The sequence below is a fragment of the Saccharopolyspora antiqui genome, assembly GCF_052246905.1.
Taxonomy (GTDB): domain Bacteria; phylum Actinomycetota; class Actinomycetes; order Mycobacteriales; family Pseudonocardiaceae; genus Saccharopolyspora.
In genome coordinates this window covers 1-109,030 of sequence record NZ_JBQQBO010000021.1, presented here as the reverse complement: position 1 = coordinate 109,030, position 109,030 = coordinate 1, and the positions used below count along the sequence as shown (strand labels likewise).

Below are 109,030 nucleotides of genomic sequence, written 5' to 3'. Positions count from 1 at the left end.
CGCGGCATGTCCCGCAAGGACGCCACCGCCAAGGCCGTCGAGCTGCTGGACCAGGTGAAGATCCCGAACGCCAAGCAGCGCGTGAAGGAATTCCCACACCAGTTCTCCGGCGGCATGCGGCAGCGCGCGATGATCGCGATGTCGCTGGCGCTGGACCCGACGCTGCTCATCGCCGACGAGCCGACCACCGCGTTGGACGTCACGGTGCAGGCCCAGATCATGGACCTCCTCGACGAGCTGCGCCGGGAGCGCGGCATGGGGCTCATCCTGATCACCCACGACCTGGGCGTGGTCGCCGAGGTCGCGGACCGGATCGTGGTGATGTACGCCGGGCGGATCGTGGAGTCCGCGGACGCCTACTCGCTGTACCAGCAGCCCGGCCACCCCTACACCGAGGGACTGATGCGGTCGATCCCGCGGCTGGACCTCAAGGGGCACGAGCTGGAGACCATCAAGGGCCTGCCGCCGAGCCTGCTGGCGGTGCCGCCGGGCTGCCCGTTCCACCCGCGCTGCCCGCGCGCCGAGGAGCGCTGCCGCCAGGAGGTTCCGGCCTACCACCAGTTGGGCCTTGGGCGGGAGAGCGCCTGCCACTTCGCGGAGGAGTTGATGAGCCATGGCTGAACCGATCCTCCAGGTGCGGGACCTGGTCAAGTACTTCCCGGTCACCCAGGGCGTGGTGTTCAAGCGCACCATCGGGCACGTGCGGGCCGTGGACGGGGTGTCGTTCGACCTCAGCCGGGGCGAAACGCTCGGTGTGGTCGGCGAGTCCGGCTGCGGCAAGTCGACGCTGGCGCAGGTGCTGATGCGGCTGGAGAAGCCGACCAGCGGTTCGGCGCTGTTCGAAGGCCGCGACATGTTCAAGATGCGCGGCTCCGAACTGCGCAAGCTGCGCCGCGACATGCAGATCGTGTTGCAGGACCCGTACACCTCGCTGAACCCGCGGCGCACCGTCGGCGACATCGTCGGCGAGCCGTTCGAGATCCACCCGGAGGTGGCGCCGAAGGGCGAGCGGCGGCGCAAGGTGCAGGAGTTGCTGGAAGTGGTGGGGCTGAACCCCGAGCACATCCAGCGCTACCCGCACCAGTTCTCCGGCGGTCAGCGGCAGCGCATCGGCATCGCGCGGGCGCTGGCGCTGCGGCCGAAGGTGATCATCTGCGATGAGCCGGTGTCGGCGCTGGACGTCTCGATCCAGGCGCAGGTGATGAACCTGCTCGGCGAGTTGCAGCAGGAGTTCGGCCTGTCGTACGTGTTCATCGCGCACGACCTCGGTGTGGTGCGGCACCTGTCGGACCGGGTGGCGGTGATGTACCTGGGCAAGGTGGTGGAGATCGGCACGGACGAGCAGATCTACGAGCACCCGCAGCACCCGTACACCCAGGCGCTGCTGTCGTCGGTGCCGGTGCCGGACCCCACGCTGCGCGGTCGACGCGAGATCATCCGCCTCACCGGCGACGTCCCGAGCCCGGCGAACCCACCATCAGGCTGCCGCTTCCGAACCCGCTGCTGGAAGGCCCAGGACATCTGCGCCGAACAGGTCCCGGCCCTGGAAGTCCGCCTGGACTCCCACCCATCGGCCTGCCACTTCGCCGAAGAACGCCCCCACGTGGTCGCGTAACGGGTGATCTTTTCGAGGTGAGGGGCACCTGTGACCCAGTTACTTGGTCACAGGTGCCCCTCACCCATCACCCGATCCGGTTCTCCGCGAGGGCGAGCAGGAACGCCCGCCACTGCGCGGGCCCGACGGATAACTGCCCACCATCACGGTCCTTCGAATCCCGAACGCCAACCACATCGACACCGAGACCGACCTCGACGCAGTTACCGCCGCTGGTCGAGCGGGTGCTCTTGCGCCAACCAACCTCAACGCAATTGTTGTTGTGCGGGCTGTAGCTGGACTTCCGCCAGTGAATCGCTTCCTCGCGCTGCATTGGGTAATCTCCAAACGTCATCGCGCGAACTCGTCCGCGATGCGCAGGATGAACTTCTCCGACTCCACCGGATCCAGCGCAGCCGCCACGAGTTGTTGCCACAGCAGAGTGTAGGCGTGCACATCATCGTGTCGGTCCAGGTAGCGGCCGTCTGTGAAGTCTTCGACGTAGACGAACTCAAGCGGACCCGCGTTGCCAGGTGACGGCACGCGGAACAGGTTGAAGTCGTGTGTCGCACGCGGCGCTGTCGCTGCGTCGAAAGGCAGAACCTGGATCTGAACGTTGCGGTGTCGTGCGACCTCAGCCATGTGGCGGAGTTGATTCACCATCAGCTCCCGATCGCCAACGAGGCGGCGAAGTGACGACTCGGAGAGAACGAAGCTGACCTGTGGTGGGTTCGGCTTGGTCAGGACGGCTTGACGTTCCAAGCGAGCTTCCACCGCATCCTCAGTGGACTGATCGCTGAGCTGGAGCTGAGACGTCGTGAAAAGCGCATGGATGTACTGCTCGGTTTGGAGCAAGCCCGGCACGATCTCGTTCTGGTACTGGAAGATCGCAGAAGCATCTGCTTCCAGGTCCACTGCCATGCGGAAGTACTTGGAGTACACGGACCGATAGCCGGACCATCGACCACGGTCTTGGCTTCCCCGCGCCAGATCAAGAAGTTCGTCCACGTCGATTACGTTCGCTACGTGTTGTTCATAAGCGTTCGCGAGCTTCTTCAACACGTGCTGCGGCAGCGCGGTTTGGCCGCGCTCGACCCTGCTCATCGTGCTGTTGGTCTTCCCGATGAGCTTGCCCGCGACTTCGAGATCGAGACCGGTCTGCTCCCGAGCATGACGCAGGAGGTGGCCCACGAGCAGCCGTCGGACGGTCGGTGTTGGCATGCCGTAGAGCATCGCATTTGGTCTCAGACTGCAACGTAACCCTTTCGCGTGGCAGTTGATCGTGTCCCTTGCGGCTCATGAACACCTTCAATCACAGTAAAGTGGGATTGCAACAATATGGGAGACCGCAAGGCTCGGCTCATTCGAAGTGGACTGGTTCTGGCGACCCGTCGGTGTTGGGCGGCATGGGTTCGGGGTCGCTGCGAAGCGAGCTGATCCGCATGTGCGGGTGGAGTCGTTCTGCGGTGTCGAGGTCGAGGCGTGGCGGGTGCAGCGGCTGCCGGAGATCGAGTGGATCGACGAGGACACCTGCATGGCCTGCTGGCGCCGCATCGCCGACCGGTGGTCGTGAGTGCCAAAGCCGGTTGCAACCGGCTTTCGCACTCACGACCCCTGATCAGCAGAAACCCAACCCCCAGTGCAAAGGGGACACCATGTTCTGGCTCCAGGTGAGCATTCTCGTCCTGGTCAACGAGCTAATCGCGAGCATGCTGCTCGTTCGCGCGCCGCAAACTCAGCGCAGCGCCGCCGGGGAAGGCGCGCTAAACGTCTGGCAGCTGATCGACGAGATCGAAGCCGAGCGACAACGCGAAGCCACCTCCACCGGCCGCCACCGCCTCAGCCGCCACCGCCTCCGCCACCACCCCTGAACCAGGCCTGGCACCCGTCCCCGCCCCCACGGGCGCCAGGCCACCCAGGTGGGCCGGGCAGTCCCCTCCCCCTACCCGGCCCACCACCCAAAACGAGTGATCTTTTCCAGGTGAAGGGCACCTTTGACCAAGTAAGTCGGTAAAAGGTGCCCTTCACTCATCACCTGATCTGGTTGGGCGGAGGCCGTCGACGACGATGGTGAGTTCGTGGCTCAGCCCGCCGCAGATCGCCGCGGCGCTCTCCCGCACGACGCGAAATCGCCATCCGCTCCCCACCGGACGTGGCGATTTCGCGCGAAATCGCCACGTCCGCAGCACCCGTGGGTTCAGGCGGAGCGTTCTCCGGTGCCGAGGCGGGGGAACGGGTGGATCGAGAACACCACCTCCACCGGGACCTCGAAGTGCTCGGCGATGCGCAGCGCCAGGTACAGGCTCGGGCTGTACTCACCCCGTTCCAGGTAGCCGACGGTCTGGTAGTGCACGCCGAGCGCTTCGGAGAGCTCTCGGCGGGAGATCCCGCGTTCGGTCCGCAGCATCGCGATGCGGTTGTAGATCGTCTCGCTCATGTCTCCTCCGCAGCGTCAACGAACACGCTGCATGGCCTTCTCGCGCCGCGCGGCCACGCTCGATCCCGACTCGCGCCGCGCCATCCGGCGCAGCACCATCGGCGCCACCACCAGCCCGATCACGGCCCACACGCCGAGCACCCCGACGGTCTCCAGGTGCCGCCACGACCCGCCGATCTCGGCCGCTGCCAAGGCATCCGGCAGCAGCGCCGACCGCATGCCCAGCCCCAGCCAGTACATCGGGAACACCTGCGCGATCCACTGCAGCCACTGCGGGAAGCCGGTGATCGGGTAGAAGATCCCGGAGATGGAGATCAACCCCATCATCGGCAACATGATCAGGCCCATGCTCCGCGGGCTGGAGAACAGCGAGCCGATGATCGCCCCGAGCGGCATCGTCGCGACCAGCCCCAGCACCAACACCCACAACAGGGTCAGCCAGGTGCTGATACCGGTGGACAGGCCGTCGAACATCACCAGGCCGGGAACCAGCACGATCACCAGGCTGATCAACGACATGCCGCCGATCTGCGTGATCTTGCCGACCAGGTATCCGAGCATCCCGTTCGGGGTGGCCTTGGCGCGCAGCAGGGTGCCGTCCTCACGTTCGACGGTCAACTGCTGGGCGACCGTGAGCAATCCGGCGAACCCGATGCCCATGCCGAGCACGCCCGGCAGCGTCATCGCGCCCAGCGAGAAACCGGCCACGGTGGCGTCGCGCTGGAAGGACATCACCACCAGCAGGATGATCGAAGGGAACAGGTAGCTCCACAGGTCTTGCGCGGTGGTGAGGGTCTGGCGGAATTCGATCAGACCGCGCCGCAGTCCGACGCGCATGGCGTTGGCGTTCACCGGTTCCCCTCCTCCTCGGTGCCGAACGGCAGCGGTGCGTCCTCGCCGCGCCCGGATTCGTGGGCGAGCACCATCGCCATGTAGGTGTCCTCCAAGGTGGCTCGGCGCACCTCCAGATCGGTGATCCCGTCGCCGTGCTGCGCGAACAGTTCGCGGACGAACCCGGTGGCGTCGGCGGTCGCGTGCACGAACCGCTGGCCGTCGCGGGCCCACTTCACCTCGGACTCGGCGGCCACCTGCCGGGACAGCGCATCGGCCGAGCCGTCGGCGACGATCCGGCCGCCGGCCAGGATCAGGATGCGGTCGGCCAACTTCTCGGCCTCGTCCAGGTCGTGCGTGGTGAGCAGGATCGCGGTGTTGTCGTCGTCGGCGAGCCGGTGCACCAGGTCGTGGAACTCGCGGCGGGCCTGCGGGTCGAAGCCGACCGTGGGTTCGTCCAGGAACAGCAGTTCCGGGCGACCGACGATGCCGATCGCCACGTCCAGCCGTCGCCGCTGGCCGCCGGAGAGCTGCCCGACCCGCTTGTTCGCGTGCTCGGTCAGGCCCACCGTCGCGATGAGCTCGTCGACGTCCCGGGGGCGGGTGATCTCCTCCGTCGCGTACGGCGCGTAGTAGGCGCCCAGGTGCGCCAGCAGTTCCCGCACTCGCCATTTGCTGTGGTCGCGCCAGGACTGCAGCACGACACCGAGCCGGGCCCGCCAGTGCTCGTCGCCGTGCGCCGGGTCGGTGCCGAGGACCTCGACGTGGCCGCCGGAGCGCATCCGGAAGCCTTCCAAGATCTCGATCGTCGTGGTCTTGCCCGCCCCGTTCGGGCCGAGCAGCGCGACCACTTCGCCGCGTCGCGCGGTCAAGCCGACACCCTTGAGGACATCCGTGCTGCCGTACCGCATCCGCAGGTCGCGGACGTCCAGCACGGCGTCCTCGACCGGTAACGGCGCGGGCGACGGAGGTGCCTCCGATTCGTTCGCGATTGTCATCACCCAGTTGCCTTCCGTAGCAGAAGTCGTGAGGTATGTAGCATTTATACTACATATCGAGGCACAGCTGCATAGAAAGGTCTGGCCCCTGCGGCGATCGGGTCGATCGCCGCAGGGGCCGGGTCGGCAGGACAGCGCTGGTCAGGTCTGGGGTTTGAGCTCCGGGCCCAGCGAGGCGAACTTCTGCCGCGACACCACGCGCGGCGGCGGCCAGGTGATGTTGCGCGGTGGCCAGGACTGCCCGGTGCGCTTGAGGAACCAGTCCGGTGGTTCGTACATCGGCGGCTCGAAGTCCGCTGGCAGCATGGTGCGCCACTGCACGTCCTTGGTGCGCTCGGCGAACTCGTCCTTGAGCGCTTGCAGCCGCTCGGGCTGGGTGAGCAGGTCGATGGCCATCGCCGCGAGGTACTTCGACGCCGAAAGCAGCGCCACGTGGCCCATGTTGGCAGCGGTGGTCGCGGCGAACGCCCAGTTGTGCGTCTTGCAGCCCTGCGGTCCGACCGCGGTGCCCAAGCTGACCGTCGGAACCTGCCAGCTGATGTCCGCGACATCGGTGGAGCCGCCGCCGAGGAACGCCGGGTTCGGCGGTTCCAACGCGCCGATCCCGGTGGCCACGCCCGACTGCTCCAACCCGAGCGAGGCCTGGATCTGCCGCGCCAGCCGCTGGTCGTCCTCGGTGAACTTCGGCGGCCCGATCTGCACCATGTTCTCGTAGAGCAGCTCGGAGGCGGACTTCGACGGCAGCTTGTTCCAGCACGCCGCGGTGATCTTGTGCTGCACCTCGGTCTGGCTGGCCTGCGCGGCGGCCTGCGCGCAGGAAAGGACCTTGTCGAACAGCACCTTGACCCGTTCCGGACTGCCTTCCCGCACGTAGTACGAGATCTGCGCGATCTCCGGTGTCACGTTCGGCGCGTCGCCGCCCTGGTTGATGACGTAGTGCAGCCGCCCCGAGGGCGCCAAGTGCTCCTCGCGCAGGAACTCCGTCATGGTGGCGAGCATGATCGCGGCGTCCAGGGCGCTCCTGTTGCCCAGCGGGATGCCGCCGTGCCCGGAGACGCCGAGGAAGGTGAAGGTCACCGCGGTCAGCGCGGAACTGGTGCCCCAACCGGTGGAGTTGGTGGTACCTGGATGCCAGTCCAGGAACGCGTCCAAGCCCTGGTAGACGCCTTCGCGCACCGCGTAGGCCTTGCCGATCAGCTGCTCTTCCGCCGTGGAGCCGAAGAACTTGATGGTGCCGCCGACGCCGTTGCGGCGCATGCCTTCGGCGGTGGCGACCGCGGCTGCGGCGGCCGCCGAACCTAGCGCGGCGTGTCCGCAGCCGTGCCCGGGGCCGTAGGACGGGGCGAACGGGTCGTGGTTGTAGACCAGCGGGTCGTGCTGACCGACGCCCTTGCGCTGGGAGAGTCCGGGCAGCGCGTCGTACTCGCCGCTGAACCCGAGCGTCGGTCCGTTGCCGCTGCGGAACGTCGCGACGAACGCGGTGGGGAAACCCGCGGTGCCCCACTCGATCTGGAATCCGTTGCGGCGCAGGAACTCCGCTTCGGCGATCGAGGAGTTCCACTCCCGCAGGGAGAGTTCGGCGTGTTCCCAGATCTCGTCGTTGAGGGCGGTGACCTCGGAGCCGTGGGCGTCGACCCACGACAGCGCGGTCCGCTTCGCCGGGGTGTCCTTGGCCAGGCCTTTCGGTGCGGCGTAGCCGGTTTCGGCGGTCTCGTCGGCGGCGGCGGCCATCGCCGGATCGGCCATCGCGGTCAGTCCCGCCGAGGTGATCCCCGCGGCGCCGAGGAGTTGGAGGACCTGTCGGCGGTTCAGGTCGCTTTGCGGGGCGGCATGTTCATGGTCACTGTGGTGCAAGTCGCACACTGCGCGCCTCCCGGGAGGACGGTGAGAGCGTTGCCCGGAAAGCATTCGGTTGAACGTTAGCCAAGGTCAAGAAGTTCAACCCGATCGGACGCGCGCCGAATGCCGGACGCGGGCCGGTGTCAATTCCGCGAGAAATGCTCGGCTCGGCCAGGTAAACGCGCATTTCCCGAGATTGCGCGACCGGTCATTCGGCGTTCGACCACGAGCGGGTGGACAGCACGAGCCGATAGCCGTCGGGATCGGCCAGGGTCACGCCCCAGGTGTCCCAGTACTCGCCCTGCGACACCCGTCGGCCGCCCGCTTCCACCAGCCGGTCGACCAGGGCTTGGTCGACCGGACCGGCCAGGTAGATCACCAGCAGGTCTTCCGCGCTCGGCTGCGGCGGCACCACTTGGTCTCCGCCGACCAGTTCGAGGTGCCAGGAAGCATCCCGCCAGCCCAGCATGAGCAGGTCGTGCTTGCCGGGGTTCCCGCTGGCCCGGAAGAGCACGTCCAAACCGAGTCCTGTGACGTAGAACCGCTCTGCGGCGGCCAGGTCCTTCGACGGCCGTGCGATGCGGATGTGGGCGGTCGGGTCGATCATCGAAGTGGGCCCCTCTCGTTCGGCATCCCATCATGAAACCTCCAGCGCGGTGGAGGTCAAGACATCGGGTAAAACCCGTCCACTGCGTCGGTTTTGGAGACTTTCGCTCCTGGCGCCCCACGGGATGACCAGACGGACGAAGCCCCCGGGCTCCGATCGGAGCGTGGGCCGCAGTGTGTCCCGGGGCGATCCAGTGTCCACTATGGATGATTGTCTTTGACGAACTCCGTTGCCAGGTCGGCGAAACTGCTGCACCTTCCTGTGTGGCTGACCAGGGTCGTACTTGGATCCGCCGAACCGGCCGTTTGCTCGGTGAGCCTCGGGAAGTCAGCGGAGTAACGGACAGAGGGATAAATAGGATTAACTCGTTCGAGTGATCAAGACGCGCTGCGCTGTGTTGTGTTCCTTCGCGACGGTGTGCGATCGCTGGCTGGATTCTTCAACAACAGGAACGACAAGATTGCGCCACGCCGCCCCTCCCTCCAGCCGGACGGTGTGCGCCAGTCAGATCGGAGTGACGTGGGCTGTTCCCACACCGAAGATTGCCCCCTCTTCCCGTACCTCAAGGCGAGCTTGCGCGCTTGGCGGGACTACTACTGCGACAGCGAGGACCGTTGGCTCGACTGCGCTCGTTACAAGGTGGCCCGCACCGGTCGGCCGGTGCCGATCACGCTGCTCCCGAACGGGAACAACGCGGCTTACCTGGCGATGGCCGCCGAGCAGTCCGGTGCGACCACGGCCGATCCCAGGCGGGCGCCTGGTCGCGTCCACCGGCCACGGCCCGAATCCGAGTCGCCCAGGACCACGGATCAGTTCGCCCCGGTAACGGCAGGGGAGCCGAAACCGCCGCCGGACGAGCGCAAGTCACCATCCGCACAGCTCCCGCAACTCCCGACGAGCCCATCGACCGAAGAGCAGCGGCGTTGGTGGACCCGATTGGCCAATTGGATGAGAGGTCCCGCATGAGCAACTACTGGCCCTGGTGGGCAGGCGCCGTCGGACTCGCCCTGCTCACCATCAACTACACCCTGATCGCTGATCGGTCCTTCGGAGTGTCCTCGGCCTGGGACCGGGTCTTGCACTGGCGCGCTGAACGCCGCCTCGAACGGGAGGAGGCCCGGTTCGCCGACGAACACGTCCTCGCTGACGCGTTGGCCGCGGCGACCGCCGAGCAGTTCGGAACCCGTCCCGCAACGCCCCCTCCGCCAGCCGCCGCGCCGCCGCGCGCCCAGGCCACTGGATCGTCGGTAGCCGAGGAGACCACGAGCGCGAGTTTGCGCCCGGCTCCCGTGTTCACGCAGGCCGCCCTGCTCCTGTCGGTCCTCGTCGGTGGTTGGGTCGCGGCCGTCACCACCGGCCGGTTCGAGCTCCGCTTCGACATGGGCGATGGTTTCCGCCAACTCGTCACCGACAACCCGAACACCATGATCGGTGTGCTGTTCGTGGGAGGCGTGCTCGTCGGTTTCGGCACGCGCCTCGCCGGGGGCTGCACCTCCGGCCACGGGCTCAGCGGCTGCGGTCGGCTGCGTCCGGTCAGCATCGTGGCGACCGCGGTCTTCTTCGGCACCGCCGTCATCGTTTCGTTCCTGCTTTGGAAGGTGATCTGATGCGTACCAGGGGTGCGGTTCTCGTTGCCAACATCATTACCGGGCTGGCCCTCGGCTACACCGTCACCAACATCGGGTTCGGCGACTACGCCGAACTGAACCGCATGTTCACCTTCCAGGACCTGCGCATGCTGTTCGCCTTCGCCGGCGCCGTCGCGATCATCGTGGTGGTCTTCGCGCTGGTGGGCGTCCGCCGCACGCCAGGGCGCATCCACGGCGGCGTGATCCCCGGCGCGATGCTGTTCGGTACTGGCTGGGCGATCTCGGGTGGCTGCCCGGCGATTCCGATCATCCAGGTCGCCAGCGGATACCTGCCCGCGTTCGTCACGATCGCCGGTGTCATGGTCGGCATCTGGCTTTGCCGCTGGGCCAATGCCAGGTTCTTCCAGCTCGACCGCGGGTCCTGCGGGCTGTAGCGGTACCGCGGCATGAACCGGGGACCGGTTCAGAAGCCGAGGACAACTCCGGTCTGCTGAACGACGAAGGCCCCGCACTCCCGATGGTGTGCGGGGCCTTCGTCGTAGTGAGTAGTGATTCGTCCCGGCGCGCATGGCGCGCAGAATCCACTACGGACGACCGCCTGCCACGAACTCCGCGAGGTCGGCGGACTGCTGCAACCGCGAGGGCTCGTGGACGTACATCATGTGCCCTGCCGGGTAGTAGCGGACCTCGATGTTCTCCCGCAGCTGTTCGGGAATCGGCAGCGCGGCCAACACGTGCTCGGCCGCGAAGTACGGCGTCGCGCCGTCGGTGTAGCCGCAGGCGACGTGGATCCGCAGGTGCGGGTTGGCCTGGATCGCCGCGCCGAGCTTGCCCACGACCGACACGCTCGCGTTCTCGAATTCCTTGTACGACCAGGGGTGCACTCGGCTGGACAGCATCTCGTAGGGCAGATCGTTGGTGTAGTCGAGCTCCCCGCGCACGTAGTGGTTGATCGCCGCGGCGTAGGCGCCGAAGATGCCGGAGATGCTCGGGTCGTTGGTGAACCGCTCCCCGGCGGCGTCCGGCTCCCAGCCGGTGAACCGGCCGTCCATCCGGCCGACCGTCAACCGCTGGTCGCGCAGCAGCTCGGTGAAGAACCGGACGTGCTCGATGCGCAGGTTGACGCGGTCGACGTAGTCCTCGGACAGCCCGGACAGCTCGGCGATCCGCGCAACGACGTCCGCCCGCTCCGCCGGGCTCAACCGCGCGCCGCGCGCCAGCGCCCACGGGTAGTCTTCGGCGGCGAACTTCTCGGCCTCGTCGAGGACTTCGCGCAGCGGTCGGTCGCCGTGCTTGCCGTGGTGGTGCGCGATCGCCGCGTAGGTCGGCAGGTAGAGCGCGTAGGGCAGGTCGTTGCCCTCGCTGAAATGGATCGTCCCCATGTCCAGCACCGACGAGATCAGCAGCAGGCCGTTCGGGTAGAGCCCGTACCGCGACTGGAGGTGCTCGGCGAGCGCGGCGGCGCGCAGCGTGCCGTAGGACTCCCCGGCCAGGTACTTCGGCGACATCCACCGGCCGTTGCGGGTGGTCCACAAGCGGATCACTTCGCTGATCGACTCGATGTCGCCCTGGTAGCCGTGGAAATTGCCCGGCGTGCCGCCCTCGACGGCCCGCGAGTACCCGGTGGACACCGGGTCGATGAACACCAGATCGCTGTGCTTCAGCAGGGTTTCCGGGTTGTCGGCCAGCCCGTAGGGCGGCGGCGCGAGGTCACCGGCATCACCGGAGATCACCCGCCGGGGGCCCAGCAGTCCGATGTGCAGCCACACGCTGGAGGACCCCGGACCACCGTTGAACGCGAACGTCACCGGCCGGGTACCGGGCTCGGCATCGGCCACGTAGGAGGTCAGGAACACCTCGGCCTTGGGCTTGTAACCGTCGAACTTGCCGTCGGTGTGAACCTCTTCGCGGAGCACGATTCGACCGGTCGTGGCGGTGTAGGCCAGCTCCGCACCGTCCACGTTGATCGTGTGATGAGTGCTGACCAGATCGTCCACCGGCTCGGCCGGGGTGGTGGATTCCTGCTTGGCGTCGTTGTCCTCGCTGGCTGCCATGCCGCCAACATTACGTGCCGTCGAACGGGTTTTCTGCCACTTTTTAGAGGTGTCCGACATCACCTCCAGGCTGGTCGCCGACCCGGTCGGCGACCCCGCCACCGCAGCGCCGAACGCATCCCGGCTCACCGATCTCGACGAACTGATCACCCGCTGCACCGCCTGTCCTCGGCTGGTGGCTTGGCGGGAGGAGGTCGCGCGGGTCAAGCGCACGGCCTACCGCGACGAGGACTACTGGGGCCGTCCGGTGCCCGGCTTCGGCCCGGCCGACGCGGCGATCGGCATCGTCGGGCTGGCCCCGGCCGCGCACGGCGGGAACCGGACCGGCCGGATGTTCAACGGTGATCGCTCCGGCGACGTGCTGTACCAGGCGCTCTACGACGTCGGGCTGGCCTCGCAGCCCGAGGCCCGCCACATCGGTGACGGTCTGACGTTGCGCCACACCAGGATCACCGCACCCGTCCGGTGCGCCCCACCGGCGAACAAACCGACGCCGACCGAACGCGACACCTGTCGGCCCTGGCTCGCCCGCGAGCTAGGCCTGCTGCGACCGACCCTGCGGGTGGTCGTGGTGCTCGGCGCGTTCGGCTGGCAGGCCCTGCTGCCGGTCCTGGCGGACACCGCCTGGCAGGTGCCCAAACCCCGCCCGAAGTTCGGCCACGAGGCGCACGCGGAACTCCCCGCCACCGACGGCGGAAGCCCCCTCCACCTCCTCGGCTGCTACCACGTCAGCCAGCAGAACACCTTCACGGGCAAGCTGACCCCGCAGATGCTGCGGGCGGTGCTGGAGCGGGCCAAGGTGCTGGCTGGGCTCGGTTGATCACCTACATAACGCTTGCCGTTATTAACTTGCTATGTTGCAGGGCTTGCGTGTTCCTCCCGGCAACCGGTTGAAGAAGCTGAATGGAGATCGAGTCGGCCAGTTTTTTCGGTACGTCCGAGAGGTTTTGGCTCAACCTCCAGTCGCGTTACGACCTGGAGCGGGAGAAGGATGTGCTCGCCGACACGCTGGCTCGCATTCAGCCGCCGTCAGCCTGACATGGCGCCAAGCACCACGAGCCGTGACGCGTGATCACTGCCTCTGAGGTCCGCCCTGACGTCAGCCTGGCAGTGAAGACGCAACCAGGATGGCCAGGTTTCCGTAAATCCGTTCACGCCGGCCAACAGAACACCTTTACGGGCAAAGTCACCCCACGATGCTGCGGGGAGTGCGGGAAGCACGCCGAGGAGCTGGCGGAGGTGTGACTCCCGAGCACGTCTGTTGAGGTTTGGTGGGCTCTGCCGAGCGGGGTTCACCCGTCGTGGATCACGTGGATCTCGCAACGGACCCCGCGTGCACGTGCCAGTCTGCGGTCTCCGGTCAACAGCGGACAATTCAGCAGCTCCGCTGTTGCGACGTAGGCGTCGTCGTATGCCGTGATGTTGCCCCGCAACTCCCACATTCGACCAACGAGCTGGGCTGGGTCGATCTTGTCGAGGGCGATTTCTTCCAGGGCAGTTACCGCTTCGTTGGCCCGTTCCAACGTGATCTTCCTTCCGAGCAGCCTGCCTCGGACCACGGACATGATCTCCACGAAGATGTGGTTGGGCGCGGCCCACTGGTCGTCTGCGGCCAGACTCTGGCGAGCCCTGTCTCCCACGATGCCGTCGTCGAGTAGTGCGTCGGCCAGTACCGATGCATCAACCACCAGCATTCAGCAGTCGCCCAGAGCTTGATCGCGCTGTTCTCGCACGGTCTTCAGGTCCGCCGCGGTTTCGCCTTCCGAAACCCGGCTCCCGTCCGAGCGCCCGCCGAACCTCGCCAAGACGGCCCGATTCTGCGACCGCCGTGCCTCAGCTTCGACCAGGGAGAGCAGGAGCGCCTGCAACGACTTCCCCTGGGCGCGTGCTCTGTCAACCAGCGTGTCCCGCACGTCCTCAGGCACATCCCGAATCTGCAAAGCGACCATGCATGTATTTTGCATGCATTCACGTCAGCCAGCGGAACACCTTCACCGGCAAGCTCGCCCCGGCCATGCTGCGGGGTGTGCTGGAGCACGCCAAGGAGCTGGCGGATGTGGAGTGCGCGCTACCGCGCTCAGAACTGAGGTAAGGGGAGTTGTCAGGTCTGCCGTTCACTACGACAGCTACACCGACGCGCGCGCACATCTGAAGGACCTCCTGGATGCGGCGGAGCGGGGAGGCGTCGCCACCGTTCGTCGTGAGTCGGCCAGAACGGCCGTTGTTGATGTTGAGCGGCTGCGCCACTTCCTCGTCTCACTCGTGCCTTCGCGCGCGCAAGTGGTTCCCGAGGCTGAGGGCTGGTCGGTATTCATCCCAGGGCTCCCGGTGGCCGCGGACGGAGCGACTTTCGATGAAGCGATCACCGAGATGATCGACGCGCTGCGCGAGTACGCCGACGACTGGCAGGAGCGCCTGCTTGATACCCCGAATCACCGCGAGAACTGGGGTTTGGTCCAGCTGATCAGCCTCAGCGATGACGATCAGCTGGCGGACTGGCTCGTCGGGTCAGCGCGATGAACTGGCCGCAGCTGACGCGCAAGGACCACGACACCTTCTGGCGGGTCGAGGAGTGGCGTCCGGTCCGCGATGCGCGCGGGCGAACCGGCACGCACGACGTCAGCTACGAACTCGGTCTGCCTGATGGGCGGATCTTGCGAACCCGGATCTCGCACCTGGCCGACCAGAGCAACTACCGCAGAAGCATGTGGAGCCACATCCTGCGCGATCAGCTCCAGGTCGAGGAGAGCGTTTTCTGGGCCTGTGTCCAGGACGGAGTAAAGCCGGATCGCGGCGCGCCTTCGGCACCGGCAGAGGCGTTGCCCGCAGACCTGGTGCACTTGTTGATCTCGCGTGTCGGTATCGAAGAGGCTCAGGTAGCGGGAATGAGCAAGGACGAGGCGGTGGCCCGCGTGCAGCGGTACTGGACCGAAGGCAGCTGACCCAGTCGGCTTCGACGCAATTCACCAGGCCTCGGCTGCTACCACGTCAGCCAGCAGGACACTGGCGAACTCGCCCCCGCGATGCTGCGGGCGGTGCTGGAGCGGGCGAAGGACCTGGGCAGGACTTAACGCGCGTGCCAGGGATTCACGAGTTCGATGCCTGTTTCTTCGAAATCCTTGGTGTTGCGAGTGGCCAGTGTTGCTCGGCGTGCACGGCAGATCGCTGCGATTTGAGCATCAGCGGCGCTGATGGGGCGACCGAGCTTCTCGCGTTCGCTGACCACGACGGCGTACTGGTCAGCGGCAGGCGCATCGAACGGCTCGACCCGTCCGTGGAAATCGTCGTTGACCAGCGCGTGAACCGCTGCGCTCAGCGACGTTTTCCGAGTTCCGTCGGGCAGTCGTGTCGCCCCGTACAGCAGTTCGGCGGCCGTGATCGCTGTCGTTGCGACCTCTGCTGCGGGGAGCGAGTCAAGCCACGCCATTACGTCGGCGTCTGGCGCTTGGCGGGTGACTTCGGACAGGACGTTGGTGTCGAGAATGATCACGAGTCGAGATCCGCCGCACGAGGAGGTTCGCTACGGGTGGGGAGTTCGAGTTCGGGCTCGCCGAGGCCCGCGAACCGGGCGTGGATGCGGCTTCCCAGGCCACGGGCGGGCTGCGGCGGTGCCACGGCGGCTTGCAGGATCGCCCGGACCTCGGCTTCCATCGAGTGCCCGTGTTGCGCTGCCTGGACCCGGAGCCGTGCGTGTGTCTCGTCGTCCAGACCGCGGATCGTCAAGGTCGACATCATGGCCACCCCCTCCGAGTGCTGTCATTGACTGCAATGCTAGCACCGTGAGTGGCTCAACGCACTCGCGGCGACGCACCTCCGTAAGACCGTTCAGGTCAGCCAACGGAACACCTTCACTGGCAAGCTCACCCCGCCGATGCTGCGTGACGTGTTGGAGCGGGCTGGGCTCGGTTGATCACCTGCATAACGCTTGCCGTTATTAACGTGCTACGTTAAGCTCATGCTGCGATCTTTCGCCGACAAGGAGACCGAGCGTGTGTGGCAGCGGCGTCGTTCTCGGGTCCTCGATCCGAACGTCCAGCGGGCGGCTCTGCGCAAACTCGCCATTCTCGATGCGGCGGAGACCGTGGAGGACTTGCGGGTTCCTCCCGGCAACCGGCTGGAGAAGCTGAACGGAGATCGGGCCGGTCAGTACAGTATTCGGATCAATCAGCAGTGGCGCATCTGCTTCGAGTGGACGCCTGCCGGGCCGATCGACGTCGAGATCGTGGACTACCACTGAGAGGGGGCGAAGATGTCTGATGAGTCAGTTATGCCTCCGGTTCATCCGGGAGAGGTTCTGGCTGAGGAGTACCTGGAACCTCTTGGTGTGACCCAGCATCGACTGGCGGTTGCGATCGGGGTTCCGCCTCGCCGTATCAACGAGATCGTGCACGGCAAGCGTGGAATCTCGGCTGACACCGCACTGCGGCTGGCGCGCTTTTTCGGTACGTCCGAGCGGTTTTGGCTCAACCTCCAGTCGCGTTACGACCTGGAGCGGGAGAAGGATGTGCTCGCCGACACGCTGGCTCGCATTCAGCCGCTGTCAGCCTGACATGGCGCCAAGCACCACGAGCCGTGTCGGATGCATTTGTTCTCGTTGCGCCGTTCATCTCCCCGTTGGCCCGGGAGCCTCTTGCCGAGGCAGGGATTGGGTGGTTCGACCGGACTGGCAACATGAGGTTGGCCTTGGACTGGCCGAGCATGCTCATCCAACGTTACGTGGCTGATCGCAGCCCGTTCTCGAACCCGGCGGATCGTCGGCTGAAGTCGCTGCGTGGGCCTGGGCTGCTCGGGTTGTACGCAGCCTGCTGGAAATAAAGCTGCCCGTAGAAGTGCGGGACTTGGCGATGCGGGCCGAGGTTGGCGTGGCAACCAGTGCCCGAGTGGTGGATCTTCTCGACAGGGAAGGGCTGGTCGAACGCGGTGTCGGAAAGGTGATCTCCGAGGTGAGAAGACGGACCCTCGTGCACAGGTGGACAGACGATTACGGCCTCACCACCTCGAACGAGGTTGAACGAGCGGTGGATCCGCGGGTTTGGCTCATGCTCTTGACGGGCTGAGGTCCAGTGAAGACCAATACGTCGTCACCGGTTCCGCCGCCGCACGTGCGTACCTGCCGGCAGATGTTCTGTCGGTCGCTCCATTGACGACGCTGGTTATTTTCGCGGATCAGCCAAGGAAACTGGCGCGGAAAATCGGTCTGAGAACGACGGACCGCGGCGCGAATGTCTTGCTGTTGCGGCCGTTCGACGATGCGCTCACAAAGGGAAGCCGGGTGGTGGGCGACATCAGGTATGCGGCCGCGCCACAAGTGGTCGCAGATCTGTTGACCGGCCCGGGCCGGTCAACGGGTGAAGCCGAACGGTTGATGAATCTCATGGCGGAAAAGACCAAAGGCGGACTGCGTGACCGAGCGAACGACCCCGCACGAGTGCGTCGTTGCACGATCAGTGCTGCTCGACGCGTTGACTGCTCAGTCCAGTGCGTCGAGGGCGGCGAGGATTTCGGCCGGTTCGGCGCGCACGGTGTAGTCGGTGTCCACGAACGCCCAGCGGATGATGCCGGTGCGGTCGATGACGTAGGTGGCGGGCAGTGGCAGCGTGCGGGCATGGCCCGAGTTGACGCGCTGGAGGTCGAAACCCAGCCGGTCGTACAGGGCGCCCAGCTCGTCGGACAGATCGAACGCGATTCCGTACTGCTTGGCGACATCTGAGCCGATGTCGCTGAGGACGTCGAAGGCGAGCTGCTGCTTTTCGGCCAGCGACAGGGACTCGTCGGGAACTTGCGGTGAGATGGCCACCAGGCGCGCCCCGCGGGCGGCGATGCTTTCGTGGTGCTCTTGGAGAGCGCGAAGGGCCAGGTTGCAGAACGGGCACCACGCGCCCCGATAGAAGGCCAGGACCACCGGCCCGTTGGCAAGCAGTTCCTCCAGCGCGATCTCCTGCCCGGCAGTAGCGGGAAGGGTGAAGTCCGGAGCCCGTTCACCGACGTTCACAGCCCGGTCGGCCAAACCGGATTCGGCGAGTTCCCGTGCCCCTTTCCGCATCGTCTCCAGTGCCTCCGCGGGGAGCACTAGGGGCGCGTTCTCGTGCAAGGCTCGCAGCTCGTCGTGCAGGCTCATCGTCTGGCCATCCTTTCCGGCGAATCTTGAAATGATTGTTCCAGGATCGCGGTGCGACAGTGTGAAGTCAAGGACTATCTTGGGACGGCCATTCCAGGAAGGCGGGAGCAAGTCATGCCCGACATCAAGCACTTCGACCCGGATGTGGCGCTGGAGCGGGTGGAACGGCTGTTCTGGGAGCGCGGTATGGAAACGGCGTCGATCCAGGAGATCACCGCCGCGACCGGGCTCAACCGCTCCAGCCTGTACGCCACCTTCGGCGACAAGCGCGAGCTGTACCTCGCGGCACTGCGCCGCTACCTGAGCCACCACGCGCAGCCCGCGTTCCGCGAACTCGCGCGGGACGACCGGGGCATACCGGCTATCCAGGACTTCTTCGCGGGACTGATCGACGTGCGCTGTTCGGGCGAGTACGCGGGATGGGGCTGCATGGTCGTCAACGCTCAAGTCAGTGGCGAGCGCAACGACCCCGCCGTCCGCGCCAAACTCGATGAGCACGACCAGTGGCTCCACGAGGCGCTGCGGACCGCGCTCGAATCGGCCCGTCGTCGCGGGCAATTGCCGGCCGACACTTCGACGGACGCGGCGGCGGACGCGCTTGTGCTGTTGGCCTATGGCGTGAACCTGCGTTCTCGTGCTGGGGCCGGTCCCGGCACGCTCCACCGCGCCGTCGCTGAGGTCCTGGCCTCGTTCGCCGCGGAACGGGCGGCCCCCGAGTGAATGGGAAAGCGTCGATACGGACACAGCTCCCGTTCCTGGAGCTTCGCCGGACTAGCGGATTCTCAGGCCAAGACTCTTCTCAAGCGCCGCCGCCTGCTCGGACGTGGTGAGAACCATGATGCTGTCGTAGACACGGTACTTCTCGCGTTCGAAGTCAACTAGGAGGAATGAACGGGGATCGTTGTCCGGGGCGAGCTTCTCGATGGCCTCGCAGGCTGCCATCTGGTCGTAGTACTCATCCGAAAAGTGTTCGGCCGAGATGGATACGGGCTGGCCGTTTCGTTCGAACTCCAGGACGTCGTCGCGGGATTCGCCGATGAATTCGCCTTCGTGCAGCCGGACGTTGGTGACGGTGACTGCGCCGTCTGTAAGTGCGGCTGCCCTGTCCAGGAGGCCTCCGTATCCGTCTTCCAGGTAGTCGATGTCGTCGGCGTGCACCGAGACCGCCGTGCCGAACATTTCGAGGGCGCATGCGACGTCGTAGGGCTTCAGTTCGCTGTGCGCGACGTCGGCGTATTCCGCAAGGACGGTCTGTGCCTTCTCCTGCGACACCATGCCGATTTCCTGAAGGACCACTGCCACCCGGCCGTAGGTAATCGATGAAGTGTTCGACATGGTGTCATCTTGTCAGGAGGGGGACGGCCTCGTGGCCACATCCGAGCAATCACCTTGCCCGACAAGGGATACTCGGCCCGCAAAACCGTTCGCGTCAGCCACCAGACCACCTTCGCCGGCAAGTCGAATGTTGCTGACGCCCGAGTCGTCGGCGATGTTCGTGGGCCAACACCTGCCTCGGCGGAGGCTAGCTGGCTTCCGCGACACCAATCATGGTGGTGAGGATGGTCGCCACTTGCTTGGACTCGCCCCCGGAGACGGCATAGGCGTCGCCCCGGCAGACAGTGAGGTTTCGGCCAGGACGGACGACCTCGCCACGCGCCTGCAGGTAATCGCCGACCGCGGGGGCGAGCAGATTGACCTTGAGCTCCACGGTTAACACGCGCATCCCTGGCGCCATGAGCGTGAACGCCGAGTAGCCGCACGCGCTATCGAGGATGGCGATGCCAACCCCGGCGTGGAAGAACTCGTCCTGCTGGGTCAGGCCCGGCGAGAACGGCACTTCGATCTCGACCGCGCCCGGCTTGATGCTTCGAAGCTCAGCGGCAAACGTAGCCATCAGGCCCTGCCGAGCGAAGCTCTCCCGCACTCGCTGCTCGTAGTCGGGATCACGAGGTTCGAAAGCAGAACTCATCGCCGAAGAGTAGCTCCGAACATTGCAACTGGACCTTGCCGCCCCGAATCCTCGTCCTCGGCGTTCGAACGACCAAGACGGTAACGACTCGTGCGGCACGCAAGGTCGGATTTCGGCCCTTGCCGAGTTCACCGTGGTGGTCGTTGGGTGAGCTCGGCGAGTCTGGTGGCGTGTCCGGGTAGGTGTTGCGTGGCGCGCAGGCGAATCAGTTCGCTCCAGGGGAGTTCCTGGTCCGCGGCCGGTTGGCCGTCCCGGTCGACCAGGCGGACCCGTACCGGGTGGTGGGCGGCGTGTTCGGGAACGGCCTGGACCGCGGCGGTGAACTCGGCGGCGTTGTGGCGCACCAGGTCGATTCGTTCCTGGTGGGTGGTGGTGTTGATCAGCGCCTCGACGGTCGCGGAGTCCATGGCTTCGCGGTTGTCGACGACAGCGGGGATGCCGCTGAGCACATCGCGTGCTGTGGCGGCGAGGATGCGGTCGCTGAGCGCGAGGTGGGCCATCGTCCAGTCGATCAACGATCGAGCGTCTGCGGACAATCGAGTCGAGTCGGTCGCTTCGGCATTGCGGATCAGGTCGCGGTAGGCGGCGTCGAGGCCAGTGGTGTCCATGAGATCTCCACGTGCTGATCAGTTGGCGTTGGTGGTTCGGGGTTGGTCGCGGTGGCGTGCGAGGACGACCAGCACCACCAGGCACAGCAGGGCGACGAGGGCGGCGGAGTACTGCACGGCCGGAAGCAGGCCCAGCGAGGTGGCGAGGAAACCGACACCGATCACGGGCAGCCCGACGCCCAGGTAGATGGCGACGTAGAAGCTGGACACCACGTCGGCGTGGCGACCGGCCGGCGCGGCCTGGTTGACCGCGGTGAGTCCGCCGAGGAACGCCAGCCCCTGTCCGACCCCGGCGATGACGGTCGCGGCCAGCAGCAGCGTCAGCGAGCCCAGGCCGCCCGCTACCGCGAGCAGCACCAAACCCGCCGCCAGCAGCGGAAGTCCGATGACTTCGAGGTTTCGCGCGGGTTTGCCGTAGCCGACGAGCTGGGCCACCGCGGATCTGGCCAGCAGCAACGCCACCGCGGCGCCACCGAGCAGCAGGTTGTCGCTTCCGGACAGCGTGGCGACGTAGGTCGGGATGAGGGTGAGGAACAGTCCGATCACGGCGAAAGCGAGGAAACTGGCCGTCCCGCTGGTCGCGAAGACGCCCCGAACAGCGGGCGGTAGTTGGGGACGACGCGGCCTCCATCGAGTAGCCGGGCGTCCCGTCGGCAGGGTGGCGATCGCCGCCGCGCCTGGCACGAGCAACGCGATCTCCACGACGAACGGCAGAACGTGGGGGGCCGGCGCGTATTGGGCGAGCAGACCGGCCAGCACCGGGCCCAGTCCGAGCCCGCCCACGGAGGCCACTGTGGACACCAGTGCCGAGGTCGACGTGGGCGGTCTTGTCGCCCGCGACGCTGAGCGAAGCCACGTCTCTGGACCGGCCGGTTACCGGCGTCCGAGGAATAGCGGCAGGTGGGCTTGGTCACAGGCGGTGAATGCCATCGCACGTTCGTGGTTCAAGGTGCGGCGACCTGGGCTGATCGAAAGAAGACCCATGGATTCGGGCATTCGGGCGCAAGATTCGGTAGGCTGGCGAGAACCAGCCATCATGACACCTCGGTGACATCATTGTGATGTCACCGCTCGGCACCCCGAATGGGCGTGCACCAGACGCGTTCGACCGTGCACGGCGTGTTGATCGTGATCGATCCCACCAGCGACTGGCGTCACATTAGGGGGGGTCAGCGCAGCGCGAACACGGACCGTGATGCGACCATGAGCGCATGGCTGGTAAATCCGATCCCACGCGGATTCTCATCCTCGGCGGCGGTTACGTCGGCATGTACACGGCACTTCAGCTGCAGAAGAAGCTGGGGCGCCGGGAGGCCTCCGTGACGGTCGTCGATCCTCAGCCGCACATGACCTACCAACCCTTCCTACCGGAAGCGGCCGCGGGTTCGGTGGAACCCCGCCACGTGGTAGCGCCACTGCGACGAGTGTTGAAGCGGTGCCATGTGATCACCGCAGCTGTCACCGAGATCAAGCACGACGAGAAGCTCGTCACCGTCGAGAACCCGCAGTCCGGTCCCGAAACCCTCGCCTACGACGTGCTGGTCGTGGCGCTCGGCTCGGTTTCCCGACTGCTCCCGATCCCCGGCCTCGCCGAGAAGGGCATCGGGCTCAAGACCGTCGGCGAAGCGACCTACCTGCGCAACCACGTGCTGGCCAAGATGGACGCCGCGGCCAACACCGACGACGAGGCGCTGCGCAAGCGGCTGCTGACCTTCACCTTCGTCGGCGGCGGGTTCGCCGGTGTCGAGGCGCTCGCCGAGTTGGAGGACATGGCCCGCTACGCGAGCCGCGACTACCCGACCGTCGAGCCCGACGACATGTCCTGGGTGCTCGTCGAGGCCGCGGGCCGGGTGATGCCCGAGGTCAGCGAGAAGATGGGCGTCTACGTCGTCAAGGCGCTCGAAGAGCGCGGCATCAGGGTCTACCTGAACACCTTCCTGAAGTCCGTCGAGGACGGCCACGCCGTGCTCTCGGACGGCACCGAGTTCGACACCGACACCCTGGTGTGGAACGCGGGCGTCAAGGCCAACCCGGTGGTGAAGAACAGCGATCTGCCGCTGGACGAGCGCGGCCGGGTGAAGGCCACCGCGCACCTGCAGGTCGAGGGCCTGCCGGAGGTGTGGGCGGCCGGTGACTGCGCCGCGGTCCCGGACCTGTCCAAGACCGACGAGACCCCCGGCGCCACCTGCGCGCCCTCCGCGCAGCACGCGGTGCGGCAGGCCAACCAGCTGGCCAGGAACCTGCTGGCCGCACTGCGCGGCAGGCAGACCAAGGAGTACCGGCACGCCTACGCGGGTTCGGTCGCCGGCTTGGGGCTGTACAAGGGCGTCGCCGACGTCTACGGCTTCAAGGCCAAGGGCTTCATCGCCTGGTTCATGCACCGCACCTACCACGTGAGCCGGATGCCCACCTTCAACCGCAAGTTGCGCATCATCATCGACTGGACGCTGGCGTTCCTGTTCAAGCGCGAAGCGGTGTCGATGGGGCAGATCGAGAACCCGCGGGCCGCCTTCGAGCGGGCCGCCGCGAGCTGACCCGGCACTACACCGGGCAACACACCGGGGCAACTCGCAGCGACGAAGCCGCGTGCCAAACCCGGCACGCGGCTGGCCCATATCCGACGCCGTGCTCCGTGCGGGCTATGCGGAGGACGACTATCCTTGACAATCCGTAGCGGGAAATCGAAGACTGTGTCAGGGTCTTCACCTGAAAGGATGCGTCGTACGGGGGAAGGGGTGAATCCCTTGACGCTGAAGGAGCTCGCTGCGCTGCTGCGTAGCGGCGCAGTCGAGGAAGGTCCGCTCGCTGATTTCGCGGTGGACTACCAAGAGGCATCTCGGGTTTTCCGGAAGAAGGACGACTGACCATGGACTCGGCCGAGGGGCGGCCCGCTGACCTCGGGAAACCGTTCGGGCCGTCGCTCCGGCCCACGCCGATGCTGCTGCAGGGCCAGGACTACTTCTTCCGATCGCCGGACACCTCGCTGGACTTCCAGGAGCGGATGTTCCAGGCGAACCTGGTCGCCGATGAGCCGGGCGATCCCGTGCCGTGCGTGCTGGTGCTCGCCCGCGCCGCCGACATGGAGATGAACGAGCTCTCGCTGGCGCTGGCCGAGCACGACATCCGCATGGTGCGCATCGACGCCGACCGCTGCCAGGACCTCGCACTCACCATCTACACCGACACGCCGCTGATCGAGTTCCAGCACTGGCTGCTGCGGCCGTTGCTGGTGTGGCGGCGGCACTTCGACATCACCGCCCTACCGGTCGACCCGACAACGGTGCACGGCGCCTACGTTCGCGAGCAGTGGCACGCGGTGGCCAACTGGCTGGCCTGCCGCGATGACTGGGAGCAGGTCAACTCGGTGCGCATCAGCGAGCACCTCGATCGGCTGACGCAGCTGCAGGGCGCCGCATCCGTCGGCCTGCGCGTGCCGCGGACCGCGGTGACCACGATGCCCGGACGAAGCCGCCCAGGCGGCGGCCGGTGCATCGTCAAGACGGCCGGACACCACCTGCTCGAACCCGAACCCGGCGCGCTGCGCGGGCTGTTCCCGCAGCCGCTGGACATCCGGCGCACTGTCGAGGCGCGCGAACCGGCCCCGGTGCTCGTCCAGCAGTACCTCGACGCCGACCAGGAGTTGCGCGTGTTCGTGGTCGGCGACCGGGCGATCGGCTACCGGGTGCAGAAGCTGGACCCGGCGCAGCTGTGGGTCGACCCGGAATCCGTCGTCGTGGAGCCCGCCGAACTACCCGCGGACTTGGTCGAACAGCTGCTGGAGCTGTGCCGACAATGGCGGTTGGACGTCGCTGGCTTCGACTTATTGGGCGTCGGCGACGACTGGGTCTTCCTGGAAGTGAACGTCAACTGCGACTGGCGCTGGTTCGAACACCGCGCCAACTGCACGGAAGTGTCGACCGCGGTGCACGCCTGGGTGCGCAACCGCTTCGAGACGCTCTCCGCGTCAGCGCCAGGCGGGTGGGGCTGTTGGTGACCGCGCGATCAACACGGCGCTGCGGCACCGTATGGAGGACCTGCGGAACCGAGAGCAGCGCTGGTGCGTCATAAACAGTGCGGTCGGCGCCACGCCGAGGAGCGGACAGCTGACCAGCCCCCGTAGCCCAACTGGCAGAGGCAGACGACTTAAAATCGTCCAAGTGTCGGTTCGAACCCGACCGGGGGCACTCATCCTCCCAGGTCAGAGGCGTCTTTGATGGTGTCCTGGCGAGACGAGTTCCGGCTTGCCATGCTTTTCGGCGAGCGAGGAAGTCCGAACAATGCCTCGGCCACCTCTCCAGATCGGCTCACGGCTGCCGCAGTCACCGTGCCAATTCTGAAGGATCGCTTCCCCCAGTTCTCCTCGGTTCCGTGTTGCGCCTCGAAGCTGGCGAACGTCAACAGGGTGGACAGCGCGTCGGTGTGAGCACCATGGCGTTTCCGGATCAGGTGGTCTTGGGGGCGGCGCGCATGAAGACGTACACGCACGGAGTGCCGTTGGCCAGCGTGGCGAACACCACCGGGCTGTAGGCCTCGCCGCCAAGGTTGAAAGGTGCGGCGAAGACCGTCGGTGATATCGGCACCAGGCCCGTCTCCAGCGGCGGGTGCAGGTCTTTGAGGCCATCGACGAACTCGTAGCGGATCCGCGCGCTGCCGTCCTCCTGGCTGATGGTCGTGGTGACTCCGGCGCGCCGGTAGCTGCCCAGCAGCGGTGTCAGGTCCACCTCGGGCGGGTTCGTCGGCGGGGCGAACGGGGATGGCATGCGTGCCCCGGTCAGCTCGGCCAGCAGTTCCCGGAACAGGTCGGCGTTTGCATCACCAGGGTGGCGGTGTAGGGCTTGGCGAGTGACCCGGCCAGGAACACCGAGTCGGTGGTGGCGGGCACCCCGGTCCCCCGGTGCAGCACGCCGCTGGCCAGCTCGGCCTGTCACGAAGAGTCCTGCGCTCGCGGGGAACTTCTCGGGGATCAGGCGGCGTCGGGCTCGCGGTCGCTGCGACGTGGCGGGACGGCGAGCAGCCGACGGAAATGGTCTGGTGGGTGGGGTTCCCCGACCGGATGATCGTCGACCTCGATCCAGGCGTGCGCGGTGAAGGGGTGGGTGCGGACTCCCGTGCACCAGGTCGGCCACACGCCCCGAGCACGGCACAGCAGGGCGGCCGCGATGGAGCGTTGCAGGCAGCCCTGCCCGGCGCAGCGGAGACTGACCGACACCACGGCGTCGCGGGCGGCGAGAGCCTGCGCGGCGGTGGCGGGGTGGGCACCCCGGCGGGCGAATTCGAGCACGGCCCGAATGCGGATCGGGCGAGTTCCCGCCAGTACCCGTGCGATGGCGACCGCGACCAGTGGCAGGACGCGTCGGTGCGGGGGCAGGCGCTTCCGCTCGGGCAGGGCGACCGGCATGCTCATGGCGTCGCCACCAGGTGGGCGGCTCGCAGTTGTTGCACCACGGCGCGGACATCGCGGACGGCGCGGTCGGCGTCGAGGCGGTAGCGCTCGGCGAGGTCGGCGGCGATCTGGTCTGTCTCCTGGCCGTCGAGCAGGCGGCGGAGGATCGCGGCGCCGGTCGTGTTGAGCTGCCAATACCGGCCGGTGCGTTGGTGCAGCAGGACGATGCCGTCGTCGGTGTCGGTGGTGGCGACGTCAGGATGCAGACGCAGCATTCGTGCTCCTCGGAGGTGTCGGCCGGGTGGCCTCGCGCAGCCAGGTCTCGCAGCCCAGCAGGCGTTCCAGCGCGATGATCGTGGTGTTGTCGGCCTGGGGTGCCAGCAGTTCCGCGCGCACCGCGTCGGGGTCGATCAGTCCACGTGCGGCCAGCGCGGAGTCGGCTAGGACGTCCAGCACCGCGGGGAGGTTGCGGCGCAGTCCGACGCGGACGTCTTCCCCGAATTCGCCTTTGGTGGACCGGTCCAGCACCCGGTCGGGCGCGATGCCGCGCATCGCGTCCGCCAGCAGCGGCTTGTAGCGCCAGGGGGTGGTGCGTTCGTGCGGTCGCACCGCTAGCGCGGCCTCGATCACCCGGTCGTCGAAGAACGGCATGTCCAGCTCGACGCCGGACTCGGCGAACAGGCGGGCGCGCTGGGCGTAGGCCGGGGCGCTGCCGCGCAGGGCGAGCACGGCCTGGTGCTGTCCGCGGTCACCGGCCAGTGGCACCGCACGCTCGGCCGCTTCGCGCAGCGCCGCCCGGGCGGCGCTGGACGCCGCGGGGGTCACCCAGTCCTGGGCGCGCAACGACTGGAGTCCCCAGTCCAGCGCGGGCAGGCGCAGCGACGTGGAACCTTCCGTCAACCGGTCGGCCTGGTCGAGCCACCAGGCGGCCATGTCATCGCCGCGCAGCATCCCGGCGACCGTGTCGGCCAACGGCCAGCGTTTCAGGGCCCGGTAGCCGCGCACGTGCCGGATCGCCGTGAGTGGGCGCCGACGCAGCAAGCCGTGCAGGTATCCCGGAAAGTTGGTGAACAGCTCATCGCCGCCGTCGCCGGAGATGTGCCGCCGCGATCCCGCTGCGGCGAGCAGGTGTGCGGTGAACCGGGTTCGCGCGGCCGTGCGGCTGAACAGGTAAGGCTCGGCGAGCCCGGTCGGCGCGGCGGGATCGCTGAAGATCGTCGGCAGGTCGCCCTGCGCGATGGTGAGGTGCTCCGCGCGGGGCAGTCGGCTGGCGGCGTGCGAGGTGAAGACGGCGTCGTCGTTGGCCGACTCGGCCTCACCCCAATGCAGCGTGAGCAGTTCGGGGGTGTCCCGGGCGGCGAGAAAGCACAGCGAGGTGGAGTCCATTCCGCCGGACAGGTCCGCGCTCAACCGGCCATCGCCCCGGTGACGCCCGGAAAGCGCCGTGTCCAACGCTTCCCGCAGCGCCGCGGCGCCGGCCGCCAACGGCAGCTCCGGCGCGGGCGGCCACCACGACCGGACCTCCCGAGTTCCCGCCGGTTCGATGATCAGGTGATGGTCGGCGGGCAATACCGACACGGTCGACCACACGCTTCGCTCACCCAGCGGAGGCGGCACCGGGCCGCAGGCCATCCGCACCGCGAGCACCTGTTCGTCCACGCTCGCATCGCTCATCGCAGCCAGCACGTCGGCCCGGTCGCCCGCCACCGGTACCCGGTCCACCCTGGCGGAGAACACCTGGCGCAGGCCACTGGCACTGCCCTGTACCCGAATCCGGTCGTCCACCGCGGCCACCAGGTGGAAACTGCCTGGCAGACCGCGAGCCAGAACGTCCACATCGGACAATTCCCGAACCCGTGCGGCGAGGTCGCGCAGGCGAGCGGTGGTGACCGGGCACACGCCGATCACCACCACCCGCACCGGGCCCGTCGACGCCAGGACGCACTCCTCAGGCGCCCACTCGCCCACCAGCCACGGACGTCCCGAGAAGTGCTGGACGACCCGCGGTGCCTGGAAGGGAGCCTTTCGGAGGGCGGCCTGTGCTTCCGCCGTGTCAGGCAGGACGACGAACCCGGCAGACATCGACGGATCAGGCGAAGTACGCCGTGGTGTCCCAGTTGCCCCCGTAGGGGAAACCGAGCGTGTCCTCGGAGAACTCGCCAACCGCCATCAGCACCGGGGGCTCGTAGACCTCGGTGCGGGTCTGCTCGTCCATTCGGATCTCCTTCTTGCCGAACACGGACAAAACGCCCAAAAGCTACAACAATTCCCAAAGGGAGCATGCCCCCAATCGGATGACATACGGGCGAGATGTCGGGCGGCCATCGGACCGAGATGAGGGTCGGTTCCGGGCCCCTGGTGCTGACGGCCCAGGTGGTGTGATCGGTCAACGCCGCGACCGGCCGCGGTCGCGCGGCAACCGAACGGTGCGCAACGCCACCTCGGGACGCATCGGTCATCGGCCCCCACGCGGCGCCGCTGCTTCGACGCGCACCGGGTGCGTCAGCACCGAATCGTGGAGATAGCCCAGTTCGTTCCAGGAACTGGACTCCGGTTGCGTGTTGCCCTGGTCGTCGGTGGCGCGCACCTGGAGGGTGTGTTCGCCGGGCTCCGGATTCCAGCCGAACTGCCAGCGCACCCACACCCCCGGCGTCACCGGTGAAGTGATCAGCGCGTCCTGCCAGCGACCGTCGTCGATTCGGTACTGGACCCTCGCGACCCGGTTCTCTCCCGCGAACGCTCGTCCTCGGATCGTCTGCGGTTCCGGACGCAGCCGCGCTGGCCAGGGCAGCTCCACCAGGCTCGTCACGGGGAGCGCGGTGATCGCCGCGCCCAGTGCGGGCCCGTCCGCGGGGAAGTCCGGTCCGATCAGCACGTAGTCGGCGGTGTTCCAGGGCACGTGCAGGGCGTCTTCCGAGACTTCGATCCGGCCCAGCCACTTGATGCTGGCCGCACCCAGCCACCCGGACACCACGAGGCGGGCCGGGAATCCGTGATCGGCCGGGAGCACCTCCCCGTTCATGGCCAGCGCGACCACGGTGTCGTCGGCCCACGCCTTGGCCAGCGACATCGGTCGGCGGGCCCGGATCTCGTCGAGCCCTTCCGGCATGACCTCGCGTGCACCGGGTGTGGTTCCGGCCGCTTCGAGCAGGTCGCGCAGCCGGACGCCGGTCCACTCGGCGGTGCTGATCGCGCCGCGCCCCCATTGGGTGCCGGTGAACCGCCGCCCGATTTCCGCCCCGAACAGCACACGGCGGTTACCCGCGCACTCGATCGTGCGCACCACGGAAACCAGCGGAAACCGGTTCCACAGGTCGTTGTAGGTGTAGGCGATCGGTTCGCGTACCCCGTTGCCCTCGACCTGAAGCGTCCACGTTGTCGCGTCCACGCGTGGCGTGGGCGCGTGGCTGCGGATGAAGAAGCGATCGTTCGGGGTGAGATGGCCCGGCATGCGGTCCGGCCGGGTCCCGTAGTCCAGGCCGGTGCCAGCATCCTCCATCAGCTCCGCGGGGGTGGCTTTGACGACCTTGCGGTACGTCTCGGAAGTAGGTGCCGTGGTGGTCGGCGCGCTCGTAGATCCGGTCATAGGGCCACTTTGTGCTTGTCATCCAGAACCCAGTAGACGCCAATCCTCGATGGATCCAGAACTTGGGCTTATGGCTTGGGGACTGTCTTGGCGCGTCGTCACCGCCCGCTTCGCGGGTGGCGTCGGTACCCGGGCGGCCGTCAGACGGGGTTGCGCAGCGCGATGGCCAGCAAGTCACGCGCTGGGCCCCGCACATCGTGCCCGGTCGGCCAGATCGCGCGGAGCCGCCGGGTGAGATCCAGGCCGGGCACCTCCAGTCGCACCAGCGTCCCGGCGGCCAGCTCCGCCGCGACCGCGCGCACGCTGAGCACCGCGGGTCCGATTCCGCCCATCGCGGCCGCCTTGATCGCCGTGGTCGACGACACCTCCAGCACCGGAGCGGCCAAGTCGGTGTCGAGTTGTTCGCGCACCGCCCGTTCCCACGCCTGCCGCGTGCCGGAGCCCGTTTCCCGGCTGACCAGCGGCGTCGTGGCCAGCTCCGTGGCACGCACGCGGCGCCGCCGCGCCCACTCGTGGGATGGCGCGGCCACCACCGCCAGCTCGTCGCGCGCGACTTCACGGGCCTGCACGCCCGCGGGCACCTCGGGTCCTTCGATGAACCCGATCTCGGCCTCCCCGGCGAGCACCTGCGCGGCGACCTCGGTGGAGTTCCCGCAACTGAGCGCGGTCACCGTGTCGGGGTCGGTCGCCCGCAGCGCGATCAACCAGCGGGGCAACAGGTATTCGGCGACGGTGAGACTGGCCGCGATGCGCAGGTGCGTGTGCCGGTCCACCCGCAGGGCCGCGATCCCCGCTTCGAGATCGGCGGCCCGGTCCACCACCGGCTGAACCCAACCCGCCACCAGCTCACCCACGGTCGTCAGCCGCGCACCACGTGCCTCCCGCTTCAGCAGGCGAACGCCGAGCTCGTGCTCCAGGTGCCGCAACCGCGCGCTCGCCGCGGGCTGCGACATCCGGTGGGCCGCCGCCGCGCGCCCGATGCTCCCCAGCTCCGCCACGCTCAACAGCAGGTCGAAGCTGGTCAGATCCCTGACGCGCGGGGGCAGCGGCATAGGCACAGTTTATGTGTCGTGCACAGCCACTCACCGCGCTCACGAAACGACGGGCCTCGCGTGCCGCGGCAGTGGCGGAGCGCCGGGGCTCACCGGGGGAAGGGATGCGTCCGACTAGGGCGAACCACGCTCAACAGCGGCGTGCGGTCAGCGGGTTGTGATGGGCCAAGCGCTGGTTGGGTGTGGTTCACGTGCGGCCGTAGAGCGGTTTCTGCTTCGCGGGTGGCGCCTCGGGCGTGACCGCGGGTTGTGGGCCCGGCTCCATCACTTCCCGGCCTCGGGCGTCGACGACCTTGGTGAACAGGTGCTGTGCCGCTCCGAAGATGACGGCCCAGCCGATGATCTGCGCCGACGAATCGAGGGACGTCAACCCGGGTACGAAATCGCCGCGCATGAGCAGGAGCCCGAGCACGGCCGTCAGCGCACCGGCGGGAAGCTTGAGGCACGCCAGCGCGAGCGGCACGTTGGACGCGGTCGGGCTGCCCCTGAGCTGGTGCAGCGTCGCGGCAGCAGTCACCGCCGCCGCGAGGAACCCGACCGCTTCGACGACGACGTAGTCGCCCCACGACGCGGCGGCCTCGAAGCTCTGGTCCAGATTCCCATTTTCGGCGAACCGGCCCTCGCCAAGAGGGCACACGACTATTGGCCTCAGGGGCGGCTGGACTACCAGTGCTGCTGACCGCACGTTGGGGGTGGGACCGAAGCAGATCGGCAGCAGTGTCCGATCGATGGCAGTGACGATCGCGATCGTGACGGCCACGCACAGCAGCCCAACGGCCCAACACCACACGAGTTGCGAGAAACTGCGTTCGCGGACGATCTCGCGCTGCTGAGCCCGGTACGCCTCGCGCACGGCATCGATCACGGTCTGTCGCTGCGATTGGGTGAGCCGCCCGCCCTCGGAAGTCCGGAAGATCCTCTCGACGGACAACCGGCGCCTGTCCTCGGACGGCAGGTTCTCCTCGATCAGCATCAGGAGGTCGGGCAGCATGCCGTGCAGATCTTCGAGCGAGACCATCCGAAGCACGAGGACGTGCGCCGCGTGGATGTGGGCGAGCGCGCTGTCCACGCCGTGCGCCCGCCGCGGCCACAGCGTGCCGCCGACGTCGCGCTGCGCGCGTTCGAGATGTTCCCGCGCACTTGCCGCCAACTTCTCGGTGCACAGCTCGCTCGGTGCGGAGCAGCTCTCGGCCCAGTCCACGAGTGCCCTCAGCTCCTTGATGCGGGCGAGCGCTCTGAACTTCCAAGGCCATCGCCAGTCTGCCCGCCTTCGCGCAACGGCGACCTGACCGGTGTTTCGAGCGGCGGGCACGGCTCTCACCTGCCCAGCGATCGAGCGGCCGAGACCGCGGCCCACGCCACCTCCGGGTGCCGGATGTCGCTGTGCGCCTGGGCGAACCGGGACAGGTTGCGCTTGATGACGTCGTTGGCGTCCAGGCGGTAGAACACGCCGGGCTGGAACCCGTAGTCCGTGCCCTGTCCGGCCATCGTGACGGTCTTGGCGTCGCTTTGCTGGTAGCCGTCGTAGCCCATCGCTCCCCAGCGGTAGTTGATCCGGTCCAGCAACTCGGCGTCCTGCCAGGCCAGCCTGCTGGCGTTGGGATACCACCAGCCGACCGCCCGGTCGGCTTCACTGAACGTGCACACCAGTGGGCCGTCGACCCGGTCGGCGCAATCGGCCAGTGCGCCGGCGCCGTCGCGCACCGGAGCCCGCGATGCGAACGCGAAGTGGCTGAAAGCGCCCTGCACCAGGTACAGGGATTTCACCGGGCTGTTCGCACCACGCCACTGCGCCGGGAGGCCCTTGAGGGCGAACGAGACGAGCCGGGCGCCGAAGCTGTGGCCGAGCAGATGCCCGCGCACCCCGGGGATGGTGTGCGCCACCTGTCCGAGCAGCGAGCCGAGGCCGTCGCGGCCGACCACCCCGGCGCGTTCCTTCATCTCGTAATAACTGAGGACCCGCAACGCCTCTCGCGCTCCCTGCCACATCCGACCGAACGGATTGAGCGGCTGCGCACTTCCACCGTCCACGGGTGCGAGTGCGGCCATCGCGTCGAACACCCGTCCCGGTGGCGCGCTCAGCGCCGCTGCTTCTCCGCCGTCTTCCGGGGCACCGCTGGAGGTGGTCACGAGTCCTTTCGCCAGGCGGAGGAACTCCAACAGCCGGTCCCGGTCCTGCGGTTGCCGGTCGAGCAGTTGGCAGATGTGCTCCACCTGCTCCTCCTGGTTCGGAAAGGCGGGAGCCAGCGCCTTCGCGAGGTCGGCACCCGAGGACATCCCCCCGGCGAGATGCGGGGACGCCAGTGCCCCGAGGACCTGGGGCGCCGATGATCGCGGGACCGGCGGACCGATGTCGGCGGGCGAATCTTCCGGGAACAGCAACGCGGGCCACAGCACGCCGACGAACCCCGTGTTCGCCCGCTGCGCCGTCGAGAGCATCCCCGCGATGAGCCCGAACATCGCCGAGTACAGCTCACGTGCTCCGTCGAAGGAGCTGTTCCAGCCGTGGCTGAAGACGAAAAGCTCCCGCAGCCCCGCGGTTGCGATGGTCTCGGGCAGATTCCCGCCCCGGCGGAGCACGCCCTTCGCGTCGAACTCGACCTCCCAGTACGGCACACCGCCGATCTGTGACTCCATCTCTCCTCCCCAGAGTCCACACCCGGCTTACCGCTCCCATCCCCGACCGCACGCCGTAGACCCGGTGCGGCTAGCGGTCCGTCGGTACGGCGATTTCGCCGTCCTCACGCATCAGCCGGTCCAGCACCTCATCCGGCATCCACACCCGGTGCGGGTATTCGGTGCCCCACGAGTTCAGGATTGGTACGGCGCTGAGCTCGTCCGCGCTGGTGTTGCCGAGTACGGCGTGCACCTCGTCAACCGACTGCGCCCAGCGGAACACCTTGATGCCGTCGTCCGAGTCGGCGACGTAGTCGGCTCGCTCGATGTGGTCGTCGTTGGCGAAGGAGTCCGCCCAGTCGACGTGCCCCGCCGAGGCCAAGACCTCGGCCGCCGCGCGGCAGGACGTTCCGTTGGAGTCGCCCGGCTCGGTGTCCGGCCACTGATCGTGGTCCTTGGCCCGATCCCACAACCACCGGGCCGTGTACAACTCGTCGTTGAGGATCGTCATGCACCGGGACCAGGCGAATCCGACGCAGGCTCCCTCGTGGCCCTGGTCGTAGAACTTCCACCACTGCTCGCGGTCCGGTTCTCCGCCGGGTTCCAGGCACACGGCATGCCCGCCCCGAATCCTGGTGAGCGATTTCGCCCCTGCCCGGACCACGAACTGAACACCGTTCTGGTCAGCTCGGGGGCGGTCGAATTCGGCGTACCAGTTGACGCCGATCACCACCGGTACGCGCGCGGGCCGACTCGTGGCGGTCAACGGGTATTTCTCGACGTGGCGCCAATCATCGGGGAGAAAACGCCCCAGGCGCTCGTCATCTGGATCTCGATCGATCGGACGGTACCGCATTGGTTCCTCCTCTCGCGCCGCGCAGCACCTGCGCCTTCGCCGAGGCGCAGGCAGCTACCACCAGTAAGCCAATGGTGCGCAGGCACAGCAATGAGCACATCGATCCAAACAGGATCCAAGCGCCCACCTCGGCTTCTCGCCGCCCCGGTTGCGCGCAGGACACCCTGCGCTGCGAGTGGCCCACCGTGCACGTCGTCGCGGCTCTGAACCCACTTTGGTTCCGCCGGGATCATTCTGCTGTCCGGGCTGCGAGGTGATGATGTGCGGGAGGCGAGGAGGTTCTCATCATGAATACCAGGATCTTCCTCATCGACATGCCGCGCATGATGCGTGAGATCATTCGAGCCGCGGTGGCGCAGCGGTCTGGGGGCGACATCGTTGGCAGCGCCCGAAATTCGGACAGCGCTCGGCAGGTCGTGCTGACGATCAACAGCACCCGAGCCGAAGTGGTGGTGCTGACCACTGATTACCACGCGCTTGCTGACCTGCTTCCGCGGCTGCTCGTACCGGGATCGTCGGTCCACCTGCTGATCATGACGGGAGACGGCCGCGAGGCGTTCCACTGCCAGCCTCTCGGAGAGACATCACCGGAAGCATTGCGCAACATCATGGACGGGATCGCGCGGTGAACCCGCCGTTCGAATCCGAGCTAGAGCACCAGGTTGGAGTAGTCGTCGTGCAAAAGCACCCGGTCCACTCGCGCTTCGAGCCCGTCGGCCGTCAAGGGGGTTTCGTGTGGTTCGAGGTACTGGAAGTCAAGGCCGGTGCGTTCTCGCAATTGCGCCAGTGAGATGCGGTACGTTCCGGCGTCGAAGACGGCTTCGACGGTGAGCATGTCCTCGATCAATTGGGTTTGTTCGAGCACGTACGCGGAGACGGCAAGCGCACCACCGGGTTTGCAGTAGCCGATGACCTTCCAGAACGCCAGGGGAAGCCGGGCGCCCTTGTACAGCGGGTCGTCATCGGTCATGACCGGACCGCTGAACACGGTTATCTTCTTGTCCGTGAGGTCCGCGTTGTCGAGGATGAAGTTCTCAAGGCCCTGCCAGAGTTCCTTGCCCTGGTTGAACTTCTCGTGCTGCGGCGCGCAATTCGTGAAGTGGAAGGTGTCGTCGTTCGCTCGTGAGAGGTCATCTCCCCAGACCGGGTCGAGACGCCGAACGAGATGTCCCCGGTCCAGCGCGTTGCGCCGGTAGAGCGACTCGCCGATCTGCTCTGATTCCGCGATGCGGGGGTCGAGGTACCACTTGTCCGCCCGCCGTTCGAAATCGGCGCTCTTGCTGCCGTCGATGTTCACCACCGTGTAGTAGGCGAGCTGGCGGCGTCGATTGACGACGATGCTGAAGTGCGTGTAGGGGAGGACGGTGGGGTCTTCGCCGGGCGGAGCGTCATTGATCTTCGCCGCGTTGCGGCGCTGTTCGCCGGAGAGTTCCGGTAGCGGCAGTTCGGGCCCGAGAAATCCTGGGTCGTACCCGGTGTAGCCCTCGTAGTAGGAGTGGGGGCGGGCGATTTCGAACGCTGAACCGTCGAGGTACTCGACCTCGGCGCTTTCGGCAGTGGCTGATTCTCCTATTTCTATCGTGATGTTGAGCGGAACGGACAGTTTGGGATGCGAAAGTTGCATGATCAGGCCTTTCGTGGCGTAGGCGGCTCGTCGGGTGCTCCTAGATCAGGAAAATTCCACCCCGGCCTGTCGGAGGAGCGGGTCGTCGGCAAGTCGCCACAGCGGTACGGCCTGGTTGCCCTGGAGGTACCGACCTCCGAAGTGCAGGCCGATGACCATCGACGTTTCAAGGTCGAGCAGACATGATCCCGAGTTCCCGCCGAGCGTCGAGCAGTCGTGGATGATGCTCTCCGATGCGGAACGAACCGCGCCCGGTTGCAGGCGCTTGACGTTGTAGACACCGGCGAAGATCCGCTGCATCTCTTCCGGATCGTTGCGCCTGGAGTCGGCCGCCGGGTAGCCGACGACGTACACCTTGGTCCCGCTGCGAACACCGGGGCCGCGGGCGATGCGCAGCGGGGCCATCCGAGGCGCTCCTGCCGAGCCGTCCGACGTGCACCGCAGCAAGGCCAGGTCAACCGCGTCGTGCACGCCGATGATCCCGGTCAGCTGCAGCTCTCGGGGCTGCGCGGCCGACAGTTCCTCGTTGTAATCCACCCGTCCTGTCATGCCGGGCGCGAACGCCCACGCACGTCCATCGTTGCGGGCGAACTCGGCTGCGACGTGCCGGTTCGTCATCACGACGTCTTCTGCCGCCAACCAGCCCGTCCCCACCCAATCGATGGCCGGGTGCCCCTCGACCTCGATGCGTCCGACACGGGGCAAGACGTCCTCGATGGCGGACCGGTGTTGTTCGAGTTCGTCGGTCCAGGGTTGTGGTGCCGGGAAGAACCGACCGTCCTGCACCAGGATCGCGGGCCTGGCCATCAGCAGGACGATCGCTTCGAGAGCCGCGCGCTCGTCCGCGTCGACTTCGGCGTGGGCGCCAGCGCGCAGCAGCTTCCGCACAGCGGCGCGTCCGGCCGGGACCAACTCCTCCAGATGACTGCGCGACTCGGCCTCAAGCCGTGGCAGCTGGTCCGGCTCGGCACCGACCACTGGCTTGGTCATGTACTGCGAGCGCCCGGGTGCGACCTTGCGGACGACAACTGCGTTGTCGTCGTCCAACTCTTCCTCGATTCGCGACAGATCGCGTTCGTGGCGCAGTACTTCGGCGATGACATCATGACCGGACATCGTTCCCCCTGACAGCCGCCTATCCGTGGTCCTGAGCGGGTGTTGTCGGCACGCTGAGCACGCAACTCAATCGTCCGGTGGCTGGCGATGACGTCGGAATGGATCCGACGGTTCAAAGGAGGCCCAACCTGCTCACGCCCTGGATTCAGGTGCCTAGCTGCGAATCATCGCAACATTGTTCTCGCTCGCCTTCGGACAGCGCCGACCGCTGGGTGGTGGTGCTAGCCAGCGGATTCGCACGGTAACCGGCTGCTCCTGCGCAGTTCCCCAGCGAGGGTTAATCCGGGCGGCAGTCAGGAGTGCGGTGGGTTACTCGGCGGAAAGTCCTGATGCAGCGCGGAACGAACCAGGACGGAGTGGTCCAGGCGCTGCTGTCGGGCCCAAGCAGCGGCTGCGGCACGGCCCTGCAAACCCAACTTGTCCAGGATGTTGTGCACGTGGTTCTTCACGGTCGCCAAGGCGATGCACAACTGCCGGGAGATCTCCTGGTTGGACAAGCCCTGCTCCAGCAGCACGGCGACCTCCGCCTCCCGGCGGCTGAGGACCTCCGCGTTCGGACTGGGCTGCAACTCCGCCGACAACTCGGCCACCCTCCGGCACAGGGCGGCGGCCACGCGCGGCGAGCAACGCAACTCCCCGTTGGCGACGCTCTCGATCGTCCGAACCAGTTCGGAGATCGAATGATCCCGTGTCAGGTACCCGGCCGCGCCCAATTCGGCATACGCAATAATGTCATATTCCAGTTCGGACACGCCCAACGCGATGATCCGCAGTCCGGGATTCTTTGCCCGCAAGGAGATCACGACACTGGGGCCGTCCGGCAAGTCGGTGATATCAAGCAGTACCACCGCGTGCTGCCGCGCGGTTAGATCCGGTTCGAGTTCCTCCGGCCGCGCGAGGGTCGAGACAACCACGAAGTCGTCGACGTTCTCAAGGACAAGGGCCAGCCCTTCCCGGTAGAACCTCGTCGCGGCAACGACGATGAGCTCGATCATTGTGAACCACCCTGGCACCGCGCCACCGGAGCCCGGCCAAGAACCCGTTTCACCTGCGCCTGTAAGCGTTTTCCAGCTGCCGGGCATCACACGACCAGTTCGCACTCACGCTATCAAACCGCGGCCCGTCGCAGGTATGGCAATTGGTCCTCGTTCGCCCTCGGACCGCAAACGACTGCCCGGCGCCACGTTGCACCGGCGCTGGAAGTGGTGCGACGTTCCAAAAATCTGGACCGAACAGTATTTTTCCAAATCATTTCCCGATTCTTCCTGTCCGCGGAGGACGTGTTCGTCATGTCGAAAAGCGCGATGGGTACTCGCATGGGCTACCCAGCCCGCGCCGATGCGGAACAAGCGAAGGCGATTGCCGCGACCCGGTCTCCGTTCACCATTGAGATTCGGTTCCAGGGCGGGCTGACCGATGTGCAGCAGGCCGCACACCTGTGCGGTCGGATGGATCCTCAATGGATCCCGCTGCTCATTGCCCCGGCATGCGCGCTGCGCCTTACATGGACACGGGCTGCCCGTGTGCCAGGAGTGCGACCAGTCACGAGGAGGAAGAGCCCACGAGGAGGAAGAGCAATGACGAACTGCAACACGTACACGGTGCAAGAGGGCGACACGCTCTCGGAGATCGGCGAATGGTTCCACGTTCCGTGGAAAGAACTCCAGCGCATCAACGACATCGACGACGCGAACCTCATCTTCCCCGGCCAGGTGCTGCGCCTGTCGAAGAACAAGAACGTGTGCAGGACCTACACCGTGGAGGACGGGGACACGCTCTCCGAGATCGGCGAGCGGCACAACGTGAGATGGCAGCGCCTGTCGCACTACAACCACATCGCCAATCCGAACGTCATCCACATCGGGCAAACGATCTGCATTCCGCTTCCGCGAGGCGCATCGGCGGCCGAGGCGGGGTGAACCGCCGCAGGTCCCGCTGCGGATGCGTCCGGACCGGCTTGGCTGGTGGGGCGTTGGATCGTCAGGCCGTCGTTTCGCTGAAGTCGCGCAGGTCCTGGTTGATCTCGCCTGGTCAGGCTCGTAGTTGGCGGGTGTTGTGGCCGGGGTCATGGATTGTCCGGTGCAGAGGGGGTTTCGCCTGGGGGCGATCACCCGCCACAATGCGCGGCCATGGCCTATGAGCGCGCAGATCCCCGATCCGGTCAACCGGGGCGGCCAGGGCCCGGACAACCGGGGTCCGGACAACCAGGGCCGCCGCCGGGACCCCCGCAGGGCGGACCGCCGGGACGGCCGCCGCAGCCGCCTGGGCAGGTGCCGCCGGGCCCGCCGCGGCCCGGGCAGCCGATGCCACCAGGGTCGCCGAGCGCCCCGCCCGCAGCGCCGCCACCAGGACCGCCGGGACCACCGCCGGGCCAGGGCGGACCACCGCCGGGCCCGCCGGGGCAGCCACAACCGCCACGGCCCGCTCCGCCGCCGATGGGGCAGCCGGGACCGGCTCCGGCCGGGTCGAACCCGCCGCAGCCACCCGCCAACCAATACCCGGCGACGCGCGTCCAGCCGCGCCCGGACACCCCCGAGCCGCCCGACCACTACCGGGAGTCGGGCACCCTGCGCGACCCGGATCCGCACCCGGACCCCTATGCGGACCGCTACCACGACGCCGACCCGCACCCGGACCGCTATCGGGACTCGGATCGGTACCGGGACCAAGACCCGTACCCGGACCGGTACCGGGACCAAGACCCGTACGACGACCCGTACCGGGAGTCGGACCGCTACCGCGACCGGGACCGGCCGCCGCGGCGCCGCGATCGTGATTCGTACGAGGAGCCCCGGTACGCCGACCGCGGCGACCGCTTCCACGGCCCGAGCGCCGACGCGATCGGCCGCGCCATCCAGGTGCTGACCGCGCTGATCTCGCTGGTCTTCGTGCTGCACATCGTTTTCGTGGTCACCGGCGCCAACCAGAGCAACAGCTTCGTCTCGTTCACCTACTCGACGGCGAAGTTCTTCGTGCTCGGCCTGGGCGACGTGTTCACCCCGGAGGACGCGACGATCGGTGTGGTGCTGAACTACGGCCTGGCCGCGGTGATCTACCTGGTGGCGGGCCGGATCATCGCGAAGGCGTTGAAGCGCTGACGCGGCGGCGGAGCGGGCCTCCGCCCCGGCCACGCCTGCGGGCCGTCGATCCGGCGGCCCGCGACCAGGCCGCGCGATCCGGCGGAGCAGCCCCGGTCACCGGGGGTTAACCGGATGCGATATGTCGCTCTTTTGGGGGGCGACGGCATCGCCGTGCTCGGGCATGGCACCCTTGGTAGGGCTGACCCTGCATTACCCAGCGGGTACGGCTGCGCACGTACGCCCCGGTAGCGCCGGATAGCCGGGCCATGACCAGGAGTGGCTGAGTGGAAGACTTTTTCTCTTTCATCCTCTACCCGGTGTCGGCGATCTTGTGGTTCTGGCACAAGGTCTTCGGCTTCGTGCTCGGGCCGGACAACGGTTTCGCCTGGGCGCTGTCGGTGTTCTTCCTGGTGTTCTCACTGCGCGTGGTGCTGCTCAAACCGGCGATGAGCCAGCTGCGCGCGGGGCGCAAGATGGCGAAGTTCGCTCCGCAGATCCAGAAACTGCGGGAGAAGTACAAGGGCGATCGCCAGCGCATGGCGCAGGAGATGCAGAAGCTGCAGTCCGAGCACGGGGTGAACCCGCTCGGTGGCTGCCTGCCCGCGCTGTTGCAGATCCCGGTGTTCCTGAGCCTGTTCCACGTGCTGCGCAACTTCACGCCAACCGCGCAGAGCAACTTCATCTTCGACCGGGCGGGCGTCGAGTCGTTCATCAACGCCCACATCTTCGGCGCCAAGCTGTCGAACTGGATCACCCAGTCCGACCCGGAACTCGCGGCGTTCGGCACCGACCGGACGTCGATGATGATCGTCGGCATCCCGCTGATGCTCATCGCCTCGGTGGCCACCTTCTTCACCATGCGGATCTCGGTGCGCAAGCAGACCGACGCCGCGATGGCCAACCCGCAGTCGGCGATGATGGCCAAGTTCATGATGTACATCGCGCCGGTCGGCGCGATCGTCTCCGGCTGGTTCCTGCCGATCGCGGTGCTGCTGTACTGGCTGGCCAACAACGTCTGGACGCTCGGCCAGCAGCACTTCCTGACCAAGAAGATCGACCGCGAGCAGGAGCGGGAGAAGGAAAAGGAGATCGCGGCGAAGAAGGCCGCACCGCGGCCGAAGCCGGGGCAGAAGCCGGTGCGGCCCGAGGACAAGGCCGACGAGGCCGAGGAGACGACGGCCACCGCGACCACCGCCGAGCCCGGCCAGCAGGTGAGCAAGAGCAGCAACGGCCAGCGGCCCGGTAGTCGGCCGGGCGGCAAGAAGAACCGGCCGGGCAGGCAGGCCGCTGCGACGAAGAAGGGCCGAAAACGTCGTTGACGTGGCGTTTCGGCGCACTGATCAAACGAACGGGGCCGGTGGTCGGGTGACCACCGGCCCCGTTCGCGTCTGCGCCGATCAGCTCGGGGTGGCGATGACGATGCGGTTCTCGTCGTAGCCGAGGTCCCCGCCGACGTACCGGCCACCGCAGGTCACCAGCACCAGGCGGTGCGCACCGCCCTGGCCGAACAGTTCGCGGGCGCGCTCCGGCAGGTCGTCCTTGTGCACGGTGACGACCTCGGACACCTGGTACCGCCATTCCCGCCCGCCGTCGTCGACGACGGTCACGCGCTGGCCCGGTCGCGATTCCCACAGCTCGGCGAACGGCCCGACGGAGCCCTTCCAGTTGACGTGTCCGGCGAGCACCGTCGCGCCCTTCGGCGCGTCCAGTCCAGCGCCCCACCAGGTGGCCTGACCGATGCCGTCGGGCACCGGCAGCGTCCCGGAGCGGTCGATCTCCTTGCGCACGAGCTCCGCCGTCGCGCCCTGCGGCAGCCGGACCGTGCCCGGCGGCTGCCCGGCAGGCACGTGCACCGGCTGTGCGGGCAAGGCCTGCGGGCCGACGGCGGCAGCGCGCGGCGCTGCGGGAGCGGCCTGCTGATCGGTGCTGGTGAGCAGCGCCCCGCCGATCACGACCGCCACCGCGACCAGCCCGACCACCCCCGCCGCGACCAGCGCGAACAGCCAGCGGCGAGGCGCGATCACGACCGCCCGCCGTTGGTGATCCGGCGCCGCAGCACGACCCCGCCGACCGCTGCGGCCATCGCCAGGCCGCCCAGCCCGAGCAGCCCGGCGGGCACGCCGCCCGCCGGTGCGGTCGGGTCACCGGCCGGGATGCGGATCGGCACGGTTGGCGTGTTCGGCTTGTTGACCAAGGTCAACTCCAGGGTTTCGCCCGGCTTGAGGGTGCCGGTCACCGACGGCGGATTCGCCGGGTCGAAGGCTTCCTCGTAGCCGGGCGCGGGCGCGACCTCGATGAGCTTGACGTCCTGCGGGGCCCGCAGGTCGGGCACCGTCGCGGTGCCGTCCGGGCCGGTGACCACCACGGCGGGTTGCCCGTCGGCGCCCAGCAGGGGTGTGCCGTCCTGGCGCAGTGCGGGAGTGCCGTCGGCCGCGGTCACCCGCAGCGCGACCCCGGCGATGCCCGCCTGGCTCTCCGCGTCGACCTTGCCGACGTGCACGACGCCAGGGGCGGTCACCGCGGTGGTGGCGGCCTCGACCGACAGTTCCTGCTCACCGCCGGTCGACACCACGCGCTGCGTCGTGTCCGGCTGGTTGACGGCCTCCCGCACATAGGGCCGTTCGGCGGGTGCGGACAGCGTGCCGGTGATCTTCGGGTTCGGCCCGGTCGGCGTGACCTTGAGCACCAGCGGGCTGCCGTCCTCGGGCGTGGTGACGACACCGTCGGAGCCCAAACCCTCGACCGACGCGTCGGTGAGCGCGAGCTCGACCGGGACGCCGCCGACCCCCTCGTCGTCGGCGCGCTGCACCGCCAGGGTCCAGTCGGCGGGCTGGCCGATGGTCTGCTCGGCTTCGGGGGCGGTCAGTTCGGCCTCCCACGGACCCCGGTTCGCCTCGGCCTCCGCCCGGAGGTCGTCCACGGCGTCCCTCGCCGCCTGCGGCAGCTTGGCGTAGTGGCCGTCGACGTCGTAGGCGATCCGGGTGAAGTCGTTGTTCGGGTCCAGGTCGGACTGGCTGCGCGGTGCGGCGGTCCAGGAGTGCAGCAGGTGCGCGAGCGCGGCCGCCTCGTCCGGGGATTGGGTGTTGCCGTAGCGCAGCAGCAGGTAGGAGATGTTCGCCGCCACGTCGGACGGAATCGGGGTGCCCCACTTGGTCCTGAGCTCGTCGCCCGGCTGGTACTCCTCGCCGCTGTCCGGTGCGGTCAGCGCGAACTGCACGCACCAGACCTGCTGGCCGCCCACGAGGTAGGAGCCCAACCAGTCGCGGGCCCGGTCCCGGCCGCCGTAGGGCTGACCGGGGCGGGTCTCGTGCCCGATGGCCTCCTGCGGGTCGGCGCTCGCGGCGCCGGGGGTGACCAGCAGGGTGCCCCCGGCGAGCACGGCGGTGCCCAGCACCGCTGTGAGCCATTTCCTGAACATGCGCATGCAAGCTCCAGTTCCGGTGGTGGAGGTGAACGGCGCCGCGTGCTCGTTCTGCGAACCCCGACCAGGAGCAGCGGACGCCCGACGCGATACTTCCGATCACGGAGTGTGGCGACAAGAGGCCATCCGGCGGACCTTTTCAGGTGGTCTGCGGTCACTCCGCGCTGACGATTCGGCATCTGCTGCTGGTGTTGATCACCCGTTGGGCCGTAGCTGACGCGGTGCGGGGGAGCGCTGCGCTCACCGGGCGCAGCGTCGCGCGGAGGTTGGCAGCGCGATGTGATCGTTACCGTTCGCGAAATCGATACCGAGTAGTTTTCCACCCTGGTGGGGCCGGTTGAGATCGGCGGGTAAAGTCGGGTTTTACCGGAGCGGGAACCGGTCACTGCCCCCGATCGTTGTTCCGAATGACGGCGCAAGTACGCCCAGGAGGATGAGTTGCGCACAACGAGCAACCCCGCGTTCCGCAACCTGCCGACGACCGGCGGTTACGCGAACTTCAACTACAGCCAGGGGCAGACCGCGCCCTACGGCCAGACGCCGTCTGCCCCGCCGCAGACCGCGCGTCCGATGACCATCGACGATGTGGTCACCAAGACCGCTATCACCCTCGGCTTGGCGGTGCTCACCGGAGCGCTGACCTACCTGGTCGGCCCACCGGCGGTCGCGCTGGCGCTGCCAGCGGCGCTCATCGGCCTGGTGATCTCGCTGGTCATCGTCTTCAAGAAGAAGGTGAGCCCAGCGCTGGTCATCGCCTACTCGGCGGTTGAGGGCGTGTTCCTCGGCGGGATCAGCTACGTGTTCGGCGCGCTGTTCGACCCGGGGATCATCATCCAGGCCATCGCGGGCACCGTGGGTGTCTTCGCGGCCATGCTGGTGGTTTACAAGACCGGCGCGATCCGGGTGACTCCGAAGCTGACCAAGTGGATCATCGGCGCGCTCGCCGGTGTCGTGGTGCTGATGCTGGTGAACCTGCTCGCCAGCTTCTTCACCCCCGGTGGCCTGGGGCTGCGGGACGGTAGCTGGCTCGCCATCGCGTTCAGCCTGCTGTGCATCGGGATCGCGGCGTTCAGCTTCCTGCTCGACTTCGACGCCGCCGACAAGGCCATCAAGGGCGGGGTGGACGCCAAGTTCGCCTGGTACATCGCCTTCGGCCTGATGACCACGCTGGTCTGGCTGTACCTCGAAATCCTCCGCCTGCTGTCGTACTTCCAAAGCAGCGACTGACGGATCAAAACCCGAAGCGGGGCACCACCGTCCACCAAGGACAGTGATGCCCCGCTTCGCCGTCCCGATCGAATGATCTTTTCGAGGTGAAGGGCACCTTTGACCGGTATAGCCGGTCAAAGGTGCCCTTCACTCATCACCCAATCCGGGGAGCCGGTTGTCAGTTGAGGCGTTCCAGGACCATTGCCATGCCTTGGCCGCCGCCGACGCACATCGTCTCCAGGCCGAACCGCTTGTCGTGCCACTGCAGCGAGTTGATCAGCGTCGTGGTGATCCGCGCGCCGGTCATGCCGAACGGGTGCCCCACCGCGATGGCGCCGCCGTTGACGTTCAGCTTCTCCAGTGGAATGCCCAGGTCCTGGTAGGACGGGATCACCTGGGCGGCGAACGCCTCGTTGATCTCCACCAGGTCGATGTCGTCGATGCCGAGCCCGGCCCGCTTGAGCGCCTGCTTGGACGCCGCCACCGGACCGAGACCCATGATCTCCGGCGACAACGCGGAAACACCGGTCGACACGATCCGCGCCAGCGGCGTGAGACCCAGCTGCTCGGCCTTCGCGTCGCTCATGATCACCACGGCGGCGGCGCCGTCGTTGAGCGGGCAGCAGTTGCCCGCGGTGATCCGACCGTCCGGGCGGAACACGGGCTTGAGCCCGGCGACGCCCTCCTTCGTCACACCCGGTCGCGGCCCGTCGTCGGCATCGACGACCTTGCCGTCCGGGGTGGTGACCGGGGTGATCTCGCGACTCCAGAAGCCGTTGGCGATCGCCTTCTCGGCCAGGTTCTGCGAGCGGACGCCGAAGTCGTCCATCTCGTCCCGGCTGATGCCCTTGAGCCGGGCGAGGTTCTCCGCGGTCTGTCCCATCGGGATGTAGACGTCCGGGATCGCATCCAGCGTGCGCGGGTCGGTCCACGAGTCCGCGCCTTGCTCGGCGGTCTGCTGGGTGCGTGCCTGGGCATCGGCGAACAGCGGGTTCTTGGTGTCCTCCAGCGAGTCGGAGCTGCCCTTGACGAACCGGGACACCGTCTCGACACCGGCGCTGATGAACACGTCGCCTTCACCGGCCCGGATCGCGTGCAGGGCCATCCGGGTGGTCTGCAGGCTCGACGAGCAGTAGCGGGTAACGGTGGTGCCGGGCAGCTGGTCGTGGCCGAGCAGCACGGCGACCACGCGAGCCATGTTGTAACCCTGCTCGCCGCCGGGCAGACCGCAGCCCAGCATCAGGTCGTCGATCTCGGCCGGGTCCAGCTCGGGCACCTTGTCCAGCGCGGCGCGGATGATCTGCGCGGTGAGGTCGTCCGGCCGGATGTCCTTGAGCGAACCCTTGCCTGCTCGGCCGATGGGGGATCGCGCGGTGGCGACGATGACTGCTTCGGGCATGGGGAACTCCTTTGTCCGCGGTCGTGAGCGGCGAGGCGGGGTCCAGCCGTTCGGCCACTCACGACCGCCTCCGACGACATGGGCTACCGATCGGTCACTTTAAAGCCGCAACCCCATCTTGGCGGTGATTGCAGCCCCTGGACAAGGGCAAACCGACCGGTCAGTACGTCGGGTTTCGGGGAACGTCCGGACAGCCGCGATCACGCGTCGGCGTGTCGGTGCAGACGGCGGTTGAGGCGGGCGACTATCCGGCTGGTCGGACGGCGCGCCTCGGCCGCCTTCGACCGGGTCGGGGCCAGCGGCAGCGGGCCGCCCTCCCACTCGCCGATCGCCGCGCACATGGCGGGCAGCAGGATCGTCGTCGCCGCTTCGTAGCCCGCCGCCGACGGGTGGAACCGGTCGGGGCTGAAGAACTCGCCCGGCCGGGCCAGGAACTCCGGTGACAGCAGATCGGCCAACGGCACCGCGTGCCCACCGGCGGCCTCCACCGCGCCCCGCTGGGCGCGGCTGAGCGCGAGGCTCCAATGCCGCGCGATGGAGCGCAGCGGCTGCGGGATCGGCTGGATCGCACCCAGGTCGGGGCAGGTGCCGACGACCACCGCCACCCCAGCGCCGACCAGTCGACGCACCGCGTCGCCGAGCAGTTCGGCGCACGCCGAAACCGGCAGCTTCGAGGTCACGTCGTTGGCCCCGACGATGATCAGCACCAGCCTCGGCGGGCGGAGGAGCGCGGCGTCCACCTGCGCGGCCAGCTCCTGCGTGGTGGTGCCGACGATCGCGTGCGTGGTCAGCGAAATCGGCCGGTCGAGTTCCTCGGCGAGACCGCGGGCCAGCCGCACCCCGGGCAGTTCGGCGGGGAAGTTGACACCGAGCCCGGCTGCGGAGGAGTCGCCGAGCACGGCGAGTTCCAACGGCTGCGCGCCGTCGGCGAGCTCGCGGCGCGGCACCGGTCCGAAGCCGCCCGGCAGGTGGATGCCGTCGGCGCGCAGCGGTTCGTTGGCCGGTGGTCCGATCACTCGGCGGGCGTATCGGGACTGGCCGTTGAGCAGCCCGTACGCCGCACCGGAAAGTCCCCCGGCGGTGCCCGCCGCCAACAGCGCGAGCCGGAGCGCCTTCGCCGCGATCATTCGGCCCTCCCTCACAGTCCGGCAGCCGGATCCCGTCCGCAGCAACGGGGATGAAATGGTCACCCATGCCGCCCCAGGTTCGCGCGGCGAACAACCCCGTCATAGGCAAGACGCCGGGCGGACCGGATTCGTTCCCTGACTGTGTGTCGTAGTCCAGGTCCCGTGGGTTAGCCGGTGACCAGGCGATTAGGCTCGACGTCACACCCCTCCGAACAGCAGTTGCGAAGGATTGAGGACCGGACGTGGACTACGTCGAACACGTCACCGAACTGGTGGGCAACACCCCGCTGGTGCGGCTGAACGCGGTGGCCACCGGGCAAACCCCGGTGCTGGCCAAGGTCGAGTACCTGAACCCCGGCGGCAGCGTCAAGGACCGCATCGCGCTGCGCATGATCGAGGCGGCCGAGGAATCCGGTCAACTGCGCCCCGGCGGCACCATCGTGGAGCCCACCTCGGGAAACACCGGTGTCGGACTGGCGATGGTCGCCCAGCGCAAGGGGTACCGCTGCGTGTTCGTCTGCCCGGACAAGGTCAGCGAGGACAAGCGCAACGTGCTCAAGGCCTACGGCGCGGAAGTGGTGGTGTGCCCGACGGCGGTGCCGCCGGAGCACTCGGACTCCTACTACAGCGTCTCCGACCGGCTGGTCCACGAGATCGAGGGCGCCTGGAAGCCCGACCAGTACTCCAACCCGGCCAACCCCGAATCCCACGTGCACTCCACCGGCCCGGAGATCTGGGAGCAGACCGAGGGCAAGGTGACGCACTTCGTGGCCGGTATCGGCACCGGCGGCACCATCTCCGGCACCGGCGCTTACCTCAAGAAGGTCTCCGGCGGGCGGGTGAAGGTCATCGGCGCGGACCCGGAGGGCTCGGTGTACTCCGGCGGCGGAGGGCGGCCCTACCTGGTGGAAGGCGTCGGCGAGGACTTCTGGCCGACCACCTACGACCGGGAGATCTGCGACGAGATCGTGCCGGTCTCCGACGCCAACTCCTTCGAGATGACCCGACGGCTCGCGCGCGAGGAAGCGCTGCTGGTCGGCGGTTCCTGCGGGATGGCGGTCGCGGCGGCGCTGGAGCTCGCCGAGCGAACCGGCCCGGACGACGTGATCGTGGTGCTGCTGCCGGATGGCGGACGCGGCTACCTGACCAAGGTCTTCAACGACTCCTGGATGGCCTCCTACGGATTCCTCTCGCCGGACCACGGTGGCGGATCGGTCGGCGATGTGCTGCGCCGCAAGGACGGCACCATCCCGGACCTGGTGCACGTGCACCCGAACGAAACCGTCGCCGAGGCGGTGGCGATCCTCCGTGAATTCGGTGTCTCGCAGATGCCGGTGGTCAGCGCCGAGCCGCCGATCATGGCCGCCGAGGTGGTCGGTGCGGTCAACGAGCGCGACCTGTTGGAGGGCTTGTTCGCCGGGCAGGCGAATCTCGCGGACCGGGTGGAATCGCACATGTCGCCGCCGCTGCCGACCATCGGCGCGGGCGAGGAGATCAGCGCCGCGATGGTCGCGTTGGCCGGAGCCGACGGGGCCATGGTGTTGATCGGTGGAAAGCCCGCCGGTGTGGTCACCCGGCAGGATGTGCTCGGATTTATCGCTGGTCGATGACGAGTTGTTACGGAACGGCACTACGCTGCTGGCGCATCAGATAGCGTGTGCTGACGTATGCCCAGGACTTCGCATTACGCCCCGAGGGAGTAGGACACCCGATGAGCTCTCCGCAGCCGCCGGACGGCGGTCAGCAGGGTTCGGACCAGATCTCGAACCGGATGGACCCGCAGGACCCCAACCAGGCTGGCAGCGACGCGACTCAGGTCGTGCGACCAGTGCAGTCGCCGGGCGTGCAGCCGCCGTCCGACTCGACGCAGGTCGTGCCGCCGTCGATGCAGCCCCCGCAGCCGATGTACCAGCAGCCTGGTCTGGCTGGGCAGAGTGGCGCCGAGGCGACCGCGATGGTGCCGCCGTCGATGCAGCCGCCGCAGCCGATGTACCAGCAGCCCGGCACCCAGAGCCAGCCGGGCGGTTTCCCGGCCCAACCGCAGCAGCCGGGCACACCGGGTAGCGGCTTCCCGGCCCCGCAGGCACAAGCCCCCTACGGCGCCCAACCCCCGCAAGCCGCCTACGGCCAGCCCCCGCAGCAAAGCCAGGGCCAGGGGAACGCGGCGTTGGCCAAGACCGCCGCGATCTTGGGCATCGTGTTCGGTGCGCTGGGCCTGCTCTTCGGCCTGATCGGCATCATCGGTTTGATCGCGTTGTCCGGCCTCGCTTCGCAGGCCGAGGAGTACGGCGTCGAGATCCCGCCGATGGGCCTGATGTACGCGCTGGTGGCCATCAGCTTCCTGGCGTCCATCGCATACCTCGTCGGCGGCATCCTGCTGCTGAAGCGCAAGCCGATCGGCCCGCTGCTGGTCGGCGGTGCCGCAGCCGTCGGCGTGTTGGCCAACCTGATCAGCACGATCATGTACCCCGGTTTCTCCGGCGTGGTCGGCATCTTGTTCGGCATCGCGCTGGCGGTGCTGGCCTTCCTGCCGGGCACTCGGCAGTGGGCGGCCGCCGGTCCCGGCGCGCCAGCCCCGGCTGCGGCCGGAGGCTACGGCCCGCCGCCGGGTGGCTTCGGTCAGCCCGGTCAGCAGCCGGGTGCGCAGCAGTTCGGTCAGCCGGGCCCGCCGCAGCAGTACGGCCAGCCCGGTCAGCCGCCGCAGCAGTACGGTCAGCCGGGCCAGCAGCCCGGTGGCTTCCCGCCGCCGCCCGGCGGCCAGCCGCCGCAGCCCCCGCAGTGGTGAGCTGAGCACGACTTGAGAGCGGCCCCGGACTTTTGGTCCGGGGCCGCTTCGCTTTCTGGCGTCCTCGTGGGAAACCTCGTGCTCCGGCCAGAACAACGGGTCGTCAGGAGGGCCCGCGCCGGGCCCGGGTCGGCGAACCGCTGTGCGGGACGTACGCTGCTCCACATGAGTGACGGCTTTGCCACCCGCGCTATTCATGCGGGCCAGGAGGCTGACCCGACGACCGGTTCGGTCATCGTGCCGATCCACGCCACGTCGACCTACGCCCAGGACGGGGTGGGCGGCTTGCGTGCGGGCTACGAGTACTCCCGCACCGGCAACCCGACCCGCACCGCGCTGGAGGAATGCCTGGCCGAGCTGGAAGGCGGCCGACATGCGCGCGCGTTCGCCTCCGGCATGGCGGCCACCGACGCGGTGCTGCGGGCCACCCTGCGGCCAGGCGATCACCTGGTCATCCCCGACGATGCCTACGGCGGGACGTTCCGGCTGGTGGACAAGGTGCTCTCCAGTTGGGGCATCGAGTACACCCCGGTCAAGGTGTCCGATGTGGATTCGGTCCGGGCCGCGATTCAGCCGAACACCAAGGTGATCTGGATCGAGACGCCCACCAACCCGCTGCTCAACATCGGTGACATCGCCGCTCTCGCGCAGGTTTCCCGCGATGCGGGCACGAAGCTGGTCGTGGACAACACCTTCGCCTCGCCGTACCTGCAGCAGCCGCTGGAGCTCGGTGCGAACGTGGTGGTGCACTCGACCACCAAGTACCTCGGTGGGCATTCGGATGTGGTCGGCGGTGCGGTGGTCACCTCGGACGACGAGCTGGCCGAGCAGATCGCGTTCCTGCAGAACGGCGCGGGCGCGGTGCCCGGTCCGTTCGACGCGTGGTTGACGTTGCGCGGCATCAAGACCCTCGCGGTGCGGATGGAGCGGCACAGCGCCAACGCCGAGCGGATCGCCGCCGCGCTGGTCGGGCATCCGAAGGTGGCCAAGGTGTTCTACCCCGGGCTGCCGCAGCACCCCGGCCACGAGGTGGCGGCCAAGCAGATGCGCCACTTCGGCGGGATGGTCTCGTTCACGCACGTCGACGGTGAGGAGGCCGCCCTCGCGGCCTGCTCCCGCACCAGGTTGTTCACCTTGGCCGAGTCGCTCGGCGGGGTCGAATCGTTGATCGAGCACCCCGGCCGGATGACGCACGCCAGCACCGCGGGCTCGATGCTGCAGGTCCCGGCGGACCTGGTGCGGCTTTCCGTGGGTATCGAAGACGCCGACGATCTGGTCGAAGACATTCGCAGCGCCCTCGGCTGACCAGGCAGTAGGCGATTTCGCGCGAAATCGCCGCTTCCCGTGGGGAGTGGGTGGCGATTTCGCGCGAAATCGCCACCCACCCGCTTCGACCGAATTGCGAAGGTTAGTTTTAGGTAAAACCCTCGCGCGCTCCGCTGAAGGAGCGCCGATTGTCATCCGTTCGGTGGATGGGTGTCAGCGTTCCATGGCGGGCTCGTTGCTGCCCAGCGGGCGGACGTCGGTCGGATGCCGGGGACTGACCGGGAGGTCGTCGGACTTCAGGCAGCCGCCGATCAGCTCCACCACGCCGTCGTTCGAACGATAGGCGCCGGGCTCGTCGCAACCCGAGTTCAGTACCGCGAGCACCGCCGCCCCGGACAGCGCAGCGGCCGCGACAATGCCGGTGACCAGTGGGAACGCGCTGGTCGTTGGGGTCAGCCGCGTCATGCTTCCTCCCGTGTGTGGCCCCGGCGCCAGCGTCGCGCGGCAATCCCCGAATCCGGTGTGGCACCAGAACAGGTGCTCATGAATGGTCGATGGTTGCGCATGGCCCCCTCCGCGACAGCTTCCCCCCGACAGCCCCTTCGCGACGGCTTTCTTCCGATGGTGCCATCGAACTGCGGGCACCCGGCCGCTTCTTCGAGGGTACCGAACGTGCAGCCCGAGTGACCTGCGATCCGCGGTGGCACGATTGGCGCATGCGGCTGGTCGATTTGGGCCAAATCCGAGCCGCGGGCGAAACGCTCGCCGGGATCGCGCGGCGAACCCCCATCGAGCATTGCCGGGTGCTCGGCGCGCATTGCGGCGGTGAAGTCTTCTTCAAGTGCGAGAACCTCCAGCGCACCGGCTCGTTCAAACTCCGAGGCGCCTACGTCCGGCTGCACGCGCTGGACGAAGTGCGTCGTGCCGCCGGGGTGGTCGCGGCGAGCGCCGGGAACCACGCGCAGGGCGTCGCGCTCGCCGCGTCGCTGCTCGGCATTCACGCCACGGTGTTCATGCCCGAAAGCGTTCCGCTGCCCAAGCTCGCGGCCACCAAGGCCTACGGCGCCGACGTCCGGCTGCGAGGTGCGGTGCTGGCGGAAGCGATGGCCGCCGCCCGGGAGTACGCGCTGCGGACCGGAGCGGAATTCATCCACCCCTACGACCATCCCGACATCGTCGCCGGTCAGGGCACCGTCGGGTTGGAGATTCTGGCGCAGCTGCCAGCGGTCCGCAGCATCGTGGTGCCCACCGGTGGCGGCGGGTTGGTCGCCGGTATCGCCGCTGCGGTCAAGGCCGAGCACCCGCAGATAAAGGTCCTCGCGGTGCAGGCCGAGCAGGCCGCGGCGTGGCCGGTTTCGCTCGCGGCGGGCAAACCGGTGCGGCTGGCCGAAACCCCGACGATGGCTGACGGGATCGCGGTCGGCGAGCCTGGTCCGGTGCCGTTCGCGCATGTGGCCGCACTGGTCGACGGGGTGCTGACGGTCAGCGAAGAGGCCCTGTCGCGGGCCCTGCTGCTGTGCCTCGAACGGGCGAAGCTGGTGGTCGAGCCAGCCGGGGTCGCCTCGGTGGCGGCGCTGCTGGAGCATCCCGAGCAGGTCGCCTCGCCGACCGTCGCGGTGCTTTCCGGCGGCAACATCGATCCGCTGTTGCTGCTGCAGCTGATCCAGCACGGCATGAGCTCGGCGGGCCGCTACCTGTCCTTGCGGGTGCGGTTGCCCGATCGGCCCGGTTCGTTGGCGGGCTTGCTGGCGAAGTTGGGCGAACTGTCCGCGAACGTGCTCGACATCGAGCATTCCCGCATTTCCGGGGCGTTGGCGGTGGGCGAGGTCGACGTGGAGATCTCGCTGGAAACGCGCGGCCCCGAACACCGCGAAAACGTCGTCATCGAACTCGAATCCGCGGGTTTCACCATCGTCGCCAAACGCTGAGCACGGCCGGATCAAAGATTGCCGCGGCGTTCCTGTTCGCGTTCGATCGCCTCGAAAAGGGCTTTGAAATTGCCCTTGCCGAAGCCCAGCGAGCCGTGCCGCTCGATCAACTCGTAGAACACCGTCGGCCGATCGCCGATCGGTTTGGTGAAGATCTGCAGCAGGTACCCGTCTTCGTCGCGGTCGACCAGGATGCCGTGCTGCTTGAGCGTCTCGATGGGCACCCGAACCTCGCCGATGCGCGCCCGCAGCCGCGGGTCGTCGTAGTAGGCGTCCGGCGTGTTCAGGAATTCCACGCCAGCGGTCCGCATCGCCGTGACGGTCTCGATGATGTCGCCGGTGGCCAGCGCGATGTGTTGGCAGCCCGAGTCCCGGTAGAACTCCAGGTATTCGTCGATCTGCGATTTCCGCTTGCCGACGGCCGGTTCGTTGAGCGGGAACTTGACCCGGTGGTTGCCGTTGGCCACCACCTTGCTCATCAGCGCCGAGTAGTCGGTGGCGATGTCGTCGCCGACGAATTCGGCCATGTTCACGAAGCCCATGACCCGGTTGTAGAACTCGACCCACCGGTCCATCTGGCCGAGTTCGACGTTGCCCACGCAGTGGTCAACCGCCTGGAACAGCCGCTTGGGGGCACCGGACGGCTTGGTGTAGCTGCCTCGCTGCGCGACGTATCCGGGCAGGTACGGGCCGGTGTAGCGGCTGCGGTCGAGCAACATGTGCCGGGTCTCGCCGTAGGTGGCGATCGCCGCCTCGCGGATCGTGCCGTGCTCGTCGGAGACGTCGTGCGGTTCTTCGAGCACCGTGGCGCCCTGCGCGCGGGCGTGCTCGATGCACTTGTCCACGTCGAGCACCTCCAGCGCCAGGTCGACGACCCCGTCGCCGTGGCGGCGGTGGTGGTCGGCGAGCGGACTGTCCGGATCGACCGCGCCCTTGAGCACGAACCGGGCCGATCCGGACTTCAGCACGAAGGCCTTGTGGTCCCGGTTGCCGTGCTCGGGACCGGAGTAGGCGATCAGCTCCATGCCCAACGCGACCTGGTAGAACAGTGCGCTCTGGGTGGCGTTGCCGACGACGAACACCACCGCGTCGAGCGCCTTGACCGGGAACGGATCCTTCGTGTCGTCGTGCTCGACGAGACCGACGAGGCGGCGCATCTGGTCGAAGGTCACGTCGTCGAGCTGCCCGGTCTGGCTGCCGTGGTTGACGGTGCCGGTCACGATGTCCTCCCGAGGGTTCGCCGAAGAGGTGCTGCAAGTCAGCGTGCGCCCGATCGGTCATCCTGAGCAACACTCGTTGATTTCGCTGCACAAACTGATCAGTATTTGATCCGGAAGACTGGATGGATTGGTCAACCTGAGTAGGAGATGCGACTTGGCTCCCAATGCCGAGGGATTGGACGCGCTGGACGCGCGGCTGCTGCTGTTGCTCGCCGACGAGCCCCGGCTCGGGGTGCTGGAGTGCTCGCGGCGGCTCGGCGTCGCCCGCGGCACCGTGCAGGCCCGGATGGATCGGTTGGTGCAGCGCGGCATCCTGCTGGGGTTCCCGCCGGAACTGGACCTGGCGGCGATGGGTTACGGCCTGACGGCCTTCGCGGTGCTGGAGATCGCCCAGGGGCGACGTGCGCTGGTGGCCGAGCAGCTCGCGGCCATCGACGAGGTGTGCGAGGTGCACGCGACGACCGGGCAGGGCGACCTGTTCGTGCGGATGGTGGCCCGTTCCAACGCCGACTTGCAGCGAGTCATCGACGAGGTCGTCGGGGTGTCCGGGGTGCGGCGCACGTCGACTTCGATCGCCCTGTCCACCCCGGTGGCGCCCCGGGTGCGGCCCCTGCTGGAACGCTCGGCCGCTGCGCAGAACGAATACGAGGAGTGAGGCGCAACGCACCGCGGGCGCCCCCGATCAGGGGACGCCCGCGGTGTGGGATTCGGCTTCGGGTTCAGCCAGCGTACGGCTCGGCCTTGACCAGGGTCACCGTCATGGTGCCGCCGTTGGGCAGCTCGTATTCCCGGGTCTCGCCTTCCTTGGCGTCCAGCAGCGCCCGGCCCAGCGGGGAGTTGGGGGAGTAGACCTCCATGTCGCCGTGCGCACCCTCTTCGCGGGTGGCCAGCAGGAACTTCTCGGTCTCGTCCTCGCCGTCGTAGCGGACGGTCAACACCGAGCCGGGCTTGGCGACGCCCGATTCGGTGGGCACGTCGCCGACCTTGGCGGTGCGCAGGAGTTCCTGCAGCTGGCGGATCCGGGATTCGATCTGACCCTGCTCCTCGCGGGCGGCGTGATAGCCGCCGTTCTCCCGGAGGTCGCCTTCCTCGCGAGCCTCGTTGATCTTCGCGGCGATCGCCGGGCGGTTGGCCACGAGCTCGTCCAGCTCACCCTTGAGCCGGTCGTAAGCATCCTGGGTCAGCCAGGTCACCTGGGTCTCGCTCACGGTCACCACTCCTCGTCGACTGCGGCCCGTACTTTCCACGGGCCAATTGCATTTCCGCACACTTATTTCTCAGCTAAAGCCAAGGAACGGAAAAACACGGCCCGCGCGGGGCCGTGCTGAAGCCGACGATAGCACGAAGTAGCACGTCCAGGGCCTGGATTTTCCCAGCGCCGGGCGTGGTACGCCGCTGTTCACCCAGTTGGCCGCGTGTGGGTGGACAAATATTCAGGAACGTTGTAAGTGCAGCCGTACACCTCCCCGATGGTTGCTCGGGTCGAGGTACGCAACACAGTGTCCTGTCTGGTAATGCCGCTCGCAGATTGGATCAGCACTTCTTTGCGACCGACTTCCTCACCGGATTCGGCGCGGGCGCGCACCACGCAGTCGGCGGGTCGCTGCGGTTCGTCGCGCTGGACTTCGAGCACGATGCGCACCGACTGGTCGTCGAGCACGTCGAAGGCGACCTGCTTGCCCTCGATGGGTGCGCTGCCCAGGTTCCGGTACCCCACGTACGCCACGCCCACCATCGCGACGAGCACGATCGCGGTCAGCAACCAGCGAAGGCCGGGGCGCGGACGCGTGCGGCCACGCGCTCCGTACCGGTCCTGCGGGATCTGCTGGTGCGTCACCGGCTCGGGCAGCCTTTCGACTTCGGTCTTCTCCGCCGCCCGCACCCGCCTGGTGCGGGGGCTGGCGCCGGGTATGTCGGACCGACCGGGAACAATGGGTGCCGACATCCTCGTTAATTATCCCTGGGGTGTTCGGCGGCCTGTCTGCGGGGCCGCGTTCGACGGAGTTGCTGCAAGCGGGAGGACTACCTGGCGATGGCGGAGAAGCTGCGGCTGATGACGGTGCACGCGCACCCGGACGACGAGTCCAGCAAGGGAGCCGCGACCACCGCGCGTTACGTGGCCGATGGACACGAAGTGATGGTGGTCACCTGCACCGGTGGTGAAGCGGGCAGCGTTCTGAACCCGGCCATGGACCGGCCGGAGGTGACCGCGAACCTGCCGGAGATCCGCCGCGCGGAGATGGCGGAGGCGGCCAAGATTCTCGGAGTGCAGCACCGGTGGCTGGGCTTCGTCGACTCCGGGCTGCCGGAGGGCGACCCACCACCGCCGCTGCCCGACGGGGTCTTCGCCACGGTGCCCGCCGAGGTCAGCACCGGGGAGCTGGTGAAGGTGATGCGGGAGTTCCGGCCGCACGTGCTGATCACCTACGACGAGAACGGCGGCTACCCGCATCCGGACCACATCCGGTGCCACGAGATCTCGGTGGCGGCCTTCGACGCGGCGGGTGACCCCGACCTGTACCCGGACGCGGGCGAGCCCTGGCAGCCGTTGAAGCTGTACTACTCGCACGGTTTCTCCCGCAAGCGCATGCAGCTGTTCCACGACGCGCTGGTGGCAGCCGGGCTGGAGTCCCCGTACGGCGAGTGGCTGGCCAAGTGGGATTCGACCCGCCCGGATCCGGACCAGCGGGTTACCACGCGGGTCGAGTGCGGGGAATACTTCGAGAAGCGCGACGATGCGTTGCGCGCCCACGCGACCCAGATCGACCCGACGAGCCGCTGGTTCGCGGTCCCGATCGACATCCAGCGAGAGCTGTGGCCGACCGAGGACTACGAGCTGGTGCGTTCGCTGGTCGACACCACGTTGCCGGAGGACGACCTGTTCTCCGGCGTGCAGGAGAAGGTGTGCGCATGAGTGCACGGGAAACGGTCGCCTTCGTCCTGGCGCAGGCACCGGCTCCACCAGCCGACCCGGGTGGTCAGGGTGAGGACTTCGGCAAGTCCTCCCCGGTCGGTCTGGTGCTGCTGATCTTGTTCGCCATCGCGGTGGTGTTCCTAATCCGGTCGATGACCAAGCACCTGAAGAAGGTCCCGGTGGTCTTCGACGAGGAGAAGGCCGCCGCGGCGGCCCCAGCACGATCGAAGCGAGCAGCGGCGACCCGAGAAGCCGAAACCGAGCAGAGCGAGACGAAGCCCGACAAGGGCGAATCCCCCTAGCGGCATTCCGCCAGGAGCCACCAGCTCAGGATCACCGGATCCGGTGGTAGGTGAGGGGCACCTGTGACCCAGTTACTTGGTCACAGGTGCCCCTCACCTCGAAAAGATCACCTCTTGGGTTAGGACTCCAGGGGGTGTGGGGGCCGGGCGGTGCGGAAGCGGATCGGCACCGTCACCCGTCGGCACCGTCGCCCGCTGTGGTTCTCCGTCGACGGCTTCGACCGCATGCGGGGGTGCGGCCGGTCGGTGCGTGGGGAGGGGAAGCGCACCGACCGGCCGCGCGGCTCGATGCCTGGAGTCGGGGGCTTGGCATCGAGCCGGGATTCGGATGGCTAGCGGTGGCGAGTGTCCGATGTGGACTGTTCGGCGGGTTCGCGGAAGCGGTGGCGGCCGACGTGTTCTCGTTGTCGTCGTTCGGCTTCCACGTCGGCTATGAGTTGCCAGACAGTGCGGGTGTCTTCGCCTGATCCGGCGTGTTGGGGGAGGCGCGGTTTCCACGTCGCGATCAGGTAGAGGGCGACGATCGCCGAGATGGCGCCGATTTCCGGGAGCACGTTCAGCATGTCGGAGTCCTTTCACGCGCTGATGCGCGCATCGTCTTTCGCGGTTTCGCGGAGCAGCCGCGCCATCTCGTCCAGGGTGAGAGCGGCGGCGCTGAGGTCGTCGGTGTCGAGACGGCCTGCGCCGACCTGGAAAGCCAGGTCGTCCAACACCCACTGGGCGCGGCGCAGCAGGACCGCGAGACCTCTGGTGCGCTGACTCATCGCGCCACCGTGCAGGCCAGTCGCCGAGCTTCGTCGTTGCAGGTGCCGCAGGTGTCCCACAGCCACGCCAGCACCGAGTTGTCAGCGGTGAGCTGCTGCTCGCACAAGGTCCGCACCGAAGTCCCGCTCGGATAGCAGAAAGCCCCGCCCGGATGTGCGTCAAGACTCGCGTGCCGAGCCCCACCAGCCGGAACCCAGTGGAACGGATACATGCCATCACCCCAGATCCTTGGTCGTTGACTCAGTGATCAAGCTTCTTTGAAAGATATAGGGTGTAATTACTCCCGACCATCCCTTGATCGGGTGTAAGTGCTCCTTGATCGCGCAGCGCTAGGCTCCTGACATGCCGACGACCCCAACCCGACGCAAGAGACGGCTTGGCCAGCTACTGGCCCGCCTTAGGAGCGAAGCCGACAAGACGCTTGGCGCCGCCAGCAAGCTCTTGCGCGTCAGCGAGCCGACCGTTAGCCGGTACGAAACCGGCTACGTTCGCCCTGGTTGGGCAGCAATGCAGGCGTTGCTCGCGCTCTACAACGCAACCGATGAGGAGCGCTCCGAAGCGGCACTGCTTTGGGAAGACGCAGGTGAACGAGCCACTCGGATCGTCACACCCACAGGTTCGCCCAAGGCGTTCCGAGCTTTCCTGCGCGCGGAGGCAGAAGCCGACACCGCCCGTGTCCTCGGTCCGCTCGTCATACCTGGGCTTTTGCAAACGCATGCGTACGCAAGGGCGATCAATGCGGGTGGTCACCAATTCCATTCAGCCAGCCCGGAGCGGTACGTGAACGCTCGCCTCAGTCGGCAGGCGCGACTGAGCGGACCGGCCCCACTTCGTCTGCACGCGTTGATCGACGAGTCAGTGATCCACCGCGTGGTCGGTGGACCCGACGTAATGATCGAGCAGCTGCAGCACTTGATCACCAGCGCCGAGCGCGAGAACGTGACGGTTCAGATCATGCCGTTCGGCCTTGGTGCTTACGGCACCATGTCTGGCGGTTTCACGATCATCGGGTACGCCGATCCGGACGATTTGCCAGCCGTCTACCTGGAGTACGCCGCTGGTGGCGCCTGGGTGGAGAATGTGAATGATGTGCAGCATTTCTCCGGCATGTTCGACGAAATCGCTGCGTCAGCGTTGACACCCGGCGAATCGACGGACTTGATCCGCTCTCAAGCGAAGGCGTTGGAATGAGCAACCTGAACTGGCGCAAGAGCAGTCACAGCGGAAGTGGCGCGAACGAGTGCGTTGAGCTGGCCGTGGGCCGGGCCGGGACTTACATCCGGGACACCAAGGACCGCGATGGCGGCACGTTATGCGTGAGCTGCAGGTCTTGGGCCAGCTTCCTGGCCAGCGTCAAGGCTGGGCAGCTGGGTTGATGGGGTCGTGAGTGCGAAAACCGGCTCCAACCGGCTTTCGCACTCACGACATCAGGTTTCCGACCTTGGTGCCGGGACTACCCGGACCTCGGTGCCGAGGTCCGGGATGGCCGTGAGTTCGTGCTCGGGAGTGGCGTTGTCGGTGATCACCAGGTCGTAGGCCCGCACGTCGCCGTAGGCGAAGGTCGCGGTCTTGCCGAACTTGGAGTGGTCGACCAGCAGCACGTTGCGCGCCGTGGACTCCCGGATGCCCTCCTTGACGTCCGCGTAGTCCTGGATCGGGTGGAACAACCGACCGTTGGTGATGGCCGTCGCGGACATGAACGAGATGTCGGCGCGCAGCCGGGACAGCGCGCGCAGCACGTCCGGGCCGGTGCACGAGTCGAACTCACCGCGGTAGCGGCCACCGAGCAGCACCACCTCGCACCCGGCAGCGGAGAGGATCTGCGCGACGCCGACCGAATTGGTGACCAGGGTCAGTTCCTCGATCCCGGAAACCTGCCTGGCCAGCGGGAAAACCGTGCTGGAGTCGTCGATGAGCACCGTCATGCCGGGCCGGACCTCCAGCGCGGCGGCACTGGCCAGCGCCGCTTTCTCGGCGACGTGCAGGCCGATGCGGAAGCGGGTCGCGGTCTCCACCGTCAGCGACGAGTACGACTCGACCCGGCCCCGCAACTTGCGCAGCAGGCGGCGCTCCGCGAGCTCGTCGAGATCGCGGTGCATCGTCATCAAGCTGACCTCGAACCGCTCGGCGAGTTCGTCGATGCGGGCGCCGCCGTGCTCGATGACGTGCCGCAGCACGTCTTGCCTGCGCTGCTCGACCACCGCGTCCGACGGCCGCACGTTGCCCATCGGCGCTCCTACTCCTGCGGGCGGACGACGGCTTTCACGGCCGTTTCGTCGCGGGCGGAGACGGTGAGCGCCTGCTCGACCTCGGCGAGCCCGAAGCGGTGCGTGACCAACCGGTCCAGGTCCACCGATCCGGCCGCGGCGAGCGCGATCGCCGCGGGCCAGGTGTTGGCGTAGCGGAAGGTGCCGGTCAGCTCGATCTCGAAGTTCTGCACGTGGGACAGCGGCAGCGCCAGCTCGTCGCCACCCATGCCGATGAGCACCACCCGCCCGGCGCGGGTGACGGTGCGGATCGCCTCGACCGCCGCGCTGGGCACCCCCGAGCACTCCAGCAGCACGTCGGGTTCGTACCCGAACTCGGTCAGCGAGGTGCCCCGCACATCGATGGTGCTGGTGGCGGCCAGCTCGGCGGCCAGCGACAGACGACGCGCGTTGACGTCGGTGACGACGACTTCGGTCGCGCCGAAGGCCCGCGCGGTCTGCGCGGCGACCAGGCCGATCGGACCGGCTCCGGTGATCAGCACCCGGGACCCCGGACCGACCCGGCCCTTGCGGCAGGCCCAGACCCCCACCGAGAGCGGTTCGAGCAGCCCGGCCGCGTCCTCGGAGATGGTGTCGGGCACCGGGTAGGCGAACTCCTCGTGCACCGCGACGTACTCGCAGAACGCCCCGTCGATCGGCGGGGTCGCGAAGAACCGCATGTCCGGGCACAGGTTGTACCGGCCGCTGCGGCACTGCGGGCACACGAAGCACGGCACGCCCGGCTCGATGGCGACCCGCTGGCCGGGGGTGTGCCGGGAGACCCCCGAACCGCAGGCCACCACGACCCCGCCCGCTTCGTGCCCGAGGATCAGCGGCTGCTGCACCACGAACGAGCCGATGCGGCCTTCCTCGTAGTAGTGCGCGTCCGAACCGCAGGTGCCCACCGAGGTGACCTGGACCAGCACCTCGCGCGGGCCCGGCGCGGGCACCGGACGTTCTTCGAGCACGATGTCGTGGATGCCGCGCAGCACCGAGGCACGCATGGTCGTTGGAGTCATTCGCCAGTCACCGCTCCCAAGGTCATGCCGGTGACCAGCCACCGGCGGACGGCCAGGCCCGCGAGGATCATCGGGGCCACCACGAAGGTGCCGATCGCGGTCAGCTGTCCCCAGTCGATACCGGCCTGGGTGACCAGCTGGTTCGCCGCGATCGGCAAGGTCTGCGAGTTCGGGCCGCTGAACACCAGGGCGAAAGCGTAGTCGTTCCAGGCGAACACCAGGCACAGCACGAAGGTGGTAACCAGCCCCGACTTGGTCAGCGGCAGCACGACGTGCCAGAACGCCTGCCACCGGGTGCAGCCCTCGACCTGCGCCGACTCCTCCAGCGACGGCGGGAGTTCGGCGAAGAACGCGCTCATCAGCCAGATCGCGAACGGCAGGTCGAAGGTCAGGTAGGCCAGCACCAGACCCGGAATGGAGTCGATCAGGCCCATTGCGCGGAACATCAGGAACAGCGGCAGCACGACCGCGGCGATCGGCGCCATCCGGGTCGAGATGATCCAGAACGACAGGTGCTTCTTGCCGCGCATCCGGGTGCGGGCCAGGCCGTAACCGGCGGGTGCGCCCAGCACCACCGCCAGCACGGCGGAGATCCCGGCCGCCAGCACGCTGTGCACGATGTAGGGCGTCAGGTTGTTCGCGCCGGTGAACAGGTTCCGGTAGTTCTCCAGCGTCGGCTCGAACAACACCTGCGGGGTCGCCGCCGTGACATCCGCGGTGGACTTGAACGACGACAGCACCATCCACAGCAGCGGCACGAGCGTCCACAGCAGACCGATGCCGAGCACCAGCCACACGGTCAGCCGCAACCGCCGACTGCCGCGCTCGAACGGGCTGACCGGCAACGCGCTCATCTGGTCAATCCCTTCTTGTCCAGCATCCGCACGAAAGCGCGGGCGATGACGATGGACACGGCGAGCATCACCAGGCCGATGGCGGCCGCGTAGCCGAGGTCGAAGAACCGGAAGGCGGTCTCGTACAGCCGGACCGGCACGATCTTCGTCGCATCCGCCGGTCCGCCGTTGGTGGTGACCCAGATGATGTCGAAGTAGCGAATCGCGTCCATCGACCGGATCAGCAGCGCCACCAGCAGCACGTTGGAGATCGACGGCAGCACGATGTGCCGCAGGCTCTGCCAACCGCTGGCGCCGTCCAGTGCCGCGGCCTCCCGCAGGCCAAGCGGCACCGAGGACAGTCCGGCGAGCGCGATCAGCGCGATCAGCGGCGTCCACTCCCACACGTCCATCAGCACCACCGCGGCGAACGCGGAGCTCTTGTCGGCTCAACGCCGCGAGCAGCGCGACGCCGGGCGTGAGCAGCCGTCCTTCGAAGCTCGGCCAGCGGCGCCCGGCTCGCCTGGTCCGGGTCGGCTCCGGTGCGGGTTTCTCGATCGTCAGGCTCATCCGGCCGCCACCCACCCTCGGGCCGTGATGCGGTTGACGCGGTCGGTGGTCTCCCGCATCGCTTGCTCCGGCGAGGCGTCGCCGACCAGCATCCGCGACAGCTGCGTGTAGATCGCGGTGTCGCACTCGTTCCACATCGGGATCTTCGGGCGCAGCCCGGCGTTCTCCGGCAGCCACGCCTGCCGGACCGCTTCGGCGGTCAGCATGTTCGGCATCGCCGACGGGCGGTGCTCGGCGGCGCGCACTTCGGGCGGTTCGTAGACGGATGTGCGGGTGGGCGTACCGCCACCGGCAGCGCTGCGGAGGTTGCGCAGCTGGGTGTCCCGCGCGGTAGCCCAGTTCACGAACAGCCACGCGGCGCCGCGCTCGCCCGGCAGCGTGTTGGCGCTGATCCCGATGCCGCAGCCGCCGTACTGGTTCGCCGAGCGCTGCGGGCCCATCGGCAGCCGCGCGTAGCCGACCTTGCCGGGCAGCACCGCCTCGTTGTCCGCGGCGTACTCGTGCCAGTTCGGGCACATCGCGATGCGGCCCGCGCGGAACGCCGCGCCCAGGCCGTCCCAGTCCCAGGTGCGCGACGCGGGATCGGCCACGGACAGCAGGCGCTGGTAGAAGGCGGCGGCCTCGATCGCGTTGTCCTCGGTCAGCAGGCACGGACCGGGCTCGACCACGCCGAGGCGGCCCACCTCGAAGCCGTTCGCGAAGTAGTCGCCGCCGTAGGACCACAGCACGTTGGAGAAGTCGCACATCAGCGAGTCGTGCTGTTTGGCCTGGTGTCCGGCGCCGTAGCGGACCTCGTCGGTGTTGTCGTTGAACCACTGCGCGATGGCGAGGTACTGCTGCCAGGTGGTGTGCTCGCCGGGCGTGGGATCGAAGCCCAGGTCGTCGGCCATCCGCTGGTGGTGCTCGTCGAACAGGTCCTTGCGGTACTGCCAGATCATCGTGGGGCAGTCGTAGGGCAGCGCGTAGATCTTGCCGTCGGTGCCGAAGCGGCCCGCGGCGTCCAGCTGCACGGGTACGAAGTCGGCGAAGTCGGACACCTCGCCGGGCAGCGTCGGGTCGTCGGCGAGTTCGCGCAGGTCGACCAGGCCCTTCGAGTACGGCGCGAGCACCTGGTACGGGTCGGCGTAGATCACCTGGTACTGCGCCTGACCGGAGGCCAGGTCCAGCGCGACCTTCTGCACCAGCGCGGACAGCTCCAGCGTGACGATGTTGATCTTGATGCCGGTCAGCCGGGTGAACGGGGCGAGGTCGGCGGCGATGGCCGCGGTGGGCGCGGTGTTCTCGGAGATGAAGTTGAGCGTGGCGCCTTCGAACTGCCGCCAGCGGTCGTCGGTGGCCAGCCGCCGCACGTCCTGGCGCGACGTGCAGCCGCCGAGCAACCCACCGGCGGCGAGCGCGACGCCACCGGCGACCGCGCTGCCCAACAGCCGTCGGCGGCTGAGCCTCGACTCGATCATGTGCGCTCCTGGCAGGTCCCAAGCAACTGCGGTGGTCATTATTAGCGGAGATAGAATAAATTGTTAACACATTTTATGAGAACAACTTGGCGCGCTGATCGTGGGAAGGTGACGCTTTCGCGCGAAATCGCCGCGCCACGGCCCTCACTCCGCGGCAGCAGGTGTGCGCGACCGGTGAGGCGACGTGGGACGCTGGGGGCATGGCGAACCGGCTTGCGGATGCGACCAGCCCCTACTTGTTGCAGCACTCGGACAACCCCGTCGACTGGTGGCCCTGGACTCCCGAGGCGTTCGAGGAGGCCCGGCAGCGGGATGTGCCGGTGCTGCTGTCGATCGGATACGCCGCCTGCCACTGGTGCCACGTCATGGCGCACGAATCGTTCGAGGACCCCGAAACCGCGCGGTTGATGAACGAGAACTTCGTGAACATCAAGGTGGACCGCGAGGAGCGGCCGGACATCGACGCGGTGTACATGGAGGCCACCCAGGCCATGACCGGTCAGGGCGGCTGGCCGATGACCTGCTTCCTCACCCCGGACGGCGAACCGTTCCACTGCGGGACCTACTACCCGACGGCGCCGATGTCCGGCCTGCCGTCGTTCCGGCAGCTGTTGGACGCGGTGGCGCAGGCGTGGGCAGGGCGCGGTGATGAGGTCCGCAAGGCCGCCGCGCGCATCGCGGAACAGCTGAGCGCCCAGCGGGCCCCACTGCCCGAGTCCATTTTGGACGAAGAGGTGCTGGCCGAGGCGGTCGCCCGGCTGCAGGTCGAATTCGACTCGGCCAACGGCGGATTCGGTGGTGCGCCGAAGTTCCCGCCATCGATGGTGCTGGAATTCCTGCTGCGCCACCACGAACGGATCGGCTCATCGGATGGCGGCCGGTCCGCGTTGGAGCTCGTCGAGGCCACCTGCTCGGCGATGGCCCGCGGTGGCATCTACGACCAGCTGGCGGGCGGCTTCGCGCGCTACAGCGTCGACCCGTCGTGGGTCGTGCCGCACTTCGAGAAGATGTTGTACGACAACGCCCTGCTGCTCCGCGTGTACGCGCACCTGGCCCGGCTCGGCAGTCCGCTCGGCGAGCGCGTGACGCGCGAGGTGGCCGAATTCCTGCTGCACGAAATGCGAACTCCGGAAGGCGGATTCGCGGCGTCGCTGGATGCCGACACCGAAGGCGTCGAAGGCCTGACCTACGTTTGGACGCCGGACCAGCTGCGCGAGGTGCTCGGCGCCGACGACGGGGCGTGGGCGGCGCAGCTGTTCGAGGTGACCCGGGCCGGGACCTTCGAGCACGGCACCTCGACCCTGCAGCTGGAGCGCGACCCGGACGATCCGGCCCGCTGGCGGCGGGTGCGCGAACGCCTCCGCGAAGCCCGCGACCGGCGCCCGCAGCCCGGCAAGGACGACAAGGTGGTCACCGCCTGGAACGGCATGGCGATCACCGCGCTGACCGAGGCCGCCGCGGTGCTCGACGAACCGCGCTGGATCGACGCGGCGGCGCAGGCGGCGGATCTGCTGCTGGAACGGCACTTGGTCGACGGCCGGTTGCGCCGCACCTCCCGCAACGGGGTGGTCGGAACGGCCGGTGGCGTGCTCGAAGACTACGGCTGCTTCGCCGACGGCCTGCTTTCGCTGCACCAGGCGACCGGCGGATCGCGTTGGCTGCAAGCGGCTTGCTCGCTGCTCGACACGGCCCTGGAACAGTTCGCCGACGCCGAGCACCCGGGCATGTTCTACGACACCGCCGCCGACGCCGAAGCGCTCGTCCGGCGCCCCTCCGACCCGACCGACAACGCCAGCCCAGCTGGGGCATCGGCGCTCACCTCTGCCCTGCTCACCGCGGCCGCGCTCGCCGGAATGGACGCCACGGCGCGCTATCGCGGCGCCGCCGAGCAGGCGCTGTCCCGCGTCGGGCTCCTCGCGCAGCGCGCGCCCCGCTTCGCGGGCCACTGGCTCAGCGTCGCGGAAGCGCGCGCCCACGGACCGCTGCAGGTGGCGGTGGTCGGCGAAGCCGAGGATGGCGATCGGGCGGCGCTGCTCGCCGCGGCACGGCGGCACGCGCCCGGCGGGGCGGTGGCGTTGGCCGGGGAGCCGGGGGCGACGGGGGTACCGCTGCTGGCCGGTCGGCCGCTGGTCGGCGAAGCCGCCGCGGCGTACGTCTGCCGCGGCTACGTCTGCGACCGGCCGGTGACCACCGCCGAAGACCTCGTCGAGTCCCTCGCCCGCTGACCGGCCGCCACCTGCACCATCCACATCGGACTCCTGTCGGGAAACCGGTGGCGAGGCGCCCGAGGTGCTCGACGGCAGTGTCCACGTAGGTCAGATCAGCGTGCACGCCGACCACGTGCGCCGGGGCATCGGCCGGATGCTGCTCGACCACGTCGAGTCCTGGGCGCGCGAGCAGGGGTTGGCCGCGCTGACGCTGACGACCTTCCGAACCGTGCCGTGGAACGCGCCCTACTACGCGCGCCTGGGGTTCCGGGAGATGGCCGACGAGGAGATCACGCCGGGTCTGGCCGAGCTCGCGGCGCGCGAGGCGGCGCACGGCCTGGATCTCGCCGCGCGGGTCTGCATGCGCCGCGCGATTTCGCCCTAGGCGGAAGCACAACTCCTTCTACCTCTGATGTAAGCGTGTAATTCTGTAATCAGGAGGTGGGAAGATGTATTCGAGATTCGATCGAGCAGCCCGCGGTCGAGGTTGGGGAGGACCGCCCGGAGCGGGCGGCGGACGCGGGCGGCGCAACGACCCGCCGACGGCGGACGACGCCAAGGCGTGGTTCACCGGGCGGCTGCCCGAAGGCTGGTTCACCGGTGCTCCGACGGTCACCGTGGACCGCGAGGAGATCGTGGTGGTCGGCGATCTGCCGTCGGTGGACGGCGAGTTCGCCGACGAGGCGGGGCGGGCGGCCGCGCGCAGCGGCCGGATCGCCCGGTTCCGCGAAGAGACCCGCGACGAGCGGATCGAGATCGCCCGCCAGGCCGAGCACCGCTACGGGCGCAAAGTGGCCTGGGGAGCCCGGCTCGGCGACACCGAGGAACTGTTCACCACGCTGTCCGTGCCGGTGATGACCCGGCTGCACCAGCCCGAACGCGTGGTGCTGGACACGCTGGTGGATGCCGGGGTCGCCCGGTCCCGCTCCGAAGCGCTGGCCTGGGCGGTCCGACTCGTCGGCCAGCACACCGAGGAGTGGCTGACCGAACTGCGCGAGGCCCTGTCCAAGGTCGACGAACTGCGCAACCGCGGGCCCCAGGGGTCGTGAGCTGGCGGGAGCGGAGCGCTCGCCCGGTTGTTCCGGGCGAAAGCTCCGCTCACCCGGATGCGGATGGGTTCGCTCGCGACCGCCGGTCAGGCGTACAGGGCGAGCCAGATCGCGATGTGGTGGCAGATCGCGGCCAGCGAGACCGCCGCGTGGAAGAACTCGTGGTAGCCGAAGGTCTTCGGCCACGGGTCGGGCCGCCGGCTCGCGTAGAAGACCGCGCCCGCGGTGTACAGCAGGCCGCCGACGAGCAGCAGCACCAGCACAGCCACCCCGGCGTTGTGCAGCAGATCGGGCAGCACGAACACGGCAACCCAACCCAGCGCGATGTACACCGGCACCCCGACCCAGCGCGGTGCGTTGGGCCAGGCGAGCTTGAGGATCACGCCGCCCAGCGCACCGCCCCAGACGACCGCGAGCACCACCGCACCCGTCGTCGGCTGCATGGCCACCATCGCGAACGGGGTGTAGGTGCCCGCGATGAACAGGAAGATCATCGAGTGGTCGAGGCGTCGCATCCAGGTGCGCGCGCCGAGCGTCTTCCAGGTCCTGCGGTGGTACAGGGCGCTGACACCGAACAGGCCCAGCACCGTCGCGACGTAGATGGACGTGCCCACTGCCGCCGCAGCCGACACGGTCGCTGCGGCGAGCGCGATCAACGTGGCGCCAGCGGCGACCGAAACCACCAACGACCACAGGTGGATCCAGCCACGCATCCTCGGCTTGACGAAAGCGCTCGGGCGGCGCGCGGAAAGGGCACTAGTCACCCCCCGAGGCTACGGGACCGCCGCAGCGCCGCCTGGAATCTGCCATCGCCCGCGGCAGCGGGCTGGTGCCGTCGACGCGGCTAGCCTGGGCCAGCGCTGACATGCCTCAGGACGCCCGCCTCCCGGTGCCCGCGCAGGGTGACCGCGGGCGAACTCCAGGTGACCGCTGCCGCACGGTGAAGTGAAGCGAGGCGAGGTGGGATCCGCGCCGGATCCGGATCCGCGTAGGCTCAGCTGGCGTGGCGCTCAAGGTTCGGTTGAAGGAACTCGTCTACGACGTCTACGAGCGGCGGCTGCGTCGGAAGCTCGACGGAGTCCAACATCCCAGGCACGTCGGCGTCATCCTGGACGGCAATCGCAGGTGGGCCAAGGAAGCGGGTCTGGACGCCGCCCACGGGCACCGCGCCGGTGCGCGCAAGATCGCCGAACTGCTCAGCTGGTGCGAAGCGGCCGATGTCGAGATCGTCACGCTCTGGCTGCTGTCCACCGACAACCTCAACCGCACCCGCGCGGAGCTCGACGCGCTGATGGAGATCATCGCCGGGGTGGTCGACGAACTGACCGATCCGATCACGCCGTGGCGGGTGCGGATCGTCGGTGCACTGGACCTGCTGCCCACCGAGACCGCCGCGCGGCTGTCCGCCGCGGCGCTGCGGACCAAGGGCCGCACCGGCATGCAGGTCAACGTCGCGGTCGGCTACGGCGGGCGCCGGGAGATCGCCGATGCGGTGCGCAAGCTGTTGCAGCAGCACGCCGAAGCGGGCACCACGATCGAGGAACTGGCGGAGGTCCTCACCGTCGACCACATCGCCGAGCACCTCTACACCTCCGGACAGCCCGATCCTGATCTGCTGATCCGCACCTCCGGTGAGCAGCGGCTGTCCGGTTTCATGCTGTGGCAGTCGGCGCACTCCGAGTTCTGGTTCACCGAGGCGTACTGGCCCGCCTTCCGGCGAGTCGACTTCCTCCGCGCGCTCCGCGACTACGCGGTCCGCCACCGCCGCTTCGGCGGGTAGCCGAGACCGGACGAACGAAAAGGCCAGGTCGCTGGGACCTGGCCTTTCCGTTGGGACGAGCTGCGCTCAGCTCTCGACCTTGGGGTGGTCGACGATCGGGGCGTTGACGCACTTGTTGAGCTGCGGGGACAGGATCGGCACAACAGCGCCCAGCACCGCGACGTTGTTGCCGCAGGCCTGGATCGGCAGGACGCTCAGGTTGTTGTCGTTGAGGACGTTGATGCCGTCGTTGTCCGCGCTGTCGGCGTTGGCGATCGGGGCCAGGGCCATCAGACCGGCGGCGGCACCGGCGACAATCACTGCCTTCTTCAGCACTTGGGTTCACTCTCCTTTGATTACCGCGGGATTCGGAGTTCACACCGCGTGGACTTCGGAAAGCCCACGCGGTGGCCACCGAGTCTGGTGCGTTCCGGCTGAAAACTACCGGCGGCAGGCCGGATGCCCAAACTCCTTAACACCATTGTGTGAAGTCGGATCTCGTATTCGCTGGTGGTGACCGTGAATTGGGCGGTCAGAAACCGTGACCCGCGCACAAAAAGGAGCGCCGGGTCCGACCCGACGCCCTTTTCGTCACCTAATTCCGCGTACCGGATCCAGGCGAATCGCCTGGATCAGCTGTCGACCTTGGGGTGGTCCACGATCGGAGCGTTGACGCACTCGTTGAGCTGCGGGGACAGGATCGGCAGCACGATGCCCAACACCGCGACGTTGTTGCCGCAGGCCTGGATCGGCAGAACGCTCAGGTTGTTGTCGTTGAGGACGTTGATGCCGTCGTTGTCCGCGCTGTCGGCGTTGGCGATCGGGGCCAGGGCCATCAGGCCAGCGGCCGCACCGGCGACAATCGCTGCTTTCTTCAGCACTTCGGTTGCTCCTTGTTGGATGGGATGAAGCGAGTGCGCTCTTTCTCCCCCGGCTACGCACCCCAAAGTCGGCCTGGGGGAAGCACCCGGCGTGAAAGATATCCAGCCAAACCGGGGAAAAGACACCTCGTTAACACCATTGTGTGATTTATTTGTTCGACGTTGCGTGGCCGTTTGATTGCGTCGGCAAATGCGCACGGTTTCCCCGGTGTGGAAAGGACACCAGCGGCCGACGGTCGGGATGCGCGGCGTAGTGTCCGGACGTGGACTCCGAAGCGCTCGTGTCCGAATACGTCCTGCTCGGGCTCAGATTCGATCGGCTCGTCTCGGGATTCGTGGATTCCTACACCGGCGATCCGGCATTGCGCCGCCGGGTGGAAAACGAGTCGCAGCCCGATCCGACGCGACTCGCCGCCGAGGCACGGCGACTGCGCGCCGAACTACCGGAGGCGGGGCTGGCCGAACCGCGCCGCCGGTTCCTCGCCGCGCAGCTCACGGCGCTGGAGTGCAGCGGACGCAAGCTGGCCGGTGCGCGGCTGCCCTTCCGCGCCGAGGCGGAGGCCTACTTCCAGGTCACCCCGATGACCGGAGATCCCGACGAGTACCGGGCGGCGCACCGCGAACTCGCCGAGCTGCTGCCTGGTCGGGGGTCGCTGACCGAGCGGCTGACCGCCATCCGCAGCCGGGACCTCGTCCCCGCGCAGCGGCTCAAGGTCAGCGTGCAGGCCCTGTCCAGCGCGCTGCGCGATCGGGTGCGCAGCCGATTCGGCCTACCGGTCCAGGAAGTCGTCGAATACCAGATCGTGACCGACAGGCCCTGGAGCGGCTTCAACCACTACCTCGGCGAATACCGATCGCGGGTGGCGGTCAACGCGGACGTCGGGCACGGGGCCGCCAACCTGCCGCAGCTGGTCGCGCACGAGTCGTACCCCGGGCACCACACCGAGCACTGCCGCAAGGAAGCGGGTCTGGCGATCCGGGACCACCAGGCCGAACACACGATCTTCCTGGTCAACACGCCGCAGTGCCTGATGGCCGAAGGGCTTGCGGATCTGGGGCTGCAGGCCGCGATCGGACCGGGCTGGGGGCCTTGGGCGGGCGAGATCTTCGCGGATCTGGGCATCTGGATGGAAGGCGAGCTGGCCGAGCGGGTGGAACTCGCGATGGGCCGACTGCTGACGGTCCGCCAGGACGCGCTGCTGATGCTGCACGACGACGGCGCCGACGACACCGAAGCGGTGGCCTATCTGCAGCGCTGGTTGCTGATGTCCGAGCCGCGCGCCCGGCACCTGGTGCGGTTCATGCGCGATCCGCTCTGGTGCGCCTACACCACCACCTACGTCGAGGGCTACCGGCTGCTGCGTCAGTGGCTGGAGAATCGCCCGACGGCGACTTCGAGCACCGATCGTTATCGCCGGTTGCTTGACGAACCGTTGGTGCCCGAGGTGCTGCGGGCGGAACTCGCCTCCCACGTCTGAGTGGCCGTCCGGCGAAAAATCACGCGAACGGCGTAGTTCTGATCACCGGGTGTGCCGGGCCGACTGACGCGGCGAACTGGCCGTCGAAAGCGGTCTGACCTGCTGCCGGACCGCTCGTCGACGCGGATCGGCGTCGGCGACGTTGCTGTGACCAGCGCGGATTCCGGGGCGAGTGAAGAGAAATCGACGACTCGGCGAATCACCTGTGTGGCTGCCTGCCGAGTCGCGATCTCGCAGGTAGCGTGCGCTGTTGACGGGCCGTTCTCTAGCAAGTCCGTACGCGGCCCGTCCGGGAGGCCCTGATCGTGGCTGTTGGCTGGAGCGGACGGTTACCACGTCCACCTTGGTCGCGAAGGGCCGGTGCCCGGCCCCTGCGACCACGGCGGACGACCGGTCCAGTCGGGGCGCGACGAGGCCAGGCCCGGCCCGCCGACGAGCGGGTGTGCATGCCACGCCCGCGAGGGAGTAGCCGTGACCGCACGACGTTCCCAGCATCAAGCGGAGATCCCAGCCTCAGGAAGCGAGTCCGCGAGCACCGCGCAAACCGGTCGCACCGAGGTCCGCACCTATGTCCTGGACACTTCGGTGCTGTTGTCCGATCCGTGGGCGATGTCCCGTTTCGCCGAGCACAACGTGGTGCTTCCGGTGGTGGTCATCAGTGAGTTGGAAGGGAAACGCCACCACCCCGAACTCGGCTGGTTCGCCAGAGAATCCCTCCGCATACTCGATGACCTGCGGATTCGGCACGGGCAGCTGGACCAGCCGGTGCCGGTGGGCGAGTCGGGCGGCACCCTGCACGTCGAGTTGAACCACACCGATCCACAGGTGCTGCCGCCGGGGTTCCGCACGGACTCCAACGACGCCCGCATCCTGGCCTGTTCGTTGAACCTGGCGGCCGAAGGGCACCGGGTCACGCTGGTCACCAAGGACATGCCGCTGCGGGTCAAGGCGGCGGCCGTGGCCTTGGACGCCGAGGAGTACCGCGCGCAGGACGTGGTGCCGTCGGGCTGGACCGGGATGGTCGACGTCGACGTGCCGTCGGATTGGGTGGATGTCCTGTTCAAGGACGGCATCGCCGACCTCGACGAGGCGCGGGACCTGCCGCCGAACACCGGCGTGCGGTTGTTGGCCGGTTCGCAGAGCGCGCTGGGCCGGGTGACGGCGGAGAAGCAGGTCCGGTTGGTGCGCGGTGATCGGGAGGCCTTCGGCCTGCACGGCCGCTCCGCCGAGCAGCGCATCGCGCTGGAGCTGCTGCTCGATCCGGACATCGGGATCGTGTCGCTGGGCGGTCGGGCCGGGACCGGCAAGTCCGCGCTGGCGTTGTGCGCGGGCCTGGAATCGGTGCTGGAACGCCAGCAGCACCGCAAGGTCGTGGTGTTCCGGCCGGTGTACGCCGTCGGCGGTCAGGAGCTCGGGTACCTGCCGGGCACCGAGAACGAGAAGATGGCCCCGTGGGCGCAGGCGGTGTTCGACACCCTCGGCGCGGTGGCCAGCGAGAACGTGCTGGACGAAGTGATGGATCGCGGGATGCTGGAGGTCCTGCCGCTGACCCACATCCGGGGTCGCTCGCTGCACGACTCGTTCGTCATCGTCGACGAGGCGCAGTCGTTGGAACGCAACGTCCTGCTGACCGTGCTGTCCCGACTCGGCGCCAACTCACGGGTCGTCCTAACCCACGACGTCGCACAACGCGACAACCTCAGAGTCGGCCGCCACGACGGCGTAGCGGCAGTGATCGAGAAGCTCAAGGGCCACCCGCTGTTCGCCCACGTCACCCTCACCCGCTCCGAACGCTCCCCAATAGCAGCCCTGGTAACCGAGATGCTGGAAGGAGAATTCACCCCGTAGCGGATGAATTTTTCGAGGTGAAGGGCACCTTTGACCGGCTATGTCGGTCAAAGGTGCCCTTCACCCATCACTCGAACGGTGTTACCAGCCGGTGGGGAGAGGGCGGCCTTCGGCGAAGCCCGCGGCGGATTGGATGCCGATCACGGCGCGGTCGTGGAACTCCTCCAGGCTGCGGGCACCGGCGTAGGTGCAGGACGAGCGCAGGCCGGAGCTGATCTCGTCCAGCAGGTCCTCGACGCTGGGTCGGTGCGGGTCCAGCCGCATCCGGGAACTGGAGATCCCTTCCTCGAACAGCGCCTTGCGGGCCTGGTCGAACGCGCTGTCGGTGCGGGTCCGGGCCGAGACGGCGCGCTTGGAGGCCATGCCGAAGGACTCCTTGTAAGCCCGGCCGTGCTCGTCGCGTTGCAGGTCACCCGGCGATTCGTAGGTGCCAGCGAACCACGAGCCGACCATCACCGACGCCGCACCGGCGGCCAGCGCCAGCGCGACGTCCCTGGGGTGCCGGACACCGCCGTCGGCCCAGACGTGCTTGCCGAGCCTGCGCGCCTGCGCGGCGCATTCGGCGACGGCGGAGAACTGCGGGCGGCCGACGCCGGTCATCATCCGCGTCGTGCACATCGCGCCCGGCCCCACCCCGACCTTGATCACGTCAGCTCCGGCCTCGACGAGGTCGCGCACCCCTTCGGCGGTCACCACGTTCCCAGCCACCACCGGAACCTTCGGGTGCACCGCGCGGACCGCCCGCAGCGCGGAGATCATCTTCTCCTGGTGGCCGTGCGCGGTGTCCACCACCAGGGTGTCGACCCCGGCGTCCAGCAGCGCGACCGCCTTGGCGGCGACATCGCCGTTGACCCCGACGGCCGCGGCCACCCGCAGCTTGCCCGCGTCGTCCAGCGCCGGTGCGTAGATCTCGGCGCGCAGCGCGCCACGGCTGGTCATGATCCCGGCCAGGCCACCCTCCGCGTCGACCGCGATGGCGACGTTGCGGGCCTGCTTGTGCAGCTGTTCGAAGACCTCGCGCGGCTTGGTCTCCAGCGGCAGCACAACGGGGCGCCGGTCGGCGACCTGCCCGACCCGGGCGAACCGGTCGACCCCGGTGCAGGCCGCCTCGTCGACCACGCCCAGCGGCCGGTTGTCGTCGTCGACGACGACCACGGCGCCGTGCGCGCGCTTGGGCAGGAGGTTGAGGGCGTCGGCCACGGCGTCGTCGGCGTGCAACACCAGCGGGGTGTCCCAAACCGGGTGCCGGGCCTTGACCCAGGCGGTGATCTCGGCGACCGCGCTGGCGTCGACGTCCTGCGGCAGCACGACCAAGCCGCCGCGCCGAGCGATGGTCTCGGCCATCCGGCGGCCCGCCACGGCTGTCATGTTGGCGACCACGATCGGCAGGGTGGCCCCGGTGCCGTCACTGGTGGCGAGGTCCACGTCGAAGCGGGACTCGACGTCGGAGCGCCGCGGCGTCAGGAAGACGTCGTCGTAGGTCAGATCGGTGGAGGGCTGCTGCCCGTTCAAGAACTGCACGTCTAACCACCCTACGGGCTCGCGCCGCCCCAGTCGCCTACAGCGCGAACCGACGGGCCGCCCCACGATCACCAGAAGACCTGACCCGTCCAGAGTTGCTCGCGAAGCGCCAGCTGTGGCTAACTGACCCCGGCTGCGTACCGAGGTACGTGGAAGTACGCCGGGTGTACCCGCCGGAGGCGGGACCCCGGCCGCTGCGTTTCTGGGATGGGTACCGCAAGATCACCAGATCAGTGGACCCAGTAAGAGTTGATTTCTGAAGCGCATCGCTTGTTATACTGGCGTCGGCCACGCTCTGTTGGGGCGTGGAAGTACGCCGGGACCTCCCGCTGTATTGTGGGACCCCGGCCTCTGCGTTTTCTGGGGCATTTTACGTGGCGTTGATCCGGTGCAGGCGAGTGGTGTCGCCGAAGTGCGCTAGGTAGTCGCCAACTCCCCGCTCAGCGGCAAGCATTGAGCCGCACGCAAGTGCAAATCCCGAAGCGCGCAGCGAATGTCTTCGGCGTTGGTGAGGTCGATGATGCTGGCGGTGAGGATGTAGACGCCGATGGTGAGGTCGTAGGACTCATCGACGTAGGCGTGGACGAACACGAGGCGTAGTGAAACGAGAACTGCAGTTCGAGATCAAATCGATACACCCGGTGGTGATTGAGGATTCGGCGCTGATAAATTCCCGTCAGCCATGCTCTGTTGGGGTGTGGAAGTACGCCGGGACTCCCCGCCGGAGGCGGGACCCCGGCCGCTGCGTTTTCAGGCTTCTTCTTCGGTGAGGGGTTCGAAGGAGCTGTAGGCCTGGTAATTGCGGAAGAAGCGGCCGTACAGTTCTGTGCCGTCGTCGAAGGTGGCGTCTTCGAGGGGTTTCACCTCGATGATCTGCTTCAGCTTCCAGGTGATCAGTTCGTGGTTCTCGTTCTGGTAGCTGGTTTCCTGCTGCTTGCCGTATTCGACGGCCTTTTCCTTCGCCTCTTCTTCGGACTCCGCCTTGAGCAGCACGAACGATTCCTCGTACAGCGGTTGGTGGTCCGCGGCGTCCGAGGTGGCTTCCAGGACCAGGACCGCGACGTAGTAGTCCAGCTCGACCGCGCCCGCGTTCGCCTGGAACTCGCGCGGGTCGATGGTGCCCGGTCCGATGTTGATCGAACCGATCGCGTCGAAGTCGTTGCCGCTCATGCCGTCAAGGATCTCACCCGCTCGGCAGCATGGCGCGAACCGCCTCGATGCTGTCGGCGGAAGCGGCGTCCTTTTCCGGCCGGTAGCGCAGCACGCGGGCGAAGCGCAGCGCGACCCCGCCCGGATAGCGGGGGCTGATCTGCACGCCGTCGAGTTCGATCTCCACGACCAGTTCGGGAACGACGTGGACGGTCCATTCGTCGCGGTGGGTCTCCCGGCGCTGGAATTCCGCGGTCTGCCAGGCCAGCAGTTCGTCGGTGAGGCCCTTGAACGTCTTGCCGACCATGATCGGCGGGCCGCCGTCGGGGTCGCGCGCGCCCAGGTGCAGGTTCGACAGGTAGCCGCGGCGTCGGCCGTGTCCCCACTCGGCGGCTAGCACGACGAGATCGAGGGTGTGCTGGGGCTTGACCTTCCGCCAGGACCGGCCGCGCCGCCCCGCCGCGTAGCCCGAATCCAGCGCCTTGACCATGACGCCTTCGTGCCCGGCGTCCAGCGCCTCGTCGAACAGTTCGGCAGCGCGCTCCGGCGACGGCGACTGGGTCGCCGGAATCCGGTGCTGCGGTGCGACCGCGCCCAACGCGTCGAGGCGTTGCCGCAGCGGCAGGTCGAGCAGATCTTCGCCGTCGAGGTGCAGGCAGTCGAAGAAGTACGGGTGCAGCAGGAGTTCTCGCGAGTTCTGGGCGCCGAAGCGGCCCATGGTCTCTTGGAACGGTCGGGGCCGCCCGGCGTCGTCGAGCGCGAGCGTTTCGCCGTCGAGCACCACCGCCTGGCAGTTCAACCCGCGCACCAGCTCGACGAGTTCGGGCACGTTCCGGGTGATCTCGCGCAGCGTGCGGGTGTAGATGTGCACGTCGTCGCCGTTGCGGTGCACCTGGATCCTGGCACCGTCCAATTTGTACTCGACGCTGACCTCGTCGAATTCGGCCAGCGCGGTAGCCAGGTTCTCGGCCGGTGACGCGAGCATTGGACGCACCGGCCGTCCCACCTCCAGCCGGAATTCGGCGAGCGCCGGTTCGCCACCGCGCAGCGCCGCTTCGGCGGTCGCGGGCAGCCGACCGGAGAGCATGAACGCCCGCCGGACCGCATCGGTGCGCACCTCGGCAGCCGCGGCGATGGCCTCGATCATCACTCCTTCCAGGGCGCCCTGGCGGAGTTCGCCGCCGAACAGGCGCACCAGGAACTCCTGCTCGGCGGCGGTTGCCCTGCTGAGCAGCTCGGTCAGCGACTCGGCGCGGCGCTGGCCCGAGCCGGAGCCCTTGATCAGCCGAACCGCACCGATCGCCGAATCGACGTCGCCGATCGTCAGCGCGGGTTCGGCCGCGGCTGCCACGCGCAGGGCGGCAAGCGTCGACCAGCCGACCCCGGCCCGTCCACCGGGCAGCTCACCGGCCAACAGCGCGGTCGCCGGGCGGACCTCCACGGCGTCGAGCCGCCCGAGCAACCCGGCGATCGCAGTGGTCTTGGCCTTCCGAGATCGGGTCGCCGAAACCTCACGGGAGGTCGCGACCACTTCCGCGAGCAGCACCATGGGTCCATGGTGCGCACCTGCACCGACAACCCGCACCAGCTCGCGCCGATCACTTGCCGGTTGCCATCCGGAGCACGTCGAGGGCCGCGTCGAGCTGCTCCACGGTGAGCTTGCCGGAGTCGACGTGGCCGCGCTCCAGCACCACTTCGCGGATCGTCTTGTGCTCCTTGAGGGCCTGCTTGGCGACCGCGGCGGCCTCTTCGTAGCCGATGTAGCGGTTCAGCGGTGTGACGATCGACGGTGAACCCTCGGCGTAGGCGCGGGCCTGCTCGGCATTGACCCGCACCCCGGCGAAGACCTTGTCGGCCAGCAGCCTCGACACCGCCGCCAGCAACCGCGCCGATTCCAGCACGTTCCGCGCGATCACCGGCAGCATCACGTTGAGCTGGAAGTTGCCCTGCGAACCGGCGAACGCCACCGCCGCGTCGTTGCCGATCACCTGCGCCACCACCTGCAGGGTGGCCTCCGGGATCACCGGGTTGACCTTGCCGGGCATGATCGACGAACCCGGCTGCAGGTCGGGCAGCGCCAGCTCGGCCAGGCCGGTGCGCGGGCCGGAGCCCAGCCAGCGCAGGTCGTTGGCGATCTTGGTCAGGCTCACCGCGACGGTGCGCAGTTGGCCGGAGATCTCCACCACCGAGTCCTGCGCGGCCTGCGCCTCGAAGTGGTCGCGGGCCTCGGTCAGCGGCAGGCCGGTGACCTCCGCCAGCTCCGCCGCCACCGCCGCGCCGAACCCGTCCGGCGCGTTGAGGCCCGACCCGACGGCGGTGCCACCGATCGGCAGCTCGCCCAGCCGCGGCACGCCGCTGTGCAGCCGCTCGATCCCGTACCGCACCTGCGAGGCCCAGGCGCCCGCCTCCTGCGCCAGTGTGATCGGCACCGCGTCCATCAGGTGCGTCCGGCCGGACTTGACCACCTCGGTCCACTCCGCGGCGCGGCCCTCGATAGTCGTCGCGAGGTGCTCCAGCGCCGGGATGACGTCGGTGAGCACCGCCTCGGTGGCGGCGACGTGGATCGTCGTCGGGAAGGTGTCGTTGGACGACTGCGAGGCGTTGACGTCGTCGTTGGGGTGCACGTCGCGGCCAAGTCGCCGGGACGCCAACGTGGCGATGACCTCGTTGGCGTTCATGTTGGACGACGTGCCGGAGCCGGTCTGGAACACGTCGATCGGGAAGTGCTCGTCGTGCGCGCCTTCGGCCACCTCGTCGGCGGCGGCCGCGATCGCCTCGGCCACCTCGGCGTCGAGCACGCCGAGCCGACCGTTGACCCGCGCCGCCGCGGCCTTCAGCAGGCCGAGCGCGCGGATCTGGGCGCGCTCCAGGCCTCGGCCGGAGATCGGGAAGTTGTCCACGGCTCGCTGGGTCTGCGCCCGGTAGAGGGCGTGCACCGGCACCCGCACCTCGCCCATCGTGTCGTGTTCGATCCGGTAATCCTGTTCAGCCATACCAGGAGTGTCCCGCCGCGAGGGGCTTGCGGTCAGCGTGGGCCACCCCACTCGGCGTGGATCTGTGGCCCGGCGCACGCCGAATGTCCGAACTGGACCGATGAAGGTGCCCGATCTCGCAGCCGCCGAGCCGGGCCGCACCGATCTCGGCAGAACCCGTGCGGATGACGAGTGAAGGGCACCTTTGACCGAGTAAGCCGGTCAAAGGTGCCCTTCACCTGGAAAAGATCAACCGGTGGTGGCGTAGATCCAGTCTCGGTAGGCCGTTGCGTCGGTGTAGACCGACGGGGCCGTGCCGCACACCGGGATCAGGCTGCCGAGGCGGCTGGTGACGCCGGTGAGCTTCCAGTTGCCCGGCTCGCCCTCCAACTGCGGTCCACCGGAGTCGCCGAAGCAGGCGTTGGCCAGCAGCTGTTGGCTACCGGTGCAGATCTCGGTCGGGCCGTCGATCGCGCTCAGCGAGCACTGGCTGTCGGCGACCACCCGCGTCTCCAGCTCCTGCAGCTGGACGGGCGGCTGGCCGCATCCGCGGATCGGGCAGGACAGGCCCCAGCCGATGATCCGCGACGGGGTGCCGTCGGCGCCGGAGCCGGTGGCGATCTCGACCGGGGTCTGCGCCACCGCGTGGTCCAGCTTCAGCAGCGCGACGTCACCGTTGGGGTTCTGGGTGGCGTAGTCCGGGTGCACCACGATCTCGGCCACCCCGGCCTCGGTGCCGCCGGCGGTGTGGTCCGGGCTGCCGATGCGCAGTCCGAGATCGGCCGGAGCGGCGTCTTGCACGCAGTGCGCCGCGGTGAGCACCCACTGCGGTGCGATCAGGGAAGCCCCGCAGCTGTGCTGACCGGCACGCTGCAACGAGGCCATCCAGTCGTACTGCTCGGTCGCGACGCGTCCGCCGACGATCAATGCGCCCGGATTGTCCGAGGCGGTGGCGGCGGTGGCCGTTGCCGGCAGCGCAGCCATGCTCAGCGCCAGTGCTGCGATACCCCCGAGCAGCATGGACGTCCTTTTCACGAATTCTCCTCCCCGACAAGATCCCCTTTTTCGGTGAACGTAAGCGGGGAGTTACCGGCCGGGTACCGCCGACTGCCGGAGCGAATTCGGCGAACTGGCGCAGCGAAGCCCGATGGTGCGGACATTGCCGACTGATCCGGCTAGCCTGGGTGTGTCCACACGGTCTACGACAAGGTGGTGGGCATGGCTGCGGTGTCCCATGAAGTCGATCTGCTGATCGTGGGCGCGGGTCCGACCGGATTGTTCGCCGCCTACTACGCGGGATTCCGCGGGATGTCGGTGGCGGTGGTCGACGCGTTGCCCGAACCCGGCGGTCAGGTGACCGCTATGTACCCGGAAAAGATGATCTTCGATGTGGCCGGATTCCCCGAGGTGCGCGGTCGAGATCTGGTTTCCGCGCTGGTGAAGCAGGCCGGTCAGTACGACCCGATCTACCTGCTCGGTCAGCCCGCCACTGAACTGTCCGATGTGGACGGTGGCTTTCTCGTCGAAGTCGGCGCGGAAGATGCGGTGCGGGCCGGTGCGGTGCTGGTCACGGCGGGCATCGGCGAGTTCAGCCCGCGCCCGCTGCCCGCTGGTGACGCCTGGGTCGGTCGCGGCGTAGTGCACTTCATCCCCGAGCTGTCCGTGCACAGTGGACACGACGTGGTGGTGGTCGGGGGTGGGGACTCCGCCTTCGACTGGGCATTGGCGTTGCACCCGGTGGCCCGCAGCGTGACCCTCGTGCACCGCCGAACGCGGTTCCGGGCGCATCCGGGCCTGGTCAGCAAGGTCGAGGACCTGGGTGTTCCGCTGCTCGTCCCGGCCGAGGTCGCCGAGATCCGCGGCGACGACACCGGGGTGCGAGAGGTGGAGATCGAGGTCAGCGGTCAGCCGCGCCAGGTGCTGCCAGCGCAGACCGTGGTCGCCGCGCTCGGCTTCACCGCGGATCTGGGCCCGATCGAGAAGTGGGGACTGGAGCTGGAGAAGCGCTCGATCCTGGTGGACAGCACGATGCGGACCAACCGGCCTCGGGTCTACGCGGCCGGAGATGTCGCGGCCTATCCGGGGAAGGTCAAGCTGATCGCCACCGGCTTCGGCGAAGCGGCGACGGCGGTCAACAACATCGCCGTCGAGCTCAACCCGGACGCCCACCTCTTCCCGGGCCACTCCTCGAACGAGGGCTAGCGACGGCACTTGGCGCCGGACGGCCGTGAGTGGTTTTTCCGGTAAGAGCCGGGATTTTCATTCCACGAGCCGGTTGCGGTGGGCGGCCCGCAGGAGGAACCGCCCACCACGCACCGGGCTCAGCCGCCGGTGTTCTGGTTGACCCAGTCCGCGTAGGCGACCACGTCGGTGTAGATCGACGGGCCGGTGGCGCAGTTCGGGTCGCCGTTGCCGGAACGGCTGGTCGCGCCGATCAGCTCCCAGCTGCCCGGGCTGCCCTTGAGCTGCGGCCCGCCCGAATCGCCGTAGCAGGCGCCCGAATTGCCATTCGGGTTGTCGGTGCAGATCTCGCCCTGCCCGTCGATGCCGGTGCAGTCCCCGTCGTCGACGATCTGGGTGTCCAGCTCCTGCAGGGCTTGCGGCGCCGGGCCGCAGCCGGGCTCGGCGCAGGTCTGACCCCAGCCGATGATCCGCGTCGCGGTGCCCGCCGGGCCGGAGTCCGCGGCGATGCTGATCGGGGTCGCCTGCAGTTGCTGGTCGAGCTGCAACACCGCGATGTCGGCGGAGGGGTGGATCACCACGTTGGTGACGGTGGCTTCTTCGCCGCCGCTGGTGTGATCGTTGCTGCCGACTCGAACCGAGAACTGGCCGCCACCCTGCACGCAGTGCGCTGCGGTGATCACCCAGTCGGGTTTGATCAGCGAGCCGCCACAGCCGTGCTGTCCCTGCTGCTGCAGGGACACCATGAACGAGTACTCCTCGGTGGCGTCGTGGCCGCCGACGATGAACGGGTCGACATCGTCAGCCGCCGCGACGGCGGGCAGGCCTAGTGCGCCGATCGCGCCGACCGCAGCGATGGCTCCGATGAGAACCGAGCGCTTCCGCATCTCCGTCGAATCCTCCCGTGTGCCCGGCACCGCTGGCCGGATGGGCACAGACAGTAAGCGGGCACATTCTTTCGACGTACCCACGAAGGGAGGAGGTCGACAAAGCCAAAAGCGGTGACCCGCAGCCGAAACCGCAGGTCACCGCTCGGAAAAAGGTGGTGCGCCGGGAGATGGGCGAATATTTCCCAATTTCCCGGTCGAAACCGGTTCGCCGGGGCAGTGATCAGGGCAATAAGCCGTGCCGTGCGGTGTCTTCTGCCCCGAAATCGACATCCCCGAAATCGACATCGGAGTATTCGCGCAGCTTGGACATCTTGTGGTGGCCATCGATCACCCGGACCGTGCCGGACTTCGAGCGCATCACGATCGACTGCGTGGTGCACCGGTTGGCCCGGTAGTGCACGCCCTTGAGCAGCGCGCCATCGGTGATGCCGGTGGCGCAGAAGAACATGTTGTCGCCGCGCACCAGATCGGAAGTCGTCAGCACCTGGTTCACGTCGTGCCCGGCCTCGCGGACCTTGGCGCGCTCGACGTCGTCCCGCGGCCACAGCCGCGCTTGGATCTCACCGTCGAGGCACTTCAGCGCGCACGCGGCGATGATGCCCTCCGGGGTGCCGCCGACGCCCAGCAGCATGTCCACGCCGCTGTCCGGACGGGCCGTCGCGATCGCACCGGCGACGTCACCGTCGGAGATGAACTGGATGCGCGCGCCCGCTTCGCGGACGTCCTTGACTATCTGCTCGTGCCGCGGCCGGTCCAGGATGCACACCGTGACGTCGGAGACGTCGATGTGCTTGGCCTTGGCCACCCGGCGGATGTTCTCCGCGATCGGGGCGGTCAGGTCCACGACCCCGGCGGCCTCCGGGCCGACGGCCATCTTCTCCATGTAGAACACCGCGGACGGGTCGAACATGGTGCCGCGTTCGGACACCGCGAGCACCGCCAGCGCGTTCGGCATGCCCTTGCTCAGCAGCGTGGTTCCGTCGATCGGATCCACCGCGACGTCGCAGTCCGGGCCTTCGCCGTCGCCGACCTGCTCGCCGTTGTAGAGCATCGGCGCCTCGTCCTTCTCGCCTTCGCCGATGACCACGACACCGCGCATCGACACGGTGCCGATGAGTTTGCGCATCGCGTCCACCGCGGCGCCGTCACCAGCGTTCTTGTCGCCGCGCCCCACCCAGCGACCTGCGGCCATCGCGGCGGCCTCGGTGACCCGGACAAGTTCCATCGCCAGGTTGCGGTCCGGTGCTTCGCGCCGTCGTTCAGTGCTGGAGCTCATCGCGCCTCCCGGTGGTGAGCGGTCTTCGGATTTCTCCGGCCCGAGTTCGCCAGGGTTGGGTCCCGCGCTCAGGCTCGTTACCCCGATCTTCGCAGATCGCAAGGCTTGTCGGAGGTCGCGCGTGGGGCAGCCCACTCCTGTTCGGCCGCCTGGCGGGCCCTCGTGCGGCCGGTGAGAGCATGGACGTCGTGGCTGAATCCGGCAACGAGCAACCGGCGCCGTCGCGCCCGCCCCGGACCGCGTCGGCGATGGTGTTCGCCATCTTGCCGCTGGTCCTGGTGGCCTTCGGGGTGGCCGGTCTGGTGGGGCAGTGCTCGTTCAACCCGGGCGGTCCGTCGATCGAGAGCGGCCCGGTACCGACCGTCGACGTCCCCGGTGAGCTGCACAAGGCGGCCGATCGGGTGGAGTTCCCGGTCCGCGAACCGAACCTGCCCGCGAATTGGCGGGCCAATTCGGCGAACGTGACCACGCTCGGCTCGCACGCGCAGGTCGTGCGGGTCGGGTGGTTGACCGGCGGGGCGCGTTACCTGCGGTTGGCGCAGTCGACGGCGTCCGAGGAGGAGTTGGTGGCCGCCGAGACGCGCCAGCCGCCGCACGCCACCGGCACCGTCGACGTGGCCGGTCGGCAGTGGGTGAGCTACCAGAGCGTGCGCGGCGAACAGGCCTGGGTCTCGGAGCTGGCGGGCGTCCGGCTGCTGATCACCGGCAACGCCGACGAACCGGAGTTCCGCACCCTCGCCGAGGCGGCGGTCGCGGCCCCGACCGTCCCCTGACCGGACCCGGCACCGCTCGGGTCAGGGCCCGTATCGGCAGTAGGCCGGTCAGTCCTTCTCGACGGCGGCGAGAGCGCGTTCGACGCGCTCGCGGGCGCCCGCGAGGTGGCGTTCGCAAACCGCGGCCAGAGCTTCGCCGCGCTCCCACAGCGCCAGCGAATCCTCCAGGGACAGCCCGCCCGCCTCCAGCTGCTTGACCACCTCGGCCAGCTGGTCGCGGGCCTGCTCATAACCGAGCTCAGCGACCTCGGGGTGCTCGGCCACCGGGTCGAAGTGCTCGTCCTGCTGCTCGTTCGCGGTCACGGGGTAGAACTCTCCACGTTGCTCTGCACGGACACCACCGCGGTGGCGATCGCCTGGTCGTAGCCGACGAACGCCTCGGCGAACTCGGCGCCGTCGCCCTCGCGCACCGCGTCGTTGATGCGCAACTGCGCTTCCGCGACCCTACGTCGATGCGCCGACGCGGCCCACGACCCGGCCCCCACGTATCCGGAGGTGGCCTCGACCAGCGCGCGCAGCCGGGACGGCAGGTCCTTGCGCTCGGCGGACTGGCAGCCGCCCAGCAACGCGGCCCAACACCCGGCGGCGGTCGCGTCGGCCGCTTCGGCGCAGCGCTGCACCTCACCGGCCCGATCCCGGCGGGGCAGCGAGCCGGTGGCCGCCGACCGCGCGACGCCGACGGTCAGGGGGAGGAACGATGGTTCCTGCTTCGGGTGCACGGTCTCCGTCCTGTTCAACCTGTTCGATCCGGTACGACTGCCTGTATCGCACCGTCAACGACCCGCACTCGCAGGCGGGTTCCCGGCGGTGCCTCGTCCACCGACCGGAGCACACCGTCCGCGCCGTCCTCGACGCGCTGCACGATTGCGTATCCACGAGCCAGAGTGGCCGCCGGGCCCAAGGTCGTCAAGCGAGATCGAGTGGCGGTCAAGGCGTGTCGTTCGGTGTTCAACGCGGTCGTCACCGCGCGGCGGGCCCGGTCGCGCAGCAACCCGACCTGTTCGGCCCGCTGTCGCAGCGGTCCGAACGGGTCGGCCAGCACCGGGCGGCTGCGCAGCGCGTCGAGCAGTCGGCGCTCCCGATCCACCCAGCCGTGCAGGGCGCGGCGGGCGCGGTCGCGCAGCTGGTGGATCCGCTGCGTCTCCTCGGCGACATCGGGCACCACGCGCTTGCCTGCGCCGGTCGGGGTCGAGCAGCGCACGTCCGCGACGTGGTCCACCAGCGGCGAGTCCGGCTCGTGCCCGATGGCGCTGACCACCGGGGTCCGGCAGGCGGAGACCGCGCGGCAGAGCGCTTCGTCGGAGAACGGCAGCAGGTCCTCGACGCTGCCGCCGCCGCGCGCCAGGACGATCACGTCGACCTCCGGCAGCCGGTCCAGCTCCTGCAACGCCGTCAGGATCTGCGGCACCGCGGTCGAACCCTGCACGGCGACGTTGCGGATCTCGAACTGCACCGCGGGCCAGCGCAGCTGCGCATTGGTCAGCACGTCGTGCTCGGCGGCCGACGCGCGGCCGGTGATCAGGCCGACCCGGTTCGGCAGGAACGGCAGCGGGCGCTTGCGCGCCGGGTCGAACAGGCCCTCGGCCTTCAACAGCTGGCGCAGCCGCTCGATGCGCGCCAGCAGCTCCCCGATGCCGACCGCGCGGATCTCGTCGACCCGCAGGCTCAGCGTGCCGCGACCGACGAAGAACGTCGGCTTGCCGTGCACCACGACCCGGCTGCCGTCGGTCAGCGGCGGCTCCATCTCGCGCAGCAGCGAGGCGGCGCAGGTCAGCGTCAGCGACACGTCGGCGGACGGGTCGCGCAGCGTCAGGAACGCGGTGCCCGCACCGGGGCGCAGCGAGATCTGGGTGATCTGCCCTTCCACCCAGATCGTGCCGAGCCGGTTGATCCAGTCGGCGATCTTGCGTGCGACGGTCCGCACCGGCCAGGGCTGTTCAGGACTTGTCGGAGAACTCAGCTTCGCTCCTCATGCGTCGTTGCGCACCGATCGTGCCCCGGGTCCGCGGGACCCGGTCACTGGTTGCGCAGCCGGTCCAGCCGGTTGCGCAGCATCCGGAGGAATTCCGGCCGCTGACCGTGCTGCTGCTCGTAGGCGAGCAGTTCGGCCAGCTCCGCTTCGGAGAACGCGCGGAGCCTGCCCCGCAGCTGCGGCAGCGTCAGGTGGTCGTAGTCGGCCAGCACCGACAGGTCCTCGGCCAGCACCTGCGGTTCCGTCGGCTCGTCCTCGTCGAAGGTCGCCCAGGCGGGCTGTTCCTCGGGGGTGCGCAGTCCGGCGAGGGCCTCGTCGCCCTTGATCGCCAGCTCGGTGATCTGCTGCTGGATCCGCATCGACGCCTGCAACGCTTGGCTGGCCACGGTGACCGGCAGGCCGAGCAGCGTGGCCGGGAGCTGGCGGGCCTGCTCGACGGCGGTGGCCGCGAGCCCGGCGGCGACCCGTACCGGCAGGGGGAACGATGACATGGGCCCAGCCTGCCGCACTTGTGGCCGCGAAGCCATCACCCCACCGCCGGACCGTTGATCGGCGTACCCGGTTCCGGCCAGGCGTCCGGGCCACCCGCGCGCGGCGGTGCCGATGACTGCCGCGCTGAGCGCGTGGGAGCAGATCCGTACCCTTGGCGGTATGACGACCTCTCCCGAGGCCACTGACCTCGTCGACCAGGACGCCAGGCGGACCAAGCGGGTCCTGTTGGCCAAACCGCGTGGGTACTGCGCAGGTGTTGACCGTGCGGTGGTCACCGTCGAGAAGGCCCTGGAGACCTACGGGCCGCCGATCTACGTGCGCAAGGAGATCGTGCACAACCGGCACGTGGTGGACACGTTGTCCGAGCGCGGCGTGATCTTCGTGGACGAGACCGACGAGGTGCCCGAGGGCGCGCTCGTGGTGTTCTCCGCGCATGGCGTGTCCCCGGCGGTGCACGAGGAGGCGGCGCACCGGAACCTGCGCACCATCGACGCGACCTGCCCGCTGGTCACCAAGGTCCACAAGGAGGTCAACCGGTTCGCCCGCGACGACTACGACATCCTGCTGATCGGCCACGAGGGGCACGAGGAGGTCGAAGGCACCGCGGGTGAGGCGCCGGACCGCGTGCAGCTGGTCGACAAGCCCGAGGACGTCGACAAGGTCGAGGTGCGCGACCCGAACAAGGTGGTTTGGCTGTCGCAGACCACGCTCAGCGTGGACGAGACGATGGAGCGGGTGGATCAGCTCAAGGAGCGCTTCCCGGATCTGCAGGCGCCGCCCAGCGACGACATCTGCTACGCCACTTCCAACCGGCAGTCCGCGGTCAAGGCGATGGCGCCGGAGTGCGATCTGGTCGTCGTCGTCGGTTCGCAGAACTCCTCGAACTCCAAGCGCCTGGTGGAGGTCGCCCTGCAGGCCGGCGCGTCCGACGCGCACCTGGTGGATTACGCGACCCAGATCGACGAGGCCTGGCTGACCGGCGTCACCACGGTGGGCGTGACCAGCGGTGCCTCGGTGCCCGACGTGCTGGTGCTGCAGGTGCTGGACCACCTCGCGGAACGCGGCTGGAACCAGGTGGACGAGGTCACCACGGCCAACGAGAAGGTCACCTTCGCGCTGCCCCGGGAACTCCGCAAGGACCTCGACGACAACCCGGACAAGCCCAAGAGCGTCCGCTGACGCCGCAGCGAAAAGGGGCACCCGCGTGGATGCCCTTTTTTCGTGTCTGGAAGCGCATGTCGGTCGTGAGTGGTCGTCTCGGTAAGACCGGGATTCCCGCTCGCGACACGGGCGCTACGACTACCCGAACTGCTCGTCGCGTCGCGGCCGACGGGGGCGCCGGGGCGGCTCCCCCTGCGGCGGCTCCGGCGGTCGCGGTCGACCCGGCGCCTGGCGAGGGCCGGAGCCCCGCTGCGGCGGCACCGCCCGCCCGTCGCGCTCCGGTCGCGCTTCGGCTCCCCGCGCCTTGCCCGGGGTCTCGCCGCGCGCTCTGCCCGGGGTTTCTCGGCCCGGGGTCTCTCTGGCCGGGGTCTCGCCGCTGCGCGGCCGTCCCGGTGCCTGCGCGCGCCCCCGCTCCGACTGGGTGCGCTGCGGGCGCGGCGCGCCGTCGCTCTTCGGCTGCCGGGTGCGCTCCTCGGGCCGCCGCTTCTTGGCGTCTTCGCCGGGTTTCCCGCGGGCCGGAGCGGGGCGACGGCGCTTCTTGGTGGCCGCGTCGCTCTCGGCGACCTCGGGGCGCTCGCGCCGCTGGGTAACGAACATCCGGATCAAGCCGATGCCCAGGGCGACGATCGTGGCCCCGGCCATGATCGGGAAGCTGCTGATCAGCGGTCGCGCCACGGCGAGCGCCTTGCCGGTGAAACCGGCGCCGGCGGCGATGCCGCTGCCGGTGATCAGCACCAGCAGCGGCATGATGATCGTGAGCACCAGCGGCGGCTGCACCATCGGTCCGAACACGTTGCGGCGTTTGACCAGCAGCACGGCCAGCACGCATCCGACGAAGAAGCACGACTTGAACAGGATGCCGGGCTGCGTCCAGATCAAGATGTCCACGACGGTTCCGACCGCGGTCGGAACGACAGCCAGCAGTACGGCCCCCCACAGCGGCACGCCGGTAGCGCCGAATGCGGAGCACACCGACCAGGGTGGTGCGCCATTGCTGGGGGGTGGGGCGCTCTGGCTCTCGCGGATCGCGGTCACGAGTCCCAACGGTAACGGTCCAGTACTTTGCTCCGAGAGCCCTCTTGCGGAACTTGCTTGTTACCGCACGTTGGGTTACGGGTACTTCCTGGCAGCGTGACCGCTATGTGATGTTGGTGCAGCCGAATGGATGCCCTGTCGCCTGGGCAGGTGTGTGAACCTTGACACAGATAGTGCGACCATCTTAGCGTCCGGGCAATCGTTTTCTCGCGATTCGCGAGCGGCGTGACGGGGGTCCTATGAGCACGGCGCCACCGCTGGTCGAGATGACCGGCATTACCAAGCGTTACGGGGGTGTGCTGGCGTGTGACGGGGTGGATCTGACGGTCCACACCGGCGAGGTGCATGCGTTGCTGGGGGAGAACGGTGCGGGCAAGAGCACGCTGATGAAGGTGCTCTCCGGGGACGTCACCGATTACGCAGGGTCGATCTCGGTCGAGGGCAATCCGGTGCAGTTCGGCAAACCGGCGGACGCCCAGCACGCCGGGATCGCGATGATCCACCAGGAACTCGACCTGGTGCCCGGACTGAGCGTCGCCGAGAACCTCTACCTCGGTCGGGAGCTGCGCAACCGGTTCGGCGTGGTGGACCGCCGGAAGATGGCCGCGCACACCCGCGAACTGCTGCGGCGCACCGGCATCGACCTCGATCCGCTGCGCCCGGTCGGCGAACTGCGCATCGGCGAGCAGCAGTTGGTGACCATCGCCCGCGCGCTGTCGCTGGACGCGAAGGTGCTGATCATGGACGAGCCGACCTCGGCGCTGTCCAGCACCGAGGTGGAACGGCTGTTCGCGGTGATCAGCGAGCTGCGCCGGAGCGGCACCGGGATCGTCTACATCTCGCACCGGATGGATGAGATCGGCCAGGTGGCCGACCGCGCCACCGTGCTGCGCAACGGCCGCAAGGTCGCCGAGTTCGACGCCCGGAAGTTGACCGCGGAACAGGCCGCCGAGGCGATGGTCGGCCGGTCGGTGCAGACGATGTTCCGCGCCGAGCGCGGCGCCGTCGGCGACGAGCTGCTGGTGGTGTCCGGGTTCGCGGTCCGCCCGCGCCGACCGCGGGTGGGGCGCCGGGAACCCGACGGCATCGATCTGACCGTGCGTCGCGGGGAGATCGTCGGGCTGTGCGGGTTGCTCGGCTCAGGTCGCACCGAACTGCTGGAATCGCTGTTCGGTGCGGGGTCCTCCGGCACGTGGGAGGGGGAGGTGACCCTCGACGGGCACCGGGTGCGGCCGAGGGGTCCGCACCGGGCGCTGCGGGAGGGCATCGCCTTCGTGCCGGAGGACCGCAGGAGTTCCGGTCTGGTGCTCGAACATTCGGTGCTGGCCAACACCGTGCTGTCGGTGCTGGACCGGCTCGGGGTGGCCGGGCTGGTGCGCCGTCGCGCCGAGATGTCCACGACCGAGCGCAGCGTGCAGCAGCTCAAGATCAAGCTCGGCCGGATCCTCGACCCGGTCGGCACCCTTTCCGGTGGTAACCAGCAGAAGGTCGTGTTCGGGCGGATGTTGTTGACCGAGCCGCGCCTGCTGCTGTTGGACGATCCGACCCGCGGCGTGGACATCGGCGCGAAGTCCGAGATCTACCAACTGCTCGGCGAGATCGCCGGGCGCGGCATCGGGGTGCTGCTGGCGTCCTCGGAGCTGCCGGAGCTGGTCGGCGTCTGCCACCGGGTGGTGGTGTTGCGCGCCGGGCGCAGCGTGGCCGAGTTCGACACCGCTGAGATCGGTGAAGCCGATTTGTTGGCGGCCGCCATGGGCGAGAGCGTGGTGGCCGACGAGTTAGGGCCGGTGGTCGGCACCGGACCGCAGAACTCTGGGGGAGGCGCGCGGTGACCAACCAGACGGAACAACGGCCTGCGGAACCGGGCGGTTCGGTGCCTGCCGGGTCGAAGCGGGGCAGCACCGTCGAAACGCTGTTCCGGTTCCAGAGCATCTTCGGACTGGTCGCGGTGTTCCTGGCGGCGGTGATCTTCTCGCCCCGCAACGATGGTCAGATCCTGTTCCTGACCAGCGACAACTTGTTCAACATCGTGCGCGCGGTGTCCGAGATCGGGATCATCGCGATCGGTTTGACCTTCGTGATCCTCATCGGCGGCATCGACCTGTCGGTCGGCTCGGTGCTCGGGTTGGCCGCGGTGGGGTCGGCAGTGCTGATGGTCGAGGACGACTTCGGTGTGTGGGCCACGGTCGCGTTGGTGCTGCTCGCGGGCGTTGCCTTCGGCCTGCTGCAGGGCACTGCCGTGGCGTTGCTCGGGGTGCAGGCCTTCATCGTCACGCTGGCCGGTCTGCAGATCGCGCGCGGCCTGGCGCGCATGTGGTCCGGTGGCGAGACGGTGCAGATCTCCTACGGCGATGGGCCGGGGCAGGCGCCGATGCTGTTCTCCCTGCTCGGCGAACGCACATTCGGCGGTGTGGTGCCGATTCCGGCGCTGATCTTCGTCGTGGTGGCCGTCGTGGCGATCCTGTTCCTGCGCTCCAGCGCCTTCTCCCGCCACCTCTACGCCATCGGCGGCAACGAGAAGGCGGCCCGGCTCTCGGGTGTGCCGGTGAACCGGGTCAAGATCATCGCCTTCGGCATCGCCGGGTTCTGCGCCGCGTTGGCCGGTGTCGTGCACGCCGGTCAGCTCAACGCGGGCAGCCCGAACGACGGAATCGCCTACGAGCTCGACGGAATCGCCGCGGTGGTGGTCGGCGGCACCAGCCTGGCCGGTGGCCGGGGTTCGGTGATCGGCACCATCGCGGGTGCGCTACTGCTCGGCATCCTCAACAACATCCTCAGCCTGAACAGCGTGAACACCGATCTGCAACTGCTGATCAAAGGTTTGGTGATCGTCGCGGCGGCGGCGTTGCAGCGACTGCGCCCCACGTCGTGAACCAACATCCGGGAGGAAGCACGATGCGCATGACAACGAAGTCCTTGGTCGCAGTCACGTGCGCCGCGGTCGCGTTCGCCGCCGCCGGTTGCGGTACCACCAGCGAGAACACCGGACAGGTACAGGTCCAGGATCCGACCAAGAACTGCCAGGGGCCTGGCGGCAAGTACACCATCGGGATGAGCCAGGCCAACCTGGCCGAGCCGTACCGGGTGCGGATGGACGACGACATCCGCAAGGCGGCCGAGAAGGTGCCGCAGTTCGAGGTGCAGTTCGCCGATGCCGCGAAGGACAACTCCAAGCAGGTCAGCGACGTGGAGAACTTCATCACCAAGCAGGTCGACCTGCTGATGATCTCGCCGAACGAGGCCGCGCCGCTGACCGATGTGGTGAAGAAGGCCTACAACAGGGGCATCCCGGTCGTCGTGCTGGACCGCAAGGTGGAAGGGGATGCCTACACCACCTACATCGGTGCGGACAACGTCCAGATCGGGCGGCAGGCCGGCGAGTACTTCAAGACCACGCTGCTGCCGCAGGGCGGCAAGATCCTGCAGCTCAAGGGCCTGTCCGGCTCGACACCGGCCGCGGAGCGGGAACAGGGCTTCAAGGAAGGCATCCAGGGCTCCGCGATCGAGATCGTGGCCACCGAGGACGGTGAGTGGGAGCGTTCGGTGGGGCAGCAGAAGATGGACGCGCTGCTCAAGGCCCACCCGGACGTCCAGGCGGTCTACGCGCAGAACGATCCGATGGCCGAGGGCGCGTACCTGGCCGCCCAGGCGGCCAATCGAACCGACCTGAAGTTCGTCGGCATCGACGGGTTGCCCATTCCCTCCGGCGGCATCAAGGCGGTCGAGGAGGGTCGGTTGCAGGCCACCAACCTGTACCCGACCGGTGGTGAGGAGGCGGTCGAGGCGGCCAAGAAGATGCTGGTCGACTGCCAGCAGGTGCCCAAGACGCAGACCTTGCAGACCGAACTGGTCACCAAGGACAACGCCGCCGATGTTTACGCTCGGCTCAACCAGAGCTGACCCGATCGGGTGTCGCGAGTGGTCATGGTCGTAAGAATGGCCATGACCACTCACGACCGGTCGCGCGGCCCGGCTGCGTTCCTGGTGGTCGGTGGTATTTTCGATCTACTGTGGATTGTCGCGTCCGCTGGTCGATTCCGTTGGTGGTACGGCGTTTGGTGCGCGAAGAATCGAATAACACCTGGATGGTGGTTGTCGGCGCCCGCTGGTCCGGCAACCATCTTATTGAGTGAATTCGCACCGCGGATTCTTTGCAACCGCCCGTGTTGGATGGCTTCGTGGAGATCTCCTTCTTACGCTGCGCTCAATGCGCGAGTGATCTTCCACCCAGAGGCCGGACGAAAATTTCATCCAGTCGCGCACCACCATCGGAGACAGCGGCATCACCGTCTACAGCGGACAGTGGTGTGTGGGGAGGGCGAGCACGATGAGAGACCGCTCAGCAACGTCGCTACCGGCCAACGGTCGTCGGCGCGCCCGTAGACTCGGCGCGTACCTCGGGGTCGCTTCGCTGGCGGCAGCCGCCGTGGTGGCCGACGCCGGATTCAGTTCCGTTCGCGCATATGGCCAAACACCGGCACCGACGAAAGGTCCAGTCGGTTGGGAGACGTATCGCAATCTCGACGGGTTGGCGCAACTGCGCGGTGCCGAACAGTCATTGCAGTTCTCCAGTTACGACCGAACCGGCGGTAACAACGACGGATTCGAAGGAACCTATTCCTGCCTGCGCACCTCGGATCTCGGTTGTGTAATCGCCGAACACACCGGAGCGGGTGAGATCTCCTCCATCTGGACTACCCGAGAACCACTCGGTGACGTAACCGCCACCGGCGACATCGTCGTCGAACTCGACGGCCGAGTGGTGCTGGACGCGCCGCTGGTCGACGTGGTCAACGGGCGGCTGGGCGCACCGTTCGAGTGGCCGCTGGTCGGCAACGCCGACGACGCCGCGGGCGGCGCGGTCATCAAGGTCCCGATGCCGTTCCGCGAATCCATGCGGGTCACGGTGCGCAACAACCCGTACTTCTACCACGTCGACTACCGCTCCTTCCCGGACGCCGAGGGCGTGGAGACGTTCAACCCCAACGATTCCGCCAGCGATGTGCTCGCGCGGCTGCGCGCGTTCGGGGAGGTCGACCCGAAGCCGAACGCCGGCGGCACGCCGGTCCGCCAGGACTTCGACCTGCCACCCGGCGCGGCGGCCACGGTCGCCGAGCTCAGCGGTCCAGCGCAGATCAACCAGCTGCGGGTCCGGTTGCCGCAGGTGGTGGCCAGTCCGCAGGTGGTGGACGACGGCCGGGCGTTCGGAGCCGGTGGCGGCAGCCGGTTCCAGCTGCGGGTCCACCCCGACAACCAGGGCATTCGGGTGATCCGACGGTACGATCCGCAGGTCGCCGACCAGGTCGGCAGCCTGCACGTCAACGGTCAGCAGGTCGGCGAGTGGCGCAGCGGCGCGGCCACCCCAGGGCTGTGGGGCGTGCAGGTGATCGAGGTGCCCCCGGATGTGACGGCGGGCCAGTCCTCGGTGGACGTCGAGAACCGGTTCATCTCGTCTTCGCTGGACTTCAACGAGTTCCGCTACGACGTGCAAAGCCTGGTCAATGGCGAGTGGGTGCGCACCGACGTGCTCGACCTCGGTCCCGGGCATCCCGGCGAGGAAGCAGCGCACGACTACCGCATCGACAACCCGGTTTTCGCCCGGTCCAAGCTCCTCGGGCGCTACGCGATTCCGCCGGAGGAGGTCGCGGCCTCCGACGCGGTGCTGGAGGGCGCCCGGCTGCGCATCACCTTCGACGGTCGGACCACGGTGGATGCGCCGATCGGCGAGTTCTTCGGCACCGGGCTCGGTGAGCACGACGTGCGCACCCTGATGAGCTCCGTCGACCCCGGTCTGGACGGCTGGTACACGGCCTGGTGGCCGATGCCGTTCAGCCAGCACGCCAGGGTCGAAGTGGTCAACGGCAGCGGGCTGCCGATCACCGGTGCCAGCGCCGAGGTGACCAGCTCCAGCGCCCAGATCGACCCCAACACCGGGTACTTCCACGCCACCCACCAGCGCGGACCCACCGTGCAGGGGCAGGACTGGAACTTCGTGAACGCAACCGGTGCTGGCACGTTCTACGGCGTCACGCACAGCATGCGCGGGTTGATCCCGCCGAACGCGACGCAGCGCGCCGACGAACCGCACTCCGACGAACGGCAGGCGGCCAACCAGCGCAACTACCTGGAGGGCGACGAGCGGTTCTACGTCGACGGCGCCGGTGCCCCGGCGTGGCACGGCACCGGCAGCGAGGACTTCTACGAATCCGGCTGGTACTTCCGGTTCGGCACCACGTTCTCCATGCCGTTGGCCGGGAACCCCTCGCACGAGATCAACGTGGACGGCTGCCAGTACGACTGCACCGGCGCCTACCGGCTGCTGGTCAACGATGCGGTACCGTTCCGCAACGGTCTGGTGGCCGGGATCGAGCACGGTCCGATGAATGACGAGCCGGGCGACTACAGCTCGACGGCGTACTGGTACGGCGGCCTGCCGCCCCAGCGACTGCCCATCCAGCTGCCCCAACCGCCCAGCGCGCCGCCCACCACCCCGTCGCGGTCACCGGAAATGCCGGTCGAGCCGTCGACACCACCGGCCGAACCGAGCGAAACCACCGTCCCCGAGTCAGGAACGCCGGACACCACGGGCCAGGACGACGGCAACACCCCGGTGGACGTCCAGCAGGCGGTCGAGGACGCGATCAGGCAGCACCAACGCGACAACTAGGTTTGTTTTATAAGCGGTGTAGCCGCTTGCGGTGTGGGACTCAGCTCGCACCGCCGCGGGTTCTCAGGCGTCTCCTCGGGAGGACAGCCTCGACGTGGTGAATTGGCATTCATGATGTCGGGGATCCCGGACCGAGGGGGCGTCTGAGGTTCCGCTACCCGCACCGCTACGCAAACCACCTCTGAAACAGTCTCTAGCGGTCGGTCAGGCTCGGGTGCTGCTGGCTCTGGCGACCAGGTGCGCCGATAGCGTCGTGGTGGTCGTTTCGGTGCGTTCCCCGCTGATCCGGCCGAGCAGCAGCTGCGCGGCGACCACACCCATGTCGTAGGCGGGCTGGGCGACGACCGTCAGCGGCGGGTCGAGCAGCGTGGCCCAGGGCGCGTCGTCGAAGGCGACCACACCGATGTCCCGGCCGGGACGAAGGCCCAGCTCCGCGCACATCTCCAGGACACCCACCGCCATCATGTTGTTCGCCACCAGCACCGCGTCCGGCCTGTCGTCCTGGGTCAGCAGCGAACGCGCGGCCTGCTTCGCGCCAGCGGCCTTGAACTCCGAACGCCGCACCAGGTCCGCCGACTCGGCCAGGCCCGCCGCGCGCAGCCCGTCGTGGTAACCGGCCAGCCGGTCGTCGGCGGTGAGCACGCCGCTGGGGCCGGTGAGGCAGCCGATCCGGCGGTAGCCCTGCTCGGCCAGGTGTTCGGTGGCCTCCTCGGCGGCGAGCCTGCTGTCCACCAGCACGGTGTCACCCGGCGAGTTCGGCAGGGGCCGGTCCACTGCCACCGCGGGTGTGCGGCTGAGCCTGAGCAGCTCGGCGCTGTCCCCGCGGCCGGTCGGTGACAGCAGCACCCCGGCCATCCGCTCCTGCAGGGCGACGTCGATGTACTCGTGCTCCTTGTCCGGTTCGTCGTCGGAGTTGCACAACACGACCGAGTAACCGGCGGTGTGCGCCACGTCCTCGACGCCGCGGGCGATCGCGGTGAAGAACGGGTTCTCCACGTCGGAAATGATCAACGCCAGCACCGCGGTCTCCTGTTTGCGCAGGTTGCGGGCGGGGCCGTTGGGGCGGTACCCGAGCTCGGCGGCAGCCGCCAGCACTCGCGCCGCCAGCGCCGGATCGACGGTGCTCTTGCCGTTGAGCGCGCGTGAGACCGTCGCGGTGGACACTCCGGCGCGGGTTGCCACGTCACTGATCGTCGCCATGGCTCCTCCTGGTGCCCTCTTCCCGAGTGATGGCGAGCCGTCTGCCTTGACAGCCCGTGTAATGCCAGAATAGCGTCCGAGAAAACGATTGCTCGCCGGTCGTATCGGCGTTTGAGCGACGAGCTTTGCCGGTCGGGCGTCCCCACCGGAGTTCAATCGGTGAGTTGCCCGCAGCGCCGCCCACATGCCCCCGCTGCCGGTTCCGCAGCAGTCGACGTCGCCTGTCACCGAATTTTGGAGGAACCGTGGCTCGCATCGGTGTCGTCAGCATTTCCGATGGCCGTGATCACGTCCACGCGCGCAACGCGGAGTTCATCCAGTCCAAACAGGACGCTCTGGTCCAGGCGCTGCGCGGCGCCGGGCACGAGGTGGTGGTCGGCGACGAGCTGATCGCCACCAACGCACTGGCCACTTCGGTTTCCCGCAAGGTCGCCGCCGCGGACGTGGACGTCACGGTCTTCTACTACGCGGTGTGGGCCTTCCCGCACTTCACCATGCTGGCCGCGGACGCCACCCGCAGCCCGCTGGTGCTGGTGGCCAGCACCGATCCGACCGAACCGGGCCTGGTCGGCATGCTCGCCGCGGGCGGTGCGCTGGACCAGATCGGTCGCCGCCACACCCGCGCCTGGGGTGCCCCGGACGACACCGAGCTGATCGAGAAGATCGGTGTGCACGCCACGGCCTCCGCCGCGGTGCAGTCGCTGCACGGCGCCACGTTCGGCCGGTTCGGGGGGCGGCCGATGGGCATGAACACCGCGGTCGCCAACACCGACCAGTGGATGCGCAAGTTCGGCATCGACGTGGAGGAGATCGACCAGTACGAGCTGGTCCTGCGGGCCGAGAAGGCGGACACCGCCGAGGCGCGCAAGGCGCGCGAGTGGATCGAGCAGAACGCCGCCGGGGTGCACTACGACGGCAAGAAGCTGACCCCCGAGCTGCTGGAACGGCAGATCCGGTCCTACCTGGCGATCCGGGACATCATCGCGGAGCGCAACCTGGACTTCTCCGGGATCAAGGCGCAGCCGGAGCTGACCGAGAACTTCGCCACCATGGACGTCACCGAGGCGTTCCTCAACGACCCCTACGACTGGAACGGCCCGAAGGAACCGCACGTCTGCGCCACCGAGGCGGACATGGACGGCGCGCTGACCATGCAGCTGTTCAAGGCGGTGGCCGGTACCCCGGTGCTGTTCGCCGACGTGCGGCACTACCACGGTGACCGGGACATCTGGGACCTGTGCAACTCCGGTCAGCACGCCACCTGGTACGCCGCCCGCAGCGACGACCCGGCGGAGAACCTCGCGAAGGTCAACTTCTACCCGGAGGTGTTCTTCTTCCCGGCTGGTGGCGCGTCGGTGCAGCACATCGCGGCGCCTGGGCAGATGACGCTGGGGCGGCTGACCCGCGAGGACGGCCAATACCGGCTGCAGCTGATGCTCGGCGAGTTCGAGAGCTATGACGATGCGACCAACCAGCGGCTGATGGACCAGTCGACGCCGGAGTGGCCGCACGCCTTCGCCCGGTTGGACGCGCCCGGCGAGCTGTTCCTGTCGAAGTTCGGTGCCAACCACATCCACGCCGTGCCGGGTGACCACCGCGCCGCGCTGCGGGCCGTCGCCGACCAGCTCGACGTTCGACTCGACGAGTGGACTCGCGGCTGATCGGACCTACGATGTGACGCGATTTCGCGAGAGATTGACATTCATCCGGGTTGAACCGACATTTCCCGCGAAATCGCACCAGCCCTGGTCCCAGTGAGGAGGACGGCGGAGATGGCCGACGCAGTGTTGCTCGGGATCGACATCGGCACGTCGAGTTCCAAGGGGGTGCTGGTCAGCACCGATGGGCGGATCATCGCTCGCGCGAGCCGACCGCACGAGACCTCCTACCCGCACCCGGGCTGGGTGGAGCACGACCCGGAGTCGGTGTGGTGGGACGACTTCCTGGCGCTGGCCGGGGAACTGGCATCGGCCGCCGAGGGCCGCGAGATCGTCGGCCTCGGTGTCAGCGGCATCGGCCCGGTGCTGCTGCCCGCCGACGGTGCCGGAAAACCGCTGCGCCCGGCCATCCTCTACGGCGTGGACACCCGCGCGACCGAGGAGATCGCGGAGCTGACCGAAGAGCTCGGTGCTGACGAGATCCTGCGCCGTGGCGGCTCGGCGCTGTCCACCCAGGCAGTGGGGCCGAAGATCCGCTGGCTGGCCAAGCACGAGCCGGAGGTCTACCAGCGCACCGAGATGCTGCTGATGTGCAGCTCCTACCTGGTGCACCGGCTGACCGGCCGGTACGTGCTCGACCACCACTCGGCCAGTCAGTGCGATCCGCTCTACGACCTGGAGGCCCGCGACTGGTCGGCGGACTGGGCGTCGCGCGTCGCGCCGAACCTGCCGCTGCCGGAGCTGGCCTGGCCGACCGAGGTGGTCGGCCGGGTCACCGCGCAGGCCGCCGCCGAAACCGGGCTGCCCGAAGGACTTCCGGTCACCGCGGGCACGGTCGACGCGTGGGCCGAGGCCACCAGCGTGGGCGTGCGGCAACCCGGCGACGTGATGTTGATGTACGGCACCACGATGTTCTTCGTCGAGGTGCTTACCGAGGTGCGGCCGCATCCGGCGCTGTGGGCCACCTGCGGCGCGTTCCCCGACACGTACACGCTGGCCGCCGGGATGGCCACGTCGGGCGCGGTGACCCAATGGCTGCGCACCCTGGTGGGCGGCGATTTCGCCGAACTGGTCGAGGAGGCCACCGCGGTGCCCGCGGGCAGCCGCGGGCTGTTGTTGCTGCCGTACTTCGCGGGCGAGCGGACGCCGATCTTCGACCCGGACGCGCGCGGCATGCTCGCCGGGCTCACCACCAGCCACGGCCGGGCCGAGCTCTACCGGGCCGCGCTGGAGGGCATCGGTTTCGGCGTCCGGCACAACCTGGAGGCGATGAGCGAGGCGGGCGGCGCGGCTCGTCGGCTGGTCGCCGTCGGGGGCGGCACCCAGGGCGGGCTGTGGACCCAGATCGTTTCCGACATCACCGGTCAGCAGCAGCAGGTCCCGGCCGAGACGGTCGGTGCGGCCTACGGAAACGCGCTGCTCGCGGGTATCGGTACTGGGACGGCCGTCGAACCGGACAACTGGAATCCCGTAACTCGGACGGTACAACCGAACCCGGAGCACACCGAGCGTTACGACGCCTACTTCCGCCAGTACCGGGATCTCTACGACTCGACGGTGCGGATCGCGCACTTCTTGGCCGCTGAGCAGCGCGCCGCCGACGAGCGTGGCTGATCGACGAATGGCGTGCCGCTGATCTTGTTAAGCTCATGCATTTGGGTGAGGGTTAACAAGATCGGGGAGGCGCGGGACCGATGCCGGTGACACGACGTGTCTTAGCGGCGTGCTTCGCCTTGGTGGCGTTGGTCGCGGCAGGCTGCTCGCGCGAATCGGATGCCGACGAGGCCCTACCGGTCGACGTCGCGGTCCGCGATCTTGGCGCGGCCAACGTGGTGCGCGACCAGGTCTACGCGCAGCGGGACACCGGCGCGCTGAAGCTCGATCTGTTCCTGCCCGAACCGCGGGACACCCCGACACCGCTGGTGGTGTACGTGCACGGCGGCGGCTGGGATGCCGGGAACCGCAGCCTGGACGCGGATTCCGCGGCGCCGGAGGCCTTGGCGGCGCAGCGCCTGCTGGAACACGGCTACGCGGTCGCCACTGTGGATTACCGGCTGACCGGTGTCGCGCAGTTCCCGGCGCAGGTCATCGACGTCGCCGACGCGGTGCGGTGGTTGCAGCAGCGGGCCGGGCAGTGGCAGCTCGACGCCGACCGGATCGGGCTTTGGGGCGCTTCGGCGGGTGGGCACCTGGTGTCGCAGCTCGGTGCGGTGGCGGGTGATCCGACGAAGCCGGGCGGTGGGCTCTCCGGCATTCGCGCCGTGGTGGACTGGTTCGGCCCGACGGACATGAGCGCCGGTGCGCAGCAGGCGAATCCGCAGATGCAGGAATACGCGCGCCGGGTGGTGCAGCAGCTGTTCGGGTGCATGCCGGTGGACTGCCCGGGGACGGCGGACGCGGCCAGCCCGATCAAGAACATCTCCGGGGACGAGCCGCCGTTCCTGATCCAGCAGGGCACCGCGGATTCGCTGGTCCCGATCGAGCAGAGCCTGGACTTCGCCGCGAGCCTGCGCCGCCTCGGCGTTTCGGTCGAGCTGCACCCCTACGAGGGTTTGGACCACGGCTTCGGCCGGGGCCCGCACAACGCCATGATCGTCGACACGGCCACGGCCTTCATCGAAACCCACGTCTGACCGCGGGTCGTGAGTGGTTGTTCCGGTAAGAACTCACGAGGTGGAGGGCCCGGCGTGTGCTGTTCAGAAGCGTTCGTTCTCGCGGTCTCGGATGATGCGCTGCGCCACGTCGATCCCTTCCGGTTCCCGCACCGGCACCGGTAGCGCGCCGCCCACCAGGCCTTCTTCGTCGTGGCGGATGGTGCCGATGCCGCCGGAACCCGCGGCGTCGGCCAGCGGTTGGACCGCGCCGCGCAACGACTCCAGGGCGTCGAGTTCGCGGCGGCGAGCGGAGACGAAGCGCTGCAGGTGCGTGCTGGAGAGGTTCACCGCTTCCACCGCGCCGGACGCGGCGCGCTGGGCCCGGACCGCCTGGGCGCGCACCTGCTCGATGTCCTCGGCGATCGTGCGTTCCGTGGCCGCGAACATCGACGCCGCAGCCAGCACCGCGAATCCCGTTGGCCCGCAGAGGAAGACCCGCTTGTCCAACAGCCAGGTCAGCAGTTGCGGGTCGGTGTCCAACGCGGCGATCACGGCGGCGTCGGAGGGCACGAACATGATCGATCCGTAGATCGCGTCGGCCCACTTCTGGTAGCCCTTGCCCGCGAGTTCGGTGGCGCGGGAGCGGATGTTGCGCACGTGCACCCGCAGGGCGTCGGTGCGTTCTTCGGGATCGTCGGTCTCCATCGCCTCGGCCCACACGGCCAGGCTCGCCTTGGCGTCCACCGGAACCTGGCGTCCACCACCAACGGCGAGCACCATGTCCGGCCGCGCCGCGCCACCACCGGCGAGGTCGGTTTGCAGCGTGAAGTGGACGCCCTCGCGCAGGCCCAGCGACCGCGCGGTCTCGACGAGCACCTGCTCACCCAGTTCGCCGCGGCCGGTGATGGAGGCGAACGCCACCTCGTAGCGGCGCAGCGCGGCCTGCTGCTCGGTGGTGCGGGCGCGTTCGGCCTCGACCATCCGCAGTGCTTCGTCGGCGCGGCGCGCGCTGTCGGTGTACAGCCGCCAGATCAGCATCAGTGCGGCCGCGAACAGCAGCGTCAGCACGATGACGATGGTGATCAGGACGCCGGTACCCACATGAGCTCCGTCCGGTAGTGGTCGCTGCGGCTCAAATGATGGCCGACCCGCCCGACAACATCACGAACAGCCACGTCGTCCACACGGCGCACTGCTGATCGCAGCTGGTGATCAACGCCGCACTCGATGGGGTGAGAGTGTGCGACACGCCGAAGCGATGTGGGGGGTCGACGATGTTCGGCGGTCGCGCCGATAGCTTGGGGCGCATGCGAGTGCTGCACACCTCCGACTGGCACGTGGGACGCACGTTCCACGGCCGAGATCTGCTCGGAGATCAGGAAGCCGTCCTGGGTGGACTGGCCGATCTGGTCGCCGCCGAGCAGGTCGACGTCGTGGTGGTCGCCGGCGATCTCTACGACCGCGCGGTGCCATCGGGTGAAGCGGTGCAGACCTGCGTGCGGGTGCTCGCCCGGATCCGCGAGGCGGGCGCCCAACTCGTGGTCACCTCGGGCAATCACGACTCCGCCGCGCGCGTCGGTGCGTTCGCCGAGTTCGCCGCGGCGGGCGGACTGCACCTGCGCACCCAGATCGCCCGGCTGCACGAGCCGGTCGTGCTCGCCGACCAATACGGTCCGGTCGCCTGCTACGGCATCCCCTACCTCGAACCGGATCCGGCACGACACGCGCTGCAAGCGTGCGCCGACGTGCCCGGTGCCAGCCCGGAGATCACCTCGCGCGGCCATGCTGCGGTGCTCACCGAAGCGATGAACCGGGTCCGCGCCGAACTCGCCGAACGTCCACAAGGGACTCGGTCGGTGGTGTTGGCGCACGCGTTCGTCACCGGCGGCGACGGCTGCGATTCGGAGCGCACCATCGCGGTAGGGGGTGTCGAGCAGGTGCCGGGCTCGGTGTTCGACGGCGTCGACTACGTCGCGTTGGGACACCTGCACGGTCCACAGCGGCTCGCCGACCACCTCCGGTATTCCGGCAGCCCGCTGGCGTACTCGTTTTCCGAGGTGGCGCAGCGCAAATCGGTGTGGCTGGTGGATCTGGACGCGGGTGGCCTGGCCGGTGTCGAGCGCCGCGAACTGCCGGTGCCGCGACGCCTGGCCGCGGTGCGGGGTTCGCTGGACGACCTGCTCACCGAGTCCGAGTACGCCGATCTGGAAGAGTGCTACCTCTCGGCGACCCTGACCGACGAGGTGCGGCCGTTGGAGCCGATGCGGCGGCTCCAGCAGCGCTTCCCGCACGCCGTGCACCTGGAGTGGAAACCGGCGGTCGGCCGCGCGACGGCGCCGCTGCGCTACGCCGAGATCGTGCGCGGTCGCGATGACCACACCCTGGCCGCCAGGTTCGTGGCCGACTGCCGTGGGGCGGAACCGAGCGAATCCGAGCGCGCCCTGCTCACCGAGGCACTGCGCGCGGTCAGCGCGGCGGAGGGGGCGAGATGAGACTGCACCGCCTCGAAGTCACCGCGTTCGGTCCGTACCGCGACCACCAGGCGGTGGACTTCGACCAACTCGGCGCCGACGGCCTCTTCCTGCTGCACGGCGACACCGGGGCGGGCAAGACGACGCTGCTGGACGCGGTCGCCTTCGCCCTCTACGGCTCGGTGCCGGGCGCCCGCGGAGAGGTCAAGCGACTTCGTTGCGACACGGCGGATTCCGACACGATCACCAAGGTCGTGCTGGAACTGACGGTGCAGGGGCAGCGCCTGCGGCTGGAACGCAGCCCGGAGTACCAGCGGCCGAAGAAGCGCGGCGACGGGCACACCACGCAGCCGGCCAAGGCATCGCTGACCTGGGTCGGTGGTGCGCCCACCGAGCAGCCACCGGAAGGCCTGACGCGCATCGACGAGGTCGGCCGCACGGTGCAGCGCCTGCTCGGCATGACCGTCGAGCAGTTCTTCCAGGTCGTGATGCTGCCGCAGGGCGAGTTCGCGCGATTCCTCCGCTCCGACACCGCCGAACGCGAGCAGCTGCTGGAGAAGCTGTTCGGCACCGAACGCTTCGGCGAGGTCGAGCGCTGGTTCGTCGAGCGCCGTCGGCAGCGCGGCCGGGAGGTCGAAGCGCAGGGCCAGCAGGTGCGCGAGCTGCTGGCGCGCATCTCCCAGGTCTGCGGGTCCGAGCCGGACGCTGACGAGCAGAACTGGTTGGAGGACGTCGAAAAGCTGTCCGTCCGCGAGCTGGAGGGCACGCAGGCCGAGCACTCCCGCCTGCGGCGCGAGCGGGAGGTCGCGGAGACCAAGCTGACCGAGTGCCGCGAGCTCGCCGACAAGGTGCGCCGGGTCCGGCAGGCGAACGCGACACTGGCCGAGGTCGGCGAACAGCAGGCCCAGCACGATGCCTGGCGGGCGGAACGCGAGGCCGCGCAACGCGCGGTCCCGGTCCGCGCAGCGCGGACAACGGCGTCGCGCGCCGAGCAGGAGCGCGACAACGCGCGGGCGGAGGTGGCTGCCGCGGCAGCCCGCTGCGAAGTGGATGCCGACACGCCGCTGGCTGAACTCCGTTCGCTGGCCGGGGCCAAGCGGGAGGAAGCCGGTGGCCTCGCGCACCTGATTCCGGAGGCGCAGCAACAGGAATCCGATCGCCGGAAGTTGACCGAGCTGGCTCAGCGGATCACCGCGGACGAGCAGCAGGAGGCGGCGCTCGTCGAACAGCAGGCCGCCTTGCCCGACCGCATCAGCACCGCGCGGCAGCAGGTCGACGAAGCGAAACACGCCGAGTTGCGGCTGGAAACCGTGCAGGCGCGTGGCACCGAGGTGGCCGCCCTGCTGCAGACCGCGCGAGAAATGCCCGCCGCACAACAGGAATTCGCGGCGGCGACCACGCGCGCGCAACAGGCCATCGACGCGCACCAGCAGGCGCGCGATCTGCTGCAGGAGCTCCGCGCCCGCAGGCTCGCCGGGATGGCCGCCGAACTCGCGGCCCGACTGACGCCCGACGAACCGTGCCCGGTGTGCGGATCGGTCGAACACCCGGAACCGGGCAAGCCGGTCGACGACCCGGTGCGCGCCGAAGACGAGGACAACGCCCAAACCGAGGAACAGCAGGCGCACGCGCGTCGCGAAAAGGCCACCGCCGAAGCGCAACGAGCCCAGCAGCACGTCGACAACCTGGTGGAACGGCTCGGCGAACACACCGAGCCGGACCTCGCCACCGAACTCGCCGAACTCAAGGCGGAACGCGACGCGCTGCGCAGCACCGCCGCGCAGCTGCCACAGCGAACCGAGCAGCTCGCCGAACTCGAAGCGTCCACCGAGCGCCTGACCGAAGCGCTGTCGCAGCTGCGCACCAGAATCGCGGCGACTCGAACCGAACACGCAACGCTCTCGACCGCAGTGGACGAACGTGCGGCCAGACTGCGCGAGGGCCGCGCCGATTTTCCGAGCATCGCCGACCGGCGTGCGCACCTGCTCGACATCGCCAACCGTCTCGACCAGCTCGTCACCGCCCGCACAGCCCGCGACGACGCCGAACATCGCGCGGCCGAACACGCGAAGGCACTGGTCGAAGCCGCTGCCACTGCCGACTTCGAGGACGCCGCGGCCGCCCTCGCCGCTGAGCGCGGCGAGCAACGGCTCGACGAGCTCAGCGCGGCGATCGCCGAGGTCGAGGAGCGCACCGCGGGCGCCCGCGCCGCGCTGGCCAGCGCGGAGCTGTTCGGTGTGGAGGCGGATACCGAGGTGGGGCTAGAAGCGGCCACCGAGGAGGCCACGGTCGCCCGCGAAGCAGCGGAGCGGGCGGCCGCGTTGGCGCATCGCGCCGAGCAGCGGCAGCGTGACATCGCGCAGCTCGCCCAGCGGCTGCGCGCGGCGTGGGCGGAGCTGGGGCCAGCGCTGGCGGAGCACGCCGAGCTGGAGGCGCTGGCGGACGTGGTCAACGGGCGCGGCCAGAACGCGCGGAAGATGTCGCTGCGGGCGTACGTGCTGGCCGCGCGGTTGGAAGAGGTGGCGGTAGCGGCGACTCGTCGGTTGCAGCGGATGAGCGATAGCCGGTACTCCTTCGTGCATTCCGATGCCGCCGGGACGCGGGGTACTCGGGGCGGTCTCGGTCTGGACGTGCTCGATGATTACTCCGGCAAGGTTCGCCCGGCCAAGACGCTCTCCGGTGGTGAGTCGTTCCTGGCCTCGCTCTCGCTGGCGCTCGGCCTCGCCGATGTGGTGGCCGCGGAGACCGGTGGTGCGCTGCTGGACACCCTGTTCATCGACGAGGGCTTCGGCACGCTCGACGCCGACACCCTCGACCTGGTGATGGACACCCTCGACGACCTGCGCGCGGGCGGCCGAGTCGTCGGCCTGGTCTCGCACGTCGAGGAGATGCGCCAGCGGATCTCGGTCCGCCTGCGAGTCCGCAAGTCCCGCACCGGCTCCACCCTCGAACTCCAAACCTGACCCCCGCCCCAAAAACGAGGTGAAGGGCACCTTTTAACCAACTTGGAGAGTGTGCGGGTTGGTTTGCTTTGCGGTGCGGGTGGCGGACCTGGCGATTTCGCGCGAAATCGCCGCCCGCCCCGCGTGGGATACGGCGATTTCGCGCGAAATCGCCCACCTCACCCGAGGTGGACGGCCCGACACGACCACTTCAAAAACAGGCACTCAGAGGCCTTCTCGTCTCCGGGATCCCCGACTCATGTATGTCCGATACACAGCGTCGTGGCTGTCCTCGCGGGATAGCTCGGGGTGTGGGGTGTCCCCGCATGGCACTGCCTGAGAACCCGCGGCGGTGCGAGTTGCGAGGGTGGTGGGAAGCGGCTGACGCCGCTCGCCTGACGACCACCCCCGCTATGCCCAATCCGCGCAAGCTCCAAGTTGGAAAGGTGCCCTTCACCTCTCGCTCGATCGAGGAACGGGCGCCGGATGCGAGGACGACATCGGTAGCGAGTGGGTTATCCACAGTGGATTTGCTGTGGGATGGCGGTGCGGGGTCACGATGCTTTTTGGAGTTGTGGTGGTCCGGTGAGGGCTGCTTCCCACAGGAGCACTCCTGCGTACGAGCTCCACGGGCTCCAGCGCCGCGCATGTGCCTGGATCGCGGCAGGCTCTTCGGACAGACCGAGCGCCCCGGCGCCCCGGCGCAACGCGAGATCACCGACCAGCAGCACATCCGGTGATCCGAGCACCCGCATCGAGACGTAACTCGACGTCCACGCACCGATGCCGCGGATGCTCTCCAGATCGCGCCGCAGTTCGGCCTCGTCACGCCCCGGGTGCAGGGCGAGCCGACCCTCGGCGACGGCTTCCGCGACGGCTCGCACGGTTTCCGCCCGCCGCCGCGGTCCGGGCAGGGTCTCCAGCGCTCGTTCCGCGAGCACTTCCGGGGTCGGGAAGAGCGTCGTCACCGCGCCGTCCGGCTGGGCCAGCCGCTCGCCCAGCGCATCCACCAGGCGTTCCGTCGTCTTGCGCGCCGCCGCGACCGAGATCTGCTGGCCGATCACGGCGCGCACCACGATCTCCACGCCGTCGACGCTGCCCGGCACCCGAACACCAGGCGTCCGCGCGACGGCCGACCGCAGGGCCGGATCGGTGCCGAGGACCTCGTTGATCGCGACCGGATCGGCGTCGAGGTCGAGCAGTCGGCGCAGCCGCGACACCGCGCTGCCGAGATCGCGCAGGTCGGTGAGCCGCAGCGTGCAGGAGACGTGCTTGTCCTGCGGGCGGAGCGTGGCGATCCCGGTGCCGTACGGCAGGCGCAGGGCCCGTGTGTAGTGGTCTTCTGCGGCGTCTTCCAACCCGGCCAGCGCGCGGTGGCCGAGGAACCGCAGCACACCGGCGACATCGCACGGGGCCCGGAAGGGCAGCCGCAGCTGGACGGCTCCGGCGCTGCTCGGGACGTCGGTGCGCCGCTGCGCGCGACCGCGCATCGTGGTCGGAGTGGTGCCGAAGACCTCGCGCAGCGTGTCGTTGAACTGACGCAGGCTGGAGAACCCGGCGGCGAATGCGATGTCGCCGAACGCGATACCGGTCGTCTCGATCAGGATTCGTGCCGAGTGGGCTCGGTGCGCGCGGGCGAGCCCGAGCGGCCCGGCGCCGAGTTCGGCGGTGAGCACCCTGGTCAGGTGGCGCTCCGAGTAGCCGAGCTGGTCTGCCAGGCCGCGCACGCCGCAGCGGTCCACCACGCCGTCGGCGATCAGCCGCATGGCGCGGCCAGCGAGGTCGGCTCGCAGGTTCCACTCCGGTGAGCCCGGCACGGCATCCGGCAGGCACCGGCGGCAGGCCCGGTACCCGGCGGCCTGCGCGGCGGCGGCCGTCGGGAAGAACAGGCTGTTGTCGCGCTTGGGTGTGCGAGCCGGGCACGATGGGCGGCAGTAGATCCCGGTGCTGCGCACGGCGTGGATGAAGCAGCCGTCGAAGCGCGCGTCGCGCGAGGCCACCGCCCGGAAGGCTTCCTCGGTTCCCACCAGCATGTCTTCGATCGTGCCAGCGCCCTCGGACGGTTACTAGCGGGAATCGGACACTCTGGTGTGCTGGACCGGTCGGACGCGGCTTGATCACGGCTGCGATGCTCGGGAGCCCGCGACTCGGCGAGCGATTTTGATCGAGAGGGATGCGCTCTGGGTGTTTTGTCCCTATCGTCGCGTCATGGCTCAAACGAAGATCAGAACCAGACGTGGTTTCAAGGTCCTCGGCGCTGTGGCCGGTGCCGCATTCGCCCTGATGGTCACGGCCGGTTGCAACGACCCAGTACCCTCGCCGGAACAGCAGCAGGAGCAGCAGGACGACGACCAGCAAGACGGCGACCAGCAGGACGACCAGGAGGACGACGGCTGATGCGGCCGGGGGGGGGGCGGGGGCGGGGGGGGGGGGGGG

At 68.4% G+C, this 109,030-nt stretch carries 115 protein-coding genes, 1 tRNA gene and 1 pseudogene (1 of these 117 cut by a window edge); 51 read left to right on the top strand and 66 right to left on the bottom strand.

Translation table 11 applies throughout. The features are described from left to right. Nucleotides 1-621 carry the 3' portion of an ABC transporter ATP-binding protein gene (locus ACTWQN_RS28185; RefSeq protein ID WP_443206607.1) on the top strand. Its footprint begins 390 nt before the window's first position, so 621 of the gene's 1,011 nt are visible here — the last part of the coding sequence; the start codon falls outside the window, past its left edge; the stop codon is at nucleotides 619-621. Then, on the top strand, nucleotides 614-1,615 hold the full coding sequence (locus ACTWQN_RS28180; protein WP_443206606.1) for an ABC transporter ATP-binding protein: 1,002 nt from the start codon (nucleotides 614-616) through the stop codon (nucleotides 1,613-1,615). The genes ACTWQN_RS28185 and ACTWQN_RS28180 overlap by 8 nt, the downstream gene beginning before the upstream one ends. Nucleotides 1,616-1,682: 67 nt before the next feature. Here ACTWQN_RS28180 and ACTWQN_RS28175 read toward each other — a convergent pair whose 3' ends face one another. After that, the gene (locus tag ACTWQN_RS28175; protein ID WP_443206605.1) at nucleotides 1,683-1,928 is read right to left on the bottom strand and encodes a DUF397 domain-containing protein; all 246 of its coding nucleotides are present in this window, start codon (nucleotides 1,926-1,928) and stop codon (nucleotides 1,683-1,685) included. Nucleotides 1,929-1,945: 17 nt separating this feature from the next. Then, nucleotides 1,946-2,827 carry a helix-turn-helix domain-containing protein gene (locus ACTWQN_RS28170; protein ID WP_443206604.1) on the bottom strand — a complete coding sequence of 294 codons (882 nt, stop codon included), beginning with the start codon at nucleotides 2,825-2,827 and terminating at the stop codon, nucleotides 1,946-1,948. A gap of 217 nt (nucleotides 2,828-3,044) precedes the next feature. Between ACTWQN_RS28170 and ACTWQN_RS28165 the strand changes: the two genes are divergently transcribed. Both ACTWQN_RS28165 and ACTWQN_RS28160 read left to right on the top strand, forming a co-directional pair. Beyond that, the gene (locus tag ACTWQN_RS28165) at nucleotides 3,045-3,167 is read left to right on the top strand and encodes a hypothetical protein (RefSeq protein ID WP_443206603.1); all 123 of its coding nucleotides are present in this window, start codon (nucleotides 3,045-3,047) and stop codon (nucleotides 3,165-3,167) included. 82 nt (nucleotides 3,168-3,249) lie between these two features. Beyond that, a complete protein-coding gene (locus ACTWQN_RS28160) occupies nucleotides 3,250-3,465 on the top strand; it encodes a hypothetical protein (RefSeq protein WP_443206602.1) in 216 nt (71 codons plus the stop codon). Nucleotides 3,466-3,791: 326 nt separating this feature from the next. On the opposite strand, the gene ACTWQN_RS28155 is transcribed toward ACTWQN_RS28160, so the two are convergent. The 5 genes from ACTWQN_RS28155 to ACTWQN_RS28135 all read right to left on the bottom strand — a co-directional run bounded on the left by ACTWQN_RS28155 (nucleotide 3,792) and on the right by ACTWQN_RS28135 (nucleotide 8,306). Beyond that, nucleotides 3,792-4,031 carry a helix-turn-helix transcriptional regulator gene (locus ACTWQN_RS28155; RefSeq protein WP_443206601.1) on the bottom strand — a complete coding sequence of 80 codons (240 nt, stop codon included), beginning with the start codon at nucleotides 4,029-4,031 and terminating at the stop codon, nucleotides 3,792-3,794. 15 nt (nucleotides 4,032-4,046) lie between these two features. After that, nucleotides 4,047-4,883: an ABC transporter permease gene (locus ACTWQN_RS28150; protein ID WP_443206600.1), complete on the bottom strand. Its 837-nt coding sequence runs from the start codon at nucleotides 4,881-4,883 to the stop codon at nucleotides 4,047-4,049. Beyond that, nucleotides 4,880-5,773, bottom strand: a complete 894-nt coding sequence (locus ACTWQN_RS28145) for an ABC transporter ATP-binding protein (RefSeq protein WP_443206638.1) — start codon at nucleotides 5,771-5,773, stop codon at nucleotides 4,880-4,882. Before ACTWQN_RS28145 ends, ACTWQN_RS28150 begins: the two co-directional genes overlap by 4 nt. A 228-nt stretch (nucleotides 5,774-6,001) precedes the next feature. Next, complete coding sequence (locus ACTWQN_RS28140) at nucleotides 6,002-7,723, bottom strand: amidohydrolase (protein WP_443206599.1); 1,722 nt, start codon at nucleotides 7,721-7,723, stop codon at nucleotides 6,002-6,004. A 184-nt stretch (nucleotides 7,724-7,907) separates the two neighbouring features. Then, nucleotides 7,908-8,306 carry a VOC family protein gene (locus ACTWQN_RS28135; protein ID WP_443206598.1) on the bottom strand — a complete coding sequence of 133 codons (399 nt, stop codon included), beginning with the start codon at nucleotides 8,304-8,306 and terminating at the stop codon, nucleotides 7,908-7,910. Nucleotides 8,307-9,268: 962 nt separating this feature from the next. Here ACTWQN_RS28135 and ACTWQN_RS28130 point away from each other — a divergent pair. Further along, a complete protein-coding gene (locus ACTWQN_RS28130) occupies nucleotides 9,269-9,913 on the top strand; it encodes a YeeE/YedE family protein (RefSeq protein WP_443206597.1) in 645 nt (214 codons plus the stop codon). After that, entirely contained in the window at nucleotides 9,913-10,329 is a 417-nt protein-coding gene (locus ACTWQN_RS28125) for a YeeE/YedE thiosulfate transporter family protein (RefSeq protein WP_443206596.1), read from the top strand. The genes ACTWQN_RS28130 and ACTWQN_RS28125 overlap by 1 nt, the downstream gene beginning before the upstream one ends. A 150-nt stretch (nucleotides 10,330-10,479) precedes the next feature. On the opposite strand, the gene ACTWQN_RS28120 is transcribed toward ACTWQN_RS28125, so the two are convergent. Continuing rightward, complete coding sequence (locus ACTWQN_RS28120; RefSeq protein ID WP_443206595.1) at nucleotides 10,480-11,949, bottom strand: S10 family peptidase; 1,470 nt, start codon at nucleotides 11,947-11,949, stop codon at nucleotides 10,480-10,482. Nucleotides 11,950-12,091: 142 nt separating this feature from the next. Between ACTWQN_RS28120 and ACTWQN_RS28115 the strand changes: the two genes are divergently transcribed. Continuing rightward, nucleotides 12,092-12,769, top strand: a complete 678-nt coding sequence (locus ACTWQN_RS28115) for a uracil-DNA glycosylase (protein WP_443206637.1) — start codon at nucleotides 12,092-12,094, stop codon at nucleotides 12,767-12,769. Nucleotides 12,770-12,852: 83 nt separating this feature from the next. After that, nucleotides 12,853-12,987, top strand: a complete 135-nt coding sequence (locus ACTWQN_RS28110) for a hypothetical protein (protein WP_443206594.1) — start codon at nucleotides 12,853-12,855, stop codon at nucleotides 12,985-12,987. A 254-nt stretch (nucleotides 12,988-13,241) separates the two neighbouring features. Here the strand turns inward: ACTWQN_RS28110 and ACTWQN_RS28105 are convergent, their stop codons facing one another. Together ACTWQN_RS28105 and ACTWQN_RS28100 are read right to left on the bottom strand one after the other, a co-directional pair. Beyond that, complete coding sequence (locus ACTWQN_RS28105; protein WP_443206593.1) at nucleotides 13,242-13,643, bottom strand: type II toxin-antitoxin system VapC family toxin; 402 nt, start codon at nucleotides 13,641-13,643, stop codon at nucleotides 13,242-13,244. Then, a complete protein-coding gene (locus ACTWQN_RS28100) occupies nucleotides 13,644-13,898 on the bottom strand; it encodes a hypothetical protein (RefSeq protein ID WP_443206592.1) in 255 nt (84 codons plus the stop codon). It lies immediately after the preceding gene. A gap of 2 nt (nucleotides 13,899-13,900) precedes the next feature. Between ACTWQN_RS28100 and ACTWQN_RS28095 the strand changes: the two genes are divergently transcribed. The 4 genes and pseudogenes from ACTWQN_RS28095 to ACTWQN_RS28080 all read left to right on the top strand — a co-directional run. Further along, a complete protein-coding gene (locus tag ACTWQN_RS28095) occupies nucleotides 13,901-14,041 on the top strand; it encodes a hypothetical protein (RefSeq protein WP_443206640.1) in 141 nt (46 codons plus the stop codon). After that, nucleotides 14,011-14,469: a type II toxin-antitoxin system HicB family antitoxin gene (locus tag ACTWQN_RS28090; protein ID WP_443206591.1), complete on the top strand. Its 459-nt coding sequence runs from the start codon at nucleotides 14,011-14,013 to the stop codon at nucleotides 14,467-14,469. The genes ACTWQN_RS28095 and ACTWQN_RS28090 overlap by 31 nt, the downstream gene beginning before the upstream one ends. Next, nucleotides 14,466-14,891 (top strand): cytotoxic translational repressor of toxin-antitoxin stability system, encoded by a 426-nt coding sequence (locus ACTWQN_RS28085; protein ID WP_443206590.1) that lies wholly within the window; start codon nucleotides 14,466-14,468, stop codon nucleotides 14,889-14,891. Before ACTWQN_RS28090 ends, ACTWQN_RS28085 begins: the two co-directional genes overlap by 4 nt. Nucleotides 14,892-14,921: 30 nt before the next feature. Further along, nucleotides 14,922-15,020: pseudogene (locus ACTWQN_RS28080) on the top strand (uracil-DNA glycosylase); the annotation flags it as partial. On the opposite strand, the gene ACTWQN_RS28075 reads toward ACTWQN_RS28080, so the two are convergent. Together ACTWQN_RS28075 and ACTWQN_RS28070 are read right to left on the bottom strand one after the other, a co-directional pair. Beyond that, entirely contained in the window at nucleotides 15,017-15,439 is a 423-nt protein-coding gene (locus ACTWQN_RS28075; RefSeq protein WP_443206589.1) for a type II toxin-antitoxin system VapC family toxin, read from the bottom strand. The pseudogene ACTWQN_RS28080 and the gene ACTWQN_RS28075 sit on opposite strands and share 4 nt — an antisense overlap. Then, nucleotides 15,436-15,684 carry a FitA-like ribbon-helix-helix domain-containing protein gene (locus ACTWQN_RS28070; RefSeq protein ID WP_443206588.1) on the bottom strand — a complete coding sequence of 83 codons (249 nt, stop codon included), beginning with the start codon at nucleotides 15,682-15,684 and terminating at the stop codon, nucleotides 15,436-15,438. The genes ACTWQN_RS28075 and ACTWQN_RS28070 overlap by 4 nt, the downstream gene beginning before the upstream one ends. Before the next feature lie 220 nt (nucleotides 15,685-15,904). Between ACTWQN_RS28070 and ACTWQN_RS28065 the strand changes: the two genes are divergently transcribed. Continuing rightward, nucleotides 15,905-16,186, top strand: coding sequence for a type II toxin-antitoxin system RelE/ParE family toxin (locus ACTWQN_RS28065; RefSeq protein ID WP_443206587.1), 282 nt, complete (start codon nucleotides 15,905-15,907; stop codon nucleotides 16,184-16,186). A 12-nt stretch (nucleotides 16,187-16,198) separates the two neighbouring features. Then, complete coding sequence (locus ACTWQN_RS28060; RefSeq protein ID WP_443206586.1) at nucleotides 16,199-16,498, top strand: HigA family addiction module antitoxin; 300 nt, start codon at nucleotides 16,199-16,201, stop codon at nucleotides 16,496-16,498. 921 nt (nucleotides 16,499-17,419) lie between these two features. On the opposite strand, the gene ACTWQN_RS28055 is transcribed toward ACTWQN_RS28060, so the two are convergent. Then, the gene (locus ACTWQN_RS28055; protein ID WP_443206585.1) at nucleotides 17,420-18,067 is read right to left on the bottom strand and encodes a peroxiredoxin-like family protein; all 648 of its coding nucleotides are present in this window, start codon (nucleotides 18,065-18,067) and stop codon (nucleotides 17,420-17,422) included. 114 nt (nucleotides 18,068-18,181) lie between these two features. On the opposite strand from ACTWQN_RS28055, the gene ACTWQN_RS28050 reads away from it, so the two are divergent. After that, nucleotides 18,182-18,787, top strand: coding sequence for a TetR/AcrR family transcriptional regulator (locus tag ACTWQN_RS28050; protein WP_443206584.1), 606 nt, complete (start codon nucleotides 18,182-18,184; stop codon nucleotides 18,785-18,787). 51 nt (nucleotides 18,788-18,838) lie between these two features. Here the strand turns inward: ACTWQN_RS28050 and ACTWQN_RS28045 are convergent, their stop codons facing one another. From ACTWQN_RS28045 to ACTWQN_RS28030, 4 genes are all read right to left on the bottom strand, one after another. After that, complete coding sequence (locus tag ACTWQN_RS28045) at nucleotides 18,839-19,402, bottom strand: hypothetical protein (protein WP_443206583.1); 564 nt, start codon at nucleotides 19,400-19,402, stop codon at nucleotides 18,839-18,841. A 187-nt stretch (nucleotides 19,403-19,589) separates the two neighbouring features. Further along, nucleotides 19,590-20,036, bottom strand: coding sequence for a PaaI family thioesterase (locus tag ACTWQN_RS28040; protein ID WP_443206582.1), 447 nt, complete (start codon nucleotides 20,034-20,036; stop codon nucleotides 19,590-19,592). A gap of 128 nt (nucleotides 20,037-20,164) precedes the next feature. Then, nucleotides 20,165-20,644, bottom strand: coding sequence for a hypothetical protein (locus ACTWQN_RS28035; RefSeq protein ID WP_443206581.1), 480 nt, complete (start codon nucleotides 20,642-20,644; stop codon nucleotides 20,165-20,167). 18 nt (nucleotides 20,645-20,662) lie between these two features. Next, on the bottom strand, nucleotides 20,663-21,445 hold the full coding sequence (locus ACTWQN_RS28030) for an MFS transporter (RefSeq protein ID WP_443206580.1): 783 nt from the start codon (nucleotides 21,443-21,445) through the stop codon (nucleotides 20,663-20,665). A 410-nt stretch (nucleotides 21,446-21,855) separates the two neighbouring features. Here ACTWQN_RS28030 and ACTWQN_RS28025 point away from each other — a divergent pair, with 410 nt between their 5' ends. The 3 genes from ACTWQN_RS28025 to ACTWQN_RS28015 all read left to right on the top strand — a co-directional run bounded on the left by ACTWQN_RS28025 (nucleotide 21,856) and on the right by ACTWQN_RS28015 (nucleotide 24,828). Continuing rightward, a complete protein-coding gene (locus tag ACTWQN_RS28025; RefSeq protein ID WP_443206579.1) occupies nucleotides 21,856-23,178 on the top strand; it encodes an NAD(P)/FAD-dependent oxidoreductase in 1,323 nt (440 codons plus the stop codon). Nucleotides 23,179-23,510: 332 nt separating this feature from the next. Continuing rightward, nucleotides 23,511-24,638 carry an ATP-grasp domain-containing protein gene (locus ACTWQN_RS28020; protein WP_443206578.1) on the top strand — a complete coding sequence of 376 codons (1,128 nt, stop codon included), beginning with the start codon at nucleotides 23,511-23,513 and terminating at the stop codon, nucleotides 24,636-24,638. Nucleotides 24,639-24,754: 116 nt separating this feature from the next. Then, nucleotides 24,755-24,828, top strand: a tRNA-Leu gene (locus tag ACTWQN_RS28015). Nucleotides 24,829-25,086: 258 nt separating this feature from the next. On the opposite strand, the gene ACTWQN_RS28010 is transcribed toward ACTWQN_RS28015, so the two are convergent. From ACTWQN_RS28010 to ACTWQN_RS27960, 11 genes are all read right to left on the bottom strand, one after another. After that, nucleotides 25,087-25,404 carry a hypothetical protein gene (locus ACTWQN_RS28010; protein WP_443206577.1) on the bottom strand — a complete coding sequence of 106 codons (318 nt, stop codon included), beginning with the start codon at nucleotides 25,402-25,404 and terminating at the stop codon, nucleotides 25,087-25,089. Nucleotides 25,405-25,415: 11 nt separating this feature from the next. Next, nucleotides 25,416-25,547: a hypothetical protein gene (locus ACTWQN_RS28005; protein WP_443206576.1), complete on the bottom strand. Its 132-nt coding sequence runs from the start codon at nucleotides 25,545-25,547 to the stop codon at nucleotides 25,416-25,418. Nucleotides 25,548-25,607: 60 nt separating this feature from the next. Beyond that, complete coding sequence (locus ACTWQN_RS28000) at nucleotides 25,608-26,048, bottom strand: lasso peptide biosynthesis B2 protein (protein WP_443206575.1); 441 nt, start codon at nucleotides 26,046-26,048, stop codon at nucleotides 25,608-25,610. After that, a complete protein-coding gene (locus ACTWQN_RS27995; RefSeq protein ID WP_443206574.1) occupies nucleotides 26,045-26,302 on the bottom strand; it encodes a lasso peptide biosynthesis PqqD family chaperone in 258 nt (85 codons plus the stop codon). Before ACTWQN_RS27995 ends, ACTWQN_RS28000 begins: the two co-directional genes overlap by 4 nt. Then, nucleotides 26,283-28,109 carry an asparagine synthase-related protein gene (locus ACTWQN_RS27990; RefSeq protein ID WP_443206573.1) on the bottom strand — a complete coding sequence of 609 codons (1,827 nt, stop codon included), beginning with the start codon at nucleotides 28,107-28,109 and terminating at the stop codon, nucleotides 26,283-26,285. The genes ACTWQN_RS27995 and ACTWQN_RS27990 overlap by 20 nt, the downstream gene beginning before the upstream one ends. 7 nt (nucleotides 28,110-28,116) lie before the next feature. Next, nucleotides 28,117-28,242: a lasso RiPP family leader peptide-containing protein gene (locus ACTWQN_RS27985; RefSeq protein ID WP_443206572.1), complete on the bottom strand. Its 126-nt coding sequence runs from the start codon at nucleotides 28,240-28,242 to the stop codon at nucleotides 28,117-28,119. A gap of 240 nt (nucleotides 28,243-28,482) precedes the next feature. Further along, complete coding sequence (locus ACTWQN_RS27980) at nucleotides 28,483-29,613, bottom strand: sulfite oxidase (protein ID WP_443206571.1); 1,131 nt, start codon at nucleotides 29,611-29,613, stop codon at nucleotides 28,483-28,485. Nucleotides 29,614-29,753: 140 nt separating this feature from the next. After that, nucleotides 29,754-30,665, bottom strand: coding sequence for a LysR family transcriptional regulator (locus tag ACTWQN_RS27975; protein ID WP_443206570.1), 912 nt, complete (start codon nucleotides 30,663-30,665; stop codon nucleotides 29,754-29,756). 187 nt (nucleotides 30,666-30,852) lie between these two features. After that, nucleotides 30,853-31,866 (bottom strand): hypothetical protein, encoded by a 1,014-nt coding sequence (locus ACTWQN_RS27970; protein WP_443206569.1) that lies wholly within the window; start codon nucleotides 31,864-31,866, stop codon nucleotides 30,853-30,855. Nucleotides 31,867-31,982: 116 nt separating this feature from the next. Then, nucleotides 31,983-33,302 carry a hypothetical protein gene (locus ACTWQN_RS27965; protein ID WP_443206568.1) on the bottom strand — a complete coding sequence of 440 codons (1,320 nt, stop codon included), beginning with the start codon at nucleotides 33,300-33,302 and terminating at the stop codon, nucleotides 31,983-31,985. Between the two features lie 70 nt (nucleotides 33,303-33,372). Beyond that, the gene (locus tag ACTWQN_RS27960) at nucleotides 33,373-34,137 is read right to left on the bottom strand and encodes a hypothetical protein (RefSeq protein ID WP_443206567.1); all 765 of its coding nucleotides are present in this window, start codon (nucleotides 34,135-34,137) and stop codon (nucleotides 33,373-33,375) included. Nucleotides 34,138-34,424: 287 nt separating this feature from the next. Here ACTWQN_RS27960 and ACTWQN_RS27955 point away from each other — a divergent pair, with 287 nt between their 5' ends. Continuing rightward, a complete protein-coding gene (locus ACTWQN_RS27955) occupies nucleotides 34,425-34,766 on the top strand; it encodes a hypothetical protein (RefSeq protein ID WP_443206566.1) in 342 nt (113 codons plus the stop codon). A 20-nt stretch (nucleotides 34,767-34,786) separates the two neighbouring features. On the opposite strand, the gene ACTWQN_RS27950 is transcribed toward ACTWQN_RS27955, so the two are convergent. From ACTWQN_RS27950 to ACTWQN_RS27940, 3 genes are all read right to left on the bottom strand, one after another. Further along, nucleotides 34,787-35,761 carry a DNA/RNA non-specific endonuclease gene (locus ACTWQN_RS27950; protein ID WP_443206565.1) on the bottom strand — a complete coding sequence of 325 codons (975 nt, stop codon included), beginning with the start codon at nucleotides 35,759-35,761 and terminating at the stop codon, nucleotides 34,787-34,789. 45 nt (nucleotides 35,762-35,806) lie between these two features. Further along, nucleotides 35,807-36,877 (bottom strand): trypsin-like serine peptidase, encoded by a 1,071-nt coding sequence (locus ACTWQN_RS27945; protein WP_443206564.1) that lies wholly within the window; start codon nucleotides 36,875-36,877, stop codon nucleotides 35,807-35,809. Nucleotides 36,878-37,170: 293 nt separating this feature from the next. After that, a complete protein-coding gene (locus ACTWQN_RS27940) occupies nucleotides 37,171-37,872 on the bottom strand; it encodes a LuxR C-terminal-related transcriptional regulator (RefSeq protein WP_443206563.1) in 702 nt (233 codons plus the stop codon). 207 nt (nucleotides 37,873-38,079) lie between these two features. Here ACTWQN_RS27940 and ACTWQN_RS27935 point away from each other — a divergent pair, with 207 nt between their 5' ends. From ACTWQN_RS27935 to yidC, 3 genes are all read left to right on the top strand, one after another. Further along, nucleotides 38,080-38,796 (top strand): LysM peptidoglycan-binding domain-containing protein, encoded by a 717-nt coding sequence (locus ACTWQN_RS27935; RefSeq protein ID WP_443206562.1) that lies wholly within the window; start codon nucleotides 38,080-38,082, stop codon nucleotides 38,794-38,796. A 516-nt stretch (nucleotides 38,797-39,312) separates the two neighbouring features. Next, a complete protein-coding gene (locus ACTWQN_RS27930) occupies nucleotides 39,313-39,975 on the top strand; it encodes a hypothetical protein (protein ID WP_443206561.1) in 663 nt (220 codons plus the stop codon). A 266-nt stretch (nucleotides 39,976-40,241) separates the two neighbouring features. Continuing rightward, nucleotides 40,242-41,276, top strand: coding sequence for a membrane protein insertase YidC (yidC, locus tag ACTWQN_RS27925; protein WP_443206560.1), 1,035 nt, complete (start codon nucleotides 40,242-40,244; stop codon nucleotides 41,274-41,276). A 78-nt stretch (nucleotides 41,277-41,354) separates the two neighbouring features. On the opposite strand, the gene ACTWQN_RS27920 is transcribed toward yidC, so the two are convergent. Together ACTWQN_RS27920 and ACTWQN_RS27915 are read right to left on the bottom strand one after the other, a co-directional pair. Next, a complete protein-coding gene (locus ACTWQN_RS27920) occupies nucleotides 41,355-41,981 on the bottom strand; it encodes a class F sortase (protein ID WP_443206559.1) in 627 nt (208 codons plus the stop codon). After that, nucleotides 41,978-43,375 (bottom strand): MSCRAMM family protein, encoded by a 1,398-nt coding sequence (locus ACTWQN_RS27915; RefSeq protein ID WP_443206636.1) that lies wholly within the window; start codon nucleotides 43,373-43,375, stop codon nucleotides 41,978-41,980. Before ACTWQN_RS27915 ends, ACTWQN_RS27920 begins: the two co-directional genes overlap by 4 nt. Before the next feature lie 441 nt (nucleotides 43,376-43,816). On the opposite strand from ACTWQN_RS27915, the gene ACTWQN_RS27910 reads away from it, so the two are divergent. Beyond that, nucleotides 43,817-44,605 (top strand): Bax inhibitor-1/YccA family protein, encoded by a 789-nt coding sequence (locus tag ACTWQN_RS27910; protein WP_443206558.1) that lies wholly within the window; start codon nucleotides 43,817-43,819, stop codon nucleotides 44,603-44,605. A gap of 160 nt (nucleotides 44,606-44,765) precedes the next feature. On the opposite strand, the gene ACTWQN_RS27905 is transcribed toward ACTWQN_RS27910, so the two are convergent. Next, the gene (locus ACTWQN_RS27905) at nucleotides 44,766-45,986 is read right to left on the bottom strand and encodes an acetyl-CoA C-acetyltransferase (RefSeq protein WP_443206557.1); all 1,221 of its coding nucleotides are present in this window, start codon (nucleotides 45,984-45,986) and stop codon (nucleotides 44,766-44,768) included. Nucleotides 45,987-46,186: 200 nt separating this feature from the next. Then, complete coding sequence (locus ACTWQN_RS27900; protein WP_443206556.1) at nucleotides 46,187-47,113, bottom strand: SGNH/GDSL hydrolase family protein; 927 nt, start codon at nucleotides 47,111-47,113, stop codon at nucleotides 46,187-46,189. A gap of 242 nt (nucleotides 47,114-47,355) precedes the next feature. Here ACTWQN_RS27900 and ACTWQN_RS27895 point away from each other — a divergent pair, with 242 nt between their 5' ends. From ACTWQN_RS27895 to ACTWQN_RS27885, 3 genes are all read left to right on the top strand, one after another. After that, entirely contained in the window at nucleotides 47,356-48,723 is a 1,368-nt protein-coding gene (locus ACTWQN_RS27895; RefSeq protein ID WP_443206555.1) for a cystathionine beta-synthase, read from the top strand. 101 nt (nucleotides 48,724-48,824) lie between these two features. Next, nucleotides 48,825-49,898, top strand: a complete 1,074-nt coding sequence (locus ACTWQN_RS27890) for a hypothetical protein (RefSeq protein WP_443206554.1) — start codon at nucleotides 48,825-48,827, stop codon at nucleotides 49,896-49,898. Between the two features lie 165 nt (nucleotides 49,899-50,063). Further along, on the top strand, nucleotides 50,064-51,203 hold the full coding sequence (locus tag ACTWQN_RS27885) for a cystathionine gamma-synthase (protein WP_443206553.1): 1,140 nt from the start codon (nucleotides 50,064-50,066) through the stop codon (nucleotides 51,201-51,203). A 174-nt stretch (nucleotides 51,204-51,377) separates the two neighbouring features. Here ACTWQN_RS27885 and ACTWQN_RS27880 read toward each other — a convergent pair whose 3' ends face one another. Further along, nucleotides 51,378-51,629: a hypothetical protein gene (locus tag ACTWQN_RS27880; RefSeq protein ID WP_443206552.1), complete on the bottom strand. Its 252-nt coding sequence runs from the start codon at nucleotides 51,627-51,629 to the stop codon at nucleotides 51,378-51,380. 251 nt (nucleotides 51,630-51,880) lie between these two features. Between ACTWQN_RS27880 and ilvA the strand changes: the two genes are divergently transcribed. Beyond that, nucleotides 51,881-53,092, top strand: a complete 1,212-nt coding sequence (ilvA, locus tag ACTWQN_RS27875) for a threonine ammonia-lyase (protein ID WP_443206551.1) — start codon at nucleotides 51,881-51,883, stop codon at nucleotides 53,090-53,092. Between the two features lie 11 nt (nucleotides 53,093-53,103). Here the strand turns inward: ilvA and hppD are convergent, their stop codons facing one another. After that, on the bottom strand, nucleotides 53,104-54,249 hold the full coding sequence (hppD, locus tag ACTWQN_RS27870) for a 4-hydroxyphenylpyruvate dioxygenase (protein WP_443206635.1): 1,146 nt from the start codon (nucleotides 54,247-54,249) through the stop codon (nucleotides 53,104-53,106). A 217-nt stretch (nucleotides 54,250-54,466) separates the two neighbouring features. Between hppD and ACTWQN_RS27865 the strand changes: the two genes are divergently transcribed. Next, nucleotides 54,467-54,967, top strand: coding sequence for an Lrp/AsnC family transcriptional regulator (locus ACTWQN_RS27865; protein WP_443206550.1), 501 nt, complete (start codon nucleotides 54,467-54,469; stop codon nucleotides 54,965-54,967). A gap of 64 nt (nucleotides 54,968-55,031) precedes the next feature. Here ACTWQN_RS27865 and greA read toward each other — a convergent pair whose 3' ends face one another. Both greA and ACTWQN_RS27855 read right to left on the bottom strand, forming a co-directional pair. Further along, nucleotides 55,032-55,520, bottom strand: a complete 489-nt coding sequence (gene greA / locus ACTWQN_RS27860) for a transcription elongation factor GreA (protein ID WP_443206549.1) — start codon at nucleotides 55,518-55,520, stop codon at nucleotides 55,032-55,034. Nucleotides 55,521-55,711: 191 nt separating this feature from the next. Continuing rightward, entirely contained in the window at nucleotides 55,712-56,257 is a 546-nt protein-coding gene (locus ACTWQN_RS27855) for a DUF4307 domain-containing protein (protein WP_443206548.1), read from the bottom strand. Nucleotides 56,258-56,344: 87 nt separating this feature from the next. Between ACTWQN_RS27855 and mca the strand changes: the two genes are divergently transcribed. Beyond that, complete coding sequence (mca, locus tag ACTWQN_RS27850) at nucleotides 56,345-57,226, top strand: mycothiol conjugate amidase Mca (protein WP_443206547.1); 882 nt, start codon at nucleotides 56,345-56,347, stop codon at nucleotides 57,224-57,226. Further along, nucleotides 57,223-57,528, top strand: a complete 306-nt coding sequence (locus ACTWQN_RS27845; RefSeq protein ID WP_443206546.1) for a hypothetical protein — start codon at nucleotides 57,223-57,225, stop codon at nucleotides 57,526-57,528. Before mca ends, ACTWQN_RS27845 begins: the two co-directional genes overlap by 4 nt. A gap of 332 nt (nucleotides 57,529-57,860) precedes the next feature. Here ACTWQN_RS27845 and ACTWQN_RS27840 read toward each other — a convergent pair whose 3' ends face one another. Genes ACTWQN_RS27840 through ACTWQN_RS27830 form a run of 3 tightly spaced genes read right to left on the bottom strand, consistent with a single transcriptional unit; the run spans nucleotide 57,861 to nucleotide 58,504 of the window. Then, entirely contained in the window at nucleotides 57,861-58,091 is a 231-nt protein-coding gene (locus tag ACTWQN_RS27840; RefSeq protein ID WP_443206545.1) for a hypothetical protein, read from the bottom strand. A 12-nt stretch (nucleotides 58,092-58,103) separates the two neighbouring features. Then, complete coding sequence (locus ACTWQN_RS27835; RefSeq protein ID WP_443206544.1) at nucleotides 58,104-58,292, bottom strand: hypothetical protein; 189 nt, start codon at nucleotides 58,290-58,292, stop codon at nucleotides 58,104-58,106. Continuing rightward, nucleotides 58,289-58,504: an HC3 family zinc finger protein gene (locus ACTWQN_RS27830; protein WP_443206543.1), complete on the bottom strand. Its 216-nt coding sequence runs from the start codon at nucleotides 58,502-58,504 to the stop codon at nucleotides 58,289-58,291. The genes ACTWQN_RS27835 and ACTWQN_RS27830 overlap by 4 nt, the downstream gene beginning before the upstream one ends. Before the next feature lie 131 nt (nucleotides 58,505-58,635). Here ACTWQN_RS27830 and ACTWQN_RS27825 point away from each other — a divergent pair, with 131 nt between their 5' ends. Further along, nucleotides 58,636-59,484 carry a helix-turn-helix domain-containing protein gene (locus tag ACTWQN_RS27825; RefSeq protein ID WP_443206542.1) on the top strand — a complete coding sequence of 283 codons (849 nt, stop codon included), beginning with the start codon at nucleotides 58,636-58,638 and terminating at the stop codon, nucleotides 59,482-59,484. Beyond that, complete coding sequence (locus ACTWQN_RS27820; RefSeq protein ID WP_443206541.1) at nucleotides 59,481-59,669, top strand: DUF397 domain-containing protein; 189 nt, start codon at nucleotides 59,481-59,483, stop codon at nucleotides 59,667-59,669. The genes ACTWQN_RS27825 and ACTWQN_RS27820 overlap by 4 nt, the downstream gene beginning before the upstream one ends. A gap of 51 nt (nucleotides 59,670-59,720) precedes the next feature. Here ACTWQN_RS27820 and ACTWQN_RS27815 read toward each other — a convergent pair whose 3' ends face one another. The 5 genes from ACTWQN_RS27815 to ACTWQN_RS27795 form a co-directional block, all read right to left on the bottom strand. Then, on the bottom strand, nucleotides 59,721-60,521 hold the full coding sequence (locus ACTWQN_RS27815; RefSeq protein WP_443206540.1) for a DeoR/GlpR family DNA-binding transcription regulator: 801 nt from the start codon (nucleotides 60,519-60,521) through the stop codon (nucleotides 59,721-59,723). 8 nt (nucleotides 60,522-60,529) lie between these two features. Continuing rightward, nucleotides 60,530-61,558 (bottom strand): NAD(P)-dependent alcohol dehydrogenase, encoded by a 1,029-nt coding sequence (locus ACTWQN_RS27810; RefSeq protein ID WP_443206539.1) that lies wholly within the window; start codon nucleotides 61,556-61,558, stop codon nucleotides 60,530-60,532. Then, the gene (locus tag ACTWQN_RS27805) at nucleotides 61,555-62,412 is read right to left on the bottom strand and encodes a carbohydrate ABC transporter permease (RefSeq protein WP_443206538.1); all 858 of its coding nucleotides are present in this window, start codon (nucleotides 62,410-62,412) and stop codon (nucleotides 61,555-61,557) included. Before ACTWQN_RS27805 ends, ACTWQN_RS27810 begins: the two co-directional genes overlap by 4 nt. After that, on the bottom strand, nucleotides 62,409-62,813 hold the full coding sequence (locus tag ACTWQN_RS27800) for a carbohydrate ABC transporter permease (RefSeq protein WP_443206537.1): 405 nt from the start codon (nucleotides 62,811-62,813) through the stop codon (nucleotides 62,409-62,411). Before ACTWQN_RS27800 ends, ACTWQN_RS27805 begins: the two co-directional genes overlap by 4 nt. A gap of 144 nt (nucleotides 62,814-62,957) precedes the next feature. After that, nucleotides 62,958-64,418, bottom strand: coding sequence for an extracellular solute-binding protein (locus tag ACTWQN_RS27795; RefSeq protein ID WP_443206536.1), 1,461 nt, complete (start codon nucleotides 64,416-64,418; stop codon nucleotides 62,958-62,960). Nucleotides 64,419-64,618: 200 nt separating this feature from the next. Here ACTWQN_RS27795 and ACTWQN_RS27790 point away from each other — a divergent pair, with 200 nt between their 5' ends. From ACTWQN_RS27790 to abmR, 3 genes are all read left to right on the top strand, one after another. Further along, a complete protein-coding gene (locus ACTWQN_RS27790) occupies nucleotides 64,619-66,643 on the top strand; it encodes a thioredoxin domain-containing protein (protein WP_443206535.1) in 2,025 nt (674 codons plus the stop codon). Between the two features lie 64 nt (nucleotides 66,644-66,707). Beyond that, nucleotides 66,708-67,010, top strand: a complete 303-nt coding sequence (locus ACTWQN_RS27785; protein WP_443206534.1) for a GNAT family N-acetyltransferase — start codon at nucleotides 66,708-66,710, stop codon at nucleotides 67,008-67,010. Nucleotides 67,011-67,074: 64 nt separating this feature from the next. Further along, nucleotides 67,075-67,674: an ATP-binding transcription factor AbmR gene (gene abmR / locus ACTWQN_RS27780; protein WP_443206533.1), complete on the top strand. Its 600-nt coding sequence runs from the start codon at nucleotides 67,075-67,077 to the stop codon at nucleotides 67,672-67,674. An 86-nt stretch (nucleotides 67,675-67,760) separates the two neighbouring features. On the opposite strand, the gene trhA is transcribed toward abmR, so the two are convergent. Beyond that, on the bottom strand, nucleotides 67,761-68,438 hold the full coding sequence (trhA, locus tag ACTWQN_RS27775) for a PAQR family membrane homeostasis protein TrhA (RefSeq protein WP_443206532.1): 678 nt from the start codon (nucleotides 68,436-68,438) through the stop codon (nucleotides 67,761-67,763). 239 nt (nucleotides 68,439-68,677) lie between these two features. On the opposite strand from trhA, the gene ACTWQN_RS27770 reads away from it, so the two are divergent. After that, nucleotides 68,678-69,454: an isoprenyl transferase gene (locus ACTWQN_RS27770; protein ID WP_443206531.1), complete on the top strand. Its 777-nt coding sequence runs from the start codon at nucleotides 68,678-68,680 to the stop codon at nucleotides 69,452-69,454. Nucleotides 69,455-69,520: 66 nt separating this feature from the next. On the opposite strand, the gene ACTWQN_RS27765 is transcribed toward ACTWQN_RS27770, so the two are convergent. Next, nucleotides 69,521-69,769 (bottom strand): cousin-of-CoaP protein, encoded by a 249-nt coding sequence (locus ACTWQN_RS27765; protein ID WP_504230370.1) that lies wholly within the window; start codon nucleotides 69,767-69,769, stop codon nucleotides 69,521-69,523. 296 nt (nucleotides 69,770-70,065) lie between these two features. After that, nucleotides 70,066-70,314, bottom strand: coding sequence for a cousin-of-CoaP protein (locus tag ACTWQN_RS27760; protein WP_504230369.1), 249 nt, complete (start codon nucleotides 70,312-70,314; stop codon nucleotides 70,066-70,068). Between the two features lie 263 nt (nucleotides 70,315-70,577). On the opposite strand from ACTWQN_RS27760, the gene ACTWQN_RS27755 reads away from it, so the two are divergent. Both ACTWQN_RS27755 and phoH2 read left to right on the top strand, forming a co-directional pair. After that, nucleotides 70,578-71,792, top strand: coding sequence for a DUF885 domain-containing protein (locus ACTWQN_RS27755; RefSeq protein WP_443206530.1), 1,215 nt, complete (start codon nucleotides 70,578-70,580; stop codon nucleotides 71,790-71,792). Between the two features lie 504 nt (nucleotides 71,793-72,296). Continuing rightward, on the top strand, nucleotides 72,297-73,640 hold the full coding sequence (gene phoH2 / locus ACTWQN_RS27750) for an RNA 5'-3' helicase PhoH2 (protein ID WP_443206632.1): 1,344 nt from the start codon (nucleotides 72,297-72,299) through the stop codon (nucleotides 73,638-73,640). Between the two features lie 81 nt (nucleotides 73,641-73,721). Here phoH2 and ACTWQN_RS27745 read toward each other — a convergent pair whose 3' ends face one another. The 6 genes from ACTWQN_RS27745 to ACTWQN_RS27720 form a co-directional block, all read right to left on the bottom strand. Then, complete coding sequence (locus tag ACTWQN_RS27745) at nucleotides 73,722-75,161, bottom strand: GuaB1 family IMP dehydrogenase-related protein (protein ID WP_443206529.1); 1,440 nt, start codon at nucleotides 75,159-75,161, stop codon at nucleotides 73,722-73,724. Between the two features lie 417 nt (nucleotides 75,162-75,578). Next, nucleotides 75,579-75,752, bottom strand: coding sequence for a hypothetical protein (locus ACTWQN_RS27740; RefSeq protein WP_443206528.1), 174 nt, complete (start codon nucleotides 75,750-75,752; stop codon nucleotides 75,579-75,581). A 159-nt stretch (nucleotides 75,753-75,911) separates the two neighbouring features. Beyond that, nucleotides 75,912-76,331: a DUF4288 domain-containing protein gene (locus ACTWQN_RS27735; RefSeq protein ID WP_443206527.1), complete on the bottom strand. Its 420-nt coding sequence runs from the start codon at nucleotides 76,329-76,331 to the stop codon at nucleotides 75,912-75,914. A gap of 13 nt (nucleotides 76,332-76,344) precedes the next feature. Beyond that, a complete protein-coding gene (locus tag ACTWQN_RS27730) occupies nucleotides 76,345-77,859 on the bottom strand; it encodes an ATP-dependent DNA ligase (protein WP_443206526.1) in 1,515 nt (504 codons plus the stop codon). 49 nt (nucleotides 77,860-77,908) lie between these two features. Further along, a complete protein-coding gene (locus ACTWQN_RS27725; protein ID WP_443206525.1) occupies nucleotides 77,909-79,303 on the bottom strand; it encodes a class II fumarate hydratase in 1,395 nt (464 codons plus the stop codon). 228 nt (nucleotides 79,304-79,531) lie between these two features. Next, complete coding sequence (locus ACTWQN_RS27720; RefSeq protein ID WP_443206631.1) at nucleotides 79,532-80,302, bottom strand: S1 family peptidase; 771 nt, start codon at nucleotides 80,300-80,302, stop codon at nucleotides 79,532-79,534. Between the two features lie 198 nt (nucleotides 80,303-80,500). Here ACTWQN_RS27720 and ACTWQN_RS27715 point away from each other — a divergent pair, with 198 nt between their 5' ends. Further along, nucleotides 80,501-81,484 carry an NAD(P)/FAD-dependent oxidoreductase gene (locus tag ACTWQN_RS27715; protein WP_443206524.1) on the top strand — a complete coding sequence of 328 codons (984 nt, stop codon included), beginning with the start codon at nucleotides 80,501-80,503 and terminating at the stop codon, nucleotides 81,482-81,484. 119 nt (nucleotides 81,485-81,603) lie between these two features. Here ACTWQN_RS27715 and ACTWQN_RS27710 read toward each other — a convergent pair whose 3' ends face one another. Together ACTWQN_RS27710 and glpX are read right to left on the bottom strand one after the other, a co-directional pair. Then, complete coding sequence (locus ACTWQN_RS27710; RefSeq protein WP_443206523.1) at nucleotides 81,604-82,350, bottom strand: S1 family peptidase; 747 nt, start codon at nucleotides 82,348-82,350, stop codon at nucleotides 81,604-81,606. A gap of 223 nt (nucleotides 82,351-82,573) precedes the next feature. Then, entirely contained in the window at nucleotides 82,574-83,629 is a 1,056-nt protein-coding gene (gene glpX / locus ACTWQN_RS27705; RefSeq protein ID WP_443206522.1) for a class II fructose-bisphosphatase, read from the bottom strand. A gap of 179 nt (nucleotides 83,630-83,808) precedes the next feature. Between glpX and ACTWQN_RS27700 the strand changes: the two genes are divergently transcribed. Beyond that, a complete protein-coding gene (locus tag ACTWQN_RS27700; protein ID WP_443206521.1) occupies nucleotides 83,809-84,402 on the top strand; it encodes a DUF4245 domain-containing protein in 594 nt (197 codons plus the stop codon). Nucleotides 84,403-84,450: 48 nt separating this feature from the next. Here ACTWQN_RS27700 and ACTWQN_RS27695 read toward each other — a convergent pair whose 3' ends face one another. The 4 genes from ACTWQN_RS27695 to ACTWQN_RS27680 form a co-directional block, all read right to left on the bottom strand. Continuing rightward, nucleotides 84,451-84,666, bottom strand: a complete 216-nt coding sequence (locus ACTWQN_RS27695; protein ID WP_443206630.1) for an exodeoxyribonuclease VII small subunit — start codon at nucleotides 84,664-84,666, stop codon at nucleotides 84,451-84,453. Between the two features lie 35 nt (nucleotides 84,667-84,701). Continuing rightward, nucleotides 84,702-85,139 (bottom strand): hypothetical protein, encoded by a 438-nt coding sequence (locus ACTWQN_RS27690; RefSeq protein ID WP_443206520.1) that lies wholly within the window; start codon nucleotides 85,137-85,139, stop codon nucleotides 84,702-84,704. Beyond that, nucleotides 85,136-86,326 (bottom strand): exodeoxyribonuclease VII large subunit, encoded by a 1,191-nt coding sequence (xseA, locus tag ACTWQN_RS27685; RefSeq protein WP_443206519.1) that lies wholly within the window; start codon nucleotides 86,324-86,326, stop codon nucleotides 85,136-85,138. Before xseA ends, ACTWQN_RS27690 begins: the two co-directional genes overlap by 4 nt. A gap of 92 nt (nucleotides 86,327-86,418) precedes the next feature. Further along, nucleotides 86,419-86,865, bottom strand: coding sequence for a lipid droplet-associated protein (locus ACTWQN_RS27680; RefSeq protein WP_443206518.1), 447 nt, complete (start codon nucleotides 86,863-86,865; stop codon nucleotides 86,419-86,421). A gap of 160 nt (nucleotides 86,866-87,025) precedes the next feature. On the opposite strand from ACTWQN_RS27680, the gene ACTWQN_RS27675 reads away from it, so the two are divergent. Further along, nucleotides 87,026-88,045 carry a 4-hydroxy-3-methylbut-2-enyl diphosphate reductase gene (locus ACTWQN_RS27675; protein ID WP_443206517.1) on the top strand — a complete coding sequence of 340 codons (1,020 nt, stop codon included), beginning with the start codon at nucleotides 87,026-87,028 and terminating at the stop codon, nucleotides 88,043-88,045. Nucleotides 88,046-88,165: 120 nt separating this feature from the next. Here ACTWQN_RS27675 and ACTWQN_RS27670 read toward each other — a convergent pair whose 3' ends face one another. After that, entirely contained in the window at nucleotides 88,166-88,972 is an 807-nt protein-coding gene (locus ACTWQN_RS27670) for a DUF6542 domain-containing protein (protein ID WP_443206629.1), read from the bottom strand. Nucleotides 88,973-89,301: 329 nt separating this feature from the next. Here ACTWQN_RS27670 and ACTWQN_RS27665 point away from each other — a divergent pair, with 329 nt between their 5' ends. The 4 genes from ACTWQN_RS27665 to ACTWQN_RS27650 all read left to right on the top strand — a co-directional run bounded on the left by ACTWQN_RS27665 (nucleotide 89,302) and on the right by ACTWQN_RS27650 (nucleotide 95,729). After that, the gene (locus ACTWQN_RS27665; protein ID WP_443206516.1) at nucleotides 89,302-90,894 is read left to right on the top strand and encodes a sugar ABC transporter ATP-binding protein; all 1,593 of its coding nucleotides are present in this window, start codon (nucleotides 89,302-89,304) and stop codon (nucleotides 90,892-90,894) included. Further along, entirely contained in the window at nucleotides 90,891-91,934 is a 1,044-nt protein-coding gene (locus ACTWQN_RS27660) for an ABC transporter permease (protein ID WP_443206515.1), read from the top strand. The genes ACTWQN_RS27665 and ACTWQN_RS27660 overlap by 4 nt, the downstream gene beginning before the upstream one ends. 23 nt (nucleotides 91,935-91,957) lie before the next feature. Beyond that, entirely contained in the window at nucleotides 91,958-92,962 is a 1,005-nt protein-coding gene (locus tag ACTWQN_RS27655) for a substrate-binding domain-containing protein (RefSeq protein ID WP_443206514.1), read from the top strand. Nucleotides 92,963-93,389: 427 nt separating this feature from the next. Then, complete coding sequence (locus ACTWQN_RS27650; protein ID WP_443206513.1) at nucleotides 93,390-95,729, top strand: glycoside hydrolase family 172 protein; 2,340 nt, start codon at nucleotides 93,390-93,392, stop codon at nucleotides 95,727-95,729. Nucleotides 95,730-95,933: 204 nt separating this feature from the next. On the opposite strand, the gene ACTWQN_RS27645 is transcribed toward ACTWQN_RS27650, so the two are convergent. Then, nucleotides 95,934-96,929, bottom strand: coding sequence for a LacI family DNA-binding transcriptional regulator (locus tag ACTWQN_RS27645; RefSeq protein WP_443206512.1), 996 nt, complete (start codon nucleotides 96,927-96,929; stop codon nucleotides 95,934-95,936). Nucleotides 96,930-97,174: 245 nt separating this feature from the next. Between ACTWQN_RS27645 and ACTWQN_RS27640 the strand changes: the two genes are divergently transcribed. From ACTWQN_RS27640 to ACTWQN_RS27630, 3 genes are all read left to right on the top strand, one after another. Next, complete coding sequence (locus ACTWQN_RS27640) at nucleotides 97,175-98,590, top strand: L-fucose/L-arabinose isomerase family protein (protein ID WP_443206511.1); 1,416 nt, start codon at nucleotides 97,175-97,177, stop codon at nucleotides 98,588-98,590. Nucleotides 98,591-98,701: 111 nt separating this feature from the next. Beyond that, nucleotides 98,702-100,201 (top strand): FGGY-family carbohydrate kinase, encoded by a 1,500-nt coding sequence (locus tag ACTWQN_RS27635; RefSeq protein ID WP_443206510.1) that lies wholly within the window; start codon nucleotides 98,702-98,704, stop codon nucleotides 100,199-100,201. 80 nt (nucleotides 100,202-100,281) lie between these two features. Then, nucleotides 100,282-101,220 carry an alpha/beta hydrolase fold domain-containing protein gene (locus tag ACTWQN_RS27630; protein WP_443206509.1) on the top strand — a complete coding sequence of 313 codons (939 nt, stop codon included), beginning with the start codon at nucleotides 100,282-100,284 and terminating at the stop codon, nucleotides 101,218-101,220. Nucleotides 101,221-101,283: 63 nt separating this feature from the next. Here the strand turns inward: ACTWQN_RS27630 and ACTWQN_RS27625 are convergent, their stop codons facing one another. Further along, on the bottom strand, nucleotides 101,284-102,219 hold the full coding sequence (locus ACTWQN_RS27625; protein WP_443206628.1) for a DNA recombination protein RmuC: 936 nt from the start codon (nucleotides 102,217-102,219) through the stop codon (nucleotides 101,284-101,286). Nucleotides 102,220-102,488: 269 nt separating this feature from the next. Between ACTWQN_RS27625 and ACTWQN_RS27620 the strand changes: the two genes are divergently transcribed. Both ACTWQN_RS27620 and ACTWQN_RS27615 read left to right on the top strand, forming a co-directional pair. After that, nucleotides 102,489-103,673: an exonuclease SbcCD subunit D gene (locus ACTWQN_RS27620; protein WP_443206508.1), complete on the top strand. Its 1,185-nt coding sequence runs from the start codon at nucleotides 102,489-102,491 to the stop codon at nucleotides 103,671-103,673. Continuing rightward, a complete protein-coding gene (locus ACTWQN_RS27615; RefSeq protein WP_443206507.1) occupies nucleotides 103,670-106,615 on the top strand; it encodes an AAA family ATPase in 2,946 nt (981 codons plus the stop codon). Before ACTWQN_RS27620 ends, ACTWQN_RS27615 begins: the two co-directional genes overlap by 4 nt. 533 nt (nucleotides 106,616-107,148) lie before the next feature. On the opposite strand, the gene ACTWQN_RS27610 is transcribed toward ACTWQN_RS27615, so the two are convergent. Next, nucleotides 107,149-108,627 carry an AlkA N-terminal domain-containing protein gene (locus ACTWQN_RS27610; protein ID WP_443206506.1) on the bottom strand — a complete coding sequence of 493 codons (1,479 nt, stop codon included), beginning with the start codon at nucleotides 108,625-108,627 and terminating at the stop codon, nucleotides 107,149-107,151. 175 nt (nucleotides 108,628-108,802) lie between these two features. Between ACTWQN_RS27610 and ACTWQN_RS27605 the strand changes: the two genes are divergently transcribed. Then, the gene (locus ACTWQN_RS27605; protein ID WP_443206505.1) at nucleotides 108,803-108,991 is read left to right on the top strand and encodes a hypothetical protein; all 189 of its coding nucleotides are present in this window, start codon (nucleotides 108,803-108,805) and stop codon (nucleotides 108,989-108,991) included. The last annotated feature ends 39 nt before the right edge of the window (nucleotides 108,992-109,030 follow it).

Excerpts from the sequence above, each read along its gene's own strand:
- ACTWQN_RS27795 (WP_443206536.1), bottom strand. The coding sequence starts at position 64,418 with ATGATCGAGTCGAGGCTCAGCCGCCGACGGCTGTTGGGCAGCGCGGTC.
- ACTWQN_RS27930 (WP_443206561.1), top strand. The coding sequence starts at position 39,313 with ATGGGGCAGCCGGGACCGGCTCCGGCCGGGTCGAACCCGCCGCAGCCA.
- ACTWQN_RS27830 (WP_443206543.1), bottom strand. The coding sequence starts at position 58,504 with ATGTATCCGTTCCACTGGGTTCCGGCTGGTGGGGCTCGGCACGCGAGT.
- ACTWQN_RS27735 (WP_443206527.1), bottom strand. The coding sequence starts at position 76,331 with ATGAGCGGCAACGACTTCGACGCGATCGGTTCGATCAACATCGGACCG.
- ACTWQN_RS27730 (WP_443206526.1), bottom strand. The coding sequence starts at position 77,859 with ATGGTGCTGCTCGCGGAAGTGGTCGCGACCTCCCGTGAGGTTTCGGCG.
- ACTWQN_RS28120 (WP_443206595.1), bottom strand. The coding sequence starts at position 11,949 with ATGGCAGCCAGCGAGGACAACGACGCCAAGCAGGAATCCACCACCCCG.
- ACTWQN_RS27650 (WP_443206513.1), top strand. The coding sequence starts at position 93,390 with ATGAGAGACCGCTCAGCAACGTCGCTACCGGCCAACGGTCGTCGGCGC.
- ACTWQN_RS27625 (WP_443206628.1), bottom strand. The coding sequence starts at position 102,219 with ATGCTGATCTGGCGGCTGTACACCGACAGCGCGCGCCGCGCCGACGAA.
- ACTWQN_RS27630 (WP_443206509.1), top strand. The coding sequence starts at position 100,282 with ATGCCGGTGACACGACGTGTCTTAGCGGCGTGCTTCGCCTTGGTGGCG.
- ACTWQN_RS27815 (WP_443206540.1), bottom strand. The coding sequence starts at position 60,521 with ATGGGCAACGTGCGGCCGTCGGACGCGGTGGTCGAGCAGCGCAGGCAA.
- ACTWQN_RS27915 (WP_443206636.1), bottom strand. The coding sequence starts at position 43,375 with ATGTTCAGGAAATGGCTCACAGCGGTGCTGGGCACCGCCGTGCTCGCC.
- ACTWQN_RS28050 (WP_443206584.1), top strand. The coding sequence starts at position 18,182 with ATGCCCGACATCAAGCACTTCGACCCGGATGTGGCGCTGGAGCGGGTG.
- ACTWQN_RS28070 (WP_443206588.1), bottom strand. The coding sequence starts at position 15,684 with ATGATGTCGACCTTGACGATCCGCGGTCTGGACGACGAGACACACGCA.
- ACTWQN_RS27840 (WP_443206545.1), bottom strand. The coding sequence starts at position 58,091 with ATGCTGAACGTGCTCCCGGAAATCGGCGCCATCTCGGCGATCGTCGCC.
- ACTWQN_RS27655 (WP_443206514.1), top strand. The coding sequence starts at position 91,958 with ATGCGCATGACAACGAAGTCCTTGGTCGCAGTCACGTGCGCCGCGGTC.
- ACTWQN_RS28180 (WP_443206606.1), top strand. The coding sequence starts at position 614 with ATGGCTGAACCGATCCTCCAGGTGCGGGACCTGGTCAAGTACTTCCCG.
- ACTWQN_RS27940 (WP_443206563.1), bottom strand. The coding sequence starts at position 37,872 with ATGATCGAGCTCATCGTCGTTGCCGCGACGAGGTTCTACCGGGAAGGG.
- ACTWQN_RS27905 (WP_443206557.1), bottom strand. The coding sequence starts at position 45,986 with ATGCCCGAAGCAGTCATCGTCGCCACCGCGCGATCCCCCATCGGCCGA.
- ACTWQN_RS27635 (WP_443206510.1), top strand. The coding sequence starts at position 98,702 with ATGGCCGACGCAGTGTTGCTCGGGATCGACATCGGCACGTCGAGTTCC.
- glpX (WP_443206522.1), bottom strand. The coding sequence starts at position 83,629 with ATGAGCTCCAGCACTGAACGACGGCGCGAAGCACCGGACCGCAACCTG.
- ACTWQN_RS27805 (WP_443206538.1), bottom strand. The coding sequence starts at position 62,412 with ATGAGCGCGTTGCCGGTCAGCCCGTTCGAGCGCGGCAGTCGGCGGTTG.
- ACTWQN_RS27960 (WP_443206567.1), bottom strand. The coding sequence starts at position 34,137 with ATGCGGTACCGTCCGATCGATCGAGATCCAGATGACGAGCGCCTGGGG.
- ACTWQN_RS28010 (WP_443206577.1), bottom strand. The coding sequence starts at position 25,404 with ATGCCATCCCCGTTCGCCCCGCCGACGAACCCGCCCGAGGTGGACCTG.
- ACTWQN_RS27720 (WP_443206631.1), bottom strand. The coding sequence starts at position 80,302 with ATGCTGCTCGGGGGTATCGCAGCACTGGCGCTGAGCATGGCTGCGCTG.
- ACTWQN_RS27955 (WP_443206566.1), top strand. The coding sequence starts at position 34,425 with ATGAATACCAGGATCTTCCTCATCGACATGCCGCGCATGATGCGTGAG.
- ACTWQN_RS27790 (WP_443206535.1), top strand. The coding sequence starts at position 64,619 with ATGGCGAACCGGCTTGCGGATGCGACCAGCCCCTACTTGTTGCAGCAC.
- ACTWQN_RS27825 (WP_443206542.1), top strand. The coding sequence starts at position 58,636 with ATGCCGACGACCCCAACCCGACGCAAGAGACGGCTTGGCCAGCTACTG.
- ACTWQN_RS27725 (WP_443206525.1), bottom strand. The coding sequence starts at position 79,303 with ATGGCTGAACAGGATTACCGGATCGAACACGACACGATGGGCGAGGTG.
- ACTWQN_RS27975 (WP_443206570.1), bottom strand. The coding sequence starts at position 30,665 with ATGCCGCTGCCCCCGCGCGTCAGGGATCTGACCAGCTTCGACCTGCTG.
- ACTWQN_RS28100 (WP_443206592.1), bottom strand. The coding sequence starts at position 13,898 with ATGGTCGCTTTGCAGATTCGGGATGTGCCTGAGGACGTGCGGGACACG.
- ACTWQN_RS28110 (WP_443206594.1), top strand. The coding sequence starts at position 12,853 with ATGGAGATCGAGTCGGCCAGTTTTTTCGGTACGTCCGAGAGGTTTTGG.
- ACTWQN_RS27885 (WP_443206553.1), top strand. The coding sequence starts at position 50,064 with ATGAGTGACGGCTTTGCCACCCGCGCTATTCATGCGGGCCAGGAGGCT.
- hppD (WP_443206635.1), bottom strand. The coding sequence starts at position 54,249 with ATGCGCCGCCTCGTCGGTCTCGTCGAGCACGACGACACGAAGGATCCG.
- ACTWQN_RS28130 (WP_443206597.1), top strand. The coding sequence starts at position 9,269 with ATGAGCAACTACTGGCCCTGGTGGGCAGGCGCCGTCGGACTCGCCCTG.
- ACTWQN_RS28025 (WP_443206579.1), top strand. The coding sequence starts at position 21,856 with ATGGCTGGTAAATCCGATCCCACGCGGATTCTCATCCTCGGCGGCGGT.
- ACTWQN_RS28040 (WP_443206582.1), bottom strand. The coding sequence starts at position 20,036 with ATGAGTTCTGCTTTCGAACCTCGTGATCCCGACTACGAGCAGCGAGTG.
- ACTWQN_RS27615 (WP_443206507.1), top strand. The coding sequence starts at position 103,670 with ATGAGACTGCACCGCCTCGAAGTCACCGCGTTCGGTCCGTACCGCGAC.
- ACTWQN_RS27605 (WP_443206505.1), top strand. The coding sequence starts at position 108,803 with ATGGCTCAAACGAAGATCAGAACCAGACGTGGTTTCAAGGTCCTCGGC.
- ACTWQN_RS27880 (WP_443206552.1), bottom strand. The coding sequence starts at position 51,629 with ATGACGCGGCTGACCCCAACGACCAGCGCGTTCCCACTGGTCACCGGC.
- ACTWQN_RS28170 (WP_443206604.1), bottom strand. The coding sequence starts at position 2,827 with ATGCTCTACGGCATGCCAACACCGACCGTCCGACGGCTGCTCGTGGGC.
- ACTWQN_RS27820 (WP_443206541.1), top strand. The coding sequence starts at position 59,481 with ATGAGCAACCTGAACTGGCGCAAGAGCAGTCACAGCGGAAGTGGCGCG.
- ACTWQN_RS27645 (WP_443206512.1), bottom strand. The coding sequence starts at position 96,929 with ATGGCGACGATCAGTGACGTGGCAACCCGCGCCGGAGTGTCCACCGCG.
- ACTWQN_RS27680 (WP_443206518.1), bottom strand. The coding sequence starts at position 86,865 with ATGTCATCGTTCCCCCTGCCGGTACGGGTCGCCGCCGGGCTCGCGGCC.
- ACTWQN_RS27950 (WP_443206565.1), bottom strand. The coding sequence starts at position 35,761 with ATGCAACTTTCGCATCCCAAACTGTCCGTTCCGCTCAACATCACGATA.
- ACTWQN_RS28035 (WP_443206581.1), bottom strand. The coding sequence starts at position 20,644 with ATGGACACCACTGGCCTCGACGCCGCCTACCGCGACCTGATCCGCAAT.
- ACTWQN_RS28135 (WP_443206598.1), bottom strand. The coding sequence starts at position 8,306 with ATGATCGACCCGACCGCCCACATCCGCATCGCACGGCCGTCGAAGGAC.
- ACTWQN_RS27715 (WP_443206524.1), top strand. The coding sequence starts at position 80,501 with ATGGCTGCGGTGTCCCATGAAGTCGATCTGCTGATCGTGGGCGCGGGT.
- ACTWQN_RS28060 (WP_443206586.1), top strand. The coding sequence starts at position 16,199 with ATGTCTGATGAGTCAGTTATGCCTCCGGTTCATCCGGGAGAGGTTCTG.
- ACTWQN_RS27855 (WP_443206548.1), bottom strand. The coding sequence starts at position 56,257 with ATGTCGGCACCCATTGTTCCCGGTCGGTCCGACATACCCGGCGCCAGC.
- ACTWQN_RS28125 (WP_443206596.1), top strand. The coding sequence starts at position 9,913 with ATGCGTACCAGGGGTGCGGTTCTCGTTGCCAACATCATTACCGGGCTG.
- ACTWQN_RS27985 (WP_443206572.1), bottom strand. The coding sequence starts at position 28,242 with ATGGACGAGCAGACCCGCACCGAGGTCTACGAGCCCCCGGTGCTGATG.
- ACTWQN_RS28145 (WP_443206638.1), bottom strand. The coding sequence starts at position 5,773 with ATGCGGTACGGCAGCACGGATGTCCTCAAGGGTGTCGGCTTGACCGCG.
- ACTWQN_RS28095 (WP_443206640.1), top strand. The coding sequence starts at position 13,901 with ATGTATTTTGCATGCATTCACGTCAGCCAGCGGAACACCTTCACCGGC.
- ACTWQN_RS28105 (WP_443206593.1), bottom strand. The coding sequence starts at position 13,643 with ATGCTGGTGGTTGATGCATCGGTACTGGCCGACGCACTACTCGACGAC.
- ACTWQN_RS27610 (WP_443206506.1), bottom strand. The coding sequence starts at position 108,627 with ATGCTGGTGGGAACCGAGGAAGCCTTCCGGGCGGTGGCCTCGCGCGAC.
- ACTWQN_RS27990 (WP_443206573.1), bottom strand. The coding sequence starts at position 28,109 with ATGTCTGCCGGGTTCGTCGTCCTGCCTGACACGGCGGAAGCACAGGCC.
- ACTWQN_RS27995 (WP_443206574.1), bottom strand. The coding sequence starts at position 26,302 with ATGCTGCGTCTGCATCCTGACGTCGCCACCACCGACACCGACGACGGC.
- ACTWQN_RS27665 (WP_443206516.1), top strand. The coding sequence starts at position 89,302 with ATGAGCACGGCGCCACCGCTGGTCGAGATGACCGGCATTACCAAGCGT.
- ACTWQN_RS27945 (WP_443206564.1), bottom strand. The coding sequence starts at position 36,877 with ATGTCCGGTCATGATGTCATCGCCGAAGTACTGCGCCACGAACGCGAT.
- ACTWQN_RS27620 (WP_443206508.1), top strand. The coding sequence starts at position 102,489 with ATGCGAGTGCTGCACACCTCCGACTGGCACGTGGGACGCACGTTCCAC.
- ACTWQN_RS28085 (WP_443206590.1), top strand. The coding sequence starts at position 14,466 with ATGAACTGGCCGCAGCTGACGCGCAAGGACCACGACACCTTCTGGCGG.
- ACTWQN_RS27810 (WP_443206539.1), bottom strand. The coding sequence starts at position 61,558 with ATGACTCCAACGACCATGCGTGCCTCGGTGCTGCGCGGCATCCACGAC.
- ACTWQN_RS27835 (WP_443206544.1), bottom strand. The coding sequence starts at position 58,292 with ATGAGTCAGCGCACCAGAGGTCTCGCGGTCCTGCTGCGCCGCGCCCAG.
- ACTWQN_RS28155 (WP_443206601.1), bottom strand. The coding sequence starts at position 4,031 with ATGAGCGAGACGATCTACAACCGCATCGCGATGCTGCGGACCGAACGC.
- ACTWQN_RS28175 (WP_443206605.1), bottom strand. The coding sequence starts at position 1,928 with ATGCAGCGCGAGGAAGCGATTCACTGGCGGAAGTCCAGCTACAGCCCG.
- ACTWQN_RS28045 (WP_443206583.1), bottom strand. The coding sequence starts at position 19,402 with ATGTCGAACACTTCATCGATTACCTACGGCCGGGTGGCAGTGGTCCTT.
- ACTWQN_RS27965 (WP_443206568.1), bottom strand. The coding sequence starts at position 33,302 with ATGGAGTCACAGATCGGCGGTGTGCCGTACTGGGAGGTCGAGTTCGAC.
- ACTWQN_RS28055 (WP_443206585.1), bottom strand. The coding sequence starts at position 18,067 with ATGAGCCTGCACGACGAGCTGCGAGCCTTGCACGAGAACGCGCCCCTA.
- ACTWQN_RS27675 (WP_443206517.1), top strand. The coding sequence starts at position 87,026 with ATGACGACCTCTCCCGAGGCCACTGACCTCGTCGACCAGGACGCCAGG.
- ACTWQN_RS28000 (WP_443206575.1), bottom strand. The coding sequence starts at position 26,048 with ATGAGCATGCCGGTCGCCCTGCCCGAGCGGAAGCGCCTGCCCCCGCAC.
- ACTWQN_RS28160 (WP_443206602.1), top strand. The coding sequence starts at position 3,250 with ATGTTCTGGCTCCAGGTGAGCATTCTCGTCCTGGTCAACGAGCTAATC.
- ACTWQN_RS28020 (WP_443206578.1), top strand. The coding sequence starts at position 23,511 with ATGGACTCGGCCGAGGGGCGGCCCGCTGACCTCGGGAAACCGTTCGGG.
- mca (WP_443206547.1), top strand. The coding sequence starts at position 56,345 with ATGGCGGAGAAGCTGCGGCTGATGACGGTGCACGCGCACCCGGACGAC.
- ACTWQN_RS27980 (WP_443206571.1), bottom strand. The coding sequence starts at position 29,613 with ATGACCGGATCTACGAGCGCGCCGACCACCACGGCACCTACTTCCGAG.
- ACTWQN_RS27700 (WP_443206521.1), top strand. The coding sequence starts at position 83,809 with ATGGACGTCGTGGCTGAATCCGGCAACGAGCAACCGGCGCCGTCGCGC.
- abmR (WP_443206533.1), top strand. The coding sequence starts at position 67,075 with ATGTATTCGAGATTCGATCGAGCAGCCCGCGGTCGAGGTTGGGGAGGA.
- ACTWQN_RS28065 (WP_443206587.1), top strand. The coding sequence starts at position 15,905 with ATGCTGCGATCTTTCGCCGACAAGGAGACCGAGCGTGTGTGGCAGCGG.
- ACTWQN_RS27845 (WP_443206546.1), top strand. The coding sequence starts at position 57,223 with ATGAGTGCACGGGAAACGGTCGCCTTCGTCCTGGCGCAGGCACCGGCT.
- ACTWQN_RS27900 (WP_443206556.1), bottom strand. The coding sequence starts at position 47,113 with ATGATCGCGGCGAAGGCGCTCCGGCTCGCGCTGTTGGCGGCGGGCACC.
- ilvA (WP_443206551.1), top strand. The coding sequence starts at position 51,881 with ATGCGGCTGGTCGATTTGGGCCAAATCCGAGCCGCGGGCGAAACGCTC.
- ACTWQN_RS27710 (WP_443206523.1), bottom strand. The coding sequence starts at position 82,350 with ATGCGGAAGCGCTCGGTTCTCATCGGAGCCATCGCTGCGGTCGGCGCG.
- ACTWQN_RS27890 (WP_443206554.1), top strand. The coding sequence starts at position 48,825 with ATGAGCTCTCCGCAGCCGCCGGACGGCGGTCAGCAGGGTTCGGACCAG.